The sequence below is a fragment of the Phenylobacterium sp. LjRoot219 genome (genome assembly GCF_964252995.1).
Taxonomy (GTDB): domain Bacteria; phylum Pseudomonadota; class Alphaproteobacteria; order Caulobacterales; family Caulobacteraceae; genus Phenylobacterium.
In genome coordinates this window covers 463,534-572,198 of the sequence record NZ_CAXUQI020000002.1, presented here as the reverse complement: position 1 = coordinate 572,198, position 108,665 = coordinate 463,534, and the positions used below count along the sequence as shown (strand labels likewise).

General features: G+C 69.7%; 109 protein-coding genes and 1 pseudogene (2 of these 110 only partly in view). 53 read left to right on the top strand and 57 right to left on the bottom strand.

The genetic code is table 11. From position 1 onward, the window contains the following. The 10 genes from ACSQ14_RS20720 to ACSQ14_RS20675 form a co-directional block, all read left to right on the top strand. Positions 1 to 583: the end of an amino acid adenylation domain-containing protein gene (locus tag ACSQ14_RS20720; protein WP_436016136.1), read on the top strand. 884 nt of this gene lie to the left of the window's left edge; the window shows 583 of its 1,467 coding nt (coding positions 885–1,467); the start codon falls outside the window, past its left edge; the stop codon is at positions 581 to 583. 192 nt (positions 584 to 775) lie between these two features. Continuing rightward, a complete protein-coding gene (locus ACSQ14_RS20715) occupies positions 776 to 1,345 on the top strand; it encodes a TetR/AcrR family transcriptional regulator (protein ID WP_436016135.1) in 570 nt (189 codons plus the stop codon). Between the two features lie 183 nt (positions 1,346 to 1,528). Next, positions 1,529 to 2,110: a cysteine hydrolase family protein gene (locus tag ACSQ14_RS20710; protein ID WP_436016134.1), complete on the top strand. Its 582-nt coding sequence runs from the start codon at positions 1,529 to 1,531 to the stop codon at positions 2,108 to 2,110. Between the two features lie 360 nt (positions 2,111 to 2,470). After that, on the top strand, positions 2,471 to 3,673 hold the full coding sequence (locus ACSQ14_RS20705) for an FAS1-like dehydratase domain-containing protein (protein WP_436016133.1): 1,203 nt from the start codon (positions 2,471 to 2,473) through the stop codon (positions 3,671 to 3,673). A gap of 109 nt (positions 3,674 to 3,782) precedes the next feature. Continuing rightward, positions 3,783 to 4,967: a CaiB/BaiF CoA transferase family protein gene (locus tag ACSQ14_RS20700; RefSeq protein ID WP_436016132.1), complete on the top strand. Its 1,185-nt coding sequence runs from the start codon at positions 3,783 to 3,785 to the stop codon at positions 4,965 to 4,967. Between the two features lies 1 nt (position 4,968). Beyond that, positions 4,969 to 6,165: a CaiB/BaiF CoA transferase family protein gene (locus ACSQ14_RS20695; protein ID WP_436016131.1), complete on the top strand. Its 1,197-nt coding sequence runs from the start codon at positions 4,969 to 4,971 to the stop codon at positions 6,163 to 6,165. Positions 6,166 to 6,207: 42 nt separating this feature from the next. Next, positions 6,208 to 6,960 carry an SDR family NAD(P)-dependent oxidoreductase gene (locus ACSQ14_RS20690; RefSeq protein ID WP_436016130.1) on the top strand — a complete coding sequence of 251 codons (753 nt, stop codon included), beginning with the start codon at positions 6,208 to 6,210 and terminating at the stop codon, positions 6,958 to 6,960. Between the two features lie 7 nt (positions 6,961 to 6,967). After that, a complete protein-coding gene (locus tag ACSQ14_RS20685) occupies positions 6,968 to 7,861 on the top strand; it encodes an NAD(P)-dependent oxidoreductase (protein WP_436016129.1) in 894 nt (297 codons plus the stop codon). Then, positions 7,858 to 8,793 (top strand): SMP-30/gluconolactonase/LRE family protein, encoded by a 936-nt coding sequence (locus tag ACSQ14_RS20680; protein WP_436016128.1) that lies wholly within the window; start codon positions 7,858 to 7,860, stop codon positions 8,791 to 8,793. Before ACSQ14_RS20685 ends, ACSQ14_RS20680 begins: the two co-directional genes overlap by 4 nt. Before the next feature lie 288 nt (positions 8,794 to 9,081). Continuing rightward, positions 9,082 to 10,317 carry a lipase family protein gene (locus ACSQ14_RS20675; protein WP_436016127.1) on the top strand — a complete coding sequence of 412 codons (1,236 nt, stop codon included), beginning with the start codon at positions 9,082 to 9,084 and terminating at the stop codon, positions 10,315 to 10,317. Here the strand turns inward: ACSQ14_RS20675 and ACSQ14_RS20670 are convergent. The 5 genes from ACSQ14_RS20670 to ACSQ14_RS20650 all read right to left on the bottom strand — a co-directional run bounded on the left by ACSQ14_RS20670 (position 10,314) and on the right by ACSQ14_RS20650 (position 12,878). Continuing rightward, positions 10,314 to 10,763 carry a nuclear transport factor 2 family protein gene (locus ACSQ14_RS20670; protein WP_436016126.1) on the bottom strand — a complete coding sequence of 150 codons (450 nt, stop codon included), beginning with the start codon at positions 10,761 to 10,763 and terminating at the stop codon, positions 10,314 to 10,316. The two genes, ACSQ14_RS20675 and ACSQ14_RS20670, sit on opposite strands and share 4 nt — an antisense overlap. Positions 10,764 to 10,788: 25 nt before the next feature. Further along, positions 10,789 to 11,238: a nuclear transport factor 2 family protein gene (locus ACSQ14_RS20665; protein WP_436016125.1), complete on the bottom strand. Its 450-nt coding sequence runs from the start codon at positions 11,236 to 11,238 to the stop codon at positions 10,789 to 10,791. Between the two features lie 25 nt (positions 11,239 to 11,263). Further along, positions 11,264 to 12,106 (bottom strand): SDR family oxidoreductase, encoded by an 843-nt coding sequence (locus ACSQ14_RS20660; protein WP_436016124.1) that lies wholly within the window; start codon positions 12,104 to 12,106, stop codon positions 11,264 to 11,266. A gap of 136 nt (positions 12,107 to 12,242) precedes the next feature. After that, positions 12,243 to 12,506: a hypothetical protein gene (locus ACSQ14_RS20655; protein WP_436016123.1), complete on the bottom strand. Its 264-nt coding sequence runs from the start codon at positions 12,504 to 12,506 to the stop codon at positions 12,243 to 12,245. Between the two features lie 39 nt (positions 12,507 to 12,545). Then, complete coding sequence (locus ACSQ14_RS20650) at positions 12,546 to 12,878, bottom strand: hypothetical protein (protein ID WP_436016122.1); 333 nt, start codon at positions 12,876 to 12,878, stop codon at positions 12,546 to 12,548. A gap of 289 nt (positions 12,879 to 13,167) precedes the next feature. Between ACSQ14_RS20650 and ACSQ14_RS20645 the strand changes: the two genes are divergently transcribed. Next, positions 13,168 to 13,761 carry an Hsp20/alpha crystallin family protein gene (locus ACSQ14_RS20645; RefSeq protein WP_436016121.1) on the top strand — a complete coding sequence of 198 codons (594 nt, stop codon included), beginning with the start codon at positions 13,168 to 13,170 and terminating at the stop codon, positions 13,759 to 13,761. 83 nt (positions 13,762 to 13,844) lie between these two features. Here ACSQ14_RS20645 and ACSQ14_RS20640 read toward each other — a convergent pair whose 3' ends face one another. Together ACSQ14_RS20640 and ACSQ14_RS20635 are read right to left on the bottom strand one after the other, a co-directional pair. After that, positions 13,845 to 14,723, bottom strand: a complete 879-nt coding sequence (locus ACSQ14_RS20640; protein ID WP_436016120.1) for a helix-turn-helix transcriptional regulator — start codon at positions 14,721 to 14,723, stop codon at positions 13,845 to 13,847. A 123-nt stretch (positions 14,724 to 14,846) separates the two neighbouring features. Further along, positions 14,847 to 16,067 (bottom strand): MFS transporter, encoded by a 1,221-nt coding sequence (locus ACSQ14_RS20635; RefSeq protein WP_436016119.1) that lies wholly within the window; start codon positions 16,065 to 16,067, stop codon positions 14,847 to 14,849. A gap of 91 nt (positions 16,068 to 16,158) precedes the next feature. Here ACSQ14_RS20635 and ACSQ14_RS20630 point away from each other — a divergent pair, with 91 nt between their 5' ends. After that, positions 16,159 to 16,926: an AraC family transcriptional regulator gene (locus ACSQ14_RS20630; protein ID WP_436016118.1), complete on the top strand. Its 768-nt coding sequence runs from the start codon at positions 16,159 to 16,161 to the stop codon at positions 16,924 to 16,926. A gap of 3 nt (positions 16,927 to 16,929) precedes the next feature. On the opposite strand, the gene ACSQ14_RS20625 is transcribed toward ACSQ14_RS20630, so the two are convergent. Next, positions 16,930 to 17,742 (bottom strand): HpcH/HpaI aldolase/citrate lyase family protein, encoded by an 813-nt coding sequence (locus tag ACSQ14_RS20625; protein ID WP_436016117.1) that lies wholly within the window; start codon positions 17,740 to 17,742, stop codon positions 16,930 to 16,932. Beyond that, positions 17,739 to 18,584 (bottom strand): FAS1-like dehydratase domain-containing protein, encoded by an 846-nt coding sequence (locus tag ACSQ14_RS20620; protein ID WP_436016116.1) that lies wholly within the window; start codon positions 18,582 to 18,584, stop codon positions 17,739 to 17,741. The genes ACSQ14_RS20625 and ACSQ14_RS20620 overlap by 4 nt, the downstream gene beginning before the upstream one ends. Positions 18,585 to 18,932: 348 nt before the next feature. On the opposite strand from ACSQ14_RS20620, the gene ACSQ14_RS20615 reads away from it, so the two are divergent. Then, positions 18,933 to 20,162, top strand: coding sequence for a CaiB/BaiF CoA transferase family protein (locus ACSQ14_RS20615; RefSeq protein ID WP_436016115.1), 1,230 nt, complete (start codon positions 18,933 to 18,935; stop codon positions 20,160 to 20,162). A 55-nt stretch (positions 20,163 to 20,217) separates the two neighbouring features. On the opposite strand, the gene ACSQ14_RS20610 is transcribed toward ACSQ14_RS20615, so the two are convergent. The 3 genes from ACSQ14_RS20610 to ACSQ14_RS20600 form a co-directional block, all read right to left on the bottom strand. After that, on the bottom strand, positions 20,218 to 20,766 hold the full coding sequence (locus ACSQ14_RS20610) for a nuclear transport factor 2 family protein (protein WP_436016114.1): 549 nt from the start codon (positions 20,764 to 20,766) through the stop codon (positions 20,218 to 20,220). A gap of 81 nt (positions 20,767 to 20,847) precedes the next feature. Next, positions 20,848 to 22,806, bottom strand: a complete 1,959-nt coding sequence (locus ACSQ14_RS20605; RefSeq protein ID WP_436016113.1) for an alpha/beta hydrolase domain-containing protein — start codon at positions 22,804 to 22,806, stop codon at positions 20,848 to 20,850. Between the two features lie 130 nt (positions 22,807 to 22,936). Continuing rightward, entirely contained in the window at positions 22,937 to 23,167 is a 231-nt protein-coding gene (locus tag ACSQ14_RS20600; RefSeq protein ID WP_436016112.1) for a hypothetical protein, read from the bottom strand. A 161-nt stretch (positions 23,168 to 23,328) separates the two neighbouring features. Between ACSQ14_RS20600 and ACSQ14_RS20595 the strand changes: the two genes are divergently transcribed. Next, positions 23,329 to 24,588 carry an MFS transporter gene (locus ACSQ14_RS20595; RefSeq protein ID WP_436016111.1) on the top strand — a complete coding sequence of 420 codons (1,260 nt, stop codon included), beginning with the start codon at positions 23,329 to 23,331 and terminating at the stop codon, positions 24,586 to 24,588. A gap of 26 nt (positions 24,589 to 24,614) precedes the next feature. Here the strand turns inward: ACSQ14_RS20595 and ACSQ14_RS20590 are convergent, their stop codons facing one another. Continuing rightward, positions 24,615 to 25,886: a cytochrome P450 gene (locus tag ACSQ14_RS20590; RefSeq protein ID WP_436016110.1), complete on the bottom strand. Its 1,272-nt coding sequence runs from the start codon at positions 25,884 to 25,886 to the stop codon at positions 24,615 to 24,617. 256 nt (positions 25,887 to 26,142) lie between these two features. Between ACSQ14_RS20590 and ACSQ14_RS20585 the strand changes: the two genes are divergently transcribed. Further along, entirely contained in the window at positions 26,143 to 26,865 is a 723-nt protein-coding gene (locus ACSQ14_RS20585; protein WP_436016109.1) for a beta-ketoacyl-ACP reductase, read from the top strand. On the opposite strand, the gene ACSQ14_RS20580 is transcribed toward ACSQ14_RS20585, so the two are convergent. Next, positions 26,855 to 27,454, bottom strand: a complete 600-nt coding sequence (locus tag ACSQ14_RS20580; protein WP_436017590.1) for a CoA-transferase — start codon at positions 27,452 to 27,454, stop codon at positions 26,855 to 26,857. The genes ACSQ14_RS20585 and ACSQ14_RS20580 overlap by 11 nt on opposite strands. Positions 27,455 to 27,529: 75 nt before the next feature. Then, positions 27,530 to 28,177: pseudogene (locus ACSQ14_RS20575) on the bottom strand (CoA transferase subunit A); the annotation flags it as partial. Positions 28,178 to 28,443: 266 nt separating this feature from the next. Between ACSQ14_RS20575 and ACSQ14_RS20570 the strand changes: the two are divergent. Together ACSQ14_RS20570 and ACSQ14_RS20565 are read left to right on the top strand one after the other, a co-directional pair. After that, positions 28,444 to 30,072, top strand: a complete 1,629-nt coding sequence (locus ACSQ14_RS20570) for an ABC-F family ATP-binding cassette domain-containing protein (RefSeq protein WP_436016108.1) — start codon at positions 28,444 to 28,446, stop codon at positions 30,070 to 30,072. A 133-nt stretch (positions 30,073 to 30,205) separates the two neighbouring features. Then, a complete protein-coding gene (locus tag ACSQ14_RS20565) occupies positions 30,206 to 30,946 on the top strand; it encodes an SDR family NAD(P)-dependent oxidoreductase (protein WP_436016107.1) in 741 nt (246 codons plus the stop codon). Between the two features lie 48 nt (positions 30,947 to 30,994). On the opposite strand, the gene ACSQ14_RS20560 is transcribed toward ACSQ14_RS20565, so the two are convergent. The 3 genes from ACSQ14_RS20560 to ACSQ14_RS20550 all read right to left on the bottom strand — a co-directional run bounded on the left by ACSQ14_RS20560 (position 30,995) and on the right by ACSQ14_RS20550 (position 32,751). Then, positions 30,995 to 31,594, bottom strand: a complete 600-nt coding sequence (locus ACSQ14_RS20560) for an HdeD family acid-resistance protein (protein WP_436016106.1) — start codon at positions 31,592 to 31,594, stop codon at positions 30,995 to 30,997. A gap of 157 nt (positions 31,595 to 31,751) precedes the next feature. Further along, entirely contained in the window at positions 31,752 to 32,081 is a 330-nt protein-coding gene (locus ACSQ14_RS20555) for a hypothetical protein (RefSeq protein WP_436016105.1), read from the bottom strand. Continuing rightward, positions 32,059 to 32,751 carry a hypothetical protein gene (locus tag ACSQ14_RS20550; RefSeq protein ID WP_436016104.1) on the bottom strand — a complete coding sequence of 231 codons (693 nt, stop codon included), beginning with the start codon at positions 32,749 to 32,751 and terminating at the stop codon, positions 32,059 to 32,061. The genes ACSQ14_RS20555 and ACSQ14_RS20550 overlap by 23 nt, the downstream gene beginning before the upstream one ends. A gap of 215 nt (positions 32,752 to 32,966) precedes the next feature. Between ACSQ14_RS20550 and ACSQ14_RS20545 the strand changes: the two genes are divergently transcribed. Then, positions 32,967 to 34,223, top strand: coding sequence for an MFS transporter (locus tag ACSQ14_RS20545; RefSeq protein WP_436016103.1), 1,257 nt, complete (start codon positions 32,967 to 32,969; stop codon positions 34,221 to 34,223). Between the two features lie 12 nt (positions 34,224 to 34,235). Here ACSQ14_RS20545 and ACSQ14_RS20540 read toward each other — a convergent pair whose 3' ends face one another. The 4 genes from ACSQ14_RS20540 to ACSQ14_RS20525 all read right to left on the bottom strand — a co-directional run bounded on the left by ACSQ14_RS20540 (position 34,236) and on the right by ACSQ14_RS20525 (position 37,900). Next, complete coding sequence (locus ACSQ14_RS20540) at positions 34,236 to 34,760, bottom strand: hypothetical protein (protein ID WP_436016102.1); 525 nt, start codon at positions 34,758 to 34,760, stop codon at positions 34,236 to 34,238. A gap of 105 nt (positions 34,761 to 34,865) precedes the next feature. Beyond that, positions 34,866 to 36,065, bottom strand: a complete 1,200-nt coding sequence (locus ACSQ14_RS20535; RefSeq protein ID WP_436016101.1) for an FAS1-like dehydratase domain-containing protein — start codon at positions 36,063 to 36,065, stop codon at positions 34,866 to 34,868. A gap of 106 nt (positions 36,066 to 36,171) precedes the next feature. Next, positions 36,172 to 37,158, bottom strand: coding sequence for an acrylyl-CoA reductase (NADPH) (gene acuI / locus ACSQ14_RS20530; protein ID WP_436016100.1), 987 nt, complete (start codon positions 37,156 to 37,158; stop codon positions 36,172 to 36,174). An 85-nt stretch (positions 37,159 to 37,243) separates the two neighbouring features. Then, the gene (locus tag ACSQ14_RS20525; RefSeq protein WP_436016099.1) at positions 37,244 to 37,900 is read right to left on the bottom strand and encodes a TetR/AcrR family transcriptional regulator; all 657 of its coding nucleotides are present in this window, start codon (positions 37,898 to 37,900) and stop codon (positions 37,244 to 37,246) included. A 178-nt stretch (positions 37,901 to 38,078) separates the two neighbouring features. Between ACSQ14_RS20525 and ACSQ14_RS20520 the strand changes: the two genes are divergently transcribed. Beyond that, entirely contained in the window at positions 38,079 to 38,936 is an 858-nt protein-coding gene (locus ACSQ14_RS20520; RefSeq protein WP_436016098.1) for an alpha/beta fold hydrolase, read from the top strand. 160 nt (positions 38,937 to 39,096) lie between these two features. Here ACSQ14_RS20520 and ACSQ14_RS20515 read toward each other — a convergent pair whose 3' ends face one another. Continuing rightward, positions 39,097 to 39,978: a LysR family transcriptional regulator gene (locus ACSQ14_RS20515; protein ID WP_436016097.1), complete on the bottom strand. Its 882-nt coding sequence runs from the start codon at positions 39,976 to 39,978 to the stop codon at positions 39,097 to 39,099. A 110-nt stretch (positions 39,979 to 40,088) separates the two neighbouring features. On the opposite strand from ACSQ14_RS20515, the gene ACSQ14_RS20510 reads away from it, so the two are divergent. Further along, positions 40,089 to 41,585, top strand: coding sequence for a CoA-acylating methylmalonate-semialdehyde dehydrogenase (locus ACSQ14_RS20510; protein ID WP_436016096.1), 1,497 nt, complete (start codon positions 40,089 to 40,091; stop codon positions 41,583 to 41,585). Positions 41,586 to 41,919: 334 nt separating this feature from the next. After that, positions 41,920 to 42,501, top strand: a complete 582-nt coding sequence (locus ACSQ14_RS20505; RefSeq protein WP_436016095.1) for a sugar O-acetyltransferase — start codon at positions 41,920 to 41,922, stop codon at positions 42,499 to 42,501. A gap of 117 nt (positions 42,502 to 42,618) precedes the next feature. Here ACSQ14_RS20505 and ACSQ14_RS20500 read toward each other — a convergent pair whose 3' ends face one another. From ACSQ14_RS20500 to ACSQ14_RS20490, 3 genes are all read right to left on the bottom strand, one after another. After that, positions 42,619 to 43,665, bottom strand: a complete 1,047-nt coding sequence (locus ACSQ14_RS20500) for a ParB/RepB/Spo0J family partition protein (RefSeq protein WP_436016094.1) — start codon at positions 43,663 to 43,665, stop codon at positions 42,619 to 42,621. 10 nt (positions 43,666 to 43,675) lie between these two features. After that, positions 43,676 to 44,884 carry an AAA family ATPase gene (locus ACSQ14_RS20495; protein ID WP_436016093.1) on the bottom strand — a complete coding sequence of 403 codons (1,209 nt, stop codon included), beginning with the start codon at positions 44,882 to 44,884 and terminating at the stop codon, positions 43,676 to 43,678. Between the two features lie 327 nt (positions 44,885 to 45,211). Beyond that, complete coding sequence (locus ACSQ14_RS20490) at positions 45,212 to 46,177, bottom strand: replication initiator protein A (protein WP_436016092.1); 966 nt, start codon at positions 46,175 to 46,177, stop codon at positions 45,212 to 45,214. A 391-nt stretch (positions 46,178 to 46,568) separates the two neighbouring features. Here ACSQ14_RS20490 and ACSQ14_RS20485 point away from each other — a divergent pair, with 391 nt between their 5' ends. Both ACSQ14_RS20485 and ACSQ14_RS20480 read left to right on the top strand, forming a co-directional pair. Beyond that, positions 46,569 to 46,754, top strand: coding sequence for a YdcH family protein (locus ACSQ14_RS20485; RefSeq protein WP_436016091.1), 186 nt, complete (start codon positions 46,569 to 46,571; stop codon positions 46,752 to 46,754). 81 nt (positions 46,755 to 46,835) lie between these two features. Then, entirely contained in the window at positions 46,836 to 47,819 is a 984-nt protein-coding gene (locus ACSQ14_RS20480; RefSeq protein WP_436016090.1) for a TerC family protein, read from the top strand. 172 nt (positions 47,820 to 47,991) lie between these two features. Here ACSQ14_RS20480 and ACSQ14_RS20475 read toward each other — a convergent pair whose 3' ends face one another. From ACSQ14_RS20475 to ACSQ14_RS20455, 5 genes are all read right to left on the bottom strand, one after another. Beyond that, a complete protein-coding gene (locus tag ACSQ14_RS20475) occupies positions 47,992 to 48,720 on the bottom strand; it encodes a GIY-YIG nuclease family protein (RefSeq protein WP_436016089.1) in 729 nt (242 codons plus the stop codon). Further along, the gene (locus tag ACSQ14_RS20470) at positions 48,717 to 49,859 is read right to left on the bottom strand and encodes a DNA cytosine methyltransferase (RefSeq protein WP_436016088.1); all 1,143 of its coding nucleotides are present in this window, start codon (positions 49,857 to 49,859) and stop codon (positions 48,717 to 48,719) included. The genes ACSQ14_RS20475 and ACSQ14_RS20470 overlap by 4 nt, the downstream gene beginning before the upstream one ends. Beyond that, positions 49,852 to 50,064, bottom strand: a complete 213-nt coding sequence (locus ACSQ14_RS20465; RefSeq protein WP_436016087.1) for a hypothetical protein — start codon at positions 50,062 to 50,064, stop codon at positions 49,852 to 49,854. The genes ACSQ14_RS20470 and ACSQ14_RS20465 overlap by 8 nt, the downstream gene beginning before the upstream one ends. 156 nt (positions 50,065 to 50,220) lie before the next feature. Continuing rightward, positions 50,221 to 50,847, bottom strand: coding sequence for a TetR/AcrR family transcriptional regulator (locus tag ACSQ14_RS20460; protein WP_436016086.1), 627 nt, complete (start codon positions 50,845 to 50,847; stop codon positions 50,221 to 50,223). Between the two features lie 102 nt (positions 50,848 to 50,949). Further along, entirely contained in the window at positions 50,950 to 51,411 is a 462-nt protein-coding gene (locus tag ACSQ14_RS20455) for a nuclear transport factor 2 family protein (protein WP_436016085.1), read from the bottom strand. Between the two features lie 223 nt (positions 51,412 to 51,634). Between ACSQ14_RS20455 and ACSQ14_RS20450 the strand changes: the two genes are divergently transcribed. Both ACSQ14_RS20450 and ACSQ14_RS20445 read left to right on the top strand, forming a co-directional pair. Further along, positions 51,635 to 51,913, top strand: coding sequence for an alcohol dehydrogenase catalytic domain-containing protein (locus tag ACSQ14_RS20450; RefSeq protein WP_436016084.1), 279 nt, complete (start codon positions 51,635 to 51,637; stop codon positions 51,911 to 51,913). A 1-nt stretch (position 51,914) separates the two neighbouring features. Next, the gene (locus ACSQ14_RS20445) at positions 51,915 to 52,427 is read left to right on the top strand and encodes a carboxylesterase family protein (protein WP_436016083.1); all 513 of its coding nucleotides are present in this window, start codon (positions 51,915 to 51,917) and stop codon (positions 52,425 to 52,427) included. Between the two features lie 177 nt (positions 52,428 to 52,604). On the opposite strand, the gene ACSQ14_RS20440 is transcribed toward ACSQ14_RS20445, so the two are convergent. Then, positions 52,605 to 52,796: a hypothetical protein gene (locus ACSQ14_RS20440; protein WP_436016082.1), complete on the bottom strand. Its 192-nt coding sequence runs from the start codon at positions 52,794 to 52,796 to the stop codon at positions 52,605 to 52,607. A gap of 208 nt (positions 52,797 to 53,004) precedes the next feature. Here ACSQ14_RS20440 and ACSQ14_RS20435 point away from each other — a divergent pair, with 208 nt between their 5' ends. Beyond that, the gene (locus ACSQ14_RS20435; RefSeq protein WP_436016081.1) at positions 53,005 to 54,354 is read left to right on the top strand and encodes an MATE family efflux transporter; all 1,350 of its coding nucleotides are present in this window, start codon (positions 53,005 to 53,007) and stop codon (positions 54,352 to 54,354) included. Positions 54,355 to 54,360: 6 nt separating this feature from the next. On the opposite strand, the gene ACSQ14_RS20430 is transcribed toward ACSQ14_RS20435, so the two are convergent. After that, positions 54,361 to 55,164, bottom strand: coding sequence for an SDR family oxidoreductase (locus tag ACSQ14_RS20430; protein WP_436016080.1), 804 nt, complete (start codon positions 55,162 to 55,164; stop codon positions 54,361 to 54,363). A 151-nt stretch (positions 55,165 to 55,315) separates the two neighbouring features. Further along, positions 55,316 to 55,963, bottom strand: a complete 648-nt coding sequence (locus ACSQ14_RS20425; RefSeq protein WP_436016079.1) for a carboxymuconolactone decarboxylase family protein — start codon at positions 55,961 to 55,963, stop codon at positions 55,316 to 55,318. Positions 55,964 to 56,259: 296 nt separating this feature from the next. Between ACSQ14_RS20425 and ACSQ14_RS20420 the strand changes: the two genes are divergently transcribed. From ACSQ14_RS20420 to ACSQ14_RS20400, 5 genes are all read left to right on the top strand, one after another. Next, positions 56,260 to 57,774 carry an acetyl-CoA hydrolase/transferase family protein gene (locus tag ACSQ14_RS20420; protein WP_436016078.1) on the top strand — a complete coding sequence of 505 codons (1,515 nt, stop codon included), beginning with the start codon at positions 56,260 to 56,262 and terminating at the stop codon, positions 57,772 to 57,774. Between the two features lie 82 nt (positions 57,775 to 57,856). Next, positions 57,857 to 58,288, top strand: coding sequence for a type II RES/Xre toxin-antitoxin system antitoxin (gene parS / locus ACSQ14_RS20415; RefSeq protein WP_436016077.1), 432 nt, complete (start codon positions 57,857 to 57,859; stop codon positions 58,286 to 58,288). A gap of 12 nt (positions 58,289 to 58,300) precedes the next feature. Next, positions 58,301 to 58,735: an RES family NAD+ phosphorylase gene (locus ACSQ14_RS20410; RefSeq protein WP_436016076.1), complete on the top strand. Its 435-nt coding sequence runs from the start codon at positions 58,301 to 58,303 to the stop codon at positions 58,733 to 58,735. A 91-nt stretch (positions 58,736 to 58,826) separates the two neighbouring features. Further along, positions 58,827 to 59,468 carry a carboxymuconolactone decarboxylase family protein gene (locus tag ACSQ14_RS20405; protein WP_436016075.1) on the top strand — a complete coding sequence of 214 codons (642 nt, stop codon included), beginning with the start codon at positions 58,827 to 58,829 and terminating at the stop codon, positions 59,466 to 59,468. A gap of 677 nt (positions 59,469 to 60,145) precedes the next feature. Next, positions 60,146 to 62,590: a TonB-dependent receptor gene (locus ACSQ14_RS20400; RefSeq protein ID WP_436016074.1), complete on the top strand. Its 2,445-nt coding sequence runs from the start codon at positions 60,146 to 60,148 to the stop codon at positions 62,588 to 62,590. Positions 62,591 to 62,651: 61 nt separating this feature from the next. On the opposite strand, the gene ACSQ14_RS20395 is transcribed toward ACSQ14_RS20400, so the two are convergent. The 6 genes from ACSQ14_RS20395 to ACSQ14_RS20370 form a co-directional block, all read right to left on the bottom strand. Continuing rightward, on the bottom strand, positions 62,652 to 64,289 hold the full coding sequence (locus tag ACSQ14_RS20395; RefSeq protein WP_436016073.1) for an arylsulfatase: 1,638 nt from the start codon (positions 64,287 to 64,289) through the stop codon (positions 62,652 to 62,654). 190 nt (positions 64,290 to 64,479) lie between these two features. Next, positions 64,480 to 65,346 (bottom strand): TauD/TfdA dioxygenase family protein, encoded by an 867-nt coding sequence (locus ACSQ14_RS20390; RefSeq protein ID WP_436016072.1) that lies wholly within the window; start codon positions 65,344 to 65,346, stop codon positions 64,480 to 64,482. Positions 65,347 to 65,358: 12 nt separating this feature from the next. After that, complete coding sequence (locus ACSQ14_RS20385; RefSeq protein WP_436016071.1) at positions 65,359 to 66,297, bottom strand: TauD/TfdA dioxygenase family protein; 939 nt, start codon at positions 66,295 to 66,297, stop codon at positions 65,359 to 65,361. Between the two features lie 37 nt (positions 66,298 to 66,334). Continuing rightward, entirely contained in the window at positions 66,335 to 67,747 is a 1,413-nt protein-coding gene (locus tag ACSQ14_RS20380) for an MFS transporter (RefSeq protein WP_436016070.1), read from the bottom strand. 385 nt (positions 67,748 to 68,132) lie between these two features. Continuing rightward, positions 68,133 to 69,389 carry a cation:proton antiporter gene (locus ACSQ14_RS20375; RefSeq protein ID WP_436016069.1) on the bottom strand — a complete coding sequence of 419 codons (1,257 nt, stop codon included), beginning with the start codon at positions 69,387 to 69,389 and terminating at the stop codon, positions 68,133 to 68,135. Between the two features lie 1,235 nt (positions 69,390 to 70,624). Beyond that, positions 70,625 to 71,497, bottom strand: a complete 873-nt coding sequence (locus ACSQ14_RS20370; RefSeq protein WP_436016068.1) for a helix-turn-helix domain-containing protein — start codon at positions 71,495 to 71,497, stop codon at positions 70,625 to 70,627. Between the two features lie 225 nt (positions 71,498 to 71,722). Between ACSQ14_RS20370 and ACSQ14_RS20365 the strand changes: the two genes are divergently transcribed. The 3 genes from ACSQ14_RS20365 to ACSQ14_RS20355 are packed head-to-tail and all read left to right on the top strand — an operon-like array spanning position 71,723 to position 74,727. Further along, positions 71,723 to 72,928: an amidohydrolase family protein gene (locus ACSQ14_RS20365; RefSeq protein WP_436016067.1), complete on the top strand. Its 1,206-nt coding sequence runs from the start codon at positions 71,723 to 71,725 to the stop codon at positions 72,926 to 72,928. Positions 72,929 to 72,938: 10 nt separating this feature from the next. Continuing rightward, the gene (locus ACSQ14_RS20360; RefSeq protein WP_436016066.1) at positions 72,939 to 73,478 is read left to right on the top strand and encodes a gamma carbonic anhydrase family protein; all 540 of its coding nucleotides are present in this window, start codon (positions 72,939 to 72,941) and stop codon (positions 73,476 to 73,478) included. Then, positions 73,471 to 74,727, top strand: coding sequence for a CaiB/BaiF CoA transferase family protein (locus ACSQ14_RS20355; protein ID WP_436016065.1), 1,257 nt, complete (start codon positions 73,471 to 73,473; stop codon positions 74,725 to 74,727). The genes ACSQ14_RS20360 and ACSQ14_RS20355 overlap by 8 nt, the downstream gene beginning before the upstream one ends. A gap of 24 nt (positions 74,728 to 74,751) precedes the next feature. Here ACSQ14_RS20355 and ACSQ14_RS20350 read toward each other — a convergent pair whose 3' ends face one another. Beyond that, a complete protein-coding gene (locus ACSQ14_RS20350; protein ID WP_436016064.1) occupies positions 74,752 to 75,465 on the bottom strand; it encodes an AAA family ATPase in 714 nt (237 codons plus the stop codon). A 249-nt stretch (positions 75,466 to 75,714) separates the two neighbouring features. On the opposite strand from ACSQ14_RS20350, the gene ACSQ14_RS20345 reads away from it, so the two are divergent. The 5 genes from ACSQ14_RS20345 (at position 75,715) to ACSQ14_RS20325 (ending at position 79,558) form a co-directional block, all read left to right on the top strand. Beyond that, positions 75,715 to 76,068: a hypothetical protein gene (locus ACSQ14_RS20345; protein WP_436016063.1), complete on the top strand. Its 354-nt coding sequence runs from the start codon at positions 75,715 to 75,717 to the stop codon at positions 76,066 to 76,068. Then, positions 76,065 to 76,853 carry a coniferyl-alcohol dehydrogenase gene (locus ACSQ14_RS20340; protein WP_436016062.1) on the top strand — a complete coding sequence of 263 codons (789 nt, stop codon included), beginning with the start codon at positions 76,065 to 76,067 and terminating at the stop codon, positions 76,851 to 76,853. Before ACSQ14_RS20345 ends, ACSQ14_RS20340 begins: the two co-directional genes overlap by 4 nt. A gap of 152 nt (positions 76,854 to 77,005) precedes the next feature. After that, positions 77,006 to 77,815 (top strand): SDR family NAD(P)-dependent oxidoreductase, encoded by an 810-nt coding sequence (locus tag ACSQ14_RS20335; RefSeq protein WP_436016061.1) that lies wholly within the window; start codon positions 77,006 to 77,008, stop codon positions 77,813 to 77,815. 30 nt (positions 77,816 to 77,845) lie between these two features. Further along, positions 77,846 to 78,316, top strand: a complete 471-nt coding sequence (locus ACSQ14_RS20330) for a VOC family protein (RefSeq protein WP_436016060.1) — start codon at positions 77,846 to 77,848, stop codon at positions 78,314 to 78,316. Between the two features lie 93 nt (positions 78,317 to 78,409). Then, positions 78,410 to 79,558: a sulfotransferase family protein gene (locus ACSQ14_RS20325; protein WP_436016059.1), complete on the top strand. Its 1,149-nt coding sequence runs from the start codon at positions 78,410 to 78,412 to the stop codon at positions 79,556 to 79,558. A 3-nt stretch (positions 79,559 to 79,561) separates the two neighbouring features. On the opposite strand, the gene ACSQ14_RS20320 is transcribed toward ACSQ14_RS20325, so the two are convergent. Continuing rightward, positions 79,562 to 79,705 (bottom strand): hypothetical protein, encoded by a 144-nt coding sequence (locus tag ACSQ14_RS20320; RefSeq protein ID WP_436016058.1) that lies wholly within the window; start codon positions 79,703 to 79,705, stop codon positions 79,562 to 79,564. 74 nt (positions 79,706 to 79,779) lie between these two features. Continuing rightward, positions 79,780 to 80,427 (bottom strand): calcium-binding protein, encoded by a 648-nt coding sequence (locus ACSQ14_RS20315; RefSeq protein ID WP_436016057.1) that lies wholly within the window; start codon positions 80,425 to 80,427, stop codon positions 79,780 to 79,782. A 233-nt stretch (positions 80,428 to 80,660) separates the two neighbouring features. Here ACSQ14_RS20315 and ACSQ14_RS20310 point away from each other — a divergent pair, with 233 nt between their 5' ends. After that, a complete protein-coding gene (locus tag ACSQ14_RS20310; protein WP_436016056.1) occupies positions 80,661 to 81,437 on the top strand; it encodes an SDR family NAD(P)-dependent oxidoreductase in 777 nt (258 codons plus the stop codon). A gap of 115 nt (positions 81,438 to 81,552) precedes the next feature. On the opposite strand, the gene mrdA is transcribed toward ACSQ14_RS20310, so the two are convergent. The 4 genes from mrdA to ACSQ14_RS20290 form a co-directional block, all read right to left on the bottom strand. Then, a complete protein-coding gene (gene mrdA, locus ACSQ14_RS20305; protein ID WP_436016055.1) occupies positions 81,553 to 83,508 on the bottom strand; it encodes a penicillin-binding protein 2 in 1,956 nt (651 codons plus the stop codon). 131 nt (positions 83,509 to 83,639) lie between these two features. Next, positions 83,640 to 84,866 (bottom strand): cytochrome P450, encoded by a 1,227-nt coding sequence (locus ACSQ14_RS20300; RefSeq protein WP_436016054.1) that lies wholly within the window; start codon positions 84,864 to 84,866, stop codon positions 83,640 to 83,642. Positions 84,867 to 84,938: 72 nt separating this feature from the next. Then, on the bottom strand, positions 84,939 to 85,316 hold the full coding sequence (locus ACSQ14_RS20295; protein ID WP_436016053.1) for a winged helix-turn-helix domain-containing protein: 378 nt from the start codon (positions 85,314 to 85,316) through the stop codon (positions 84,939 to 84,941). Beyond that, positions 85,303 to 85,905 carry a hypothetical protein gene (locus ACSQ14_RS20290; protein ID WP_436016052.1) on the bottom strand — a complete coding sequence of 201 codons (603 nt, stop codon included), beginning with the start codon at positions 85,903 to 85,905 and terminating at the stop codon, positions 85,303 to 85,305. Before ACSQ14_RS20290 ends, ACSQ14_RS20295 begins: the two co-directional genes overlap by 14 nt. Positions 85,906 to 86,164: 259 nt before the next feature. On the opposite strand from ACSQ14_RS20290, the gene ACSQ14_RS20285 reads away from it, so the two are divergent. Genes ACSQ14_RS20285 through ACSQ14_RS20275 form a run of 3 tightly spaced genes read left to right on the top strand, consistent with a single transcriptional unit; the run spans position 86,165 to position 89,507 of the window. Continuing rightward, positions 86,165 to 87,040 (top strand): SDR family NAD(P)-dependent oxidoreductase, encoded by an 876-nt coding sequence (locus ACSQ14_RS20285; RefSeq protein WP_436017588.1) that lies wholly within the window; start codon positions 86,165 to 86,167, stop codon positions 87,038 to 87,040. A 9-nt stretch (positions 87,041 to 87,049) separates the two neighbouring features. Then, positions 87,050 to 88,225 carry an acetyl-CoA C-acyltransferase gene (locus ACSQ14_RS20280; protein ID WP_436016051.1) on the top strand — a complete coding sequence of 392 codons (1,176 nt, stop codon included), beginning with the start codon at positions 87,050 to 87,052 and terminating at the stop codon, positions 88,223 to 88,225. A gap of 19 nt (positions 88,226 to 88,244) precedes the next feature. Continuing rightward, positions 88,245 to 89,507, top strand: a complete 1,263-nt coding sequence (locus tag ACSQ14_RS20275; protein WP_436016050.1) for a TetR/AcrR family transcriptional regulator — start codon at positions 88,245 to 88,247, stop codon at positions 89,505 to 89,507. On the opposite strand, the gene ACSQ14_RS20270 is transcribed toward ACSQ14_RS20275, so the two are convergent. From ACSQ14_RS20270 to ACSQ14_RS20240, 7 genes are all read right to left on the bottom strand, one after another. Further along, a complete protein-coding gene (locus ACSQ14_RS20270) occupies positions 89,504 to 89,758 on the bottom strand; it encodes a hypothetical protein (protein ID WP_436016049.1) in 255 nt (84 codons plus the stop codon). The two genes, ACSQ14_RS20275 and ACSQ14_RS20270, sit on opposite strands and share 4 nt — an antisense overlap. 75 nt (positions 89,759 to 89,833) lie before the next feature. Further along, on the bottom strand, positions 89,834 to 90,034 hold the full coding sequence (locus ACSQ14_RS20265; RefSeq protein ID WP_436016048.1) for a hypothetical protein: 201 nt from the start codon (positions 90,032 to 90,034) through the stop codon (positions 89,834 to 89,836). A 171-nt stretch (positions 90,035 to 90,205) separates the two neighbouring features. Beyond that, the gene (locus ACSQ14_RS20260) at positions 90,206 to 90,805 is read right to left on the bottom strand and encodes a carboxymuconolactone decarboxylase family protein (protein ID WP_436016047.1); all 600 of its coding nucleotides are present in this window, start codon (positions 90,803 to 90,805) and stop codon (positions 90,206 to 90,208) included. After that, positions 90,805 to 91,620 carry an SDR family NAD(P)-dependent oxidoreductase gene (locus ACSQ14_RS20255; protein ID WP_436016046.1) on the bottom strand — a complete coding sequence of 272 codons (816 nt, stop codon included), beginning with the start codon at positions 91,618 to 91,620 and terminating at the stop codon, positions 90,805 to 90,807. The genes ACSQ14_RS20260 and ACSQ14_RS20255 overlap by 1 nt, the downstream gene beginning before the upstream one ends. 43 nt (positions 91,621 to 91,663) lie before the next feature. Further along, positions 91,664 to 92,503: an SDR family NAD(P)-dependent oxidoreductase gene (locus tag ACSQ14_RS20250; protein ID WP_436016045.1), complete on the bottom strand. Its 840-nt coding sequence runs from the start codon at positions 92,501 to 92,503 to the stop codon at positions 91,664 to 91,666. Positions 92,504 to 92,638: 135 nt separating this feature from the next. Then, the gene (locus tag ACSQ14_RS20245; protein WP_436016044.1) at positions 92,639 to 93,514 is read right to left on the bottom strand and encodes an IclR family transcriptional regulator; all 876 of its coding nucleotides are present in this window, start codon (positions 93,512 to 93,514) and stop codon (positions 92,639 to 92,641) included. Between the two features lie 78 nt (positions 93,515 to 93,592). After that, the gene (locus tag ACSQ14_RS20240; RefSeq protein WP_436016043.1) at positions 93,593 to 93,964 is read right to left on the bottom strand and encodes a hypothetical protein; all 372 of its coding nucleotides are present in this window, start codon (positions 93,962 to 93,964) and stop codon (positions 93,593 to 93,595) included. Positions 93,965 to 94,244: 280 nt separating this feature from the next. Between ACSQ14_RS20240 and ACSQ14_RS20235 the strand changes: the two genes are divergently transcribed. From ACSQ14_RS20235 to ACSQ14_RS20210, 6 genes are all read left to right on the top strand, one after another. Beyond that, positions 94,245 to 95,309 (top strand): sensor histidine kinase, encoded by a 1,065-nt coding sequence (locus ACSQ14_RS20235; protein ID WP_436016042.1) that lies wholly within the window; start codon positions 94,245 to 94,247, stop codon positions 95,307 to 95,309. Between the two features lie 183 nt (positions 95,310 to 95,492). Further along, positions 95,493 to 96,533, top strand: coding sequence for a hypothetical protein (locus ACSQ14_RS20230; RefSeq protein ID WP_436016041.1), 1,041 nt, complete (start codon positions 95,493 to 95,495; stop codon positions 96,531 to 96,533). 3 nt (positions 96,534 to 96,536) lie between these two features. Further along, positions 96,537 to 97,667: a sulfotransferase family protein gene (locus ACSQ14_RS20225; protein ID WP_436016040.1), complete on the top strand. Its 1,131-nt coding sequence runs from the start codon at positions 96,537 to 96,539 to the stop codon at positions 97,665 to 97,667. A gap of 91 nt (positions 97,668 to 97,758) precedes the next feature. Further along, complete coding sequence (locus ACSQ14_RS20220) at positions 97,759 to 98,199, top strand: nuclear transport factor 2 family protein (RefSeq protein ID WP_436016039.1); 441 nt, start codon at positions 97,759 to 97,761, stop codon at positions 98,197 to 98,199. A 65-nt stretch (positions 98,200 to 98,264) separates the two neighbouring features. Beyond that, on the top strand, positions 98,265 to 99,305 hold the full coding sequence (locus tag ACSQ14_RS20215) for an NAD(P)H-dependent amine dehydrogenase family protein (RefSeq protein WP_436016038.1): 1,041 nt from the start codon (positions 98,265 to 98,267) through the stop codon (positions 99,303 to 99,305). 378 nt (positions 99,306 to 99,683) lie between these two features. Further along, the gene (locus ACSQ14_RS20210) at positions 99,684 to 100,043 is read left to right on the top strand and encodes a DUF1622 domain-containing protein (protein ID WP_436016037.1); all 360 of its coding nucleotides are present in this window, start codon (positions 99,684 to 99,686) and stop codon (positions 100,041 to 100,043) included. On the opposite strand, the gene ACSQ14_RS20205 is transcribed toward ACSQ14_RS20210, so the two are convergent. Together ACSQ14_RS20205 and ACSQ14_RS20200 are read right to left on the bottom strand one after the other, a co-directional pair. Next, entirely contained in the window at positions 100,040 to 100,243 is a 204-nt protein-coding gene (locus tag ACSQ14_RS20205) for a hypothetical protein (protein ID WP_436016036.1), read from the bottom strand. The genes ACSQ14_RS20210 and ACSQ14_RS20205 overlap by 4 nt on opposite strands. A gap of 76 nt (positions 100,244 to 100,319) precedes the next feature. Next, positions 100,320 to 102,101: a CocE/NonD family hydrolase gene (locus ACSQ14_RS20200; protein WP_436016035.1), complete on the bottom strand. Its 1,782-nt coding sequence runs from the start codon at positions 102,099 to 102,101 to the stop codon at positions 100,320 to 100,322. Positions 102,102 to 102,272: 171 nt separating this feature from the next. On the opposite strand from ACSQ14_RS20200, the gene ACSQ14_RS20195 reads away from it, so the two are divergent. The 4 genes from ACSQ14_RS20195 to ACSQ14_RS20180 all read left to right on the top strand — a co-directional run bounded on the left by ACSQ14_RS20195 (position 102,273) and on the right by ACSQ14_RS20180 (position 107,499). Then, entirely contained in the window at positions 102,273 to 102,710 is a 438-nt protein-coding gene (locus tag ACSQ14_RS20195) for a GFA family protein (RefSeq protein WP_436016034.1), read from the top strand. 69 nt (positions 102,711 to 102,779) lie between these two features. After that, positions 102,780 to 104,663 carry an outer membrane protein assembly factor BamB family protein gene (locus ACSQ14_RS20190; protein WP_436016033.1) on the top strand — a complete coding sequence of 628 codons (1,884 nt, stop codon included), beginning with the start codon at positions 102,780 to 102,782 and terminating at the stop codon, positions 104,661 to 104,663. Positions 104,664 to 104,688: 25 nt separating this feature from the next. Further along, positions 104,689 to 105,096, top strand: coding sequence for a VOC family protein (locus ACSQ14_RS20185; RefSeq protein WP_436016032.1), 408 nt, complete (start codon positions 104,689 to 104,691; stop codon positions 105,094 to 105,096). A 273-nt stretch (positions 105,097 to 105,369) separates the two neighbouring features. Further along, positions 105,370 to 107,499 (top strand): PQQ-dependent dehydrogenase, methanol/ethanol family, encoded by a 2,130-nt coding sequence (locus tag ACSQ14_RS20180; RefSeq protein WP_436016031.1) that lies wholly within the window; start codon positions 105,370 to 105,372, stop codon positions 107,497 to 107,499. 237 nt (positions 107,500 to 107,736) lie between these two features. Here ACSQ14_RS20180 and ACSQ14_RS20175 read toward each other — a convergent pair whose 3' ends face one another. Continuing rightward, a protein-coding gene (locus ACSQ14_RS20175) for a molybdopterin-containing oxidoreductase family protein (protein ID WP_436016030.1) crosses the window boundary here: on the bottom strand, positions 107,737 to 108,665 show its 3' portion. 1,258 nt of this gene lie beyond the right edge of the window; the window shows 929 of its 2,187 coding nt (coding positions 1,259–2,187); its start codon lies beyond the right edge, outside the window; it ends in the stop codon at positions 107,737 to 107,739.

Sequence of the window (108,665 nt, the reverse complement as noted above, 5' to 3'; positions counted from 1 at the left end):
CACCTGCGCCACCGTCGCGCTGGCGGCGCGAGAGGCCCAGACCGACCCGCCGATCGGCCGGCCGATCGCCGGGGCCGAACTCCTGGTGCTGGACGCCCGCGGCCGGCTGACGGCGCCCGGCGCGATCGGCGAGATCCATATCGGCGGGCCCGGCCTGGCGCTCGGCTACCTCAATCGGCCGGAGCTGACCGCCGAACGGTTCACGCCGTCCGAGTGGGGGCGGCTCTACCGCACCGGCGACCTCGGCCGCTGGGCGGCGGACGGGCAGCTGGAGTTCGTCGGCCGCCTCGACGCCCAGGTGAAGATCCGCGGCATCCGCGTCGAGCTCGGCGAGGTCGAGGCCGCGCTGCTGCGGCTCGCCGGAGTGGAGAACGCCGCCGTCGTCGCCCGCCCCGACGCGCTGGGCCGCAACCGGCTGGTAGCCTACCTGCAGGCGCCCGCACAGCCGACGCTGCCGCAGGTCCGCGCGGCGCTGAAGCACTGGGCGCCGGAGCACATGCTGCCCGAGCAGCTGGTGGTGCTCGACGCCCTGCCCCTGACCCTCTCCGGCAAGGTCGACCGCAACGCCCTGCAGCTGAGCTGAGCGGCCGGTCCGCCCACGCGCTCAGCGGCGTGGTGATGCTCGCGAAAGCGGAGGCCCGCCTATAAGATTGACGCCGACTGCGTCGCCGAAGCGCGGCCTGATCTCGAGGTGGAAAGCCGCATGGCGGTGCGTGAGCGGAAACAATCATTGAAGAAGCTGCTCGGGGCGGAGAACTCAGAAACACGCTCCGCCTTGATCTCGGCCACTGAGAAGCTCATTCGCGAAGAAGGCTATGCTGCGGTCACGTCCCGGCGCATCGCCGACCAGGCCGGGCTGAAGCATCAGGTCATCTATTACTACTTCGACACGCTCGACGACCTGCTGCTGGAGGTCTTCCGACGCGGGGCGGATTCGGGCCTGGCCGTGCAGAAGAAGGCGCTCGAAGCCGAACAGCCGCTGCGCGCGCTGTGGGAAGTCGTCTCCGATCCCCGGGGCGCGCGCTTCCTGATGGAGTTCCTGGCGCTGGCCAACCACAACGAGGTGATCCGCGCCGAGATCCGGCGCTACGCCAACGAGACGCGACGAATGCAGGCCGACGCCCTTGAGCGCCACCTGAAGTCGCGCGGCCTCGAGCCGCAGATGTCTCCGCTACTGGCCATGCTGCTGATGAGCGCCTCCGCGCGGCTGCTGGTCAACGAGGCCAACCTCGGCATCGACACCGGTCATGACGAGCTTCTGGCCCTGATCGAAACCAGCCTGCGCGAGTTCGAGCAGCTGACCGCCGCGCCGGCGCCGGACGAAAAGCTGCTCGACCGGGCCTGACCCGGCGCGCCGCCGCCGACGCCAACAACCCGCGCGCGCCCTCTCAGCGGCCGCGTCCTCCGACAATGCATCGTACATACTTTGTTTGACACATCACCGCAGAACCCGCCAAAACCACCGCCTCGCCGGGCCGCCCCGGGCAGCGCGGGCGATCCCTAGGCACAGCGTGGAACGTTCAGGCTCATGAAAAAATCGATCTTCCTCGTCATGGACATGACCAACGACCTCGTCAGCGAGACGGGCGCCAGCGCGGCCAGCTACGGCGTGCAGGTGAAGAACCGCGGCGTGCTGGAGAACACCCGCAAGGCGATCGACGCGGCCCGCAAGGCCGGCGTGCCGGTCGGCTTCGTCCGCGTCGGCTTCTCGCCGGACTACCGCGAATGCCCGCCGGCCTCGCCGATCTTCTCCAAGGCGCGCGACAACGGCCTGTTCCAGCTCGGCACGCCGGGCACCGAGACCCATCCGGCGCTCGGCCAGACCGCCGCCGACTTCGACATCGTCAAGCACCGGGTGAGCCCGTTCTACGCCACCTCGCTGGAGGCGATCCTCAGCGCCAACGGCATCGAGCGGGTGATCCTCTGCGGGGTGTCGACCAACGGCGTCGTCCACTCCGGGGCCCGCGACGCGCATGACCGCGACTTCGAATGCATCATCCTCGAGGATTGCTGCGCCGGCGTGACCGAGGCGGAGCATGACCACGCGATCGCCTGCCTGGGCCGTTACGCGACCATCCTGAACAGCGACCAGTTCGACTTCGCGAGCTGAGGCGGACTTCGGCGCGGGGTGGCGCTCGGTCGCCGCCCCGCGCCCTGAAGCACCTGTATTTACTTATATTCTGTTCGTCCCGGCGAAGGCCGGGCCCCAGCTCCGGCCGCCGCGCCGGATGGCTCGACGCCGCGCGCGAACGCGGCCGCCGCGGCGCTCGCCATCTGGATCCCGGCCTTCGCCGGGATGAGCGGGCCAAGGGCCTCAAGCCGGCCCCGCGCGCTTGACAGCCCGAACAGAGAATGCATTTTGCATCCGACGTTGTGGCCTGCCGGCGAGCGAACCTCGCCGCCACAAGGACCCGCGGCACTCACTCCAGAGACGGGCGCGCAGTCGTGGGCGCCTCACGAGGAAGAAACGATGAGCACTGTCGAAGCTGACGTCGGCAACGCCCCGGCCGAAGGCAAGATCACCCCGGAGGCGATCAAGGCCGCCGAGAACATGATCGGCATGCAGCTGCGCCCCGAAGGGCCCTACCTGCAGGACGCCACCGAGGACACGATCCGCAACTTCTGCAACGGCATCGGCGACCTCAACCCGCTCTACCGTGACCTCGAAGTCGGCCGCCTGACCCGCCACGGCTCGATGCTCGCCCACCCGAACTTCCCGATGGCGTTCGGCTGGGTCGGCCGCACCCGCTGGGGCCTGCCGGGCGTGCACGGCTTCTACGCCGGCAACGACTGGGAGATCTTCCGCCAGATCCGTCCCGGCGACCGCATCACCGCCATCGAGCGCGTGGTCGGCGTCGACGTGAAGGAAAGCCAGTTCTCCGGCACCCTGGTCCTGCAGTACGTCGAGGCCAGCTACTTCAACCAGCGCGGCGAACTGGTTTCGCGCGCCCTCGGCACCTGCACCCGCCACGAGCGCAAGGCCGCGCGCGAGGCCGGCAAGTACGCCGACATCAAGACACACGAATACACCCCGGCGGAGTTCGAGAAGATCGACGCCGCGATCCTCGACGAAGAGAAGAACATCCGCGGCGGCAACGTCCGTTACTGGGAAGAGGTCCAGGTCGGCGAGACGCTGCCCGAGATCGTCCGCGGCCCGCTGAGCCTGATGGACACCATGGGCTTCCTGGTCGGCTGCGGCCGCGGGCACACCCACGGCGTGATCTTCAAGAACGCGGTCAAGCACCCGGGCCACTTCTTCCGCAACCCGGAAGCCGGCGGCGGCATCGAATACACCGGCATCGGCCACCACCGCGAATCCACCGCCAAGGAAGTGGGCGTCCCCGGCGTCTATGACTACGGCCCGCAGCGCTCGGCCTGGATGGCTTCGCTGGTCACCAACTGGATGGGCGACGCGGGCTTCCTCAAGCGCATCCGCACCCGCATGAGCCGCTTCAACACGATGGGCGACTGCACCTGGGCGCGCGGAACCGTCACCCGCAAGTACATGAAGGACGGCTACGCGCTGGTCGACATCGAGATCAAGGGCGAGAACCAGCGCGGCGAACTGACCACGCCGGGCCTGGCGACGGTCGTCCTGCCTTCGCTCGATCCCAACACCAAGGTGTTCGTCGACGGGTCGGGCCTCGATCTCGAACTGCCCGTCGTGCGCTGACGACCCGAGCGTTCCCGGTTTCCCCCGATCGGGAACGCTCCCTTCTACGGCTGGCGCGCGCAGGTGCGCCCAACCGACAGCCACGGCGCTTTAGAGGCGGCTCAAGATCATGCCGGACGTTTCCAACGCTCCTCTGACGGACCTTCGGGTGGTCGTCCGCGCCACCGGCGTGGCCGCGGCCTACGCCGGGCGGCTGCTCGCCGCCATGGGCGCCGAAGCGATCCTGCTCGAGCCGCCGCAGGGCTCGCCACTGCGCCGCGAGCCGCCGTTTCTCGACGGCTCGGACAAAGACTCTGGCCAGGTCAGCGCCCTGTTCGCCTACCTCGCCGCCGGCGCGCAGAGCCTGGTCTGCGACCTCGAGACCGAGGAGGGCCGCGCCGCCGCGACCGCCCTGCTCAGCCAGGCCGACATCCTGATCGAGGACGCCGCCCTGGCCGACCGCCAACGGCTCGGGCTCGACGAGGCGGCGATCGCCGCCCGCCATCCGGACCTGATCCACGTCTCGGTGCTGCCGTTCGGCGCCACCGGCCCGAAGGCCGGCTGGAAGGGCGAGGAGATCAACATCCAGCACGCCTCCGGCGAGGGCAACCTGCTGCCGAACGGGCTGTCCATAGAGCTCTTCCCGGAACGGCCGCCGGTGAAGATCTTTGGCCACTTCGCCTCGCTGCAGGGCGGCATCGCCGCGGCGCTCGGCGCGCTGTCGGCGCTGTGGGTGCGCGACGAGGTCGGCGGCCAGTACGTCGACGTCTCCAGCCAGGACGCGGCGCTCGCGGTCGGCGCCTTCGCCATCCAGCGGTTCGGCGACGGCCAGGTCGAGCACCGGGTCGAGCGCTCGTTCCGCTACGGCGGCGTGCTGCCCTGCGCCGACGGCTACGTCGAGCTGCTGACGCTGGAGCAGCGCCAGTGGGAAGGCCTGGTCGAGGTGCTCGGCAATCCGCCGTGGGCGCTGGACCCGGCGCTGAAGGACTCGCTGGAGCGCAGCCGCCAGGGGCCGGCGATCAACGCCCGCATCCGGGAGTGGGCGGCGGTCCGCAAGGTCGCCGACATCGTCGCCGCCGGCCAGGCGGTCGGCGTGCCGCTGGCCAAGTACAACACCCCGTTGGAGGTGCTGCGCGATCCGCACGAGCGGGTGCGCGGCCTTTTCTCGCCGGTGGCGATCGACGGCGCCGGCGCGCTCGACATGCTGGTGGCGCCCTTCCAGTTCGGCGGCGCGCCGCTGACGCTGCGCAGCGGCCCGCCGGCGCTCGGCAACTACGGACAAGCCGGCCGTCAGGCCGCGAAGGCGGAGGCGTAAAATGGTGAAGCCGCTCGCAGGCCTGCGCATCGCCGACTTCACGATCCACAACGCCGGACCGTTCTGCACCCACATGCTGTCGCAGCTGGGCGCCGAGGTCATCAAGATCGAGAGCGCGCTGCGCCCCGACGCCTTCCGCAAGCCGCACCCGGTCTATGGCCGGATGGGCCCGGCCAGCTTCGACCAGGTCGCCTCGACCAAGCTGTCGGTGCGGATCAACCTCAAGCAGCCGAAGGGCGTGGCGCTGGCCAAGCGGCTGGTGGCGATCTCCGACGTCGCCGGCGAAAGCTTCCGGCCGGGCGTGATGACCCGGCTGGGCCTGGGTTACGAGGCGCTGCGCGCCGTGAAGGACGACATCATCTTCCTGACGGTCTCCTCCTCCGGCCAGAGCGGCCCGGATTCGCACTTCGCCGGCTACGCCCCGCTGTTCGGCGCCTGGGGCGGCCTGGGCGACATGAGCGGCTACGCCGACGGGCCGCCGATCGAGATGCGCCACGTGATGGACCACACGGTCGGCCTCAACGCCGCCGTGGCCGTGGTCGCCGCCCTGCACCGCCGCCGGGCGACCGGCGAGGGCCAGCTGGTCGACGTCGCGGCGCGCGAGGTGTCCTCCTCGCTGCTCGGCGAGGCGCTGCTGCTGGCCGCCGCCGGCGCCGCGCCGACGCGCACCGGCAACGACCATCCGCGCATGGCGCCGCACGGCGTCTATCCGGCCAAGGGCGACGACGTCTGGCTCAGCATCGCCGTCGGCGAGGACGCCGAGTGGCGCGCCCTGGCCGAGGCCATGGGCCAGCCCGGCCTGGCCCGCGAGCCGCGCTTCGCCACCGCCGCCGAGCGCCACGCCCATCGCGCCGAGCTCGACGCCCTGGTCGCCCAGTGGACCGCCACAGTTCCGGCCGAAGACGCCGCCAGCCTGCTGCAGGCCGCCGGGGTTCCGGCGCACGCCTCCTGGACGACGCGCGAGCTGACCGCCGATCCGCATCTGCGGACCCGCGGCGCGATCGTCACCGTGCAGGAGCCCGACGGCAAGGAACGCGCCGCGGTCGGCGCGCCGATGCGGCTGTCGAAGGGCGCCGAGATCGGCATCGACCGCGGCACGCCGAAGCTCGGCGAGCACGAGGACTACGTCTACGGTGAGCTGCTCGGGATGAGTAAAGCCGAGCGCCAAGGCTTGCAGGACGAACAAGTCATCTACTGACGACCGCCCAACGGTCGCAGAGGGAGAGGAAGGAAGAGTATCATGGTCAATATCCCAATCAGCGGCCCGGCGAACCTCGACGGCCAGGTGGCCCTGGTGACCGGCGGCGCTGGCGGGATCGGCAGCGAGGTGGTGCGCACCCTGGCCGGTGCCGGCGCGACCGTCATCGCGACCGACGTCGGCGACAGCCACCCCTTCGACGGCGTGCCGAACGTCTACTACCAGCGCTACAACGTGACCTCGCGGGCCGAGACCGACGCTATCGTCGAGCGCATCGTCGGCGCGCACGGCAAGATCGACATCCTGGTGATGTGCGCCGGGACCATCGCCAACACCCCGCTGTGGGACTCCACCGACGAGGAGTGGGAGAGCATTTGGCGGGTCAATGTGATGGGCGTGGTCAATCCGATGCGCCGCATCTTCCCGCTGATGAAAGAGAACGGCTACGGCAAGATCGTCGCCCTCGGCTCGGTCGCCGCGCGGATCGGCGGCGTCGCCTCCGGCCCGGCCTATGTCGGCGCGAAGTCGGCGGTGCACGGGGTCATCAAGTGGGCGGCCAAGGCCGGCGCGCCGCACGGCGTCTACTGCAACGCCGTGGCCCCCGGCCCGGTGGAGACCCCGATGTGGGCCTCGGTCACCGACCGCAAGCCGCCGTCGGCGCACAACTCCGTGCCGCTCGGCCGCTACGGCCAGCCGGAAGACATCGCCCAGTCGATCCTCTTCCTGGCCTCGCCCGCGTCGAACTGGATCACCGGGACGACGATCGACATCAACGGCGGCCAATACCTGAACTGAGGCGACGATGACGGATCAAGCTCCGACCCTCGGGTTCATCGGCCTGGGCGTGATGGGCGGCCCGATGTGCCGCAACGTCGTGACCAAGCACCCCGCCCCGGTCTTCGCCTTCGACCTCAGCGAAGCCGCGCTCAACGAACTGGTTGAGGCCGGCGCGAAGCGCGCCGCCTCGATCGCCCACGTGGCCCAGAACGCCGACGTGATCTTCCTGTCGCTGCCCGGCGGCAAGCAGGTCGAGGCGGTCTGCTTCGGCGACGGCGGCGTCGTCAGCGCCGCCAAGAAGGGCGCGATCGTCGTCGACCTGTCGACCACCGGCGTGGCCGAGGCCCGCTCGATCGCCGAGCGCCTGGCCAAGGCGGGCCTGAAGTTCGTCGACGCCCCCGTCGCGCGCACCCGCCAGGCCGCCCAGGCCGGCACGTTGAGCATCATGGCCGGGGCCAGCCCTGAGCTGTTCGCCAAGGTCGAGCCCTACCTCGGCTACATGGGCAGCGACGTCACCCTCTGCGGCCCGACCGGCGGCGGCCAGGTGGTCAAGCTGATCAACAACACCCTGCTGTTCGAGCACGTCGCGGCGTTGGCCGAGATGATGGTGGTGGCCGAGCGCGCCGGGGTCGCCCCGGCGACCCTGCTCGAGGCGGTGTCGAAGGGCTCCGGCGACAGCTTCGCGCTGCGCAACCACGCGACCAAGGCGATGCTGCCGCGCGAGTTCCCCGAGCGCTCGTTCCCGGCGGAATATGTGCTGAAGGACCTCGGCTACGCGATCGACCTGGCCAAGGACTGCGGGGTCGAGCCGAAGATGCCGCTGACCGCCCAGGGCTACTACCAGGCCGCCGTCGAGGCCGGCTTCGGGGCCAAATACTTCCCCGCCATCATCGAGCTGATCGACAGGAGCCGCGGATGAAACGCCTGAAGCTCGAAGCGCGCGAAGTCGGCCGCGGCCTGAAGTTCCCCGAAGGCCCGATCGCCATGCCCGACGGCTCGGTGATCTGCGTCGAGATCATGGGCAACCTGGTGCGGGTCACGCCGGACGGCGAGCGCCAGGTGATCGCCGAGCTCGGCGGCGGCCCGAACGGCGCGGCCCTCGGCCCGGACGGCAAGGTCTACGTCTGCAACAACGGCGGCTTCAACTGGCACGTCGCCGAGGACGGCCACATGCGCCCGACCGGCCGCGCCGACGCTTACGACGGCGGCGCGATCCAGCGCGTCGACCTCGCGAGCGGCCAGGTCGAGACGCTCTACAGCCACTGCGGCGACGTGCCCCTGATGGGGCCGAACGACATCGTCTTCGACGGCCTGGGCGGCTTCTGGTTCACCGACCACGGCAAGTCCTACGGCCGGCTGCTGGACCGCGGGGCGCTGTTCTACGCGAAGGCCGACGGCTCCTTCATCAAGGAGGTGGCCTTCCCGCTGTTCACCCCGAACGGCGTCGGCCTCTCGCCGGACGGCAGGACGCTCTACGTCTCGGAGACCGACACCGGGCGGGTCTGGTCCTATCCGCTGCTGGGGCCGGGCGAACTGGCCAAGGAGCCCTGGCCGTCGCCGAACGGCGGCAAGTTCTTCGGCAACCTCGCCGGCTACCACCGCTTCGACTCGCTGGCGGTCGAGGCGAACGGCAATGTGTGCGTCGCCACCCTGGTGAGCGGCGGGATCACCGTCTTCTCGCCGAGCGGCGAGGCGCTGGAGTTCTGGGAAGCCCCGGAAGGCTACTGCACCAACATCTGCTTCGGCGGCCCGGACCTGCGGACCGCCTACATCACCCTCTCCGGCTACGGCACCCTGGTGGCGGTCGACTGGCCGCGGCCAGGCCTGCCACTGCATCATCTGAATAAGTGACCCCTTCCTCCCCCTCGTCAGAGGGGGAGGGGGACCGCCCGCCGGAGAGCGGGCGGTGGAGGGGGAAGCGGCCGGCGAGGCCTTCGCCGCCTCCGCCTTCACAGAGCTACGAAGCGGGACCGCTGTGCGCGCGGCTCGCCCCCTCCACCACGCGCTCTTCGGCGCGTGGTCCCCCTCCCCCGCTTTGCGGGGGCGGTAAGAACCAACACAAAGGTCATTGGCGCAGGCTCGCCAGCGCCGCCATCATCGCCGTCCAGACCGCTCCTGCGTCTCCACCTCGGTTCGGGCATGGCTCCACGGCCTCGGCTGACCCCCGCCGTCCTTAGGCTGCTGGCGCTCGCCGCGGCGCTCTCGCCGTTCGGCCCGGCGACCGGCGCCGCGCCGCCAGGTCTCACCGCACGTCCGCCGGACGCCTTCTACGATCCGCCGGCCGCGGTCCCCGCCCGCCCCGGCGTGCTGCTGCGCCAGGAGCCGCTGACGGACGTGACCCTGCCGGCCGGCCTGCGCGGCTGGCGGATCCTCTACACGACGACGGTCAACGACCGCACCCCGGCGACCGCGGTGGCCACGGTGTTCGCGCCGATCGATCCGCCGCCGGGCCCACGGCCGGTGATCAGCTGGACGCACGGAACCACCGGCCTCTTGCAGAGATGCATGCCCTCGCTGGTCTCGACGCCGACGATGGGGATTCCGGCGCTGGCCCAGGCGACCCAGGCCGGCTGGGTGATCGTCGCGACCGACTATTCCTTCACCGAGCCGGGCGGGCCGCATCCCTACCTGATCGGCGAAGGCGAGGCGCGCGCCGCGCTCGATGCGGTGCGCGCGGCGCGGCAAATGCCGCAGCTGACGCTCGATCCGCGCACCGTCGTCTGGGGCCATTCGCAGGGCGGCCACGCCGCGCTGTGGACGGGGATCACCGGCCCGCGCTACGCGCCGGAGGTGCAGATCGTCGGCGTCGCGGCGATCGCCCCGGTCGCGGACATCGCCAAGGTCATGGCGCTCAACCCGGCGGTCGACAAACGGCTCGGCCCCTACATCGCCCGGGCCTACAGCCGGTTCTATCCCGACATCCGCTTCGAGCAGGCGGTGCGTCCCGAGGCGCTGGCCGCCGCGCGGCAGATCGAGAAGCTCTGCGGCCTCCTGCCGCCGGAAGACCCGCAGCGGATCGCCGCGCTGACCGGATCGTTCGCCGGGCCGGCGCTGGCGACCAGGACCTATCCGCAGCTGCGCTTCCGGCTGGCGGAGAACGCCGCCAACCGGCCGATTGCAGCCCCGCTGCTGATCGCGCAGGGCCTGACCGACGAGGTCGTGCCGCCCGCCGCGACCGAGGCCTATGTCGACGCCCGCTGCGCCGCCGGCCAGCCGCTGGAGTACTGGACGCTCGCCGGCCTCGACCACAGCGGCCTCGTTCAACCCGGAAGCTCGCTTAGCGCGCCGCTCGCCGCCTGGACCGCGGCGCGCTTCGCCGGCCAGCCGCCGGCGCGCGGTTGCCCGCGCAAAGAGCTACCGGCCGCCTCTGGCTAGCGCTGGGCGCGCGAGCGCTCCGCCGAGCTGCTCATCCAGACCGTCTGGCCGGCGCGCTGGAGCCGCAGCCGGGTCAGGTACATCTCCTTGATCCGCCAGCGGCCGTCGGCCTTCTCGTAGGTCTCGAAATAGTGGCCCTGGGCGTTCATCTCGGTGCCGTCCGGCGACACCACCCAGTCCTCCATCGACCAGATCCCGGTCGCCGTCGTCGCCGAGGTGACGGTGATCTCCGGCATGTGGCCGTGGTGCACGGTCTTCAGCGGCGCGACGTCGGCGAGGACGTAGTCCATGTAGAGGTCGAGGCCGCGAAAGACGCCGCCGCCGGAGCCGGTCACGTCGACCAGCACGTCCTCGGTGAAGACCGCGCGGTAGCCGTCCCAGTCCTTGGTGTCCAGGAAGCGGAAGTATCGCGCCTTCAGCTGCTTGATCGCTTCGATGTCGTCCACGTCGTCCCTCCCGGCTCGTTGGCCGCTATGCCTGTTCGTCGACGCCGGTCTCCAGGAGGAGCCGGGTGAGCCTGTGTTCCTGGATCAGCCACTGGCCGTCGACCTTCTGGTAGACCTGCCGGTAATGGCCGTAGCCGCGCATCCAGTGGCGCTTGCCGTCGCGCATCCGCGACAGGACGTCGTTCAGCGGCCAGACGCCGGTCGCGCGCTCGTCGGACAGGATCTCGATCTCGGGCGTGTGCAGCTGGTGCGCGGTCGTCACCTCGTGCAGCGCCGCCGCCACCCGCGCGGCGATCTCCTCCGCGCCGACGATCGTGTCCTCGGGCGCCTCGGGCCGGACGAAGGAATAGGACACCGCGTCGGCGGTGTAGCAGGCGGCGAACCCGGCCCAGTCCTTCTCGTCGAGGCAGCGCACCCGCCGCGCCATGAGCGCGCGGATCTCCTCCAGCGCGATCAGCTTCTCGAGGGGACCCATGCGACTTTCTCCCGGGCGTTCGCTGCTAGCGCTGAGCGCGGTCGACGGCGGCGACTAGGTCGTCGCAACGCTCGACCAGCTCGTTGCGATAGGCGCCGTGACTGACGATGAAGCGCTGGTTGTCCGCCAGCTCGGCGAGCAGGTTGCGGGTCGCGTGGTCCGGGCTGACCACATGCGCCGCGGTGTCGACCTTGCGGCTGGCCATCATCACGTCGATGTCCTCGCGCAACAGCACCGACTCGCCCAGCGCCTCCGGCCTGGCCAGCTTGCTGCTCTCGAGATGGCGCGAGGTCATCCCGGCGGGGAAGAAGACCGAGACGCCGATGTCCTCCGGCGCCAGCTCCATCCGCAGCGTCTCGCCATAACCCATCACCGCGTACTTGCTGGCGATGTAGGCCGCCAGCCGCACCCCCGGCACCAGCACCGAGGAGGAGGCGGTGACCACCACCCGACGCTGGCCGGTGCTCGCCCGCAGCAGCGGCAGGAACGCCGCCACCGTGTTGACGACGCCCAGCACATTGACGTCGAGCACCCAGCGCCAGTCGTTCTCGGTCAGCCGGTCGATCGCCCCGAACTGCTGGACCCCGACATTGGCGCACAGCACGTTGCAGCCGCCGAATTCGGCTCGCGCCGCCTCCGCAGCCTTCTCCAGCGCGCTGCGGTCGGCGACGTCGATGCGCATGGCGATCGCCCGGCCGCCCTGGTCGCGCACCCCCTGGGCGGTCTGCTCGGCGCGCTCGCCGTCGATGTCGAGGGCGACGATCGCCATGCCCGCTTGCGCGAAACGCTGGACCATCGAGGCGCCGAGGCCGGAGCCGGCGCCGGTCACCACCGCTGTCCCGGTCCAGAACCGATCGTTGGAAGTCATGGCGGCGCGCTCACTCTGGTTGGCAGTGCGGCGCCAGTGTTCCGCGCCCGCCCGGTTCCCGCAACGCCGGCGAACGCCGAGATCGCGTCAGACTGTCGAGATCTCGTCGTCGCGCGCGATCGATCTCGCTAACGCGCTACCCTTCTGCAAGCGCATCAGCGCCTACGTTGTCGTTGGCGCTCCTCTGCGCTGTAGCTGGACTGACAAACTTTGCAGCCAAGCTCCCGTCCCTGAGGTGCAGTTGGATTTCGCTCTCCATACCGGCCCGGGCGAGGCGGTCGGCCAATTTGCGCGCCGCGCGTTCGGCCTGCCGGCCGCTACGAAAGATCATGTCATTGGCGATGTCGTCGATAGTGACTTTCCAACCATCAGACAGGGCAGTGACCGCGATCCGCCGCATGAACTTCGCTCCCATTCATCCAGGTTGTGAGTCAGGAGATCAGGCCTCGCCGCCCACGGCGGCGGCCCCACCGTCGTCCGGCCAAGTATCCAAGCGCCCCAGCGCTTCTCGGACCTCGTCCAGGCGCACAGGCTCCGGTGTGCCGAGCAGCCACCGAAGGTTCGGCTCGTCCTGCACGGCAGATGCGTCGGAAGCCCACGAGCAGAGGATTTCGCGCTTTTCGGCCGTCGTGAGGTGAGGGTCCTTGAGGACGTCCAGAGGACCGCTGAAGCCGACCGCGGGCCGCACGCCCCGTTCAAGGAGGTGTTTGAGACGGCGCGGCGCTTCGGGTCCTTGGCGCCGAATCAAATGTTCAGACGTCACGAGACGCATCGTCGTAATCTCCCTTCCTTCCTTTCTCCTGCCGCTCTCCTGGCGCCCAATCCGGTCACCGGGCGACGCTTGATTTGGAACGGTAGGCCTAACTTTCAAGAGGCTCGGCCGGGGCCTTTGGCGCTTCGAGATCGCCGCGAAGGCCGAGCGGCGAAGCGCGCCGCATCCAGCATGAACGACCTCCTGGAACTGCAAGGGAGGATAGCTATTTTCCATCCGGAACCGGGTTCGGCAGCGGCCAACCCTCGCCGTTCGCCGTCCGGGTGCGCATACACGAGGAGGCAAAACGATGGTTCGCAATGCGCTTTCACCGTTTGGCGGCTCGTATGGACGAGATCCATTCTTCTCGCTTCAGCGGGAGATGAACCGCCTGTTTGATGACGCCTTCCGGGGCTTCGGCGGCCCGACGGGGCCGGCGCAACAGCAGCCCGGCGGCATCCTTGAGGCCCGCATGAATGTTTCCGAGACGGAAGGAGAACTGCGGATCAGCGCCGAACTGCCCGGCGTCGACGAAAAAGACGTCGAGGTCACCTTGGACGGTGATCTGTTGACCATCCGCGGAGAGAAGAAGTTCGAACAGGAGCGTGGCGGCGATAATGAGCGCTATCACTTTGTTGAGCGCGCCTACGGATCGTTCCAGCGAGCTGTGCAACTTCCCTATTCCGTAAACTCGGAAGACGTCAGGGCCGAGTTCCACAACGGCGTACTCACCCTCACCCTGCCCAAGACTGAACAGCAGCAGCGTACGCGCAAGATCCCGATCGGCGCGGGTCGCGAGCCGCAACAGCAGATCGCGCGTGGCGGGACGGAAGGCGCGGCTCACGACGAACCGACGCCTGATCGCAGCCAGTCAGGCGGCGAGGACCAGCCCACCGCTCATTAGCGACGAACACCCCCTGGGCATCGCCCCGGGGGGAGCCCGCCGCTTAGGCCGACCAAGCGCCGCCGCGATACGCGGCCGGGCCGCTAGTCGGCCCTGGCCGACCCGATCGACCCTCGGTACGCGCGCGGCGTCAGGCCGGTGGCGCGGCGGAAGGCGTAGGTGAAGCTCGACGGGGTGGCGAACCCCAGCGCGCGGGCGATGGCCTTGATGCTCTCGTCGCCCTGCAGCCGGGTCTTGGCGAGTTCGGCGCGGCCGCGGGCGATGTGCTCGCCGATCGTACAGCCGCGGCTTTCGCGAAACGCCCGGACCAGCTGGCGGACGCTCATGTTGCAGAGCCCGGCCAGCTCCGACAGCGACGGCGTGCCGCCGCCTTCGGCCAGACGCTCGTCGATCAGCCGCAGCCGCCAGGGGGCGAGGCCGCCGGCGGCGGCGGTGTTCGCGCCCTGGGCGGCGAACCGCCCGACCTCGAGGGCGAGCTGCGCCGTCACCAGCTCGATCATGGCCTCGTGCGCCAGACCGGGCTCGCGCAGCTCCGCGAGCAGCCGCCGCAGCAGCGGCCGGACCTGCGGGCTGCCGCCCGTCAGGGTCTGCGCCCGCTGCCGGTCGGACCACTCGATCTCTTCGCCGACCTGCTCGGAGATCTGTTCGGCGCGCAGCTGGCAGACCAGCGAGGTGGTGACGCTGGGCACGCACCGGACCTGCAGGGCCTGGCCAGGCGGCAGCAGATAGACTCCGCCGATCGGCTCGAACCGGTGCGCCGTCCAATGATCGCGGTAGCGCGCGCGAACCGCCGCCGGGCGCGGCGTCAGGCTCATGTCGAGCCGGAACACCTCGGTCTCCAGCATCACCCGCTCGCAGGCCTCGGCGATCTCGAAGCGGGCGATGTGCGCGGTGGCGAGCGGCAGCCGTCGCTCGTGCGCGATTTCGATGCGGCCGGGAAGCGGCGTGTGCGCCACGGCCATTCCGGCCCCTGCAACAGCTCGACGACAAGCGGGAGCGCTGGCGCGGCTCCCGACCTTCAATCGATACGCGGCCGGGGCGATCAGGCGCAAGCCGCCAGCCGACCGCCCCGGCGTTATGCGCAGCTAGCGGCGCTTCTGCAGGTCCGGCAGGAACGCGGCCAGCAGGCCGATCGCCGGCAGGTAGGCGCAGACCCGGTAGACCGTCTCGATGCTGGTCGCGTCGGCCAGCCAGCCCAGCGCCGCGGCGCCGATCCCGCCCATGCCGAACGAGAAGCCGAAGAACAGGCCGGAGATCATCCCGACCTTCCCGGGCACCAGCTCCTGGGCGAAGACGACGATCGCCGGGAAGGCCGAGGCCAGGATCAGGCCGATGGCGACGGTCAGCGGCGCGGTCCAGAACAGGCTGGCGAACGGCAGCAGAAGGGTGAAGGGCAAGGCGCCGAGGATCGAGAACCAGATCACGTGCTTGCGTCCGAACCGGTCGCCCAGCGGGCCGCCGGCGACGGTGCCCACCGCCACCGCGGTCAGGAAGGCGAAGAGGTGCAGCTGCGCCGTCTCGACCGACACCTGGAACCGGTGGATCAGGTAGAAGGTGAAGTAGCTCGTCAGGCTGGCCATGTAGACGTACTTTGAGAAGATCAGCGCCAGCAGGATCGCCACGCCCTTGCCGGCGACGCCCTTGGGCAGGCTGAGCTCCACCGCGCGAAGCTTGGCCCCTTCGCGCAGCCGCGCCAGGCCGTGATGCCGATACCAGGCGGCGACGTTCCACAGCACCGCGCCCGACAGCAGCGCCATCAGCGCGAACGCCGCCAGGCTCGACTGGCCGAAGCGGACGACGATCAACGCCGCGGCCAGCGGCCCCAGCGCCTGGCCGGCGTTGCCGCCGACCTGGAACAGCGACTGCGCCAGGCCATGGCGGCCGCCGGCCGCCATCCGCGCGACCCGAGAGGATTCCGGATGGAACACCGAGGAGCCGACGCCCAGCAGGCAGGCGCCCGCCAGCAGCACCGGATAGGTGTGGGCGACCGACAGCACCGCCAGCCCGGCCAGCGAGAACAGGGTGCCGCCGGGCAACGCCAGCGGCGTCGGCCGCTTGTCGGCGTAGAGGCCGATCAGCGGCTGCAGCAGCGAGGCGGTGATCTGATAGGCCAGGGTGACGAGGCCGATCTGGCCGAAGCTCAGGCCGAAGTTCGCCTTCAGGTCGGGATAGATCGCCGGCAGCAGCGACTGCATCATGTCGTTGAGCAGGTGGCAGAAGCTGATCGCGAGGATTACGCCGAACACCGTCGTGTCGCGGTCGGCCGGCGACTGCAGGGTCGCCATCGAGGTGTTGCGCGCGTCCATCGGCGTCTCCCGGACAGTGGGAGATGTGAGGTACGGTGTCGCGACGCGGCCCGCATTCCTATATGGGACTATCAATTGCGCGAGTGGGACAGTGCGCGACGTCGATCCCAATGAACATGACGAGACGCCCCGGCCGATCGTCGCCGTCGGCAACGACTATCCGCCGGCCTTCGAGCTGGCCCCGCACCGGCATCGCCGCGCGCAGCTGCTCTACGCCGCGCAAGGCGTGGTCAGCGTCTCGGCGATCCAAGGCGCCTGGGTCGCGCCGCCGGAACGGGCGGTGTGGATTCCCGCCGGCGTCGAGCACGCGGTGAAGATGGTCGGCGCGGTCAGCACCCGCAGCGTGCTGATCACCGCCGAGTCCTGTCCGGAGCGCGGCGACTGCTGCGAGGTGCTGGCGGTCTCGCCGCTGCTGCGCCGGCTGCTGATCGAGTCCGTCGACCTGCCGGTGGAATACGACCTGGCCGGGCGCGACGGGCTGCTGATGGCGCTGCTGGCGCGGGAGATCGCGCTCGCCCCCACGGTGCCGCTCGCCGTGCCGTTCCCGCGCTCGCCGGCGCTTGCCGCGAAATGCCACGCCTTCCTGGCCGCGCCGGACGCCGGCGCCACCATCGACGACTGGGCCTGCGCCCTCGGCCAGGGGCGGCGCGCCTTCACCCGCGCCTTCCGCCGCGAGACCGGGATGAGCTTCCAGACCTGGCGCCAGCAGGCGATGCTGCTGGCGGCCCTGCCGCGGCTGGCCGAAGGCGAGCCGGTGACGACGATCGCCCTCGACCTCGGCTACGACAGCCCGGCGGCCTTCACCACCATGTTCAAGCGGCTTACCGGCATCGCCCCGAGCCGCTATCGCTCGTCCTGAGGCTCAGGCGATCCGCTTCGCCCAGCGGACCATGGCGATGTCGATCATCTTGCCGTCGAGCACGCCGACGCCGTCGGGCGCGGCCGCGAGAATCCGGCGGGCGAGTTCGCGCTCGGCCTCGGTCGGCGAGAACACCGCGTTGATCGGCTCCAGCTGGGCCGGATGGATCGCGGCCTTGCCGTAGAAGCCCAAGCCCCGCGAGCGGCGGCATTCGGCGGCGAGGTCGTCCGGCTTGTCGATGGCGAAGAACGGCGAGTCGATCGCCGCCACCCCGCCGACGGCGGCGGCGTTCACCAAGCTGGCGCGGGCGAACTCCGGCTGGAAGGCGCCGACCTGCTGGCCCATGTCGGCCGCATAGTCGGCCGCGCCGAACATCAGCGCCGCCAGTCGCGGCGTCCGTTCGGCGATCTCGGCGGCGCGGGCCACGCCGCGCGCCGACTCCACTAGGGCGGCCAGACGCGCCGGCGAGCCGGCGTCCTCCAGCACCTTGGCCGCAAGCGCCAGCTCGACCGGCTCCTCGGCCTTGGGGATCAGCAGATAGTCCGGACCGTTCGACCCGAGCCGGGCGAGCGTGGCCAGATCCTCCAGCCCGACCGCGCGGCTCAACGGATTGACCCGCACGATCACCTGTTGGCGGATCTGCGGCCGGCTCTGAAGGAAGGCCACGACGTGGCCGCGGGCCTCGGTCTTCTTGTCCTCGGCCACCGCGTCCTCGAGGTCGAGGATCAGCGCCTCGGCCGCACTCGCCGCGGCCTTCTCGAAGCGGTCAGGACGCGAGCCCGGCGTGAACAGCCAGCTGCGCGGCAGGCCGCTCAACGGGCCGCCCCGCAGGTGATGGCCGCGGTCATGTTCTTGACGCCGCCCTGTTCGGTCCAGACGCTCGCGCCGGTCTCGGTCGGCTCGCCGCAGACCTGCAGCGTGGTCCCGTCGAACGCCGGCGACATGCCGCGGAAGTCGAAGCCGGTGATCGGGGCCTTCAGGTTCTGCGCCGCCAGGTCGGCCAGCAGGGTCGCCTGCAGCGGACCGTGCACCACCAGCCCGGGATAGGCCTCCTCGTCCATGGCGTAGGGCCGGTCGTAGTGGATGCGGTGGCCGTTCATGGTCAGGGCCGAATAGCGGAACAGCAGCACCGGATCGGGGTCGACCGCGCGGCGCCACGGCGCCGTCGGCGCAGGCCCCTCGCCGGTCGGGCCCTTGATCGAGCCCGGCGCGGCGGCCCCGCGGTAGACGATGTCCTGCTCCTCGACGATCGCCACGCCCTCGGCGCCCGACAGCTGGTGCTCGACGGTGACGAAGACCAGCTCGCCGCTCTTGCCGCTCTTGGCCTCGACCTTGAGGATGGTCGAGGCGCGAGTGACGCGCTCGCCGACCTTCAGCGGCGCGAGGAACTTCAGCCGTCCGCCGGCCCACATCCGCCGCGGCAGCGGCACCGGCGGCAGGAAGCCGCCGCGCGCCGGATGGCCGTCGGGGCCCAGGCCCTCCGGCGGCCGGACGTCCCAGAAATAGAGCCAGTGGTGCAGCAGCGGCAGCTCGTCGCCGGCGACGAGAGGCGTGGTCTGCCCCAGCGCCGCGACCCGCAGGGCATTGGTGCGGGCCGGCTCCAGCACGTCGACGACCTCTTCGCGGCGTCCGACCCAGGCGGAAAAGTCCTCGCTCATAAGCTCTGCTCGCTGTCTGGAAGCTGATCTGGGCGCGCCGGAGGCGCTGGGCGACATCAATCAGGGACGATCAGAATACGCAATGCATTTTCTGTCCGGCTACGCGCATAACGCCCCCTCCGTCTCGCGCCTGCGGCGCGATCCACCTCCCCCGCTGCGCGGTGGCGGGATCTGAGCGCGAAGATGCTCCACCGCGCAGCGGGGGAGCTGTCGGCGAAGCCGACTGAGGGGGCGTTATGGGGGCAACCGCCTGCGCGGCGCTGGTGGTCGACCCGCGAATCCCGACTTCCCTTGCGGATGCCGGCCGCGGGATATAATGCATTCTTGTCCCGGTCTCCCAGGAGCGACATGACCCATCTCCCCCTCGCCGGCCGCCGCGTCATCGAACTCGGCACCATGATCGCCGCCCCGTTCGCGACCCACATCCTCTCGCAGCTGGGCGCCGAGGTCATCAAGGTCGAGCCGCCGACCGGCGACACCACCCGCGCCCTGGTGCGCGGCGGGCCGAGCGGCACCTTCCTGGCCTACAATCACGGCAAGAAGAGCGTCTCGATCGCGCTCGACACCGCCGACGGCCTAGAGGCCTTCCTGCGGCTGGCGGCGTCCGCCGACATCGTCATCCACAACCTGTCGCCGGCCGCGACCGCCAAGCTGAAGATCACCGCCGACGACCTGCAGGCGGTGAACCCGGCGCTGATCTACTGCCACGTCCGCGGCTACGCCCACGGCCCGCAGCATGACGACCTGGCGACCAATCCGGTGGCCGAGGCCTCGACCGGGGTGATGGACGACCACCGCATCGACGGCCGCCCGAGCCGGCTGGGTCCGTCCTATCACGACCAGTTCGCCGGGACCTTTGCGGTGATCCACATCATGGCGCTCTTGATGCAGCCGCCCGTCGACCCGAAGGAGCGGCGAATCGAGATCGGCCTCTACGAGACCGGCCTGCACGTCGCCGGCCGCGACCTCGCCGGGGTGCAGCTGAAAATGCAGTTGCTCGGCCGCCCCGAGCGCGAGGCCGGCGGCGAGTTCGCCAGCCCCGGCTACGGCGCCTACAAGACCAGCGACGGCCGCTGGGTCTATCTGCTGGTGCTGACCGACGCCCACTGGCGCAAGCTGACCCAGGCCCTGACGATGCCGGAGGGCGACGACGCCGAGCTGGCGAGCTTGCGCCAGCGCAAGAAGCAGCGCGACCGGGTCGAGGCCGCGGTGCGCGCTGCGATGGGCCAGCTGAGCTACGAAGAGGCCGCCGCGAAGCTGAAAGCCGGCGGCGTCGGCTTCACCGAGGTGCTGCCGGTCGAGCGGGTGCTCGACGCGCCGCAGGCCCGCCAGCCCGGCAAGCTGCGCGAGTTCGACTTCCGCGGCCTGAAGTTCGAGACGCCGGAATTCCCCGGCCAGCGCGACGTGGTGCCCGGCCTGCCGCCGCCGGAGCTCGGCGAGCACACCGTCGAGGTGCTGCGGGCCTTAAGCTTCTCCGAGGCCGACTGCGCCCGGCTGCTGGAGACCGGCGCCGTGGCCGAACGCACCGACGCCTTCGCCTGGGCCCCGGTCCGCCCCGACGGCGCGCCGAAGGGCTGAGGCCCGCGGCGGGGCTCAGACAGCTCCGCCCAATTGCTCCTCCGTTCGGTTCAATCTACCAGCGGACGCCGTCGCGGCTCGCGACGATCGGCCGTTCGTACGACGGGTCGTCCTTGCTCCACTGCGACTTGAGGAAGCCCTTGATGTTCTGCGAGTAGACCCAGGTCGCGTCGGTGTCGGCGGTCATCTCGATCGTGCAGCGCCGGGTGAGCATGCGCCATTCGCCGTTCCGCTTCTCTAGTTGGTCGAGGTAGCGGCCGAACGCGATCGTCGTGGTCTTCCCGTTGAGCCAGAACAGCCCGCCGACGACGTAGGACTCGCAGTAGGCCGTATCGCCGTCGAGCTCGCACAGGTGGTTGGTGATGTTGTGGCTCGTCATGTTGAAGTTCATGCGATGCCCCAGGTTGGCCTTCTCCGGGTAGTCGGGCATGCCGGTGATGACCGAGCCATGCTCGTCGACCCCGTCCTCCCACCAGCAGCTGGCGATCTGCTCGGAATCCTGCCGGTCGCGCGCGCGGCTTTCGCGTTGAATGCAGTCGAGGATGTCCTGCCGGTCCTTCAGGTATCGGACGGTGCGCAACAGCTCTTCCATGTCCTGATCCATCACACTCTCCCTTGGCTTTGGTTGTGGTCGCTCGTGCGCACTGCCGCGCTGTTTGGTGCGGCAAATCGAACACCGCGCCGCCTAGCGCGCCGACGCCTGCAAGGCGTCGACGTCCTCCTTCAGCAGCAAGCCGTCGCGGCCCAGCGCCGCGGCGGCCTCGCTGAGCTTCGCCGCCCGGTCGCCCTGCGGATAGCGTTCGGCCATCGACGGACGCGGGTCGCCGGCGCGGCCGGCCGCGTCCTTGGCGAACGGAACATAGGCGCCGAAGATCAGGCACAGGTCACCGGCGGCGTAGCCGGGCTTGCGCAGGTTCCAGCCGAGATAGGTGCCGTCAGGCGCGGCGACCTGCGGCATGCGGATCCCGGGCCGGTCGGCGCCGTCGGGGTCGACCACCGGAACCAGCACTGGCCAGCCGCGCGCGCGCCCTTCCGGAGGAAGGGGACGATTGACCACCGTCGGCCAGCTCAGGCCGACGCTCGAAAGGTCGGGGCTCTTCAGCGCCTCGATGGGCTGCAGCTCGCCGCGCTCGACGCTCGGCCAGCGGCTGGCCGGCGGCTCCTGGCGGCCAAGCGTCCAGTCGATCATCCGCGCCGCCAGCCCGCGCACCAGCGGGGTGTAGAGCATCGGATTGGGCGGGCTCTGACATGCTGGCGAGGCCATGCCGGGCGCATGCGCGCCGCCGGTGATCATGTAGGCGCGCACGGCCGGCGGCAGCGCCACGTCGCGATCGCCGCCGCCGGTTCCGATCAGCGAGGCGCCGGCCTGCCAGAACTCGGCGCTGGTATCGATGTGGAAGATCTTCGGACAGGTTCCGTCGGCCGCGCAGCGCTGCAGGATGCCGTCGGTCTTTCCGGTCACCGGATCGCGCAGCGACGCATAGGCGAAGGGAAAGTCGAAGCCCGGGACGTCGTGGTCCTCGTGCTGGCGCGAAAACCGCCCCGGCTCGGAAAAGCGCATGTTGGTGAAGGTCCGCCGGCCGCCCGGGATCATCGCGATCACCCCGTCGAACACCCGGCCGCCGGCGAGGTCGCGGTTGAAGCCCTGCCAGACGAAGTCGCGCAGGTAGCGCCCGGACTGCGAGGCGCCGAACGCCACGACGGTGTTGAAGACGCCGTCGCCGGTGCCGGCGCAGCCGCCGTTCGGGCCGGGTTCGCACGGCGCCGCGGCGAGGTCGGCGAGCGGGTTGCCGGCCGCGGCGTCGGCATGGCGCAGGAAGGCGACGAGGTCGCGCACCGACGCGAACCCCAGGCCCATCACCTTCGGATCGCGCGCGACGTACGACACCCGGTAGATCGCCCCGGCGTCCATGTCGGCGGGACGGACCAGGCTGATATGGCGATCGTCCTCGAACCGCCAGTCCTGGGCGGCGAGGGTCCGCGGCGGGTCGTCCGCCCGGGCCCGGACGGTGACCCGCACCGCGGCCGGGTCCAGCGAGGCGGCGGCGTAGGGCAGCGTGACGCGGTTGCGCTTCAGGTCGTCGAACACCGTCTCGGTCGAGATCCGGCCAGTGATCGGCCGGCCGTTGTCGGTGGCGACCGGAAAGCGGGCGCCGAGCATCTGCGGGCCGGCGATGTCGCCCTGCCAGCCGCTGAAGACGAGGGTGAAGCCCTGGCGCAGGGCGAAGCCGTCGCCGGCGTCCTTGGCGGTCTCCATGCTGGTGAACGAGCCGCCGTTCAGCATCGAGGGCACGGTCTTCACGCCGCGGTTGACCACGTCGTAGAGCATCACCCGCCGCGCCTTCTGCGGCGCGCGCGGGCGCAGGATCACCACGTCGATGTCGTATTTCACCAGGCCCTGCGCATCGCGCGGCGCGCGGTCCAGGTCGACGACGCCGCGATTGGCCGCCGCCTTCGGATCAATCTGCAGGTGCGCGACGCCGGTCAGCCGCTCGTAAGCGCCGACCTCGCCAAACGACGCGCCGCCGTAGGCCGAAGCGCGCGAGGTGATCTCCAGCCGGACGGACGGCTTCGCGGGCTCGGCTTGCGCCAGAGTCGCCGTCGCCAGGCCGAGGGCCACGGCCGCCCATCGCGTCCACCTCATGGATCCCCCCAGTCTCGCGCTTGGGGCGTCTTCGCCGCGCCGGCGCGCGCCCGGCTGCACAATAGCCAGCTGTTCGAACTTCGAACAACCGCCGCGGCGGCTGGTGCTGGGATCCCCGCCCCCGGAACGGTCAGGAAAGCGCGCCTGCCAGGAGAAGCACCGCGCCCAGCGCCACCAATCCCAAGCCGGGCAGGTCTGGCTTGAAGCTGAGGCGCCTGCCCCGGCCGGTGGGTTCAAGCGTCGTCAGCCGGTCGGAGGCCTGGGTGTTGGGCTGGCTAAGCCGGCCCCAGCCAGCGGTCCGGACGGCCGCCATCGCGACTCCGACGATCACGAACATCGCTCCGATCACCACCAGGGCCATCGGAAGGTCCTTTCAAGCTGCGACAGCCAAACGTACGCGGCCGGTTATCGCTCCCTGCGCGCCTGCGGCGGCGGGCGCGGGCCCGCGGCATAAAAACCGTTGGTTTTACGTCCCCTGCGCGCATAGCTAGGGACAGAAACATGAACCAAAGGGGGGAGCGAATGACCGGCGTAGCGAGCGGTTCGTCCGCGGAATGGCGCAAGTACTTCATGCTGCCGATCGCGGCCGGCTTGGGCTACGCGACCAGCGTCATCCACATCTATGGGCTCGGCCCCTACATCCAGCCGCTCAGCGCCGAGTTCGGCTGGTCGCGCACCCAGACGACCGCCGGCCTGACGCTGGCGACGCTGGTGCAGGCGGTCTGCAGCGTGCCGATCGGCATGCTGGTCGACCGGATGGGCCCGCGGGTGCTGGGGATCGTCGGCGTGCTGCTGACCGCCGCGGCCTTCGCGCTGATGAGCACGGCGACCGGCGACGTCGGCCAGTGGTACCTGCTGTGGTTCCTGATGGCGGTGGCCACCCTGCCGGTGCAGGCGACGATCTGGACCAGCGCGGTCGCCTCGCGGTTCGAAGCCTCCCGCGGGCTCGCCTTCGCGGTGACGCTGTGCGGCGCCTCGGTGGCCGCCGCCCTGTTCCCCTATCTCGGGACCCGGCTGATCGACGCCTTCGGCTGGCGCACCGCGTTCGCCGCCCAGGCCGGGATATGGATGCTCTGCACCTATCCGCTGATCTTCCTGTTCTTCCGCGGCGCCCATGACAGCCGCGAGGCGAAGCAGGCGGCCAAACGGCAGGGGCGACCGGCGCTGACCGGCGCCGGCTTCCTCGAAGGGCTGCGCTCCTCGGTCTATCTGCGGCTGCTGATCGCCAGCCTGCTGTTCACCTTCACCATCATCGCCCTGGTCGTGCATTTCGTGCCGATCCTGACCAGCACCGGCCATGCGAAGCTCGAAGCCGCGGGGATCGCCTCGCTGATCGGCATCTTCTCGATCTTCGGCCGGCTCGGCACCGGCATGCTGCTCGACCGCTTCCCCGCCTCGCTGGTCGGCGGCGGCGTCTTCCTGCTGCCGGTCGCCGGCTGCGCCCTGCTGATCGCCAGCGGCGGCGACACGGCCGGCGCGATGGGCGCGGCGGTGCTGATCGGCCTGACGCTGGGCGCCGAGGTCGACGTGATCGTCTACCTGACGACCAAGCACTTCGGGCTGAAGAGCTTCGGCGCGCTCTACGGCGGGCTGCTGGCGGCGCTGTCGGTCGGCACCGCCACCGGCCCGCTCGGCGCGTCGCACATCTTCGACACCTCCGGCGGCTACGGCCCGTTCCTGTGGCTGACCATGGCCTTCATGGCGGCCAGCAGCCTGGCCCTGGTCAGCCTGCCGCAGCCGGGCTCGACCGGCGGCGCCAGCCCCGTCCCTAAACCGGCGTGAAGTCCCCTAAGCCGGCGTGAAGTCCCCTAAGCCGGCGTGAAATCGATGTGCAGCGCCGACAGGCTGCGCAGCATATAGGTCGGCTCGTAGTCGTAGCGCCGCGCCTCGGCCGGGCCGTGCTCGGCCTGTGAGATGCGGATGTCCGCCAGGCGATCGAGCAGCCGCTCGATCGCCACCCGCGCCTCCAGCCGGGCGAGCGGCGCGCCCGGACAGGCGTGCAGGCCGCGGCTGAACGCCAGGTGCTCGCGCAGGCCCGGCCGGTCGATGTCGAAGCTGTCGGGCCGCTCGAAATGCGCCGGGTCGCGGTTCGCCGCCATCAGGCTGTTCATGACGATCGCCCCGGCCGGCACCTCGGCTTCGCCGACCGCGGTGCGGGTCTGGGCCAGCCGGAAGTTCACCTTCACCGGCGTCTCGACCCGCAGCGTCTCCTCGAGGAAGTCGGGGATCTTGTGCCGCTCCGCCCGCAGGCGCTGCTGCAGAGCCGGGTCCTCCGCCAGGATTCGCACCGCCGAGGCGATCAGCCGGGCCGAGGTGTCCTGTCCGGCGCCGAACAGGAAGCTGGCCAGCCGCGCCAGCACCTCGACGTCCGGGGCCGAGCCGTCGCTGAACTTCGAGTTGGCCAGCTCCGACATGGCGTCGCCCTGCGGATCGGCCTGGCGCTCGCTGAGGTAGCGCATGAACCGGTCGTGCAGATGGGTCAGCGGATCGGGCCCGATCTTGTCGTCCGGGTCGCCGTCGATCTGGGTCGGCGGCGCGCCAAGCAGCTCCAGCAGCTCGGCGCGGTCGGCGTCGGGGATGCCGAGCAGGTCGGCGATCACCAGGGTCGAGACGGCGTGGGCGTACTCCGAGACGATCTCGCAGCGGCCCTTGGCGATGAAGCCGTCGATCAGCCGGTCGGTCAGGCCGATCAGATAGGCCTCGTTCTGCTTCAGCCGCTTCGGGGTGATCAGCCGGGTCACCAGGATCCGGTGTTCGGCGTGCTTGGGGCCGTCGAAGCTCACCAGGTGCCCCGACCATGGCAGCTCCGCCCGGTGCGCCTCGACCTGGGCGCGGATGTCGTCGCCCTCAGCCTCGAACGGCAGCGGCGGGATCGGGCCGGCGACCGAGACGCAGTTGGAGAACTGGTCGCTCGGCCGGTTCAGCGCGTCGAGCACCTCGTCGTAGCCGGTCACCACCACCGCGCCGTGGTGCGGCTCGCGCAGCACCGGGCACTTGGCGCGCAGCGCGGTGAAATAGGGCGCCGGATCCTGAACAATGCCGGCGTCGGTGAAATAGTCCCGACCTTCGAACGTCCCCATGTGACTCCTCCCGACCCGCTTGTTCTTTTAGGCGCCCGCAAGCATCCAATGCTAAGCGAGCGCCCAGCATTGGGCCATCTTCGCGCCGGCGCCGTCAATCGGGCGTTTTCGTCGCCAGAACGGGCAGAAATCGATACGGCGCCAACCATTTGTATTGATGACCGTTCAGTCTCGTTCCTTGATCTGATCAGGCCTTGATCTGCTGAGGCTTCATTCTGAGCGCCGGCAACGGCGCCAGCCTGCACAGGAAGGTGAGATGGTGCGAGTTGCTTTCGTCACGGGCGGGACCCGCGGCATCGGACGAGCGATCTCGGCGCGCTTGAAGGCCGATGGGTTGAAGGTCGCCGCCGGCTACTCCGGCGATGACGCCAACGCCGAGGCCTGCGCCAAGGAGCTCGGCGTCATGGTCGTGAAGGGCAACGTCGGCGTGTTCGACGACTGCCGCGCCGCGATCGACAAGGTCGAGAAGGAGCTCGGCCCGGTCGAGGTGCTGGTCAACAACGCCGGCATCACCCGCGACGTGGTGTTCCACCGCATGACCCCGGAGCAGTGGGGCGAGGTCATCCGGGTGAACATGGACAGCGTCTACAACATGACCCGCCACGTGATCGAAGGCATGCGCGAGCGCGGCTGGGGCCGGATCATCAACATCTCGTCGATCAACGGCCAGAAGGGCCAGATCGGCCAGGCCAACTACTCCGCGGCGAAGGCCGGCATGATCGGCTTCACCAAGGCGCTGGCGCTGGAGAACGCCAAGAAGGGCGTGACCGTCAACGCCATCGCCCCGGGCTACATCGACACCGAGATGGTCCGGGCGGTGCCGGAGAACGTGCTGCAGCAGATCATCGCCCAGATCCCGGTCGGCCGGCTCGGCACCGGCGACGAGATCGCCGACATGGTCTCCTACCTCGCCGGCGAGCACGCCGGCTACGTGACCGGCTCGACGCTGACGATGAACGGCGGCCAGTTCATGAGCTGAGGGCCACCTGGAAATCGGGCTCGGTCCTGGCCCGCACCGCTTCGACGGTGACGCCGGGAGCGAGCTCGACCAGGGTCAGCGGCCGGCGGCCACGCTGCAGTTCGAACACCCCGAGGTCGGTGATCAAGAGGTCGACCGCGCCGGCGCCGGTCAGCGGCAGGCTGCAGGCATTGACCAGCTTCGGCGCGCCGGAGCGCTCGACCTGCTCCATCAGCACGACGACGCGGCGGGCGCCGGCGACCAGGTCCATCGCCCCGCCCATGCCCTTCACGCTCTGGCCGGGCGCCGTCCAGTTGGCGAGGTCGCCGTTCGCCGCCACCTGCAGCGCGCCGAGCACCGCGAGATCGACGCGGCCGCCGCGGATCATCCCGAAGCCTGAGGCGGAGTCGAAGAAAGCCGCGCCCGGCGGCTCGGCCGCAGTCTCCGCCCCGAGGCGCTGCAAGGTGTTGGCGCTCTGCAAGGTGACGTCCATCCTGGCCGGCGCATGCTGCGCCACCAGCGTCGGGATGCCGACGCCGAGATTGACGTAGAAGCCGTCGCGCAGCTCGGCCGCGGCGCGCGCCGCCATCTGCGCCCGCGTCCAGCCCATCGCCCGCCCTCCCCCGCTGGCCGCCGTACGGGCGGGCGCGGACTCGGCGGGAGCAGGCGTGCAGACCGTGCTGCCGATCAGCTTGTCGACGTAGACGCCCGGCGTGTGGATCTGGTCGGGATCGAGCCCGCCCACCTCGACCAGCTCGTCGACCTCGGCGACGGTCACCCGGCCGGCGGCGGCCATCAGCGGATTAAAGTTCTGCGCCAGCCGTCGATAGACGAGGTTGCCGGCCGCATCGCCCCGCCAGGCCTTGACGATCGCCAGGTCGGCGGTGAGCCCGCGCTCCAGCACATGCAGCTCGCCGGCGAATTCCCGGAGCTCCTTGCCGGCGGCGACCGGCGTGCCGACGCCGGTGCGGGTGAAGAAGGCCGGCACCCCGGCGGCGCCGGCGCGGATCCGCTCGGCCAGCGTGCCCTGCGGGCAGAACTCCACCTCGAGCTCGCCGGCCCGATAGAGCTGCTGGAACAGCCGGTTCTCGCCGACGTAGCTCATCACCATCCTGCGGATCCGCCCGCCGGCCAGCAGCTGGCCCAGCCCGTAGCCGTCGAGCCCGCAGTTGTTGGAGACCACCGTCAGGCCGCTCACGCCGCTCTCGCGGATCGCCGCGATCAAGGTCTCCGGCACGCCGGACCGCCCCAGCCCGCCGGCCATGAGGGTCATGCCGTCGGACAACAGCCCCGCCAGGGCTGCGACGGCGTCCGCCTGAACTTTCCGCGTCACGGGGCCTCCTTGCGCCGCCACCTAAAGGGCTTGCCGGTCCGTACTCAAGCAGGCTGGCGCGGCTCCCGGCGATCAGGTGCGGGGCTGGGGGCCGGGCCGAGGGCGTTCCGGTTCGCCGCCTTGATCTGAGTTCCGCTCACGACCGAACTCGGAAGTTCGCTACTCGCCGTCGATAGACCGGAGGACCTTGGCCGGGCGGAGCTAGGACTAGAAGCCCGTGGGCTGAGGCTGGCGTTCTCCTCGCCCCCGAGTTAGCAGACCGCCCCATGATCCGCCTCGACAATATCTCCAAGCAGAACGGCCACCAGATCCTGTTCATCGAAGCCTCGATGGGCATCCAGAAGGGCGAAAAGGTCGGGCTCGTCGGCCCGAACGGCGCCGGCAAGACGACGCTGTTCCGCATGATCACCGGTCAGGAGCAACCCGACGACGGCGTGGTCGTGATCGATCCCGGCATGACGATCGGCTATTTCAGCCAGGACGTCGGCGAGATGTCGGGCCAGAGCGCGGTCGCCGCGGTGATGGACGGCGTCGGTCCCGTCAGCGCGCTGGCCGCCGAAATGTCCAGGCTCGAGGCGGCCATGGTCGATCCGGACCAGGCCGGCGAACTCGACGCCATCATGGAACGCTATGGGGAGGTGCAGGGGCGCTTCGAGGAACTGGACGGCTACGCGCTGGAAGCCCGCGCGCGCGAGGTGCTGGCCGGCCTGAGCTTCAGCCAGGAACGCATGGATGGCGATGTCGGACTGCTGTCCGGCGGCTGGAAGATGCGCGTGGCGCTGGCCCGCATCCTGCTGATGCGGCCCGACGGCATGCTGCTGGACGAACCCAGCAACCACCTCGACCTGGAAAGCCTGATCTGGCTTGAGGCCTTCCTCAAGAGCTATGGCGGGGCCCTGTTGATGACCTCGCACGACCGCGCCTTCATGAACCGCATCATCGGCAAGGTGGTGGAGATCGACGGCGGCGACCTCATCACCTATTCGGGCGATCTCGATTTCTACGACCAGCAGCGGGCGCTGAGCGAACAGCAGCGCCAGGCGCAATACGAGCGCCAGCAGGCCATGCTGGCCAAGGAAATCAAGTTCATCGAGCGGTTCAAGGCGCGCGCCTCGCACGCCGCCCAGGTCCAGAGCCGGGTGAAGAAGCTCGACAAGATCGAACGTGTCGAGGCGCCGCGCCGTCGCCAGTCGGTCCAGTTCGAGTTCAAGAGCCCGCCGCGGTCGGGCGACGACGTGATCAGCCTGCGCAATATCCATAAGGGCTACGGCGCGCAGCCGATCTATGAAGGCCTCGATTTCCTGGTGCGCCGCAAGGAACGCTGGTGCGTCCTTGGCGCCAACGGCGCCGGCAAGTCGACGCTTTTGAAACTCGTGGCCGGCGCCACCGCGCCCGACCAGGGCGCGGTCAGCATCGGCGCCAGCGTCAAGATGGGCTATTTCGCCCAGCACTCCATGGACCTGCTGGACGGCGAAGAGACGATCTTCGAGTCCCTGGACGGCTCGTTCCCGCAGGCGGGCCAGGGCGCGCTGCGCACCCTGGCGGGGTGCTTCGGCTTCTCCGGCGACGATGTCGAAAAGCCCTGCCGCGTCTTGTCCGGCGGCGAGAAAGCGCGCCTGGTCATGGCCAAGATGTTGTTCGACCCGCCGAACCTGCTGGTGCTCGACGAGCCGACCAACCATCTCGACATGGCGACCAAGGAGATGCTGGTCGCGGCCCTGGCGAACTTTGAGGGCACCATGCTCTTCGTCTCGCACGACCGCCATTTCCTGGCGGCCCTGTCGAACCGCGTGCTGGAGCTGACGCCCGAGGGGGTCCATCAGTACGGCGGCGGCTACACGGAATATGTCACCCGCACGGGCCAGGAAGCGCCGGGGCTGCACCCGGGAGGGTAGCGGCGTTGGCTCCTCAACCGGCGCCGCCGGCGACCGAGCGGTCCGGACTGGGCGGGTCGCCCGGCGCTTGACCGGCTAATCAACAATGCTGTTTAGGTCCGAACCCCATCGGCCGCAGCGAAGCGAGATCTGCATGTCCCTCAACGGTAAAGTCGCGGTCGTCACCGGCGCCGCGCGCGGCCTCGGCAAGGCGATCGCCCTGCAGCTCGCCACCGACGGCGCGGCGATCGCGGTCTGGGACCTGGACGGCGCGGGCGCCGAGGCCACCGCCGCTGAGATCACCGAGGCCGGCGGCCGGGCGATCGGCTTCGCTGCGGACTGCGCTGATGCGGCGGTGATCGCCCAGGCGGCGGCGCGCACCCGGGCCGAGCTCGGCCCGATCACCGTCCTGGTCAACAACGCCGGCATGACCGGCTTCGTGCCGTTCCAGCAGACCACCGAGGAGCTGTGGGACCGGATGATGAAGGTGAACCTCAAGGGCCCCTTCCTCTGCACCCAGGAGATCCTGCCGGACATGCTGGCCGCCGGCTGGGGCCGGATCGTCAACATCTCCTCGTCGTCGGCCCAGACCGGCGCGCCGGTGATGAGCGCCTACGCCTCCTCCAAGGGCGGCGTGATCGCCTTCACCAAGGCGATGGCCATCGAGTTCGCCGACAAGGGGATCACGGTGAACAACATCCCGCCGGGCTTCGTCGACACCCCGATGCTGCGCGAAGGGCCGGTCGACGTCGACGCCGCCGCCAAGGCCTCGCCGATGAAGCGGCCGGGCCGCCCGGAGGACATCGCCGCGGCCTGCTCCTACCTGTGCTCGGAAGCCGCCGGCTACGTCACCGGCCAGACCCTGGGCGTCAACGGCGGCCGGGTGATCTACTGAGGCAAGACGGCTGGCGCGCGGCCAGGTGCGCCAGCCCGTTCCCCACGCCTAGATGTGTGAATGCTTCAGCTTTCGCAGCCGCAGCGCCAGGGCGATGAAGCTGAAGCCGGCGAGCAGCTCGAGCGCGCCGAGCGTCCAGATCACCGTGGCGCCGCCGACCACCGGGCGGGCGATCATGAAGATGCCGAAGCCGACGAGCACCACGCCGACGAGGATCAGCAGCCACTCGCCCTGGATCTCCTTGCGCATTCGGATGCCGCCCCAGATCTGCATCAGCCCGGTGAAGATCGCCCAGGCGGCGACGCAGTAGAGCAGCGCGACGGCGAAAACGCCCGGCCAGCCGAAGGCGCCGATCCCGGCCAGCACCCCGGCGATCCCCACCAGGATCAGCCACCAGCGCGAACTGATGCCGCCGCCCCTGCCGCTGATCCCGGCCCACAGCGCCAAGACCCCGTCGATGAAGGCGTAGCCGCCCCACAGCAGCACGAAGACCATCAAGGTCAGGCCGGGCCAGGCGAAGGCGGCGATCGCGAAGGCGATCGCCGCCAGTCCGCGCAGCAGCGCGATCCACCAGTACTCGGCGAGCGCCTGGCTCATCGCATAGCCGGCGAAGATCGAGGCCGGGCCCGTGCGCGCATGAAGGCTCATCGCAGCCTCTCCCGCTGTGCGGCCGCGCCGACAGGTGCGGAGGCTCCGCCCAGCTCAACGCGCCCCAGCTTTCGCTAGCAAGAACGCGACGCTCCGGACATCGGCGGAAACCCGAAGACGGCTGTGGTAATCGCCCAGGCCAGCGCTGCCGCGTCGGTCAGACGCTAAGCAGCCGGCCGAAGAAGGCGCGATAGCGTTGCAGGGCCACCCGCAGCTCTTCGGTGGAGACGTCGTCGCCGCGATCCCATTGGGATTCCAGGCCCGCCCGCTCCTCCGCGAACATGTCGGCCAGACGTTTCATCGTCGTGGCGACCAGGTGATCGGCCTCTTGGACCGCGGCGCGCGGCTCGTCGACGAACCCGGCCTGGATGGTCTCCCAGGCGCGCTTCAGCTCCATCGCCTCGCCCTCGTGGAAGATCGGCTGATCCGACGCGCGCCGGATGTCGTCCGGCTCGTCCTCCCGGCTAAACGTGCGGGGTTCGGCCATCGCCCGATCGGTCGCGCCGACGTCGGCGATCTGCTCGGTGGACAGTATCTCGCTCGTATTCCTCGTCTCGAACTCGCGCGGCTCGCTCATCCTCGGGCTCCTCTCTGAATGTCCGGGGTTCGTCCTGCCGGGCGGAGTCGACCGGCGGCTCGACCAGATCCGCGAACAGGTCGCGGTAGTGGATCATCGCCTGGCGCAGGTCCTCGGTGTCGGCCTCGCCGCGGGCGTGGCGCACCGCCACCTCGTGGGCGATGCGGTAGTGGGTGACCAGCTTCGGGTGCTCGACCGACAGGTCGTCGGCGCGCTGCTCGAAGTCGCTGACCGGATAGCCGCGGACCCGCATGACCTCGCCGAGCACGGCGTCCGCATCGCCGATCGCCGAGCGCGGATCGTCGACGAACTCGGCCTGCACCTTCCGCCAGCGGGCGGCGAAGCGATCGGCCTCCTCGAGGCTCAACGGGCGAATGTGAAACGTCTCGACGCGCTTCTCGCGCTGCTTCAGCGCGGCCTCCGCCTTCCGGCGGTCGCCCAGCTCGTCCACGGCGACGAGATACTCCGCCCCGTAGTGCGCACGCAGCCGCTGGGATTTGCGACGCTGGACGTAGGCGACAGCGCCAAGCACGACCGCGAGGGCCACGAGGGCGACCAAAATTGCAGCGGCGGTGTTCATCGCGAATCCTCCTGCGCCTAGGCCTTGGGGCGCTAGGGCCGGTCGAACGAGCGTTCCTGGGCAAAGTTCCCTGGGGTTCGCCGCACTCAGCAAGACGTGATGGCGGCGGGGGAAACGGCCAAACGCCGAGCGCAGCCTAGGCGCCCACCCCAGAAGGCGACATGCTGACCAGCGAGGAAACGTGGCTCCGGAATAGGGGCCGGAGGGCGCACATCATGACGAGCGAGTTCAAACTGAACTGGCAGCCGCTGTTGGCGGCGAGCATCGGGCTGGGGCTCGGCTCGGCGCTCGGGCACTACACCTTGAGCCTGTTCGGGCCGGCGCTGATCGCCGAGTTCGGCTGGTCGAAGGCGCAGTTCGCGCTGATCGGCTCGCTGCCGCTCGCCGCGCTCGTGTTGGTGCCGTTCGCCGGCCGGTTCACCGACCGCTTCGGGACCCGCACGGCGGCGATGGTCGGCTTCACCGCCCTGCCGCTGGGCTTCCTGGCGTTCTCGATGATGAGCGGAAACATCGTCCAGTTCTTCGCCATCTGGCTGGCGCAGCACGTCTTCGCCATCCTCACCACCTCGCTGGTGTTCTGCCGGGTGGTCGCCGAACGGTTCGACAAGTCGCGCGGCCTCGCGCTGTCGCTGGTGATGACCGCGCCGCCGCTGGCCGGCGCGATCGCCGCGCCGCTGCTCGGCGACCTGATCGAGACCGAGGGCTGGCGCGCCGGCTATCTGGCGCTGGCGCTGGTCACCGGCGCCGGCGGCCTGGTGGCGATCACCATGATGGGCCGCACCAAGCGCGAGCGCCCCGCCGCCTCAACCGAGCTGCACCTGACGCGGGCGGAGCTCGGCCGGCTGCTGCGCCAGCCGACCCTGCTACTGATCCTCGGCGGCATGTTCCTGGTCAACATCCCGCAGGTGGTCGCCTCGTCGCAGCTCAAGCTGATCCTGCTGGACCGCGACGTGGCGAGCCAGACCGCCACCTGGATGGTCTCGCTCTACGCCATTGGGGTCATCGTCGGCCGCTTCCTCAGCGGCCTGGCGCTGGACCGCGTGCAGCCGCACCTAGTGGCGATCGCCGCGCTGGGGCTGCCGGCGATCGGCTACTTCATCTTCGCCTCGCCGCTCACCTCGGTGGCGATCCTGGTCGGGGCGGTGATGGTGATCGGGCTGGCCCAAGGCGCCGAGAGCGACATCGGCGCCTATCTGATCTCCCGCCGGTTCGACATGAAGAACTTCAGCCTGCTGCTGAGCTTCGTCACCGCCGCGCTCGGCCTCGGCTCGGCGGTCGGCGCCTTCATCCTCAGCCTCTCGCACCAGTTCGCCGGCGGCGACGTGCCGTTCCTGGTGGTCTCGGCGATCGCGACGCTGTTCGGCGCGCTGCTGTTCGCCCTGACCGGTTCGCGCCGCGCCAGGGCCGGCACGGCGGATGCGATCGTCGAGGAGAAGACCATCGAACAGGCGATCGCCGGCGAGATCGGCTAGCTCCAGCCGACCCTAGCCTGCGGCGTCGCGCTTGGCCTGCGAGCGCTTGTTGGCCTGGGAGACGGCGCCGACCATCGCCGGATTGACCTCCATCGCCCGGCGCAGGCTGGGATTGGCCCGCATGCCGGCGCGCGCGGTGCGCCCGGCCCCCGGCCGTTCGGCCGCCTCCGACCGCCGCTTCATCGCCAGCGCCCGCTGCGCCCCGGCCGTGGTGCGGGCGCGCGCCTCGGCGTGCTCCAGCCGCTGCAGTTGGCGGTTGGTGCGCTGCAGCGCCTGACTGAAGATCTGCTTGCGGCGCGCGGCGTGCTCCTGGGTGCCCGAGGCGCTGCCCGCCCGCGCCGGGCCCTTGCCGCGCGCTTCCCGACGCTTGTGCTGGGCCACGGTCTTGGCCTTGCTGCGCAGGTCCCGCAGGCGAGAGCGCGCTTCCCGTAACTGCTCGGCCTCGAGCTCGGTAAGCTGCGGATGGTGGGTGGTCTTGACGATCTGGAGCTCCTCGCGGCTGAGGAACCTCCGTTCGGCGGAGATGGACGTGGTCATTCGGCGACCTCCGGAGTGGGGTCGCGCAGGAAAGGCGCTGAGGCGGCTTCAGGCCATCAGGTGAACACCCGATGGCCCGCTCATCGCCGCCGCAAGCGGCCGGCGTCAGCCGATCGGCAGCTCCACCTCGGCGGTGGAGTCGACCAGCGTCCCGCCGTCCTGGTTGGTGAGCTTCACCTTGACCTTGACCAGCGGCATGCCCCAGGCGGTCTCCGGCATCTTCTCGACCACTTCGGCGTCGAAATAGGTGACGTCGCCCTCGAAGGCCGGGCCGCGGAAGTCCGACTTGCAGTGGCGGATGAAGCCGTCGTTGCCGGCCCAGTAGGCCAGGTAGTCGGTGACCCAGGCCTGCATCGTCGCGCCGTAGCCGTAGGCCCGAGCCATGCCGATCTCGTCGGCCTTCTCGTCGTCGATGTGGCCGCGGGACGGGCCGAGATAGAGGCCGTCGCGCTTGCGCGGGTCGATCAGCGCCCCTTCCTCGTCGAAGCCGAAGCCTTCCACCCAACCCGGATCCTGGTTGATCCAGGGGTCCTTGACGCCGGCCGGCGCGGTCCAGTGGTAGCTGCCCCAGGCGTTGAACAGGAAGGCGCGGTACTCGGTGGCGAACGAGGCGATCGAGTGCGGGCCGATCACCCGGCGCGGCAGCCGGTCGCCGACCTGCACGTCGCCGAACAGCGGCGAGACGCCTTCGCGGTTGGACAGGATCCAGTCGAGCCGGACCTTGTCGACCGCGGCGATCTGCTCAGGCGTCCACTTCGGCTTCGGCGGCAGCTTGTCGGCGTACATGCTGCGCTTCTCGGCCTCGGCGGCGAGATAGCGGATCGCCGTCGAGCGCGCCTTGGCGACCACCACGCCGTGCTGGTTGCGGTGGATGGTGTCGCCGCGCGAGAACATCGTCGGGCCGGCGAACTTGGTGTCGGCGACCTTGTAGTCGTGGAACCGGCGCTCCTGGAACAGCTGGTCGCCGGCGCGGACGCGCGGGCCGTAGTGCCACCACTCCTCGCCGCCGAAGATCAGGTGCGAGCCGGGGATCTTGCCGACGCAGGCCGGCTGGCAGCCGTGGCCGTAGTCGAGGGCGACGGCGATCGACTGCGGGGCCACCAGGCCGCCGAACTTCGACTGGCGCGCGGCTTCCTCGTCCCAGTGGATCGGGTTCGCGTAGTCCATGGCCATCACCCAGCGACGGATGTCGCTGGACGAGCACGGATCCCACAGCTGGCCGCCGCCGACCAGTTGGCCGAGCCGGTGATCGACGTCGCTGAGGTCGAGTTTGACTTCGCCTTCCGGCGCGGCGGAACTGGACATGCGGATTCCTCCCAGAATCTACGTGGTTGTTTTTACTGGTATATTTTACCTGAAGCTCGCCGGCGCATCTGTCGTGCGCCTGGCGAGCCTCAGACCGAAGACGCGCTTACTTGTTGACGTTGACGACGATGCGGCCGCGGACCTTGCCGTCCATCAGCTGGGTCGCCGCGTCGACCGCGCCGGACAGGCCGATCTCCTGGCCGCCGATCACGTCGAGCTTGGCGAGGTCGAGGTCACGGGCCAGGCGGGCCCAGGCCGCCAGCCGCTTGGCCTTCGGGGCCATCACGCTGTCGATGCCGAGCAGGCTGAGGCCGCGCAGGATGAACGGCGCGACCGAGGCCGGGAAGTCCATGCCCTGGGCCAGGCCGCAGGCGGTCACCACGCCGCCGTAGCGGGTCTGGGCGCAGGCGTTGGCCAGGGTGTGCGAGCCGACCGAATCGACGACGCCGGCCCAGCGTTCCTTCTGCATCGGCTTGCCGGGGGCCGACAGCTCGTTGCGGTCGATGATGGTGCTCGCGCCGAGCTGCTGCAGGTACTCGGCCTCCGAGGCCTTGCCCGAGGACGCCGCCACGGTGAAGCCGGCCTTGGCCAGCAGCGCGATCGCCACGCTGCCGACGCCGCCGGTCGCGCCGGTGACCAGCACCTCGCCCTTGTCCGGGGTCACCCCGGCCTGCTCCAGCGCCTCGACGCACAGCGCCGCGGTGTAGCCGGCGGTGCCGATCGCCATCGCCTGGCGGGCAGAGATCCCGGCGGGCAGCGGCACCAGCCACTCGCCCTTCAGCTTGGCCTTCTGGGCCAGGCCGCCCCAGTGGACTTCGCCGACGCCCCAGCCGTTCAGCACCACGGCGTCGCCGGCCTTCCAGTCGGGGTTCGACGACTCGACGACCGTCCCGGCCAGGTCGATGCCCGGCACCATCGGCCACTTGCGCACCACCGGCGAACGGCCGGTGATCGCCAGCCCGTCCTTGTAGTTCAGCGTCGAGTAGGCGACCTCGATGACCACGTCGCCTTCCGGCAGCTGCGCTTCGTCCAGCTGGGTCACCTCGACGGTCTGGCCAGCGTCGGTCTTGTTGATCAGCAGGGCGGAGAACATGCGGCGCGATCTTTCCTGGGTGTCCGGGGGGAAGCCGTCTGGTGTACACACCTGTTGATCGAAAGCAATCGGCCAACCGCCCGCTTCAGTCGTCCGCCGGCTTCAGCCGCTCGGCGATCTCCGGGAAGCGCTCGGCGCGCAGGCTGCCGTACATCGAGATCCGCAGGCACTCCTGGGCGAAGCGCCGGGCCTGCCTGCGCCGCTCGTCCTCGCTGGCCGCATGGGTGCGCCCCCAGGCCGACCACAGGAAGGCCCCGGCCAGCATGATCACCGACAGCACCTCGGTGTCGACGCCCGGCTGCGCCAAGTCGGTCTTGGCGAACCGCGTCTGCGAGCCGGCGTACTCCTTCCAGAACGGGTCGCTCCAGGGGTCCTCCGAGGACAGCACCTGCAGCAGCCACACCCGGCACAGCTCCGGATTGTCCATCGCGAAGTTCGCCAGCCGGTCGGTCATCTCGGCGATATCGACCTGCTCCACCCGCCGCTCGCCGATCGTCTCCGGATCGCCGAACACCGCCCGGAACAGCTTGTCCGACACCCATTCCGCGGTCGCCTTGATCAGCTTCTCGCGGGTCTCGAAATGCTGGTAGGCGGTGCCGCGGTTGACCCCGGCCAGGTGCGCCACCTCCGACAGGCTCAGGCCCTCCGGGCCGTCCGCCGCCAACCGTGTGCGCGCCGCCTCCAGGATCGCCTCCCGCGTCGCCTCGGGATCCCGCGGCCGCCGCTTGCGCGCCTCCGACATCGTCACTCCACCCCGCGTTCCTGCCGGCGCGCTCGATCCGCCGCTGCGCCCGACCCGGGCGACTCGCCAAACTGGCCTGCTTCGCCGCAGGCGGCTACGCGAACCTTCGCAACCCCCTTGGCGCGCGGCCGGCACGCGCTACCGTGGCGACAAGATAAAAAACCAGGGAGGATCGACCATGGCGCGCGCCGAGATCAGCGGGATCGGCATCGAGTACGAGGTGTTCGGCGGCGACGGGCCGCTGGCGGTGATCACCCCGGGCGGGCGGTTCTCGAAGGACACGCCTGGCGTCCGCGAACTGGCCCAGGCGCTGGTCGCCGGCGGGCTCACCGCGGTGATCTGGGACCGACCCAACTGCGGGGCCTCGGACATCTGCTTTGAAGGCGAGTCGGAGTCCATACTCAACGCAGACGTGCAAGCCGAGCTGATCCGTCATCTCGGCCGCGGGCCGGCCTATCTGGTCGCCGGCTCCGCCGGGTCGCGCGTGGCGCTGCTGACCGCGGCCCGCCGGCCGGACGTGGTCTCGCGGATGTTCCTGCTGTGGATCAGCGGCGGGCCGATCTCGCTGGCCTCGCTCGGCGCCTTCTACACCGAGGGCCAGGCGATGGCGGCGATCACCGGCGGCATGGAGGCGGTCGCCGCCCTGCCCCAGTGGCAGGAACAGCTGGCCAAGAACCCGGACAACCGCGCGCGGATCCTGGCGCAGGACCGCTGGGGCTTCGTCGAGACCATGCAGCGCTGGTGCGCGGCCTTTTTCCCGACGCCTGGCGCGCCGGTCCCCGGCCTGACGGCGCAGGACTTCGCCTCGATGCGCATGCCGGTGATGGTGCTGCGCAGCGGCCGGCCGGACCTCTACCACACGCGCGAGACCAGCGAGCAGGTCCACGCGCTGATCCCCGGCGCGCAGATCGCCGAGCCGCCGGGCTGGCCGGACACCGAGTGGAACGACCGCATGGCCGCCGCGGCGCAGGGCGAAGGCCTGTTCGCCAAATGGCCGCAGCTCGCCCCGCAGATCCTGGCCTTCGCCCGGAGCTGAGGCGGCGGCGCTAGAGCGCCCCCTCCGTCTCGCGCCTACGGCGCGATCCACCTCCCCCGCTGCGCGGTGGAGGATCTGAGCGCCGAGATGCTCCACCGCTTGCGGGGGAGCTGTCGGCGAAGCCTACTGAGGGGGCGTTCAGCGCCGCCCCCTCCCCGCTTCAATCGTCGTAGGGCGCCAGCCGGCTGCGGTTGTCCTGCGCCAGCTGGCGCAGCCAGTTGCGCACGACCCGCATGCGGGCGGTGTCGTGGACGTCGGCGTAGGTGCTCATCCAGAGCCGGCGCTCGAGCAGCACCTCGGGCAGCACCCGCACCATGCCCTCGGCCATGAAGCAGTGCATCACGCCGATCCCGCCGTCGGCGCGGATCATCTCGCCCTGGGCGCGGATCGACGAACTGGCCAGGGTCGGCGTCAGCCCGGGGAGGATCTCGTCCAGGTAGCGCAGCTCCGAGGCGAAGATCAGGTCGCTGACGTAGCCGACGATCTGGTGCCCGGCGAGGTCGGCCGGGACCTGCGGAGTTCCGCGCCGGGCGAGGTAGTCGGGCGAGGCGTAGAGGGCAAGCTGGTACCTGGTGAGCGGCTCGACCACCAGCCGGTGGGCGTCCGGCGCGCTCAGCGTGATCGCCATGTCGACCTCCCGGCGGCTGGGCGACAGGAAGCCGGCGGTGGCCGCCAGCTCGACCCGCAGTCCCGGACGCTGGGCGGCGAGCGCCGGCAGCGCCGGGGCCAGCATGGCCGTGCCGAACCCCTCGGCGGCGCTGATCCGCACGGTGCCGGCGACGACATCGGGATGGGCCTCGCGCACCGCGCGCTCCATCGCCGCCTCCGCCTCGACCCCGCTGGCGAGCAGCTGCGCGCCGGCGGCGGTGAGCTGCAGGCCGGAGCGCGAGCGGACCAGCAGGGTCGCCTTCAGCGCGGTCTCCAGCCGGGCCACCCGGCGGCCGACGGTGGCGGTGTTGATGCCCAGCTTCTCGCCCGCCGCCGCGAGCGATCCGGACCGCGCCGCCGCGAGGAAAATGCGAAGATCGTCCCAGTCGAACATCAGCGGCTCCGCGCCGCGTTTAATTTCTGCAACTAGTGCGCGGCAAAAACGCAATACCGTTGGCCGCTCGATCCCGCTAGAGGCTGACCGCGAACCAAGGATCATTCCCCATGCGAGACATCACACACTTCATCGACGGCCAGGCCGTCGCGGGGACCTCCGGCCGCTACGGCGAGGTCTTCAACCCGAACACCGGCGAAGTTCAGGCGCGGGTGCAGCTGGCGACGGTCGGCGAAGTCGACGCCGCGGTGCAGTCCGCGCTGCGCGCGCAGCAGACCTGGGCGCTGGTCAACCCGCAGCGGCGCGCGCGGGTGATGTTCGAGTACAAGCGGCTGCTCGAAGCCAACATGAACGAGCTGGCCGAGATGCTGTCGGCCGAGCACGGCAAGGTGGTCGCCGACTCCAAGGGCGACATCCAGCGCGGCCTGGAGGTGATCGAGTTCGCCTGCGGCATCCCGCAGGCGCTGAAGGGCGAGTACACCGAGGGCGCCGGCCCGGGCATCGACGTCTATTCGATGCGCCAGCCGCTCGGCGTCTGCGCCGGCATCACCCCGTTCAACTTCCCGGCGATGATCCCGATGTGGATGTTCGGGGTGGCGATCGCGGTCGGCAACACCTTCGTGCTGAAGCCGTCGGAGAAGGATCCGTCGGTGCCGGTGCGCCTGGCCGAGCTGTTCATGGAGGCCGGCGCGCCGAAGGGCGTGCTGAACGTCGTCCATGGCGACAAGCTGTCGGTCGACGCGCTGCTCGACCATCCGGACGTCAAGGCGGTCAGCTTCGTCGGTTCGTCGGACATCGCCCAGTACGTCTACGCCCGCGGCACCGCCACCGGTAAGCGGGTGCAGGCGATGGGCGGGGCGAAGAACCACGGCATCGTCATGCCGGACGCCAACATGGACCAGGCGGTGAAGGACATCATGGGCGCGGCCTACGGCTCGGCCGGGGAGCGCTGCATGGCGCTGCCGGTGGTGGTCCCGGTCGGCCAGAAGACCGCCGAGGAGCTGCGCGAGCGGCTGCTGGCGGAGATCGAGACCCTGAAGGTCGGGGTCTCCACCGACGCCGCCGCCCAGTACGGTCCGGTGGTCTCGGCGGCCCACAAGCAGAAGGTCAGCGACTACATCCAGCTGGGCGTCGACGAAGGCGCCGAGCTGGTGGTCGACGGCCGCGGCTTTGCGCTGCAGGGCTACGAGAAGGGCTTCTTCATGGGCCCGACGCTGTTCGACCACGTGAAGACCTCGATGCGCACCTACAACGAGGAGATCTTCGGACCCGTGCTGCAGATCGTCCGCGCCGACAGCTTCGACGAGGCGGTCGCCCTGCCGAGCCAGCACCAGTACGGCAACGGCGTGGCGATCTTCACCGGCAACGGCCGCGCCGCGCGCGAGTTCGTCAGCCGGGTGCAGGTCGGCATGGTCGGCGTCAACGTGCCGATCCCGGTGCCGGTGTCCTACCACTCGTTCGGCGGCTGGAAGCGTTCGGGCTTCGGCGACACCAACCAGTACGGCATGGAAGGCGTGCGGTTCTACACCAAGGTGAAGACCGTCACCGCCCGCTGGCCGGAAGGCTCGGTCGAAGACTCCGCCTTCGTCATTCCGACGATGAAGTAGGCGCCGTCGTCCACGACTGCGATTGAGAGCGCCGCCCGGGTCCCCCCGGGCGGCGTTTTTCGTGGGCGAACGCCAGCGACGACGACCGATCGCCGGCTCCCCTCCTCCGTCATCCCGGCCGGAGCATAGCGGAGAGCCGGGACACAGGGCGGCGCGCACGGCCCCCGGGTCCCGGAGCGGCCTTGCAGGCCGTCCGGGATGACGAACGATATTCAGATGCAATCGCCTGGCGCCGGGAGATTTGTGCTCCCCCTCCCCTCCCCTGCCCGCGAATGTCGCTATCCCGCCGGATCGAGCGTTAGGCGAAAACACGCCGCTGTTCAGGGGACCGCCGATGCCCAGCGAGATGCAGAAGATGCTCGCCGGCGAGCTGTACGACGCGAGCGACTCAGCGATCCAAGCCGCCCAGGCGGCTACGCAGCGCTGGCTGGGCCGCTACAACGCCCGCGACTGGTCGCCGGCCGAACGGCTCGGGCTGCTGCGCGAGCGGTTCGCCGAAGTCGGCGACGGGGCGGTGATCCGGCCGCCGTTCCACTGCGACTACGGCTTCAACATCCGCCTGGGCGCCGGCGTGTTCCTGAACTTCAACTGCGTGATCCTCGACGTGGTCGAGGTGACGATCGGCGACGCCACTCAGATCGGGCCGGGCGTGCAGATCCTGGCGGCGGACCATCCGCGGGACTCGGCGACGCGGGCCTCCGGCCTGGAGTTCGGCCGGCCGGTGCGGATCGGGCGCAATGTCTGGATCGGCGGCGGCGCGATCCTGCTGCCCGGGGTCACCGTCGGCGACGACGCGCTGATCGGCGCCGGCAGCGTGGTCACCCGCGACGTGCCGGCCGGCGCGACGGCGTTCGGCAATCCGGCGCGGCTGCGCACGGCGACAGCGCCCTCCCCTGGCGAGGTCCGCTACACCTGAGCCAAGTCAGGCCGGCGTTGCCAACTGGCAACGCATACGCAAACGGTCACTGATCCCCCGACAGCAGGTTCGGGGGATCAGTGACCGTTGCCAGTTGGCAATGTCGGGAGGAAGGGTCTAGCGGGAGCGCTTGGCCGCCAGTTCCTGACGGAAGGCGTCGACGAACTCGTCGTCACTGGCCGAAGAGTCGAGCTTCAGCTCGAGCACCAGCCGGTGGCGGCCCTTCAGCACCGAGGTGAACAGCGGCGCGTTGCTAGGCGAGGTCACCAGCTCGGGCTCCGCCTTCTCGGCGGCCGGCGCGGCCTTCGGGCCCTCGGCCGCCGCCTTCAGGGCCGAAACCACCTTGGCGGCCTCGAGGAAGCCGTAGCCCGCCGCCTGAGACGCGGTCTGCTTGCGGGCGAGCTCGTGGGCTTCGGACAGCATGCGCGCCCGCTGGTCGTGGCGCTCCAGGTAGGGCTTCAGCTCGCGGGCATGGTTGCTGCGCAGCAGGCGCAGGTCGCCAAACGCGGCGACGATCTGCTCCGGCATCTTGCCCAGGTCGAGGAAGCGCGACAGCCAGGCCGCCGACATCTCCAGCCGTTCGGCCATCCGCCGCGACACGCCGCCGTAGTAGGCGTCGAGCGCGTGCAGGTAATCAAGCGCGCGCTCATAGTCACTGATGTCCTGCCGCGCGCGATTCTCAATATCGGCGAGCCGGAACGCGGCTTCGTCATTGAGTTCCCGCTCTTCGATCAGGAACTTGATCTCGCGGTGCTCGACGGAGCGCAGGTAGCTGACCACCCAGTGCCGGCGCGCCCCGCAGATGACTTCATAATCGAAGTTTGGATCGTCCTTCACCCGCCGGACAATCGCCGGGAATTCCTGCCCGCCCTGGCTGCGGATGCCCTCCAGCAGCTCGGCGCAGGCCGACGGCGACAGCAAGTCGTAGCGGCGGTTGTGGTGCGTCCACATCCGACAGCGCGCCGGATCGACGAGGTAGAGCGTCTTCTCCTTGATGTCACCGGAGGTGACGCGCGCCAGGGTGGAGAGCCGATCGCCCAGCCGTCCAGCCGCCGGGGCCAGCGCCTCCCGCCCCTCCATCGTCGGGGTATCAGTGACCGCCGGCCCTGAGCCGGCGACCAGGCCGGCGAGAATCGAGCGGTTCTTGCCCGTGGTCGAAGCCATTCAGGGTCTCCTAGGCTAGGCCGAGATGGCGCAGCGCCGCGCGGTGGCTGGGCCAAGATTTGCGGATCAGAAGTTCGATCTCGGCGTTCAGCCGGTCGAGGTTGTTGCGGCAGCGCTCGTGGGTGCGCGAGGCCGGGCCGCTGAGCTCGTAGACCGTGCGCAGCTGCACGTTCGCATTGTCGATCTCGGCGGAATCCAGCAGCGAGGCGGTCAGCATGTCGGCGCCGAACACCGCCTCCATCATCTGGCGGATCTGGGTGTGGGCGCTCTTGCCCTCGTCGACCTTGGTGGCGATCACCCGCAGGAAGTGGTAGCCGCGCCGGCCCAGGCCGTGCGCCTCAAGTACTTCAAGCGTCTCGACAATCATCCGCAGGAAGTGGGCGGTCGAGGCGAAGTCGACGGTCGACGGCGGCGTCGGGATCAGCAGCGCGTTGGCGGCGCGCAGCACGCCCAGCGAGATCATGCCGAGCGCCGGCGGCGGGTCGAGTATGACCACGTCATACCGGTCGGCAATACCCTCCACCCCGATGCGCAGGCGGTCGAGCGCGTCGGCGTTGCCGCGCAGGCGGGCGGCGGCCTCGTACTCCGCCTGATAGAGGCCGAGATTGGCCGGGATCAGGTCGATCCCCGGCCAGGCGGTCGGGCGCAGGGCCTGCCTCAGGTCCGGCGCGCCGCCGTGGGTGAAGAACGGCAGCAGGGTGTCGTCGTCCTGCACGTCCATGTCCGGGTTGAGGCCGAAGATGGTCGTCGAGCTGGCCTGGCTGTCGCAGTCGATCACCGCGACCCGGTAGCCCCTCAGCGCCAGATACTGCGCCAAGTGGCAGGCCAGGGTGCTCTTGCCGACGCCGCCCTTGAAGTTCTGCACGGCCAGCACGATCGGCGGATCGCCCTCGGCGCGGCGGATACGCGTGCCGAAGACGTCGCGCATGTGGTTGACCTCGGCGAGCGTATAGCCCTCGCGCCGGCCGCTCTCGGTCAGCCGCGGGGCCGGCAGGCGGCCGTCCGCCTCGGCCTGGCGGATCGCCTCAGGCGTCCGGCCGGCCATTTCCGCGGCCTTGGAGACGCTGAACCGCAGATCGAGGATCTTCTGCTGGTTTGGAGCGAAGACCGTCGTCCGCAGCCGCTCGATCACCGCGTCGGCGCGCTGGTTCAGCGCCGCCATGGCGTCCAGCAGAATGGGGCCGGTGTCCTCGTCGGCGAGTGCCGCTTGCGCTGCCATGTGCCCGTCCTTTGCAAAACTGCGCCGGTTTGTCCGGACTTTGCCAAGTGGGTGCGCCGATACCGTAAACGTTGTCTTAAGAGCGCGGCGAAGTCTGAGCCCTTTATGGCTCGAGGCTTCGTCCGCGCCAGCGCTTCCACCGCCAGCGTTAGCAAGATTCTTAGTGATGAGGTTAGAGGAGTTAAGCGTCGCCGTGGCTGCGAAAAGTTCAGCGAAATCGGGGGCATGACTCTGAGGCCGGTCACCGATCCCCCGAGGAGTCGTCACTGATCCCCCGTGGCGCCGGTCACCGATCCCCCGAGGAAGAGGTCACCGTTCCCCCGAAAATCAGTCCTCCGCGCCGCGGCGGACCCTGCGGCGGGCGATGATGGCGTCGACTTCGTCGGCGCGGGCGTCTTCTCGGGCGCGCTGATCGGTCTCCGAGGCCAGGGCGGCGAGCTCGGCGCGCATGCGGCTGCGTTCGGCGGCGTCGCGACGGATGAAGTGCACGGCCGGCGCGCCGTTGGCGGCGTTGACGAAGCTCATGCGGTAGTCGGGCAGGCTGTCGGCCTGGACGATCTTCTTCAGCAGGTAGGTGAACTGCTTGAGCGGACTGTCGCTGCCGGTCTTCTCGTGCAGCAGGCTGAGCCGGCAGGTCCAGCCGTCTGGCTGGTCGCCGGCGTGCTTGCGGCCGATCCGGTAGATCGCCCGCTCCAGCCCGCCGGAGATCAGGAAATAGTCCGGGCTGAGGGTGAGCAGGGCGCGCTCGCGCATCAGCCCGTCGTAGAGCCAGCTGGACAGGGTGATGGTCATGCCGCGCGGCGCGTCGGTCTCGCGGTCGACCTCCAGGGTCCAGCCGTCCAGCCAGCCGAACTGCGCCAGCTTGCGCCGCTTGGGCGCGCGCATCGAGGTCTGGATGGTGGTGGCCTCGAGCCGCTGCAGCGCCGCGTGCAGCTCCTTGTAGCCCTTGCCGCCGGTGTCGCGGCGGATCGACCGCAGCAGGTCGTAGGCCGTGGTGTGGATGGTGCGCGGCAGTTCGTTGACGCCGCGCTCGCGCAGCTGGTTCAGGTGCGAGGTGGCCCAGATCAGGATGTCGGCGTCCCAGATGGTGGCGATGCCGAACTCGGGATTGCCGCTGACATGCACCCACACGTCGCCGTCCGGGCTGGTGTACTCGATCGGCTTCAGCCGCTTGCGCTTCGACAGCGAGAAGAACGGCCGCTCCATGACCTCGCGCTGATCCTTCAGCGGAAGGTCGTTCATCTTCGGGATGAAGAGGTCGAATTCCGGGTTCTTCAGGGCGCGCTTCGACATTCGACCTTCGGGACGGAAAGGGCTGCGACTCGGGGTTTCAGTGACTCAGTCTGGCACAGCCCGGCAGATTCGCTGGAGTCGCTGGGCGACGTTGCCAACTGGCAACGGCCCGGGACCGGGCAGGGCGCGGCGTTGCCAGTTGGCAACGCCGCGCAAGCGGGAAGTTCGCGAACGCCCGTCGCTCCAGTGTGGGGGAGGGCGGCCTCAAAAATTCTCAGCCCGGCCGCTTGAACCCGCCGCGGGGGCGCCTACCTCAACTGTGCGGGACCGGGCCCCTCTGACGGCTGATGACAGTCGTGATGTCGGACCGCGCGGGTGCGCTCGGGCCTGGACGTCTTTCCCCCCGTACAGCCGGCCGGGTTCCGGGCGCGCCCTCCATCAGGAGGAGCACATGACTCATGACATCCGCATTTGGCGTCTGCGAAGCCGGCACCGTTGGCTCGATCAACGGCTGCGCGAGGAGCTGAAGCGACCGACCCCGGACGCGTTCGCCATCCAGGACCTGAAGCGGCGCAAGCTGCAGGTGAAGGATGAGCTCCGCATCGCCGAAGTCGGCCCGGAGGCCGGTGCGGCCTGAGCCGCCCCCCTTGTGAGGGGCTCGGGGAGGGGGCGCGCGCGATTCCGCGTCCCCTCCCGTCTTTCTTGCAGAAGCTGACCCATGATTGATCTCGCCCTCACCGGCCTGGTGCTCGGCAAGCCGCTGTGGATGTGGCTGGCCTTCGCCGGACTGGTCGTCGCACTGCTGGCGCTCGACCTCGGGGTCCTGCACCGCAAGGCCCACGTCATCGGCGTGCGCGAGAGCCTGCTGCTCTCGGCCTTCTACATCACCCTTGGCCTGGCCTTCGGCGGCTGGGTCTGGTGGGAGCTCGGGCCCCAGTCGGGCGTCGAGTACGTCACCGGCTTCCTGGTCGAGAAGAGCCTGGCGCTCGACAACGTCTTCGTCATCGCCAGCATCTTCGCCGCCTTCGCCGTGCCGGCGGCCTATCAGCACCGGATCCTGTTCTGGGGCGTGCTGGGGGTGATCCTGCTGCGCGGCCTGATGATCGGCTTCGGCGCCGCCCTGGTGGCCCAGTTCGAGTGGGTGCTGTGGCTGTTCGCCGGCTTCCTGATCGTTATGGGCGTGCGGATGTTCGCCGGCCACGACGCGCCGAAGGATCCCCACGACAGCCCGGTCTATCGCTTCCTGACGCGCCGCTTGCGGGTGACGCCGGAGTTCCATGGCGCGCGGTTCTTCGTCCGCCAGCCGGGCGCGGACGGCCGGCTGGCGCTGTGGGCCACGCCGGCGCTGATGGCGCTGGTCATGGTCGAGCTGGCCGACGTGGTGTTCGCGGTCGACTCGGTGCCGGCGATCTTCGCGATCACCACCGACCCCTACCTGGTCTTCACCTCCAACATCTTCGCCATCCTGGGCTTACGCGCGCTCTATTTCGCGCTCGCCGCGGTCGTCGCGCGGTTCGCCTATCTGAAGAAGGCGCTGGCGGTGCTGCTGGTGTTCATCGGCGGCAAGGTGTTCGTCGCCGAGGCGATGGGCTGGGAGAAGTTCCCCGCCCCGGTGTCGCTGGCGATCACCGCCGGCCTGCTCGCCGCCGGGATCGGCTACTCGCTCTGGCGCACCCGCAACGAGCGGCTGGCGGAGGCCTAGAGGGAACTCCACTGCGCGCCTTTCCTCTTCTCCGTCATGGCCCGCTTCATGCGGGCCACCCAGCCCAAGGCGCCCGCCTCAGTTGATACGGAAAGACGTTGGAATGGGTCGCCCGAACAAGTCGGGCGATGACGGATGGGGAGAGTTGAGCGGCGAGGGGGCGACCGCGGCCCTAGTCCTCGGCGTCGTCCTCGCCCTCGCGCGGCACCGAGGCTCCGCCGCCTGTGGCCTCGTAGCGGCGCGAGGCCAGCCATTCCAGCCGCCGGGCCTGGGTCTGCAGCACCCGGCGCAGGCCGCCCTTCACCTGCCGCTCGGAGATCACCTGGGCGAGCCGGGAGATGATCAGCGCACGCCTGGCGATGCGGAAATCCGGATGGCCGCGCAGTTCCGCCACCCGCTCGGAGACGATGCGGCCGCGGAACGACGCCGGCGCCTCGATCGTCAGCTCGCCGGGCGGCGGGTCCTTCTCGTTGAGGATCGCCTTGAACTTGGAGCGGCCGATCTCCTGGGCGGTGATCTGGCGCTCGAGGCCGTCGAGATGGGCGCGCGCCGCCGGATCCTTGGCGCCGACGCCCTGGAACTGGGGCAGGGGCCAGACCTCGATCTCGAACACCTCGAACGGGTCGAGCACCGACATGGCGACGGCGTCGGTGCGCTGGTTGGTCAGGTGCCGGCGGATGCGGCTGCGCAGCTGTTCGTTGGTCTGGCCGACGTAGATCGGTTCGCCGTCGTAGTCGAAGAAGGCGTAGACGCCCCAGCGGTAGTTGCCGACGAACGGCCGCGCGCCGGAAGGGTCGTGCTCGAACGGCGTGTCGAGGAACCGGGCCAGGCCGCTGCGCAGTTCGTTGGTCTCGAACGGCGGCTGGCGGATGAAGTCCGGATTGGCGCCGAACAGGCTCACGCCACCTCGGCCAGCGCAGCGGCCTCGCTGAGGATCGGCTCGAACAGGTGGCGGGCCAGGTGGCGCACCACGTCCACCGCGACGCCGTCACCGGTGAGGTGGTAGGCCTCGTTGTAGTTGCGCGGCAGCCGGTAATCGTCGGCCAGGCCCATCAGCCGGGCGGTTTCGCGCGCCGAGATCAGCCGGGTGCGGACCCGCGCGCCCTCGACCACCATGATCACCTGCCGGCTGGAGCCGCCGGCCGGGGTGCGCAGGCAGCCCGAGACGTCGTCGAACCGCACCTCGGCGCGCTGCACCTTGGCCCCGTTGTGGTTCAGCCGGGTGCGGCGGTAGATCCCGCCGACCATCCGCCGGCCAGCCTGTTTGGCGGCTTCGACCTTGGCGGCGTTCACCGGCGACATCATCGCCAGCAGCTCGCGGGTCTTCGCCGCGCTGTGCCAGTCGACGCTGTCCGGATCGTCTTCGACGACGTCGCCGAGCGTAAGGGCGCGCGGCTTCGGGACGGGGAGATTCCACCACAGGAATCCGGCCTGGAGGTCGTCGGGCAGCCGTTCGACCGCCTTGCGCAGGGCCTTGGTGTGGAAGGGCTCCAGCGGGCCGGGGGCCAGCAGGGCAGGGGGGACCGTCACGTCGGCGCGCACGCCGATGACGAACAGCCGCGGCCGCGATTGCGGTAGGAACAGGTCGGCGTTGATCACCAGCGCGCCGGCCTGGTAGCCGGCGTCGGCGTAGGTCCGGCAGATCGCCTCGAAGTCCTTGCCGCCGTGCGAGGTCAGCGCCCCGCAGACGTTCTCCAGCGCGACGATCGCCGGCGCGCGGTCCTCGGCGTCCAGCGCCCTGATGACGTTCCAGAACGGGTAGAAGGTCCCGGACCGTTCACCCTTCAGACCGGCGCCGACCCCGGCCAGCGACAGGTCCTGGCAAGGGAAGGAGGCCCAGGCGAGATCGGCCACGCCGGGCAAATCGGCCGGCGTCACCGCGGCCACGTCGCCGACCTTCAGCTCGCCCGCGCCGAAGTTCTCGCGATAGGCCGCGCCTTTCTTCGGGTCGAAATCATTGGCGAAACGGCAGGTCCAGCCCGCTCCCAGCCCGGTTCGGGCCATCCCGCCGCCGGCGAAGAATTCATAGAACTCAGGCATGACGGCGCCGGGCGTCGGAATCCGCTTCGCCGCCGGTCTCGCGCGCCAGCTTCTCGGCGATGGCCTCGGTGATCCAGGTGTTGCGCGACACCGCGCCGGGCCGGTCGGCGCGGGCGGCGTCGATCGCCTCGAAGGTTTCCGCCGGCAGCCGCAGGTTGATGCGGTCGAGCCCGCGCACGGCGGAGCCCTTAGAATCGTCGCTCATGGCGCCACGTTGGCGCCTCTATGGCGCCGCGTCCAGCCCAGATGTTTATGGTTTGTTCTGAACTTCGCGACCGAGCGCGGCCGGAACACGGGCCTGCTGGCTTTGAGGGTCAGTAGGCCTTCAATCCCGACGCCGACGAAGAAGGCCAGGCCGCCTTCAGTCGGGTTGCGAGGCGCCGCAGGCCGGCAGCAGCTTGGCGACGGCGTGATCCCAGGCGGCGACGAGGTTGAAGGCCTGTCTGGCTCGCAGCCAGCGCTGCTCGAGCCCCTCGATCATGGCGAACAGCTCGCGCGCGGCGGCCGGCGGGTCGGCGACATGCGGCGCGACGATCAGGGCGAATGTCTCCAGCACCAGCTGCTCGCGCCTCTCGAAGTAGGCGTGCGCCGGATGGGCGGGATCCAACGCCTCCTGCTGTAGCACCGCGTAGAGGCGGGTGAGCGCCGGATCGGCGGCGGCGCGCACGACGATCGCCTGCAGCAGCTCCAGCACCGCGGCGCGGGAGGAATCGCTGCGCTGCGCTTCCACGGCGGCCCCGCCGGCCTCGGCGACCACAGTCTGGCTCATACGGAGGTCGTGCTCCTCCAGCACGGCCACCAGCAGCTGCTCCTTCGAGCCGAAGTAGTAGAGCAGCGCGCCGTTGGTGATGCCGCAGCGCTTGGCCAGCTCCTGCACCGTGAACCCGTGGTAGCCGTGCTCGCCGACGATGCGGATCGCCGCGTCGAGGATCTGCGCCCGCCGAACTTCGGGATCGGTGCGCGCGCGCCTGAACGGTTTTTCGGACATGCGGCGCGCCCATTCATTGACTAGTTAGTCAATAACGCCGAAGCGCCGGTCGATCAACCGGATCCCCGCGCGAATCGAATCAGCGTCTGCGCCGTTTCGCGCTCAGGTGGCCTCGACCCGGGTGCGGACGATCCGCAAGGCCTTGATTTTCCAGCGTCCGCCGACCTTCGCATAGGTCTCGTGGTAGAAGCCGTAGCCGGTCATCAGGGCGTACGGCGCGCCCTCCGGCATGAACAGCCGGTCGGTCATCGACCAGATCACCTCGGCGGTCGTGTCGCTGGTGAAGCGGATCTCGCAGTTGTGGCCATGATGGGCGCTGACGATGCCCATCTGGGCGAAGCCCTCGGCCGACCAGGAGGCCTTGCCGCGCATCACCACGTTCATCGCCGGCAGATAGTCGCGGCCGGTCTTCGGATCGGTGCAGCAGCCCATGTAGTCGAGCACGCAGTCGTCGGCGAGGATGCCGCGCACCAGCTCCGCGTCGCTGGTGTCGACCCCGCGGAAGTAGGCCGCCTTGGCCTGCTTGATCTCGTCGATGGCCTCCAGCCGCGCCACTGCGTCCATTCAGGTCCTCCCCATGCGCTTCCCCGTCGCCTGCGGTGCGGGTGTTCCTCAACTGACGCGCAGCTTTGCGGCCCTGCAAGGGCGATTTGCGCGCCGCATTCGTGAACCAACGACATCAGTGCATGCGGATTTCGCCGCCTAATCGCTGAGCGCCGGGCGGCCTATCTGAACGTGGCGACGTCGCCCGGCGTTAGCCCACCGTTCTTCAGGCGAGGTCCTCCCCATGATCACCAAAGCCTACGGCGCTCGCGCCGGCGACACGCCGCTCGCGCCGATGGACATCCAGCGCCGCCCGCCCGGTCCGCACGACGTCCAGGTCGAGATCGCCTATTGCGGCATCTGCCATTCGGACCTGCACACCGTCCGTTCCGAGTGGCCGGGCACCCTCTACCCCTGCGTCCCGGGACACGAGATTATCGGCCAGGTGACGGCGGTCGGACCGCAGGTCAGCCGCTTCCAGGTCGGCGAAACGGTCGGCGTCGGCTGCATGGTCGGCAGCTGAGATGACCGAGGACGACGCCCGCGTCCATTTCACCGCGATGCTGGGGCCGAAGGGCGCCCAGGCCCTGCCGGTCTACCAGGCGCTGCGGCCGAACGATCCGCCGACCTACTGGGTCACGGCGCTGGCGACCGACACCATGATGCGGATGGACTCGATCCGGCTGGCCAGCCGCAAGGCCGCGCAGGCCGCGGCGCCGGCCTACATGTACCGGCTCGACTGGGAGACGCCGATCCTCGGCGGGGTGATGCGCGCGCCGCACGGCCTCGGCGTGCCGCTGGTGTTCGACACCGTCGAGACCAAGCGCGGCGTCCTCGGGCCTGGCCCCGAGCCGCAGAAGCTCGCCGCGGTCATGTCGCAGGCGTGGATCAACTTCGCGCGCACCGGCGATCCGTCCCAGGAAGGTCTCGCCTGGCCGCGTTACGAGACGACCTCACGCCAGACCATGATGTTCGATGTCGCCAGCCATGTCGCGCCCGATCCGGACGCCGCGGCGCGGGTGTTCTGGGGGGCCTAGGCGGGAAAAAGAACGCCTGGCGCGCTAGCTGGAGAGCCGTAGCGCGCCAGGCAGTCGGTGTCTCTCAACGCCGCCAACGAGAGGGGATAAATCGCGGCGACGAAGAACAGCGTTCGTCGGCTGCAGGGTTAAAGTCAAGCCCGATGTGCGACAGGATGACGCAGCGCCTGTGGACGGTTATTTCGGGGCGGCGAACGACCGCGGCTCACTCAGCACCAGCTCCGCGCGGCGGCCCTCGCTTTCGAGCCAGCTGACCAGATTCTGCCCGATCGCAGCGGCTTCCTCGTAGGATTTGGCGTGGCCGAGATAGCCGTCGCGGTGCTTCACGGCCCAGGCCTGGCCGGCGCGCGCGATGCTGATGATCTCCATGTGTTTCCTCCAGCGGGCGTTCGTTGCGCCTCGATTTTTTCGGTCTTTGACCGCGACCTGCGTGGTCAACGGAGAAGGTTAAATGCGATCCCGCGGGAGTTCTGTCCGCACGGGGACATAAGCGCGACGGTTTGCAGACGGTCGCGGCAGCAGCGACGGAGCGCTATGACGGCGCCGCGGGGCTGAACGGGCGGGGATGATCTGCGACATGGCGGACGCCGGCCGGAGCTGGGCGACGAACTCGGCGATGAACCGGGCGATCCTGGCGATCGCGCTGCCGGCGATGCTGACCAATGTCGCCACCGCGCTGTTCGGCCTGGCCGACATGTGGGTGATCGGCCAGCTCGGCGACGCCGCGGCCCAGGGCGGGGTCGAGGTCGGCGCGCGGCTGTTGCTGGCGTTGCTGACAATCTTCAACTTCCTGCGCTCCAGCACCGTGGCGCTGACCGCCCAGGCCGCCGGCCGCGGCGACGAGCCGGCGCAGGCCGAGGTGCTGGTGCGGGCGCTGGCCGTGGCGCTGGCGATTGGCGCCCTGCTGCTGGCGGCCATGCCGCTGGTCGTGCCGTTCGGCCTGCAGCTGCTGGGCGCGCACGGCGCGACGGCCGAGCTGGCGCGCGCCTACGTCGACATCCGCTACTGGAGCGGCCTGCCCTGGCTGTTCAACGCCGTGCTCACTGGTTGGCTGATCGGCCGCCGTCGGGTGCGGGCGGTGCTGGGCGTCGAGGTGGCGGCGAACCTCGCCCACGTGGCGCTGGACGTCGCCCTGGTCCTCGGGCTCGGGCTGGGCGTCGCCGGCGTGGCGGCCGCGACCCTGGCCTCGGAGACCGGCAAGCTGATCGCCCTGGCCGCCATCGCCTGGCGCGAGGAGCCGGCGAAGCGCGCCGTGGCGGTCGCCCGCCAGCCGCGCACCTGGTCCCTGGCCGCGCTCGGCGGGCTGTTGCGGCTCAACCGCGACCTGTTCGCCCGCACGGTGCTGCTGATGGGCGCGGTGATGCTGCTGACCCGCAGCGGCGCGGAGCAGGGCGCCGTGGTGCTGGCGGCCAACGCGATCATCTACCAGCTGTTCATGCTCTCGGCGCTGATGCTCGACGGCTTCGAGAGCGCCGCCCAGGTGCTGTGCGGCGAGGCGCTGGGCGCCCGCGACCGGCGCCGGTTCACCCGGCTGGTGCGGGCGCTGCTGGCCTGGGGCGGGGCGGCGGCGCTGCTCATCACCCTGGCCTACGCCGCGGTCGGCGCGCAGCTGGCGGCCAGCTTCAGCACCGCGCCGGCGGTGATCGCCGAAGTCCGCGCGCACCTCGGCTGGATGGTGCTGCTGCCGGTCGCCGGCGTCGCCTCCTTCGTGCTCGACGGGGTGTTCATCGGCTCCAGCTGGACGCGGGCGATGCTGCAAACCATGGCCGTGGCCCTGGTCGGCTATGTGGCGCTCCTCTGGCTCGGCCGGCCGCTCGGCAACCACGGCCTGTGGCTGGCCTATGCGCTGTTCTTCCTGCTGCGGGCGGCCGGCCAGCTGACGCTGCTGCCCGGCCTGGTGCGGCGGAGTTTTTTGCCCCGGGTGTAATTCCCGTCAGTCGATCTTGATCGATCCGCCGACGAAGCCCGGCTCGGCCGGCGCACCGTGGGCGTCGAGGATGCCCTGGAAGCGGGCCTCGACCTGCGCCTTGTGGCCGGGGTGGGTGATGATGTGCAGCTGGTCGGTTTCGACCGCTCGCGCGACCGCCCGGCCGAGCCACACCGGCTGCATCATCCGTGAACGGATCGCCTCGGCGGTCTTGGCGTCGAGGCCGGGCTGCTGGCCCTCCGACATGCGGCTGCGGGTGAGGCCGGGATAGAGGATCGAGACCCCGACGCCGAACGGGGCGAGCTCGACGCGCAGCGCCTCGGACAGGCCGGCGACGGCGAACTTGCTGGCCGAGTAGGCGGCGAAGGTGCCGTGCGCCAGCAGCCCGTTCATCGACGAGGTGTTGACGATGTGGCCGTGGCCGCGTTCGCGCATGTCGGGCGCGAAGGTGATGACGCCGTTGTAGACGCCGCGCACGTTGATCGCCATCAGCCGGTCGAACTCGTCGGGCGCGACCTGATCCAGCGGCTTGAAGGCCTGGGCGACGCCGGCGTTGTTGCACAGCACCTCGACCGGGCCGAAGGCGTCCAGCGCCGCCCGCTTCACCTCGGCCCAGCTGTCCAGCGAGGTGACGTCGTGCTGCAGCGCCAGCACCCCGTGGCCGAGGCGTTCGGCCTCCGCGCAAGCGTAGTCGAGATTGATGTCGGTGATGACGACCTTCATCCCCTTGTCGACGAAAGCCTCGGCGATGCCGGCGCCGATGCCGCCGCCGCCGCCGGTGATGAGCGCCGTCCTGCCTGCCAGATCCATCCTGATCTCCATATTTTACGACAGCACTGTCGCAAAACATGGCGCGAAGATGAAGAGCCTTCGGGCCCGACGGGGTGGCGACCGAGCCGAACAGCATGCCTGAGAGCCCAGCGCGAGGTGCGGCGATCGAGAGCTTGGGCCCTCCATCCGATCAGCGCTGCCGCAGGCCCTGGTTGTTTGGTGACAGCCGGACCTTGAAGCTGTTGTGCTGCAGGGCGAACGTGAAATAGGCGCCGACCAGGACCGGCAGCTCGATCAGCTCTTCTTGGTCCCAGGTGCGGGCGAGCGCATCCCACGTTTCATCGCAAATGCTCTGATCTCCCAGCAACTCCTCGACGGCGCGCAGCACGGCGCGCTCGTGGTCGCTCCAACCGGCGGCCGACGAGCCCTGCGTCACACGTTCGATCTCTTCGGCCGTCATGCCGAGGTGCTTGGCGTTCGCCACGTGCTCGCCCCACGCATAGGGCGCGCGGCAGAGCCAGGTGACGCGGAGCACCGCGAGTTCGCGTTCGCGCGGCGAGATCGCGCCGCTACCGGCGAGTTGGATGCTCAACGCGAGTTGGCAGCGAAAGAGGCCCGGATCGCGCATCATCGTCGCGACCGCTTCGGGTACGTAGGGCTGTTCGGCGCTCCGCCCGAAAGACTTTCCGAGTTCGAGCAAAGGCCGATCGCCGTGACTGGCGATGGCGTCGAGCTCCAGAGGCTCGATGCGAGGGCCTTCGCCCACGACCTGGGCCTCCCGCGCGGCGATGTCGAACTTGAGCGCGTCGGTGTGAACGACGCCGACACTGTCCATCATGTCACCCGCCCATACGCCGAACGCCGACGCGCCTCTCCCAAGCCGTCTTGGAGGAGAAGAAGGTGACGCTATGCCGATCGCGGCTTCCTGGCGTTCGCATTGGTAAGCGAAGCGGTCCGCTTTCGGCCTGCCGCCAAAAAAAAGCCGCGCCCGAAGGCGCGGCAAGTCATAGGGAGGAAACGCCCAGGTTGGGCACCCCCAATCTAAGCAGCGCTCAGACCGGATGCAAGGGCGGCTGCAAAAAATCTCGGCTCGGGCCGGCGGCTTCTCGCGTTGAGGGCGCAAAGGAGCCCGCGATGTCCGATCCCCGCATCCGCAATCCGGCCCTCCGCGCGAAGGTGACGACGGCGGAGGCGGCGGCCGCGCTGATCCAGCCGGGCGACACGATCGGCATGAGCGGCTTCACCGGCGCCGGCTATCCGAAGGTCGTGCCGGCGGCGCTCGCCGCGCGGATCGAGCAGGCGCATGCGCGCGGCGACCCGTTCCGCGTCCGCGTCTGGACGGGCGCCTCGACCGGCCCGGAGCTGGACGGGGTGCTGGCCCGCGCCAACGGCATCGAGTTCCGGCTGCCCTACAACTCCGATCCGATCGCCCGCGAGAAGATCAACAGCGGCCAGATGGAATATCTCGACATGCATCTGAGCCAGGTCGCCCCGGTCGCCTGGCAGGGGTTCCTGGGACCGCTCGACGTGGCGCTGATCGAGGTCTCGGCGATCCGCGAGGACGGGACGCTCGTGCCGTCGTCGTCGATCGGCAACAACAAGACCTGGCTGGAGCGCGCGGAGCGGGTGATCCTCGAGGTCAACCGCTGGCAGAACGCCGCGCTCGAGGGCATGCACGACATCTACTACGGCACCGCCCTGCCGCCGAACCGCGTGCCGATCCCGCTGATCCACGCCGAGGACCGCATCGGCGAGACCGGCTTCCGCTGCGACCCGGCGAAGATCGTCGCCATCGTCGAGACCGACGCGCCGGACCGCAACGCGCCGTTCGATCCGCCCGACGCGGCCGCTGGCGCGATCGCCGGCCACCTGCTGGGCTTCCTGCAGCACGAGGTGAAGCTAGGCCGCCTGCCGGCCAGCCTGCTGCCGCTGCAGTCCGGGGTCGGCAACACCGCCAATGCGGTGCTGGCCGGGCTGCTCGCGGGGCCGTTCGAGCAGCTGACCGCCTACACCGAGGTGATGCAGGACGGTATGCTGGCGCTACTCGACGCCGGCAAGCTCAAGGTCGCCTCGGCGACCGCCTTCTCGCTAAGCCCGGACGCCGCGGCCGACCTCAACTCGCGGATGGAGCGGTTCCGCGACCGGATCATCCTGCGGCCCCAGGAGATCAGCAATCACCCGGAGCTGGTCCGCCGGCTCGGCTGCATCGCCATGAACGGCATGGTCGAGGCCGACATCTACGGGGCGGTGAACTCCACCCACCTGATGGGCTCGCGGATCCAGAACGGCATCGGCGGCTCCGGCGACTTCGCCCGCAACGCCTTCATCTCGATCTTCATGGCGCGCTCGACCGCCAAGCGCGGGGCGATCTCGACGATCGTGCCGCAGTGCAGCCACGTCGACCACATCACCCAGGATGTGCAGGTGCTGGTCACCGAGCAGGGGCTGGCCGACCTGCGCGGCCTGTCGCCGAAGCAGCGGGCGACGGCGATCATCGCCAACTGCGCTCACCCGGACTTCCGCGAGGCTCTGGCCGACTATTTCGCCCGCGCCCAGCGCGACGCCTATGGCCAGCAGACCCCGGTGCTGCTCGACGAGGCGCTCTCCTGGCACAGCCGCTTCATCCGCACCGGCTCGATGCGGCCGTAGCGGCGGGCATGCGTTGCTAAGGGCCGCCCGCGGGCCTATGTTACAAAATGCCGCTAAAGAGGCGGCGTTTGGCAGGTGCGGCGTGACAGCGGTCAAGCGGATCCAGGAATTGCTCGGCGGCGAGCCGGTCACCGGCCCGATCGCCAATGATCTCGACATCGTCCGCGCGGTGCGCCGCGGCCTGCCGACCGCGGCGGTCGACCACCTGCTGCAGGAGACCGACCTCGGCTTCCCGGTGATCGAGGCGCACGTGCTGCCGCGCCGCACCTTCAAGCGCCGGCAGGAGGCCAACCAGCGGCTCGATCCGGCGGAGTCCGACCGGCTGGTGCGGGTCGCCAACCTGGTGGCCGCGGCCGAGGAGACCTTCGGCGACCGGGCCAAGGCGCTGGTCTGGCTGCAGCGCGAGAACCGCGCGCTCGACGGCCAGCAGCCGATCTCGCTGGCCGACACCGATCACGGCGCGCGCACCGTCGAGGCCCTACTGGGCCGCATCGGGCATGGCCTGGCGGCCTGACGGCCCGGCGACGTGAAGGTCTATCGGCTCGCGCGTGCGCCGTTCGCCGCGCTGGACGGCGAGGGCGCGCGCCTCTACGGCGGCCGCTGGAACACCGCCGGCCGGGCGCTGGTCTACGCCGCCGCCAGCCCGAGCCTCGCGGTGCTGGAGATCCTGGTCCACCTCGACCTGCCGCCGGAACTGGTGCCGGACGACTACCGGCTTTTGACCATCGAGGTCCCCGACGAGCTGCCGCTGGCGCGGCTGCAGACGATTCCGGCCGAGCCGACGGCCTGCCGCGACGCCGGCGACGCCTTCCTGCGCGACGGACAGCGCGTCGCCCTGTCGGTGCCCAGCGTGGTCGTGCCGCAGGAGCGCAATCTGCTGATCAACCCCGTCCATCCGCTGGCCGGGCGGATCCGCACGACCGGGAACGAGCCGTTCGCGATCGACGCCCGCCTGTTCTGACCGGCCGATCCATCGCGGCCGCGATGGCGGCGCGCCGGCGTGGCAGGCTATGGTCGCCGTCGAGTGCGCGGGCATAGATGGATGGGGACGGATGGACGGATCGCTGATCGAGACTCGCAGCGGCTACGATGCGGCGGCGATCGCCGAGCGTGACGCCGAGATCAACGGCAGGCCGCAGCGGATCGCGCCGCTCGAACCGGAGGGCCTGGGCCAGGACATCGTGGAACTGGTCGCAGCCGTCCACGCCTCGATCGGCCTCACCTCGCCGCCGGAGATCGACGAGTACTTCGGGACCATCGCCAAGCACCCGGGGATTTTCCGTCGGCAGCTCGAGACCGGGACGACGCTGTTCACCGGCCGGCTCGCCCCGCGGCACCGCGAGCTCGGGGTGCTGCGCGTCGGCTGGCTGCTGCGCGCGCCGTACGAGTGGGGCGAGCACGTCAAGATCGCCCAGCGCTACGGGGTCTCGCGTGAGGAGATCGAACGGGTCATCGAGGGCTCCACGGCCGCCGGCTGGAGCGAGCACGACGCGGCGATCCTGCGCGGCGTGGAGGAGCTGATCGCGCAGCAGTCGATGTCCGACGCGACCTGGGACGCGCTGGCCAAGACCTGGGACGAGCCGCAGCTGATCGAGTTCCTGGCGATGGTCGGCCACTACGTCGCCACCGCCATGCTGCAGAACGCCCTGCGGATCCGCCTGACCGAGGACAACCCGGGCCTGACCCGACGCTGAGCTAAGCCCCGCCTCAGCCCGGGCGGCGACCGGCCGCCCGGTTCAGAACGACTTCGCGGCGCGCATGGCCTGGTCGGTCGCGCCGCGCTACGCCGACGCCAATAACCCCCCGCGACTGATGCTCAACGGCGTGCCGGGGGATGCGCCGGTCGAGATCGCCGCCTGCCCGGGCGAAGCCGTGAAGCTGAGCGCAGCCGGATCGAGCGATCATGACAACCATGCATTGAGCTACCGCTGGTGGTTCGCGAGCCGACCGGCGCGGCCTGGACCCAACCGTCCCAAATCGCCCGCCGGAGCCGAAGCTCGGCGGGAGCGCGCTGGAGGCCGCCGGCGGCGGACGCTATTCGGCCGCCACGCTGACGCCGGTTGCGCCCGCGCAGGCTTAGCCCGGGGCCGCGGCTGTCGATCCCAAGGTCCGCGGCTTGGCCGCGATGCCTGCAGGGCCGGGCGATCTCGCACGCCCCGTAACACCCGTAGGTTGCGATGCCGCGCCGATCAAATCTCCGCGGCTGTACATTTGCGGCCTTGACAACCGGTGCCGGTAAATTCGATTTAGCGCACCTTTGTTCGCAAAGGCGAATTGAATGCGTCCAATTAGCGGCGCTGCGGCTTCGCCGGACCGGGGTGGCCGACCACAAAAAGCAACGAACGGCCGGAAGGCCGGCAGGGGAAACGCGATGAACAAGTGGATAGCCGGACTCTATCTGACGAGCGCTCTGGCCTCGGTGATGGCGACGCCCGCCCTCGCCCAGAACGCGGAGGCGCAAAGCCTCGATGAGGTGGTGGTCACCGCCCGCCGGATCGACGAGCGCCTGCAGGACGTGCCGATCTCGATCACGGTCTACAGCCCTGAGCAGCTGGCCCAGCGCAACATCGTCACCGCGACCGATCTGGCAACCTACACGCCGGCGCTGACCACCAACCAGCGGTTCGGCCCGGAGAAGAGCTCCTTCGTCATCCGCGGCTTCACCCAGGAGTCCGGCACCTCGCCGTCGGTCGGCGTCTACTTCGCCGACGTGGTCGTGCCGCGCGCCCAGGGCGGGACCACGACCGGCAACACCGCCCTGCCGGGCGCCTTCCTCGACCTGCAGAACGTCCAGGTGCTGAAGGGCCCGCAAGGCACCCTGTTCGGCCGCAACACCACTGGCGGCGCGGTCCTGCTGACCCCGCAGAAGCCGACCCGCGAGTTCGAGGGCCATGTCGAGGGCTCGCTCGGCAACTACGACATGTGGCGGACCCAGGCGGTGGTGAACCTGCCGCTGGCTGACACCCTGCGCCTGCGCGTCGCCGTCGACCGCATGCAGCGCGAGGGCTACCTCAAGAACCACTCCGGCATCGGCCCGGACGACTACAACGACGTCAACTACTTCGCCGGCCGGGTCAGCCTGGTCGCCGACCTGACGGACAACCTCGAGAACTACACCATCTTCTCGGCGAACCACTCGTTCGGCCACGGCTACGCCTCGCGTATCGCGCAGTGCCGGCCGACCGGCGGAGCCGGCGCCGCAGCCCTGCTCGGCCCGCTCGCCTGCGCCCAGATGGCCCGCCAGGACGCGCGCGGCGACAACCTGCTCGACGTCGAGGTCAACAACCCGAAGCCGCTGGTCGACATCCGCCAGGTTCAGGCGATCAACACCACCACCTGGCATTACAGCGACAACCTGACGATCAAGAACATCGTCAGCTACGCCCAGTTCCAGGAGCGGGACAGCTTCAGCCTCAACAGCGAGAACTTCCGCGTGCCGAGCGGCGTCTTCGCCGGCCAACCGTTCAACTACATCCTGCTGAACCCCGGTCCGATCGGGGCCAACGCCCAGCAGTCGACCTTCACCGAGGAGCTGCAGTTCCAGGGCCGCGCCTTCGACGACCGCCTGGACTGGCAGGCCGGCGCCTATCTCGAGGTCAGCAAGCCGAACGGCTGGAGCCAGGGCTACACCGGGATCCTGCTGTCCTGCACCGACATGCGCCAGCTGGAGTGCATCAACCCGATCGGCGGCGGGACGGTTTCGGCGGCCCGCGCGACCACCACCTTCAACAACAAGGGCCTCTACACCCAGGCCACCTACAAGCTGACCGACCAGTTCAGCCTGACCGGCGGCATCCGCTACACGATCGACAAGACCACGGGCGTCAGCGAGAACACCCGCATCCGCTTCCGGCCGGGCGCCGGCGGCGTCCAGGACATGGTCTGCAACGACACCCTGCGCTTCCAGGGGCCGGGCGGCACGCCGCTGGTGGTGCCGACCCCGGACGCCTGCCACTACTCGCTGTCGACCAAGTCGAAGAAGCCGACCTGGCTGCTGGGCCTCGACTACAAGCCCAGCACCGACATGCTGCTCTACGCCAAGTGGGCCCGCGGCTACCGCCAGGGCGGCGTCAACATGAGCAACATCGGCCTGGAGACCTGGGGGCCGGAAAAGGTCGACACCTATGAGGCCGGCCTGAAGACCTCGTTCAACACCCCGGTGCCGACCCGGTTCAACATCGCCGGCTACTACAACGACTTCCGCGACCAGCAGATCACCGGCGCGCTGATCGCCAAGCCCGGCGCCGGCATCGCCGGCGGCACCGGCATCATCAACGCCGGCAAGTCGCGGCTGTGGGGGATCGACGCCGACGCCTCGATCCGGCTGTTCGACGGCTTCACCCTCGACCTCGGCTACGCCTACCTGAACACCAAGCTGCAGGAGATCGAGGTCCCGGTGCTGCCGGCGGACAGCCCGTTCTCGCAGATCATCCCGACGGCCGAGGTGGGCGCGCCGCTGTCGTTCGCGCCGAAGAACCGGGTGACGGTGACGGGGACCTACCTGCTCCCGCTGTCGGCCGACCTCGGCGACATCTCGCTCGGCGCGACCTACGTCCACACCGACGCGCAGAACGCCACCTCGCCGAGCGCCTCGCCGCTCTACCGGCTGCCGGCGACAGACCTGCTGAACCTGAACTTCGACTGGAAGAACGTCATGCAGAAGCCGATCGACCTGTCGATCTTCGCGACCAATGTGACGAACGAGATCTATCCGGTCGCCGTCGGCAGCTCGTACACCTCGGCCGGCTTCGAAAGCGTGCTGGTCGGCCCGCCGCGGATGTACGGCGTCCGCCTGCGCTACCGCTTCGGCGGCTAAGGCATAGGTCTGCGCCCCGTCGAACCCGGCCTGGGTTCGACGGGGCCAGCCTCGGTCGGCGTCAGCCGGCCAGCCCCAGCACCTTGTCCCAGTGCGACGGGTCGGCGTCGAAGATGCTCAGCGGCGTCTCGATCACGCCGGTCTCCTCGACGTACTGGCGCCACAAGCCAAGCAGCGCTTCGAGCTTGTTCGGGTGCAGCGCCGCCAGATCGTCGATCTCGCCGGGGTCGTTGGCGAGGTTGTAGAGCTGCCAGCGCGAGACCCCGGCCGCGTCCGGCAGATAGACCGCCTTCCACTCGTCCTGGCGCACGGCGCGGCGTCCGAACAGCTCCCAGCCGGTGCTCGTGCCTGGCGGATGGACCGCGTCGGCGCGGCCCTCCAGCCACGGGCGGAACGAACGCCCGCGCGGCGGCAGGACCTCGCGGCCCTGGTAGCTGGGCGCGGGATGCTCGACGCCGGCGAGGTCGAGGAAGGTCGGCGCGATGTCCATCGCCGTCGAGAAAACGTCGGCGACGCCCTGGCGCTGGGCGGCGGGCCAGTGGATGAAGGCCGGCACGCGGATCCCGCCTTGCGTGGTGAAGGCCTTCACCAGCCGCGACGGCGCGGTCGCCGCCTGCGCCCAGCGTGGTCCGTACCAGATGTAGCTGCCCGGCCGGCCGAGGTTGTCCAGGCTGTTGTCGCAGGTCTTGCGCACCCGATCGCCGATGAACTTGCCGAGGATCGGCATGGCCTCGGCGATCGCGCCCTCGGCGCCATTGTCCGAGAGGAAGACGATGACGGTGTTGTCGAACTGGCCGGTCCGCTTCAGGTGGTCGACCACCCGGCCGACGTTCTGGTCCACCCGGTCGACCATGGCGGCGTAGACCTCCATCGTGCGGGCCGAGAGCGCCTTGGCCTCGTCCGACAGTTCGTCCCAGCCGGGCTCCTTGGTGACGACCGGATGGGCGACGACGTCTTGGCCGACCAGGCCGAGCTCGCGCAGGCGGGCGAGCCGCTGCTCGCGCAGCACGTCGGGGCCGGCGTCATAGACGCCGCGGTACTTGGCGATCTCGGCGTCCGGCGCCTGCAGCGGATAGTGCGGGGCGGAGAACGGCAGGTAGGCGAAGAACGGCCGCTGGTCGTTTGGCTTGCGCTCGTCGAAGAAGCCGATCAGCCGGTCGGTGAAGTAGTCGGAGGAATAGAAGCCTTCCGGCAGCTCGGTGACGTAGGCGTCGTCCTCGGCGTACATCGGGGTCGGGAAGGCCGGGTTGCTGAGCTCGCGGCCGAAGTGGTCGCCGGCGGCCGGCAGCAGGGCGAAGCTGCGCTCGAAGCCGCGGGCCGCTGGCCAGGTCTGCTCGCTGTCGCCGAGGTGCCACTTGCCGGACAGCAGCGTGCGATAGCCGTGGTCGCGCAGCAGCTCGGCGACGGTGACCACGCGGTCGTTCAGGTGGCCCTCGTAGCCCGGCGCGCCCTCGAAGTCCGGCCGCAGCGTCTCGGTCATCGCGCCGATCCCGGCGAGGTGATGGTCGGTCCCGGTCAGCAGCATCGCCCGGGTCGGCGAGCACGCCGGCGCGCTGTGGAAGTCGGTCAGCCGCACGCCGCCGAGCGCCAGCGCATCGAGATGCGGCGTCTCGATCTCCGAGCCGAAGGCGCCGAGGTCGGAGAACCCCATGTCGTCGACGACGATCAGCAGGAAGTTGGGGCGGGAGTCTTGGGCCATCGGCGACGTTCCTCGTGGACTTTATCAATGTGCTGAACGCCCCTCGGTCCGCTTCGCGGACAGCTCCCCCGCGTCGCGGGGGAGCATCTTGGCGCTCAGATCCTCCACCGCAACGCGGGGGAGGTGGATCGCGCCGCAAGGCGCGAGACGGAGGGGGCGTTCTGCGATCGGACCGCCCCTGGCTTGCTCGTCAGCGGCTAGGCCGGTCGCCCTGGGCGACGACCCGGACCAGCTGGCGCGGCGCGTCGCCGTAGTCGGCGACGCCGTAGTGCTGCACCGACCGGTTGTCCCAGATCGCCAGCGAGCCCGGCCGCCACTTGAAGCGCACCGTGTTCTCCGGGCGGTAGAACTGCCGCGTCAGGTAATCCAGCAGCTCGGCGCCGTCCTCGGCCGGCAGGCCGACGATCTCGTCGGTGAAGTTCTCGTTGACGTACAGCACCTTGCGGCCGTTGACCGGGTGGGTGATGACTACCGGGTGCTCGGTCCCGGGGTACTGGGCGAGGTAGGCCTCGAGCTCGGCCGGGTCGGTGATCAGGTGGCGGGCCTTGCTGTCCGGCCGATGGATGGCGGTCAGGCCGTCGATCCGCGCCTTCACCGCATCGGGCAGCGACGCATAGGCCGAGATCCCGCTGGAGAAGACGGTGTCGCCGCCGAGCTCCGGCGAGATGACCCCGCGCAGCACCGAGACCGAGTACGGCCGCTCCAGATAGGTGGCGTCGGCGTGCCAGCGGGTGCCGTAGTAGCTCTTCGCCCACGGCCCGGTGTTCATCGGCGTGATGTCGTCGGCGGTGTGCCCGCGCCGCTTGGCGATGCTGTCGACGTCGATCTCGCCGAACAGCCGGGCGACCTGCGCCTGCTGGGCGTTGTCGAGGCCGGTGTCGCGGAAGAACAGCACCTGGTGCTCCCACAGCAGGCCGCGCAACAGATCGGCGAGGCCGGCGGTCAGCGGCTTGGTCAGATCGAGCCCGGAGACCTCTGCGCCGAGGTTGGCCTCGACGCGGGTGACTTCGATCTCGGGCGAGTCGGCGAAGCGGGTGATCTTGCTGATCGCGTTCATTGGAGCCTCTCCCTATTCGGCGGCGATGGCGTGCGGTTCCGGCGCGGGCTTGATCGCCCGGCTCGGCTGGCCGTCGATGCCGACCGGCACGGTTCCGGCGATGGTCGCGCGGCGCAGGTGGCGGCCCTGCAGGCCGAAGTCGGCGATGGCGCGGTGCTGGGTCGCGCGGTTGTCCCAGATGGCGACGTCGCCCGCGCGCCAGCGCCAGCGGACGGTGTTTTCGGGCTTGGTGATGTGCTCCTGCAGGATCGCGAAGATCCGCTGGCTGTCGGCGCTGTTCAGGCCGACAAACCGCTGCACGAACTGACCGACCAGCAGGTTTCGCTCGCCGGTCTCGGGGTGGACGCGGACGACCGGATGTTCGGTCTCGTAGACCGTCGAGGCGAACACCTTGCGGTAGGCCTCGGCGCGCTCCTGCGAGGTGTTGGAGAAGACGTTGGCGTAGTCGTAGCTGTTGCTGTGGATCGCCCGCAGGTCGTCGACCAGCGCCTTCAGCGGCGCCGGCAGATCGTCATAGGCGGTGGCGGTGTTGGCCCACAGGGTGTCGCCGCCGGCTTCCGGGACCTCGATCGCCCGCAGGATCGAGGCCTCGGGATAGGCCGGGGCGAAGGTCACGTCGGTGTGCCAGGTCGAGGCTGCGAAGCCCTCGCGGGACTCCAGGTCGAGCAGGTAGCGGCTGCCTTCGGCGACCGGCACCGTCGGGTGGGCGACCGGCGCGCCGAGCCGGGCGGCGAAGGCCTCGTGCCCGGCGTTGTCGAGCTGCTGGTCGCGGAAGAAGATCACCTTGTGGCGGTTGAGCGCTCCGCGGATCGCGGCGACCGTGGCGTCGTCGAGATCGCCGGATAGCTGGAGGCCGCGGATCTCGGCGCCGATGCGGCCGCCGACCGGGACGATGTCCAGCGGACCGGGCGTTGCTGCGGCGGCGTTGATGTAGAGCGGTTGGGCAGTCATAGGCGCAACTCCTTTGAGTTGGGGAGAAGGGGAGGGGTCAGGCCGCCGGGGCGTCGGCGCCCTGGCCGTCGCGCTCGGCGAGCTGGGTGCGGATGACGGCATGGGCGCGGGCGTCCAGCGGGAAGCCCATGACCAGCAGCGCCGAGACCAGGTGGGCCAGCGCCGGGCCGAGCGCGAAGACCATCAGCAGGCCACGCAGCGCCTCGGGGCTGTTCGCCGCCGACTTCGGATCGAAGCCGAGCCACGCGACCAGCGGCAGGGCGATGCCGACCGCCGCGGCCATCGCCGCCTTGGTGGAGGTGCTGAACACCGAGAAGAACAGCGCCGTGCGGTCCTGGCCGGTCTGCAGCCGGTCCTGGTCGGCGACGTCGCCGACCATGGCGCGCAGCATCAGGTTGCCGGAGCCCTGGGCCAGCCCCTGGGCGATCGTCAGCCCCAGCAGCAGCGGCAGGTTGCCCGGCAGGACGAACAGCAGGCCGAGGTTGATGGCGACCTGCGCCAGTTCGCCGGCCACCGCGGCGCGGTGCTTGCCGATGCGATAGGCGATCCGCATCCAGATCGGCCCGGCGGCGAGGCCGAAGACGAACTGGGCGAGGAACAGTCCGCTCGCCCACTGCGGCAGGCCCATGTAGGCGGTGACCACGAAGACGAAGAGCGTGCCGCGGATGCTCTGGCCGAGCGCGACCGCGAAGTCCGAGGCCAGCACCCGCATCAGCAGCGGGTTGCCCCAGATCACGCGCAGCACCTCGCCAAGCTTCGGCCGCGGGCCGGCGGCTTTGGGCGGCCGCTCCGCGAAGGCCTTCAGCGTGAGCGGCAGCGACAGCGCCAGCAGCGCCAGGATCAGGCCGCCCATCACCCCGAGCTTCAGCCGGCCGTCATGCGGCGCGATCTGGTCGACGATCGTCGGCAGCACCAGCACCAGCAGCAGCGAGAGCGCCGAGGTCACGGTCTGGTAGGTCGCGACCCGCGTGCGCTCGTCGTAGTCGCCGGAGACCTCCGCCGACCAGGCGAGGTAGGGGATCTGGATCATCGACCAGGCCAGGTAGAAGGCGAACAGGGCGACGGCGACATAGACCGGGGTCACCCGGACCACCGGAAAGAACAGCAGCATCGCGGCCAGCGCCAGCAGCACGCCGCCGGCGGCGATGCAGCTGCGCCGCCGGCCGAACCGGCCGCCGCGGCTGCGGTCGTTGAGGACGCCGATCAGCGGATCGGCGACCACGCCCCAGGCCTTGGCCAGCAGGAAGACCAGCCCCAGCGTCGACAGCGCGATGCCGAAATGCTGCGCGAGGATCGCCGGCAGATAGACGTTGAGCGGCATCTGCGACGCGGCGATCGGCATGGCCAGGGTCGAGAACGCGATCAGCCGCCCAGTGGGCAGGCCGCCGGCCCGCGCCCGGGGAGTGGCGGAGGGCCGGGGTAGCGATCCGGTCGCAGACAGACTGGACATGGGGGAGACCTCGTTGCGGACGACGGCGCGCGGACCGCGTCCGCCAGCACAGCCAGGGTGTGAATTCCCCGCGCTATCCTCAACGTAGAAAATCTGTTGTGCCCATCAATTTAATAGGAATAAGGGGCGAGCGGGGAGCGCGAAGCCGCCGCTCCACAGACGTGAACGGACGACCTCGGCGGGGCGGCGTATAAGCTGGGTGGCGAGACGCCGAGGCTACGATGCGTCGCTCACCGCCGCAAACCAGTAACCCCAACAAAGCCGCCGAGCGTGCCGAGTTACTCGACGTGCCCGAGGGAATGATCAAAACCGTGGTGAAGTCTAGGCCTGGGTCCCCGATCGACGTGCTCGAAGCGCGATCATGAACTGCTGGACGGGTACTGCGTCAGACCCCTCGCCTATCCGGTAGAAGGCGATCCATTTTTCGCATGAGCGGCGTCGACGTGATTCCATGCATCAAGATGGACGCCAGCACGACCAGCCCGACGACAGCCCAGATGCGGCCGTCAGCGCCAAAAGCCCCATGGTTGTGCGCGTATGCGAGGTAATAGAACGAGCCGATGCCGCGGATTCCGAGGAAGGAGATGAGCGCCCGCTCGTGCACCCTCGGAGCAGCGCCGAGGAGCGACACCCAACCGGCCAGCGGACGGATCACGAGCAGGATCGACATGGCCACGATGACCTCCTGCCAGGTGAGCCTCGACAGCGGGCCGAGCGACAGCCATCCGCCGAACAGGATGAGCACCACGCCCATCAATAGGCGCTCCACCTGCTCCGCCATTTCGTGCAAGGCGGCGTGATAGCGATGATTTCGTTCTCGATGGCGCAGCGTGAGGGCCGAGACAAAGACCGCCAGGAAGCCATATCCATGGGCGATCTCGGCGAGGGCATAGGCGACGAATGTCGCTCCGATCACCATGAGGCCGTCGCGAGTGCCGGAAAGCCGCGCTTCCGACCCGAAGGTCAGCCATCCCAGACCGAGGCCCGCAAGCCATCCCACCCCAATGCCGGCCGATATGCGCCAGAGCACATCCACAAGCAGCCACCGCCCCAACTGAGCGGCGTCGAGGGGCTGCGCCGAAGCTGCTGACGCGGCGGCGAACGTGATGGCGAGATGGACAAACGGGAAGGCCAGCCCATCATTGAGGCCGGCCTCTGACGTAAGGGCGAACCGCGTCTCGTCGCCGTGGCCGGATCCCGGAGGCCCGACCTGGATGTCGGAGGCGAGCACCGGGTCGGTCGGCGCAAGCGCGGCCGCCAACAGGAGCGCAGCGGCGATAGGGAAGCCCAGCCCGTAGTGGCTCGCGCATGCGACGGCGGCGATGGTGAGCGGCATCGCTACGGCCAGCAGCCGCCAGGGGACCTCCCATCGTCGCCACCCGACAGGGCGATCGAGTTTCAGTCCCGCGCCCATCAGCGCGATGATGAGCACCAGCTCGGTAAGCCGTTCAGCGACGACCGGATAAGCAAGCGGATCTGGCCTGAGGTCGAGCCAGCCGAAGCCGAAAATGGCCGCGCCCAGTGCGACGCTGACGATGGGAAGGGAGAGCGGAAGGCGCTTCAGGGCGAGCGGCAACCAGACGGCCAGCAGGACCAGCACGCCGACGCCCAGCAGGTAGAAGATGTAAGGCGGAGGAGTCACGCGCAGCGCCTGGCGAAGGGATGGGCGTCGGGCGGTGAGACCTCAGCGCTCAATGGATCATGCGGGAGACGACGTGCGCTTAGAATGCGCAGCTTCGAGACGCTGCCCGGCCGACGCGGTGGGCCGGGCAGGCTGGCCTCCTGAAGGGGGCGGCGATGCTGACACGGCAAGCCTCTTAGCCCAGGGATTCATCCGCTCACGGAGTTTTCCAGCGCCCGCCCGGAGGGGAGATTTTTCGCGAGGTCGGGAATGACAGGGGCGTAGGCCCGCAGCCAAAACCGTGATCCGGGTTCATTTCTTCCCGGACGCTCGCCATCTTCCGCAGGAGAAGATCATCGCGGGCTCTCCGTCGGACTTCGCAAGCGGCGAGCAGCTCGGCATACCTTCGGGCCGGCGCAGTCGTGGCGGGCGGAGGAGGGACGAGCCTGGCGGAAGGCTCTTTCACTGGCGCCGCAGCTTGCGGCCTCAGGTGCGAACGAAGCGCCATGAGGTGAGGTTCATCGTCGTGCGGCGCGTGCTTCGGCATGCAACTACTGACCTCCGCTTAACGGATTTGGCGGACGCGTGATCGTGCGGCCGTGAAGGCGCTCGACGATCTGCCGCAGGCGCGCCACTTCGGCGTTCAGCGCGGTCACATCCTCCTGAAGCTGAGCATTTCGCGCGCGGAGGTAGGCGTTCTCCCGGGCCGAATCCGAGGGCGAGCCTGCTGGCGTCATGGCCGCACCCGCCCGTCGAGCAGAGACATCGCCATGCGCGGAACGCCGCCGCCCAACACACAGAACGCGGACGCTGAGAGGAGCGCGGACATCATGGTCTCACGTTCGCGCCGCTCGGAGGGGATCGACCGCTTCGGTGGCGGCACACGCCCGACGGCGCGGATTAATAAATGGGGACGCGCGCTCCGGTTAGCCAGCAGCCTGCGCAATTTGGTCGGTTCGCGTTTGCGGCATCTATGGCGTTCAAGGCCGCTGAACAAGCAGCTGATCTGGCCATCAAAGTCTCAGGGACAGGGGGTCATTTTCGGCGCCGAGTTCCTCGAAATGTGCGCTCGGCGCGCCAACCCTAGCCAGGGGGGCGGACGCCCGGGGTGGACGGCGCGATGCGCTCCATCAGCTTGCGGGCGTTGAGCGGCGCCTGCGACGCGGCGATCGGCATGGCCAGCGTCGAAAACGCGATCAGCCGGCCAATAAGGGCGAGCAGCGCAGCGCGCGTGACGGCCCGAAACCCCTAGGCTCTCAGCCCTTTGTGGCCCCGAAGCGATACTCCGTTGGGGTCTCGCCCATCGCCGTCCGGAACGCCTTGGCGAACGAGGACTGGCTCTCGAAGCCGCAGGACAGGGCGATGTCGATGATCGGCGCGTCGGTCTCGCCGAGCAGGGCGATGGCGCGCAGAAGCCGGCTACGCTGACGGCAGGCTTCCCAGGTGAGCCCCGTCTCAAGCTTCAGCCGGCGACGGAACGAGCGTTCGGAGAGGCCCGCCTCACGGCAGACTTCCGCCAGCTTCGCCTCCAGCTTCCCCTCGGTAAACTCCAGCGCTCGCCGCAGCCGGGCGTCGCGACAGGTCGGCATGAAAAGGTCGGCCTCGCGCTCGATCCATTCCGCGCAGAGGCCGGCCATGGTCGCGAGAAACGAGGTGCGCAGCGGCGAGTCCGGTCCCTGCAACGGCCAGCGAAACGCCTCGCGCATCATCTCGCGCATCAACGGAGCGACCAGCACGGTGCGGATGCGATCGCCGGGCGCCGGGATCATGTCGGTGGTGAAGAAGACCGAGCCGGACCGGATCTGGTGGAGGCCCACGCGGTGCAGGGCGCCGGCCGGGATCCACGCCGCCAGCTGGCGCGGCACCAGATGCCGGCCGGTCTCGGACTCGATCTCGAGCGCGCCTTCGAAGGCGTAGATCAGCTGGTGCATGTCGTGGAAATGCCAGTGCGAGTCCACGTCGAGCAGGTCGCTTCGCAATGATCCCGCGCGAGGCTGCAGGTGCGCCGGGTACATCCGCAGCAAGGCGCCGTCTTCCGGCAGGCTGATCGGGGCCGCGGCCGCCTGGTCGGGCGAGAGAAACCGCCGCAAGTCCGAGAACTCCGCGATCCGGTCGTCGTGCCGCGACATCCCGACTGGCCTCCCGATCAGTGTCCCTGACACTTCTACAACGAATTTCCCGCCCGCCGACGGTCAACCCGCGGGCGGAAGACTTTGGCCGCTTAGGACAAATTGTTGGCCGCACAGATCGCGCTCCGGCCCGCCAGACCGGGCTTACTGCTTTCGACAGACAGGCTGCGTGACGCCGGAGAAACGCTCGGCGTTCAGCATTGCGGGCGGAAGTGGATGGCGGAAATGGCTGAGGGCCTTGGTGCGGGGCGGCGGGATCGAAACCTGCGCATCATCGATGTCGATACTCACCTGAGCGAGCCGCCGACGCTGTGGCTCGATCACGCCCCGGCCGGGCTGCGCGATCGGGTGCCGCAGATCAAAGAGTTCAATGGTCGGCGCTCGTGGGTGATCGACGGCGACAAGCCGATCGGGCTGGGCGCCAATCCGTTCAGCGCGATCCGCAAGGACGGATCGAAGATCCTCGACGTCGATGACTTCGCGCCGATGACCTACGAGACCGTGCACGAAGGCTCCTACGCGGTCGCGCCGCGCCTGGCGGAGATGGACCGTTGCGGCGTCGACGCGCAGATCGTCTACCCGAACATCCTCGGCTTCGGCGGCCAGGCCGCGGCGAAGGTCGACGCCGACCTGCGGCTGGCCTGCACGCAGATCTACAACGACGGCACGGCCGAGATTCAGCGCCAGTCGAACGGGCGGCTGTTCCCGATGGCCCTGCTGCCCTGGTGGGACGTGAAGGCGGCGGTCCGGGAGATCGAGCGCGCCCACGCCATGGGCATGAAGGGCGTGAACATCAATTCCGACCCGCACACGCATCGGGGCGAGGACGGCGCGTTGCTCCCGGACCTGGCCTCGCCGCACTGGGACCCGCTGTGGGAGGTGTGCCAGGCGCTCGACCTGCCGGTGAATTTCCACATCGGCGCCAGCGAGCAGTCGATGGACTGGATCGGCGGCCAGGGCTGGCCGTCGATGCACCACGCCATCCGCGGCGCGCTGTCCGGCTCGATGCTGTTCTTCAACAACGGCCGGGTCATGGCCAACATCATCTTCAGCGGGCTGCTGGATCGCTTCCCGAAGCTGAAGTTCGTCTCGGTGGAGAGCGGAATCGGCTGGATCCCGTTCTTGCTGGAGTCGCTGGACTGGCAGTTCTACGGCATGGCCGGAAATCACGCGCGCGAGCTGCAACTCAAACCCTCAGAATACTTCGCGCGGAATTTCTACGGCTGCTTCTGGTTCGAGACGTGGGACATCTCGAACACCATCCAGAAGGTCGGCGTCGACAACTGCATGTTCGAAACCGACTTCCCGCATCCGACCTGCCTCTTTCCGATCGACGACATCGAGGCGCGCCTCGGCGGCCTTAGCGTCGTGGAGCGGGGCAAGGTCCTCAGCGGCAACGCCGCGCGTGTCTACAACATCGATCTCGACTGAGAGGGCGGAGATGAAGATCTATCCCTACAAGAACAAGACCCCGGTGATCGGCCGCAATTGCATGATCGCCGACAGCGTCGAACTGATCGGCGACGTGGTGATCGGCGACAACTGCTCGATCTGGTCCGGCGTCGTCATCCGCTCGGACACCACGCCGATCCGCATCGGCAACAATGTCCACATCGAGGAGAACTCGGTCCTCCACACCTCGACCCACATCGAGGACAACGTGATGGTCGGCCACAGCTGCACGATCGAGGCCTTCATCGGCCACGACAGCATGATCGGCAACACCGCCTCGCTGATGCCGTTCTCGCGGGTGGGCGCCTTCTGCGCGGTGGCGGCCGGCAGCGTGCTGACCGACGGCGCCGTCATTCCCGACTATTCATTCGCGGTCGGCAGCCCGGCCAAGGTCCATTCCACGATCGACCCGGAAAACCCCAAGCACGTCATGCGGCTCGCCCGCACCTACATCCAGGGCGAGAAGGGGATGGCTGCGCTGGCGCAGAGCTACATCGACCAGGGCATCTGGGAGCATCGTGATGCCTGAGGCCAAGGCGAACGAGCCCAAGGGTCCGCTGGACGGAATCCGCATCGTCGACTGGACGATCTGGCAGCAAGGGCCGGTGGCCGGGGCGATGATGGGCGACCTCGGCGCCGAGGTCGTCAAGATCGAGGAGCGGGTGCGCGGCGACGGCGGGCGGGCGATGCTCAGCTTCGACGACGGCAAGTCGCCCTACTGGGAGATGAACAACCGCAACAAGAAGAGCTTCGCCGTCGACCTCAAGAGCGCCGAAGGCGTCGAACTGGTCCGCAAGCTCATCGATACCTCGGACGTCTTCATTCAGAACTTTCGTCCCGGCGTGGCCGAGAAGCTCGGGCTGGACTACGAGACGCTAAGCCAGCGCAACCCCCGGCTCATCTACGCCTCGGCCAGCGCCTTCGGACCTGAGGGGCCGGAGCGCAGCGCCCGCGCCTACGACCTGTTGGGGCAGGCCCGGTCCGGCTTCCTGCTGCGCACCGGTCACGAGGATGAACCGGACATCCCGGACGGCGGGATGGCTGACCAGATGGGGGCGATCATGCTGGCCTACGGCGTGCTGGCCGGGATCATCGCGCGCGAACGCCACGGGGTCGGCCAGAAGATCGACACCTCGCTGCTGGGGTCGATGATGTGGCTGCGAGGCCTGCCGATCGTGCTTTCGCTGATGAAGCAGGACGGCCGGGTGGCGCAGTCCGAAATGTCGAAGCACATGAAGTCGAAGACGCCGACCCGGTTGGATCCCGGCAATCCGCTGTGGAACACCTTCAAATGCGCGGACGGCAAGTGGATGGCGCTGGCCATTCTGACGACCGACCCGCACTGGCCGGTGGTGCTCGAGGCGCTCGGCGACCCGCCCGCGCTCGCCGACGATCCGCGGTTCGCCGATCATTGGGGCCGCTGCACCCATGCGCGCGAGGCGACCGCCATCCTCGATCCGATCTTCGCCGCGCAACCGCGCGACTACTGGCTCGCGCGGTTCACCGAGAAGGGCGATCTACCGGTCTGTGCGATCAACACGACCGAGGAGGCGGCGAACGATCCGCAGGCCGTCCTCAACGGCTACATCACTGAGCTGCAGCATCCGTCACACGGCGTGATCAAGCTCCCCGGCTTTCCGGTGACGCTGTCCCAGACGCCGGCCCGCGTCTATCGCCAGGCGCCCGAATTCGGGGAGCACACCGAGGAGGTGTTGATCGACATGCTGGGGCTGGATTGGGATGCGATCACCCGCCTCAAGGATCGGGCCGTGATCTAGCGCGGAGCAAGCTTGCCCCTACGCTCAGGCCGCGGCGAAGAACGGCGCGATGCGCTCCATCAGCTTGCGGGCCGGCGACGTCGTCTCGCCGGCGGGGGCGCTGCGCAGCGCGAGGCTTTCGCTGATCTCGGCGAGCAGCTTGAGCACGTCGGCCGCCGCCTCCGAGGTCGGATCCCACTCGGTCACCGCACGGTGCTGGGCGAAGGCGTGCTGGTAGGCGGCGCGATTGCGCAGCCGGGAGCGGGCGACCGGCAGTCGCGAGAAGTGCAGTTGTCCCAGCGCCTGGCGGACCAGCGTCGGTTCCTGGCCCTCCCGCAGCGGCGGGCACTGGTTCAGGACCACCAGGCCGGGGCAGCCGGAGCGTTCGATCAGCCCGGTCGACTGGCGAATGGCGGCGATGTCGAGCGCGGTCGGCCGCGCCACCGCCAGGCAGAAGTCCGAGACGTTGACGGCTCTGAGGATGTCCGGTTCCGGCGCGGTCGGCGTGTCGACCACCAGCAGGTCGCAGCCGTTCTGCCGGCAGGCGTCCTGGACGATGAACAGCTTCGAGGCGGTGGTCTCGAACAGCAGCGAGGCCGCCTCCGGGCGAGAGCGCACCACCTCGGCGGCCGAACGCAGCGGATCGATGTCGGCGATGACGACCTTCAGACCCGCCTGGCGCGCGGCGAGCGCCAGGCTCACCGACACGGTGGTCTTCCCCGAACCGCCCTTTCGCGAGAGTACAGTGAGCGTCTTCATGATCTTCACCGGCCATGTGTGGAGATGTTGTCGGAAGCTCGCCGAACTGAGCGAGGGTGATGTCCGCCGTGAGCATGGCGAAACAACCTGAATCGTACTTTCCAGAACGCGGTTACTTGCAGGAAAGCATCTCGACGGACCCGCGAGGATTCCACGGATCCAGCCCGGTTTACCGCCTGCGGGATGCCGCCTACGCTGCGGCCGGCGAGCAATCGGTGGGGAGACACTCACCCTCGCCAGGGAGGTTGCATGCCGAAATATGTGATCATCGCCTTGAACGGCCCGACCCCGGACGGCGACGCCGACGAGCTGGAGCGCTGGTACGAGGAGGTCCACATGCCCGACCTGCTGTCGGTCGAGGGCATCAAGGCCGCGCGACGCTTCAAGACCCTGCGCGGACACTTCCCGGGCCAGGACGAACTCTGGCCCAACGTCGCGATCTACGAGATCGAGACCGACGATCTCGCGGCGGTGTCGGCGGGCATGCAGAAGCAGTGCCGGCCGTTTCACCCGATCTTCGATCGATCACGCTCGGCGCACATCTTCGCGATGCTGACGGCGGAGCAGGACGAGGCGTCGACCGAGGAGGGCGCCCAGCCATGAGCGATCTCGTCGGCTATCAGGACCGGCGGGTGCTGGTCAGCGGCTGCGCGTCGGGCATGGGCCACGCCACCGCCAAGCTGCTGCTCCGGGCCGGCGCCGAGGTCCATGGCCTCGACTTCCGGCCGACCGACCTGGCGCTCGCGTCGATGCAGCAGGTTGACCTGCGCGCGCCGCAATCGATCGACGGCGCCGTCGCCGCCCTGAACGGCGAGTTCGACGCCCTGTTCAACTGCGCCGGCCTGGGCCCGACCTCGGCGCCGATCGACATCCTGAAGGTCAACTTCATCGGCACGCGCCATCTGACCGATCGCGTGCTGCCGCGGCTCGCAGAAGGCGCGGCGATCGGCAGCATCGCCTCGACCGCCGGCATGGGCTGGAGCCGGCGGATTCCGCTGCTCAAGGAATTCATCGCCGCCCAGGACTACGCCGGCGCGGTGCGCTGGGCGGAGGATCACCCCGACGACGTCGGTGAAGGCTACTCCTTCTCCAAGGAGGCGGTGGTGGTCTGGACCATGCTGCAGTCGCAGACCCTGATCCGGCGCGGAATCCGCATCAACTGCACCATGCCCGGCCTGACCCAGACGCCGATGCTGACCGACCAGATCGCGGTCAAGACCGCACCGGAGGTTCTTGCCGACGTCGTCCAGCCGTTCGGCCGGGCGGCCACGCCGGAGGAGCAGGCGTTCGCGCTGGTCATGATCACCAGCCCGGCGGCCGGCTATCTCAACGGCGCAGCGCTGAACGTCGACGGCGGCCGGCTGGCCGGCCTGACCATGCGGGCCTGACGCCGGGCGGCGGAAGGCGCGCCGATGTTCAGAACCGGCCGTTCGCAAAACATGCGGCCATAATCGCCGCCCTGGCGGCCGCCGCGCCCGCGCGTCGGCTTGACGCCGCCTCTGTCGCGGCGTGTTGCTGCGGCCAACAACCGGGAGGAACGATGACTTCGTCCACGCTCAAGGGGCGGCTCGCCGTCGTGACCGGCGCGACCGGCGGCATGGGATCGGCGGTCGCCGGTCTGTTCGCCGACCAGGGCGCGCAGCTCTTGCTGTGCGACCTCAATCAGGAGCGGCTCGAGCAGGCCGCCGCGGCGCTGAAGGACCGCGCCGAGCGCGTCGAGATCCTCGCCCACGACCTGGCGGCCGAAGACTTCCCGGCGCGCGTGCTCGCCGCGATCGGCGAGCGCGAGATCGGCGCCCTGGTGCACACCGCCGGGCTGTCGCCGACCATGGCCGACGGCCCTCGCATCCTGACGGTGAACTACGACGCCACCGAGCGGCTGGTCGAAGCGGTGCGGCCACGGATGGCCGCCGGCTCCTGCGCGGTGCTGATCTCCTCGTCCTCGGCGCATCTGGTGGTCTCGCCGGAGATCGACGCGGCGCTCAAGGCGCTGAAGCCGGGCGAAGGCTCGGCGGCGATCGCGCATATGGCGACGACGCCGCAGGCGGCCTATCCGCTCTCCAAGCGCGCGGTGATCCAGCTGGTCGCCCGCCAGGCCGGGCCGTTCGGCCAGCGCCAGGCGCGCATCGCCTCGATCTCGCCCGGTTTGATCGAGACCGGGATGGGCAAGGCCGAGCAGGCCGCCAGCCCGCAGGTCGACCAGATGCTGGCGCGCACCCCGCTGGAACGCTTCGGCCGGGCGGACGAGATCGCCTCGGCGGCGGTGTTCCTCTGCTCGCCGGCCGCTTCCTACATCTCCGGCTGCGACCTTCGCGTCGACGGCGGGATGCTGGCGGCGCTGGGCTTCTGACGAACGAAACAAGGCAAGGGACGAGACGTCATGCTCGAAGGCTTCCACTACCAGAACGCCTATGTGACCCGCGACATCGACAAGTGGATCGAGGAGTTCAAGAAGCGCGGCAAGGTCGACCGGGTGATGACCTATGAGGGCACCACCGAGGTCACCACGCCGAACGGCAAGGGCAGCCAGACCAACAAGCTGGCCTTCATCTGGGTCGGCGACCTGCAGTACGAGCTGATTCAGCCGGGCTCCGGCGACGTGTCGATCTACAGCGACGCGCTGCCGGCCGACGACGGCCTGCAGTTCCACCACATCTGCATGCGGGTGCCGGACTGGGACGAGTTCCGCGCCCGGGTCGACCAGCAGCCGTTCCCGGTCGTCCTCGAGGGCGGCAACGAGCTGCTGCGCTTCCTCTACCTCGACGCCCGGCCCTTCCTTGGCCACTACCTCGAGTACACCTGGATGGGCGAAGAGCGCTGGGCGCAAATGGGCGGCCCGCCGCAGCGCTGACGCGCGCACCTTCAACGCGACGCCGCCCGGAACGACCGGGCGGCGCGCCATGACACCAGATATCGCCGCCCGGCGGCGCACCGGAGAAGACGAATGCAGGTCGACGACATCATCGCCAAGGCGCGCGAAGCCACCGGACTGAGCGACCTGGGCGATCCCGCCGCGCGCGAAGGCCTGGAAGTGCTGGTGAAGGCCTCGAATGACGAGGCGCGGCTGACCGAGGCCGGCGTGCAGCGCTGGGAAGCGAACCTCGTCAACACCCTGTCGAACCGCCTGCGCATCGTCGACCATCTGAAGAAGCATCCGGAGCTGCTGGAGCGGCCGGTCGAGAAGCCGACCTTCGTCTTCGGCCTGCCGCGCACCGGCACGACCCTGACCATCAACCTGCTGAGCGCCGACCCGGCGCGGCGCTGCCTGCTGCGCTGGGAAGCGCTCAACTCCGCGCCGCCGGCGCAGGCCGGCGCACTGCACTCCGACCCGCGCTATGTGGCCGAGCAGCAGAAGCTCGAGATGAGCATCAAGTTCGCGCCGCAGATCGCCGCGATCCACTACGAGGACGCCGACAGCCCGACCGAGTGCCAGTACGCCATGGCGCTGTCGTTCTGCGCGCAGATCTTCGACTCCAACGTCCGCATCCCGAGCTACAGCAAGTGGTTCTTCGAGGCCGACTACCTGCCGGCCTTCCGCTTCCACAAGCAGCTGCTGCAGTTGCTGCAGGCGAACAACGGCGGCCGCTGGACGCTGAAGAACCCCTGGCACCCGCTGTTCCTCAATGAGCTGACCACCGTCTATCCCGACGCCCAGCTGGTGATGACCCACCGCGATCCGGTCGAGGTGGTGGGCTCGGCCTGCAGCCTCATCCGGCACGTCCGGCCGATGTTCAGCGACCAGGTCGACCTGCGCGAGATCGCCGACTGGATGATCGGCACCTTCGACCTGATGATCTCGCGGCAGAACGCCTTCCGCGACCAGCATGGCGAGGACGCGATCTTCGACATTCAGTATGCGGAGCAGCTGCGCGACCCGATCGGCCAGATGCGCAAGCTCTACGCCCGCTTCGGCGAGGACTTCACCCCGGCGGCCGAAGCCGGGATGACCGCGCTGATGGCCGCCAACCCGCAGGGCAAGCACGGCAAGCACAGCTACAGCCTGGCGGAGTTCGGCCTGACCGAAGAGGGCGTGCGCAAGCACTTCGCGGACTACTATGACCGCTACAAGATCCCGACCAAGGCCGCCGTCTGACGATCAGCCCAGACGGAGCCAGCCGTCGGTCATCGCGCTGAGGTCGGCGTTCCGGACCATCACCTCGGTGATGAACGGAACGCCCACCGTGCCGTAGATCAGCGAGACCTTGATGTCCGCGCCGGACTGCTCGGTCCGGATCTCCACGTCGCCGTCGACCCGGATCCGGTCGCCTTCGGCGAAGTTGAAGTCGGCGATGACGTCGCGGCCGTCCTCCAGGATCAGGTGAAGCTCGTCGGCCCCGGCGCCGCCGGTAGCGTGTCGGATCCGAGATCGCCGTAGAGGATGTCGTCGCCGGTCCCGCCGAGGACGGCGTCCTCGCCCTGGCCCCCGCGGACGGTGTCGGCGCCGGCGCCCCCGTCGACCGTGTCGCCGGCGCGATTGCCGTTCAGCAGGTCCGCGCCTTCGTCGCCCTGGACGAGATCGGCGCCCTGGCCGCCCAGCAGGGTGTCGCCGCCGTCCCCACCGCGGATCCTGTCGTCGCCCTGGTTGCCGTTGACGTTGTCGGCGAGGTCGGCGCCGGCGATCGAGTCCGCGCCCTCGCCGCCGCGCAGGCGGTAGGCGATCGGCGCGTCCAGGCTCTGCCCGGTCACGGTGTCGTCGCCGCCCTCGCCGGAGATCGAGGCGATCTGGGCGTTGGCCACCAGGTAGTCGCCGTAGGTTGAGCCGATCAGGCCGGTGATGTTCTGAAAGTCGATCGACCCGCTGACGCCGGTCGCCGGGTCGGTGGTCAGATACCGGCCGCCTGACATGCCGGGCCCGTTCCAGAGACTGGTGAAGGTCGCCTGGAAGCGTCCGAAATTCAGAACGCCGTCGCCCTCGACCGACTGCGTCGTGTTGGTGACGACGAACACTTGATCGGGAGACAACTTCAGACCTCGCAGCTAGGCTGTGGGCGCCGGCGCGCGCTCTCGCAAGTCAAAGTCGCGGCATCGACTTGCTGGCGATTAAGTCGCCGCCGGTTTCATCGCGTAGCCGGAACGCCTGACCTCCGCGACGTGACTCCAGCGGAAACGCAGTGATCATCGGCCGCCGCGCGCCTGGACGGCGACGGCCGGACGCCGCTTAATCCCGCCGATCCAATTCGAGGGAAGGGCGCGGCATGACGCATTCGCTTTCAGGCCAGGTGGCGATGGTCACCGGGGCGTCGAGCGGGCTGGGCGCGCACTTCGCGCGGCTGCTGGCGGGGCAGGGCGCCGCGGTCGCGCTGGCGGCGCGGCGGGTCGACCGGGTGCAGGCGCTGGCGGACGAGATCAGCGCCGCCGGCGGCCGGGCGCTGGCGCTGGAGCTGGACGTCGCCGACGCCCACGCGATCGGCCCGGCGCTGGACCAGGTCGAGGCCGGGCTCGGGCCGCTGGGGATCATGGTCAACAACGCCGGCGTCGGCGGCGCGGGGTCGGCGCTGGAGCAGTCGATCGAGGCGCTCGACCAGATCTTCTCCGTGAACCTGCGGGCGGTGTTCATCGGCGCGCGCGAGGCGGCCAGGCGGATGATCGCCTCGGGCGTCGCCGGGCGCGACCAGGCGCGGATCATCAACATCGCCTCGGTCGCCGCCCACACCGTGCTGCCGGGGCTGGCCGCCTACTGCGCCTCGAAGGCCGGGGTGGCGATGACCACCCAGGCGCTGGCCCGCGAATGGGCGGCGCAGCGGATCGCCGTCAACGCCCTGTGCCCGGGCTATATCGAGACTGAGATCAACGCCGACTGGTTCGCCACCGCCGGCGGCGCGAAGCAGATCAAGGGCTTCCCGCGCCGCCGGCTGATGGACATCTCCGGCCTCGACGAGGCCTTCCTGCTGCTCGCCGGCCCGGGCGCCAAGGCGATCACCGGCAGCCTGATCACCGTCGACGACGGCCAGGCGCTGGCCGGCGGCGGCTGAACCAAACTCCGCTCGTCCCGGCGAAGGCCGGGATCCAGACTCAGCCTGAGCGCCTCGTGGGTTTCATCTGGGCCCCGGCGTTCGCCGGGGTGAGCGGTTCAAAAAGCGATCCAGCTCAGGCGTGGTCGTGGACGTCGGGCAGCGGGGTCGGCGCTTCCGGCACGCCGTCGCCGTTCGGCTCGGCCGGGATCTGCGGCATCGGCAGCGGCTTCTCCACGCGGGCGCGGATCTCCGGGTCCTTGAGCAGGGCGGTGCGCATGATCTCGCGCGCTCGCGGCGCGGCGGCGGCGGCGCCGAAGCCGCCGTGCTCGACCAGCACGCTCATGGCGTAGCGCGGCGCGTCGTGCGGCGCATAGGCGACGAACCAGGCGTGGTCGCGCAGCTTCCAGGCGCCGTTGGTGCCGTGCACGCCGCGGCCGCCGTTGTAGTTGAAGCCCTGGGCGGTGCCGGTCTTGCCGGCCATCTTGATGTCGCCGAGGCCGAGGTCGGCGACCGCCGCAGCGGTGCCGACGGTGGTCACCGCCTTCATCGCGTCGCGCACGAAGGCCAGGTGCGCGGGGTTCACCGGCAGCTCGCCGAAGGCCGAGCCGCGCGGCTGCTCGACCCCGCCGATCGACTGGATCAGCCGCGGGTGCAGCGACTTGGCGCCGTTCGCCAGCCGCGCGGTCATCACGCACAGCTGCAGCGGGTTCTGGTGGCTGTAGCCCTGGCCGATGCCCATGCTCGGCGTCTCGCCGGGGTGCCAGACCGGGTCCTTCTTGAAGGCGCGCTTCTTGTAGGCGCGGTCGGGGATCAGGCCCTTCTTCTGGCCGGGGATACCGATGTCGAACAGCTGGCCGAGGCCGAAGCGGCGGGCCATGTCGGCGATCTTGTCCGGCCCGACGAACAGGGCGCACTGGTAGAAGTAGATGTCGCAGGAAGTGGCGATCGCCATGTGCAGGTCCTGCGGCCCATGCGCCACGTCGCAGTGCCAGACCCGGCCGCCCCAAGCCCATGACTTGTTGCAGACGTGCACGGTCTTGGGGTCGTAGCCGGCCTCGAGCGCGGCCAGCGCCACCATGGTCTTGAAGGTCGAGCCCGGCGGATAGGTCGCCGTCAGCGCCTTGTTGAACAGCGGCTTGCGTTCGTAGAGCGCCAGCTGCCGGTACTCGGCGCCGGTCAGGCCGTGGACGAAGCGGTTGGCGTCGAAGCTGGGGCCGGAGAACATGCAGAGGATGTCGCCCGAGCGGCAGTCCATCATCACCGCCGCCCCGCTCTCGGCGCCGAACACCTCCATCGCGCGCTGCTGGATGTCGGCGTCGAGCGTCAGCCGGATCTCCTGGCCGGGAACCGCCGGAATGTCGCCGTTGGAATCGGCGCGCACCTCGCGGCCGCTGGCGTCCACCTCGACCTTGCGCGCGCCGGGCTTGCCGCGCAGCTGCAGGTCGAAGGCCTTCTCCACCCCCTGCTTGCCGATCCGGAAGCCGGGATTGAGCATGATCGGCTCGGCGTTCGGCCCGGTCGGGGTGATGTCGTCCTTGTTGACCTTCGCCACATAGCCGACGACGTGGGTGAAGGCCCCGCCGTGCGGATAGACCCGCACCTCGCCCATCTCGGCGCTGACGCCGGGCAGTTCGGGCTCGCGCAGGTTGATCGCGCTGAACTGCTCCCAGCTCATGTCCTCGGCGACCTCGACCGGCGCCCGCTTCGGGGCCGCGGCGATGTCCTTGGCGAGCCGGACCTGGCGCTTGTCGTCGATCGGCACGAACTCGGCGAGGGTGTGCAGGGTGCCGGCCACGTCCATGCCCTTGTCGCGGGCGACCAGCAGCCGGAAGTTCGGCCGGTTGGTGGCCAGCACCACGCCGTTGCGGTCGACGATCAGCCCGCGCGGCGGCGGCATCAGCTTGAAGTTGAACTGGTTCGAGGCCGACATCTTCTCGAACCGCTGGGACTCCACCAGCTGCAGCTGGGCGAGACGCGCGCCGAGCGCGAGCATGCCCGCGCCGGCGAAGCCGCCCAGCAGGAAGGCGCGGCGGTGGAAGGCACCTTGCCGCTGGTTGACTTCCTCGAAGTAGATACGCGGCTCGGCCATGGACTCACCCTTGGCCGAGGTATCTCACGCTCAACGGAGCGTTGCATCTGCCGTTATGGCCGCACGCGCCGTCGTGGCGCCGGAAGCCCGATTGGCCCCGCCTGACCTGCCCGATTGAGCAAGCGAACCAGCTATTCGATCGGCTCCCATGTCAGCGGCAGGCGATCGACGCCGAACGTAACGCCCGAGTGGAAGTCATAGATCTCGCCGGGCGGGATATGGATGTTGTTGAAGCGCGACAGCAGCGTTTCGAGCGCGATCCGGATCTCCCGCCGCGCGAGGTGGGCGCCAAGGCAATGGTGGGGGCCGCTCGCAAAGGTCAGGCGACCGGACTTCCGAGCGAGGTCGATCTCGTGCGGATCGGGATGGGCCTGCGGGTCGCGGCCGGCGAGATAGAGCGGCAGCACGACGAGGTCGCCTCGGCGCATCTGGACGCCATGGAACTCGAAATCCTCGGTGACGCAGCGGCGCGAACTCACCACGCTGAAGGCGCGCAACAGCTCGTCCACCGCCTGGGGCAGGAGCGCGGGGTGCTCGCGGAGCTGCGATTGCAGGCTCGGATGCGTCGCCAGATGCCGGAGGATGAAGCCCAGCGAGCTGTAAACGGTGTCCAGCCCGCCGAAATAGAAGGTGTGCGCCATCGCCAGGACTTCATCGTCGCTGAGCGGCCGCCCCTCGATCTGGGCCGACATCAGCCCCTGCATCAGGTCCGTCGTCGGATTGGCCCGCTGCTCCTCCACGAATTCCGTCAGGTAGGCGCAGACGGCTCGGGCGGCGCCGAGGCGCTCGGCCGGGTCGGCGCCGTGAGTGAGCGCGCGCTCCCCGGCCAGGAACTGTGGCGCGCGGTCGATCGGCATGCCCATCAGGGCGAGGAAGATGTAGCTGGGGAAGGGCGTCGCGAACTCGCTGACGAATTCGCAGGCGCCGCGTGTCTCGAACGCCGCGATCAGCGAGTTGCAGACGGCTCGGATCGCCGCGTCGAGCTCGCCCACCTTGGCCGGCGTGAAGAACGGATTGAGGATCATCCGGTAGAGGCTGTGCTGCGGCGGATCGTAGTCGAGCGGGATCAACCGCCAGCTCACGTTCAGCATCTGCTCGAAGCCCGAGCCGCCCTCGCTGGTGAATTGGGCGTAGTCGGCGAACGCCTCCTGCTGCAGCGCATGTCGCGTGATCACCCAGGCTGGCCGGCCGTGGCCGGAGTCCGTGGCCCAGAAGATGTCCGGCCCCGAGTGCAGGCGGCTGGCGGCCAGGAAGGGATCGTCCAGCTCATGACAGAAGGCCTCGAGGCTGTGGTCCCAGATGAGTTGGGCGGGCACTTGGGCTGGAACGCGCGGCTGGGCCGCGGCGGTGGTGTTCATGACTGCTTCTCCCCGCCAACTCTCGTCGGCAAATAACTTTCTATGGCAAAGTAATTGGGCAAAGTTTGCGCCTCACGCAGGCCTCGGCCTGAGCGGGCGCGTCGGATCTTCGGTGCGGGCCGCCGCCCGGGTCGCGCGGCGAAGCACCTGTTCGAGAACGCTGAGATAATCGGCGAAACGCTCGCGGCCGTCGTCGGAGAGACGGCACCGCGTTTGCGGGCGCTTGCCGTCGTAGCCCTTCTCGATCGTCACGTAGCCGGCTTCGTCCAGCACCAGCAGATGCCGGCTCAGATTGCCGTCGGTCAGGCCGCACAGGCCCTTAAGTTCCGAGAAGGTGAGGCCGTCGGCGTGCGCCGCGAGCGAACTCACAATGCCGAGGCGGGCCTTCTCGTGGAAGATGCGGTCGAGCCCCTCGTAGGCGAAGGGCGCTTCCGGTTCAGCGGCGGCCATGCGGCTCTCCGTAGCGGTGAAGGATCAGGGCGACGCCCGCCAGGCCGAGCGTGAACGGCGCCGCCATCATCCAGGGCGAAAGCTCGCCGCGGGCGCCGAGCGCGAGCACGATGGCGCCGCAGACGAAATACCAGCCGGCGGCCCACACGATCGGGCGGGGCAGGCTCGAGGCCGCGGCGAACCCGGCGAGCGCCACCAGGATCTGCCACAGGCCAGGAACGATCCAGGCAGAGGCTGGCGAGAACTTGCAGATGGCGACGGCGATGACGACCCCGGCCGCGGCGAACGGCAGCAGCAGCCGCAGGATCGCGCCCAGCATGGCCTCGGCCATCCGCCCGCGCGAACGCGAAACCGCCTCGCTCGCCGAGATGAGCGTCATGGCGGCCAGGGTCGCGCCCCAAACCGCCATATAGCGCACGGGATCCTGCGCCAGCGCCTGCGGCCAGACCGTCTGGGCCACGGCGACGCCGAGCGAGAGCAAGGCGTTGAACGCCATGGCCTCGGGCGCGAAGCCGCGGAAACGGCCCGCCGCCGCCACCCGGTCGCGGATGTCGGCGATCTGGGAAAGGGCGCGTTCGACCTCGTCCATGGCGCGCATCCCTGTGTAACTTTGTAATGCAAAGTACTCTCTGCGGGAGTGCAAGGCAATGACACGTCGAGGCGCAGCGCGAAATTGGTACAGACACGCAATTGAGATTGACTCGGTCGGCGGGCGGACCTACCCCCGGACGACCCTCGCGCAATCCGGGCCGTCGGCCGGTTGCGCCGCAGGTCGGGAAAACTCATACGGCGGCCCAGCCGTGGCGTACGCCGCTCCATCGTGTAGCCGTGTTAGGGGAACTACCGTGATCGATCTGTCTGGCCGCGTCGCCATCGTCACCGGGGCCGGCGGCGGCCTGGGCAAGGCCCACGCCAAGCTGCTCGCCAAGCGCGGCGCCCAGGTCGTCGTCAACGACATGAGCGAGGCCGCCGAGGCGGTCGCTGCCGAGATCGTCGCGGAGGGCGGCCAGGCGATCGCCGCGCGCGGCTCGGTCTCCGACGTCGACGCGGTGCAGGCGATGACCCAGCAGGCGCTGACCGCCTGGGGCCGCATCGACATCCTGGTCAACAACGCTGGCATCCTGCGCGACAAGTCGTTCGCCAAGATGTCGATCGACGACTTCCGCCTGGTGGTCGACGTGCACCTGATGGGCGCTGCGATCTGCACCAAGGCGGTGTGGGACGTGATGCGCGAGCAGAACTATGGCCGGGTGGTGATGACCACCTCGTCGGCCGGCCTCTACGGCAACTTCGGCCAGGCCAACTACGGCGCCGCCAAGATGGCGCTGGTCGGCCTGATGAACACGCTGGCCATCGAGGGCGCGAAGAACAACATCCGGGTCAACTGCCTGGCCCCGACCGCGGCGACCCAGATGCTGGAAGGCCTGCTGCCGGCCGGGCAGCTTGAGCTCTTGAAGCCGGACGCGGTCAGCCCCGGCCTGCTCGCCCTGGTGCGCGAAGACGCGCCGACCAAGACCATCCTGGCGACCGGCGCCGGCGCCTTCGAGGTCGCCTATGTGACCCTGACCCAGGGCGCGCAGATCGGCTTCGGCGACGACGCGCCGGAAAAGCTTGTCGCGCGTTGGGACGAAGTGGCCGACCGTAGCCAGGAGCATGTGCCGACCGAGGCCTTCGCCCAGGCGCGGCTCGAACTCGCCAAGGCGGGCTACAAATTCGAAAGCTGAGGACGTGAAATGACCAGAGAGGCAGTCATCGTCTCGACCGCGCGGACGCCGATCGGCCGCGCCTATCGCGGCGCTTTCAACAACCTGAAGGCGCCGACGCTGACGGCCCAGGCGATCCGCGCGGCCGTCGAGCGCTCCGGGGTCGATCCCGCGGAAGTCGACGACTGCCTGATCGGCGCCGCCCTACCGCAGGGCGACCAGCACACGATCGGCCGCACCGCCGCGCTGCGCGCCGGGCTGCCGGTGACGGTGGCCGGGATGACCATGGACCGGCAGTGCGCCTCGGGCCTGATGACCATCGCCACCGCCGCCAAGCAGGTCATCGTCGACCGCATGGACGTGGTGGTCGCCGGCGGGGTGGAGTCGATCTCGCTGGTGCAGACGCCGGAGGTCCGCCTGGGCGCCGACCCCGAGCTGCTGGCGATGCACAAGGACGTCTACATGCCGATGCTGCAGACCGCCGAGACGGTCGCCCATCGCTACAAGATCGGCCGCGAGCGGCAGGACGCCTACGCCCTGCTGTCGCAGCAGCGCACCGCCGCGGCCCAGGCCGCCGGTCGCTTCGACGCCGAGATCATCCCGGTCACCGCGACCATGAAGGCGCTCGACAAGGCTACCGGCCAGATCAGCGACAAGTCGGTCACCCTGGCCAAGGACGAAGGCAACCGGCCGGACACCACGCTCGACGGCCTGGCCTCGCTGAAGCCGGTCGTCGAAGGCGGCTCGATCACCGCCGGCAACGCCAGCCAGCTGTCGGACGGGGCCTCGGCCTGCGTGGTGATGGAGGCCGGCCTGGCCGCCCAGCGCGGCCTCCAGCCGCTTGGCCGCTACATCGGCATGGCCGTCGCCGGCACCGAGCCGGACGAGATGGGCATCGGCCCGGTGTTCGCCGTGCCGAAGCTGCTCAAGCGCTTCGGCATGAAGATGGACGACATCGGCCTGTGGGAGCTGAACGAGGCCTTCGCCGTCCAGGTGGTCTACTGCCAGGACCAGCTCGGCATCCCCGGCGACATCATGAACGTCAACGGCGGCGCCATCGCCATCGGCCACCCCTACGGCATGTCGGGCGCGCGCCTGACCGGCCACGCGCTGATCGAGGGCAAGCGCCGCGGCGCGCGCTACGTCTGCGTGACCATGTGCATCGGCGGCGGCATGGGCGCCGCGGCGCTGTTCGAGGTGCTCTGACGGAGCCGTGGCGCCGGCCATGGACGATACGGTCGCAAACCCGGTCCGGGGCCGGCGCGCCAAACAGGAGCGCTCGGAGCGGACGCGCGCGGCGATCATCGAGGCGGTGATCGCCGTGCTGGCCGAGGTCGGCGTCGCCGGGCTCACCCACCGGCTGGTGGCGCAGCGCTCCGGGGCCTCGCTGGCGGCGACGACCTACTACTTCGAGAGCAAGCAGGACATGATCGCGGAGGCCGCGAACGCGCTTCTGCAGGCCAACCTCGCGGAGCTGTCGCGGCTCGCCGACAGCGTGCGCGGTGGCGGCGCCGTGGGCTTCCGCGGCTTCGTCGCCCAGCTCGCCGCCGGCGGCCTGGGCGAGCATCGCACGCGCACCCTGGCCTGGTGCGAGATCATGCTCGACGGCGCGCGCCGGCCGGACGCCCATGCGCTGACCCGCACCTGGTACGACCGGCTGTTCCAGGTCTGGGCGCAGGTCGCCCGGGCGTTCGAGGCGCCCTATCCGGCGATCGCCGCCCGCTCCGGCCTCGACATCACCGTCGGCGCGCTGTTCCACGGGCTCGGCCTGGGCTTAGGCCCGGAGACGCTGCGGGCGACGCTGGCCGGCAAGGTCACCGCGGCCGACCTGTTCCCGCTGGCCGCCGCCGGCGCGGCCGCAACGCCGGCCCAGCCGCTCACCGCGCGGGCCGCCGCCACCCGCGAGCGGATCCTCGAGGCCGCCATCCGCCTGCTCGCCGCGCGCGGCGCGGGCGCGGTCAACTATCGCTCGGTCGCGCTCGAGGCCGGGCTCACCGCCGGCGCGCCGGCCTACTATTTCAGCTCGTCGAAGGCCCTGCTCGGCGAGGCCCAGGTGCTGCTGTTCTCACGCTCGAAAGCGCGCTCGCGCAAGGTGATGAGCAACGCCTTCGAAGGCCTCGACCTGCCGACCATGGTCGAGCTGACCGCGGTGATCTTCCAGAGCGAGGCCACCGAGTTCGGGCCGCTGAACCTCGCCGCCTACGCCATCTGGCTGCAGTCGGCGCGCGAGCCGGAGCTGCGGCCGCTGGTGCAGGAGGCGCTGGCCGACCTCTACCGCGCCTGGAGCCGGATCCTGCTGACGCTCGGCGCGGCCAACAGCGGCCCGGAGCCGCTGCTGATCCAGTACCTGTTCGTCGGCGCGCAGATCCGGGCGATGGCCGCCGGCATCACGCCGAACGACCTGGTGAAGATCCGCTGGCGGCTGAAGGACGACCTCACCGCCCTGGTCGAGGGCCGTCACTGGATCCAGGCTCCCGCGGCGTCCTAGAGCGGCTCGTCGAGGGCGTCCCACCAGAGCGCGTCGTTTTCCCAGTCCCAGCCGCCCAGCCATTCGACGTGGCCTTCGTCGAGGTTGCGGCCGACCATCAGCGACACCGGCTCGGGCGAGCGGCGGCCCTCTGTTTCGGCGATGCGTCCGGCGGCGGTGATCGCTTGGCCGTCATTCGGGAAGGGCAGCACGCGCGACCACTCGGCCCGCGGGCCGTCGCGCAACAGGGTGAGGGTGTAAGCGCCGTTCATGCGGCGAAGACAACGGAGAAGCGCGGCTGAATTTGGGCCTCGCTGTGGCCGACGTTCCGCGCAACGGCTGCTGCGCTATCTGGCGTCGATCACCCGTTTCACCGCGAACGCGCCGCCGATCATCAGATCGCCGTCCTGCAAGATGGTGGTGATCCCGCCGAAGGCGTTCCACACCCGGCTGTCGTCCGGAAATCTCCAGCGCTGCTTGATCTCGCCGGTCTGCCAATCAAGGCCGACGTACTCATAATCGCCATCGGTCTTGGTGGCGCAGTACATCATCCCGTCAAGGCCTGGGTGAACGATGGCGTGGTCTCGGCCGCGAGCGGTTCGCTGGTCCGACACACGCCGACGGCGCGTCTATCGGGTCTCCACCTGAAGTCGCACCTAGCGGGCGGATACTCGGAACTTCTCAGAAGGGGCCCTGCCGCAAGACCCGCGGCGGCCAAGCTAAGGCGCGGCGGGGGAGGGGCCCGCGGGCCGTTGGCCCCAGGCGACCCCGACTTGGCTCGGATCGTAGGCGATCACCGGCGCCTTCTCGTCGTAGAGATCCAGCGTGTGCATGAAGCGATGCGTCCCCATCGTGTGGGCGCAGGTCAGGCCCAGCTCGACGATCTCGGCGGTGGTGAAATGACCGGCCAGGCGGCGGTAGAAGTCGTCGTCGATGCCGCGGTGATCGCTGGAGAGCCGCTCGAGGAATTCCAGCGCCAGCCGCTCGCGCGCGGTCAGGTCTTCGCGCAGCGCAGGATTGAGCAGGCAGGCGTCCGCGTCCTCGGTCGCACCCTCCACTTTGCGCGAGGCGCTGCAGGGCTCGCAGCCGCCGAGCTGGGCGCTGCGGATCCGCACCAGCTCCAGCAGCCGGCCGCCGAGCAGGTGCCTTGGATAGTTGGGGTGGCGGTCGCCGTCGTCGGGCGCGGCGTCGTGGTCGGCGTAGGCCAGGATCTGCAACGGCATCGCCTCGGTGAAGGCCCCCGCGTCCAGGCCGGCCTGCATCCGCTCGCGTTGTTCGGGGCTCAGGTCGTCCCAGGGGATCGGCTCGATCCGCGGCATCACGGCGCCGCCTGTTCGGACTGGCTCCGCTGCAGGTCGGCCATCTGGTCCCGCGGCGGGATCGCGAAGGCGCGGATGATCTCCGCGCGGCCGTCGACCACGGAGATCTTGCGGACGCGCTCCAGATTGCCCGGCGTGCTGACGATCCAGACCGGACCGTTGGCGATGTTGTCGAGCGCCTCCTGGGCGACCTTTTCCGGCGCCTCGGCGACGCTGATGTCGATGTCCAGGCGGGCCATGGCCGGCGTCGCCGTGAAGCCGATGTTCAGGTGCAGGACGTCCACGCCCAGCGGCTGGCACTCCGCCCACAGGGCCTCGGAGAAGATGCGGCTGAACGCCTTGGCGCCGGTGTAGGCGGCGAGCGTCGGCGAGCCCATGTAGCCGCTGAGCGATCCGCCCAGGATGATCCCGCCCCGGCCGCGTCGGCACATCAAGGCGCCGTAGTGCCGGGCGAAATCGGCCTGGCCGACGACGGTGATGGCGATGACCGATTGAGTCACCTCCCGCGGCAGCTCGACGAAGCGGCCGCGGGTGTTGTTGGCGCCGGCGTTGTAGATCAGCAGCCCAACCTCGATGTCGTCGGTGACCGCGCGCACCTGATCCAGCACCTCGGGCTGGGCGAGGTCGGCGGAGAGGACGCGCACCTCGGCGTCCTCGGCCCGCAGCTCTTCGGCCAGCGCCTCGAGCGGTCCCGGCTTGCGCGCCACCAGCACCAGCTTGAACCCGTCCGCCGCCAGCTTGCGGGCGAAAGCGGCGCCGACGCCTTCCGAGCCGCCGATCACCAGCGCCCAGGGACCGTACTTGTTCAGATCCATCCTGGTCTCCTCCCGCTTTTTTAGTTGTCGATTTCGCGCGATCTCAGTCGAGCTGGATCCCTAAGTCCGCCAACTCGCGCTCGGCCCAGAAGATCCGGCCGGTGTATTCCATGGGATCTTCGCACGCGGCGAAATAGACCAGCATGCGGGCCGGCACCTCCATCGGCACGGCGACGCTGTCGTCCAGGCCCTTCTCCTTGACGCGGATGGCCACCAGCTCGGTGGCCACCAGGCCCGGATGCAGCCCGATGACGGCGATGTTCTTGCGGGCGAGCTCGGGCGCAACCGAATTGCCGAGGCGGTCGAGCGCGCGCTTGCTGGCGTAGTAGCCGGGAACGGCCAGGCTGAAGTCGCCTTGGCTTTCGAGCTTGCGCGGCTCTTCCGGCAGCCGGAACACCTCGCCGCTGCCGGTGCTGAGATTGATGATCCGGCCGCCGCCGCGGGCTTCCATGATCGGCGTCACCCGCTGTATCAGGGTGAAGGGCGCATGGACGTTGACGTCGAACTGGTAGAGCCAGTCCTCGCGGGTCAGCTCCAGGAAGCGCTTGGACCAGATCTCGCCGGTCGTGGCCGCGGCGTTGTTGATCAGCACGTCCACCCCGCCGAAGCGCTCGACCGCGGCGTCGATCAGGCGGTTCAGATCCGCCTCGCTGGCGAGGTCGGTCTGCACCGCCAGGGCGCCGGCGCCCATCGCCTCGATCTGCCGCATCGTCTCGCCGAGCGTACCGGGCAAGGCGCTGTCCGGTTCGACCGTCCGGGCGGCCAGCACCACGTTGGCCCCGCGGCGGGCGAAGGCCAGCGCCGCCTGCTTGCCGACGCCGCGGCTGGCGCCGGTGATGACGACGACCTTTCCGGTCAGATCGCTTTCTCTGTGCTTTTCCACATTCCGCCTCGATGTCTGGGCCAGAAACGTGCGTCATCCGAAATCCCGGATCAACTATCTAAATACCGGACAACAATGTTATCCACGTGCGCGCGATCGCCATGCCCATGACGCCTGTGGGCGCGGACGGTTTTGCTAGAGCGCGGAGAGGGCCTGAGCTTCAGCGGCGGGCGGCGCCCCGCCGATGACGCTCGAGATGTGGTCGCAGGCGCGGCGCAGGCGTTGCCCGATGCGCTCGATGTCGCGTCCCGTCGTCTTCTGCGTGAAGCCGACCAGCGCCAGCAGGAACAGCACCTCGCCAGAGGCGTCGAACACCGGCGAGAGCACCGACATCAGCGGATACTCCCGGTCCGGATCGAGTTCCGGGATCATCATCACCGGCAGATCGCTCTCGGCGTCTTCGAACGCCTGCGTGGCGTCGTCCTGAGGATCGCCGAACCGGGCGTTGCGCACGGAGAAGGTGAAGCCGTGGCGCCGCGCAAAGGCCATCGCCCGTTGCATCAGCGCCTTCTGCGCATCCGTCGCCGAGGGCGACGTCGCCTGCAGCCAGGCTTCAGTCCGCGCCGGCGGCGACCAGGCGTAGAAGATCCCCGCGAAGGGCGCGCGCATGCGGACGCGCGCGCCCTTCGGCGACGACCAGTCCAGGTTCGAGCCCGAGGCGACGCGCTCGCGCACCACGAGGTAATCCCCGTCGCGGAAAAAGGCCGAGCAGATCACGTCGAACTCTTCGGCGAGCGCGTGCATTTCCGGCTGGGCGATCAACACCGGCGAGGCGTGCCTGGCCGCGATCTGGCCGACCAGCGCCAGGCTCGGGCCGAGCACATAGGTGTTGTCGTTGGTCCGGTGCAGGTATCCGACGTGCGCCAGGCTGGTCACCAGGTCGTAACAGGTGGTGCGGCTGATCTTCAGGCCTCGTACCAGATCGCTGACCGAGACGGCGCGGTCGGGGTGTTCGGCCATGAAGTTCAGGATCGCGGCGACGCGTTCGACTCCGGGGGAACACTGCGTCATGGCGGGCGTGGGAAATTCCTCTCCCAGCGCGCTTACGGCCGTGTCGCCCGAGCGTCAACGTTGAGCCGCCGCCGCCCGCTACTTCTTCGGCAGCATCGCCTTGATCTCTGCCTGGGTGGAGTTGATCACGGCCGAGCCGTTGTCGACGGCCAGGGCGGAGGTGTCCACCGCGAAGCTGTCGGCGCCCATCTTGATCGTCGCGACCTTATTGCCGCCGGCGTCGGTCTTCACCTCGGTCACCGAGCCGATCGTCGTACCGGTCTTGTCCTTCACGGGGAGGCCGGCGGTGACGGTCGCCGCGGCGCCGGTGGAGGACGACGCGCCCGCGCCGGCGCTGGGGCTCGGCGCCGAAGACGAGGTGCTGGGCTGGTCGCGTTCCATGGCCTGGGCCAAGGCGGTCGTCGGAATTGCAAGGAGAGCGGCGGCGGTGAGGGCATGGATCAGACGCATGGGGTCTCCGATGCAAAAGAACCCGGCCGCGCCAACGGCCGGGCGTCAGTTGAGGGGTACCAGGCAGCCAATTTGACTGCGGCGTCGAAAAGCCAAGAGCCGGGAAAAGGTTGCGAGCCGCGCCAAACTTCTAGGGATGCACGGCCGACGGAACGCCGCCGCTGTGGCGGGGGCTTGGGCTGACGACGCGTCCCACTCAGTTCGTGTTTCTGGAAGTGAAGGCGTCTTGCCCGCCGCGACGAGCGTTGATCCAGATGAAGGCGTGGGGCGGGTCGCAGGAATGCTCGATGAGACGTTTGTGCAGGTGATGGCGACGCCGAACGAAGGCCAGATGGCGCGCTTGGTACGCGAGTTCGACTGGGCCGCCACGCCCCTCGGGCCGCAATCGGCATGGCCAGTAGAGCTGAAAACTGCGGTGAGCTTTATCCTGGAGAACCGGTTCCCCCATGCGGTCGTGTGGGGGCCAGGGTTGGTCACCATCTACAACGACGCCTTCCGGCCGATACTCGGCACCAAGCCCGAGGCGCTGGGGCGCTCCTTCGCCGAGGTGTGGGCCGAAGCCTGGGACGAGATCGGGCCAATCGCCGACCGCGCCTTTGCTGGCGAGCCGACCTTCATCGAGCATTTCCCGCTGCTGATCGACCGCACCGGCCGGCCAGAACAGGCCTGGTTCACCTTCTGCTACAGCCCGCTGCGGCTGGCGGACGGCACGGTGGCGGGCATGATGGACACCGTCGTGGAGACCACGGCGACCGTCCGCGCCCGCGCGGACCTGGGCGTGCTGAACGAGGAACTGCGACACCGGCTCAAGAACACCTTGGCCCTGGTGCAGGCGCTCGCCCGCGAGACCCTCAAGGGGGTGGCGGAGCGAACGGCGGTGGAGGCGCTGCTCGACCGCATCGTGGCCATGGGCGCCGCCCACGACGTGCTGTTCCGGCAGCGGTGGACCTCGGCGATTTTGAGCGAGGTGGCGGCTACGACGCTGGCGGCGACCATCGAGCGGATCGACATCAAGGGCCCGGAGGTGGCGCTCGGCGCGCGGGTCACCGTCGCCCTGTCCCTGCTGTTGCACGAGCTGGCGACCAACGCCGCGAAGTACGGCGCGCTCTCGACGGCCAACGGCCGGGTCACCCTCGCCTGGACGGTGGACGAGGCCGCCGACCTGCTGACGATCTGTTGGCGCGAGATCGGCGGGCCGGCCGCCCGGCCGCCGACCCAGACAGGCTTCGGATCCCGCCTCATAGCGATGGGCCTGAGCCAGCGCGGAACCGTTGCATGTCGCTACCTCGACACCGGCTTCGAGGCCGAGATCAAAACGCCGATGGCCGACTTACTGGCGGAGTGATCTACGGCGCGCGCCCGCGGAAATTCGCCGAAGGCGCAGCCGGGCTGACGGCATCGTCCAACGCTTCGCGGGTCGCCCGGCACGCCGTGGGAGATTGACGCTCTTGTTCGCCTAATGGAACTATCGTTCGCAAGATAAGCGCCGCTCGGTGGCGCGGAGAACATAGCCAGGGTGGAGGCGGTCATGTCAGCGGACCTCAGCGGCGGCCTTGGGCCGGAGCAGGACCTGTTCTTCGCGGAGCCGCCGAGCTTCGACTGGCTGCGAGAGGGGACCTCGTTCTGGCTGTTCGAGGAGAACGGCGCGTTCGGGATTCCCCGCAACGGCGTCGAGGCCGAGCCGCACGCCTGGGAGAGCCGCCGCTACCAGGCCAATCTCGCCTTCGCCGACGGCCGGGTGCTGCTTGACGCCGGCGTCGGGGCGATGCGCAGCCCGCTCGACGCCGACGCCGACGCCGACGGCCGGCCGGCGGTGCTGGGCGCCGGGCCGCTGACTTTCCGCTGCCTCGAGCCGTTCCGCCGCTGGCTGGTCAGCTTCGACGGGATGGCGATCGACACCGCGGTGGCGGCGCAGATCGCCCGGACCGTCGACGTGACCCGGCGCGTCCCGCTGCGCTACGCGTTCGAGCTGACCATGGCCGCGCCGGCCTTTCTGCAGGACGTCTCGCCGACCAACTTCCAGACCATGGGCAAGGGCGTGCGGCGCGACGCCCTGTCGGTCGGCTTAGGCATGCGGTTCGAGCAGCTGTTCCGCGGCGAGGGCGAACTGGAGCTCGACGGCGAGCGCCGCACCTTCAAGGTCGGCGGGATGCGGGTGAAGCGGCGCAGCGTGCGCACCGACGGCCTGTTCCTGCGCGGTCATTGCTGGCAGTCGGCGATCTTCCCCGACGGCCGCGCCTTCGGCTACCTCGCCTATCCGCCGCACGCCGACGGCTTCCAGGCGTGGAACGACGGCTTCATCTGGCAGGACGGCCGGATGTATCCGGCCAAGGCGGTGAAGATCCCCTGGCTGACGCGCGCGGTGGAGGCGGACGACGACGTCGGCCTGGAGCTGCAGTCCGAGCTCGGCGTCACCCGCATCGCCGGCCGCACGACGCTGTCGACCTTCCGCCTGTCGAACCCGGACATCTGGGGGATCAACCTGCAGCAGACCGGCGTCCGCTACGTCTGGGACGGCCAGGCCAGCATCGGGATGCTCGAACGCTCGACCCCGACGCTGGGCGGTTAGCGGATGGACCGGCTGTCTCCTGACCGGCTGCTGGCCGACGCGGTCGCCGCGACCGGGCTCGCCGACTTCGGCGGCGACGATTTCCGCGAGGGCCTGGCGCGCAACGCCGAGGCCTTCGCCAAGCTGCCGCTGACCGAGGCCGCCCGCGAGGCCGCGCGGGCGCGCCTGGTCGGCGACCTCGCCAACCGCCTGCGCATCGAGGCCTGGCGCCAGGCGCATCCGGAGGTCGACGCCCAGCGCATCGAAGGCCCGCTGCTGGTCTGCGGCCTGCCGCGCACCGGCACGACCGCGACCGTCGCCATGCTGGCGCTGGACCCGCGGTTCCGCTTCCTGCGCGGCTGGGAGGCGCGCGATCCCGTCCCGCCGCCGGTCGCCGGACAGGAGGACGCCGACCCGCGGGCGCTCGCCGCGCGTGAGGCGGCCAAGGGCTACGACAAGGCGGCGTTGCACCTGTTCGACCCCGACGGGCCGGAAGAGGATCTGGTGATGCTGGCCGGCCTGACCATGCACGGCCTGCACGGCGCCTATCCGATGCCCGACGACTACATGGACTGGTGGGTCGGCGAGGATTTCGCCTCCACCTACGCCTGGCACGAGCGGGTGCTGAAGCTCCTGCAGTCGCAGCGGCCGCCGCACCTCTGGCTGCTGAAGGCGCCGCCGCACATCTTCATGCTCGAGGCGTTCGCCGCGCGCTATCCCGAGGCGAAGTTCGTGATGACCCACCGCGACCCGGCCAAGGTCGTGGGCTCGGTGGCCAGCCTGTATCAGGACTTCTATCAGCGGCAGTGCGCGCCCGGCGCGGTAGACAAGCACTGGACCGGCCGGCGCTGCCTCGACTTCTGGGCCGAAGGCGCCCGCCAGGCACTGGCCGCCCGCGCGCGCATCGGCGAGCACCGCTTCGTCGACGTCGACAACCGCGACCTGGTGCGCGATCCGATCGGCACGTTCGAGCGGCTGTACGACGCGCTGGGGTTCGAGGTGGACGCCGGCCTGCGCGCGAAGCTCAAGGCGTATCATGCGCGCAACGCCCAGGGGCGGCATGGCCAGCACGCCTACACCGCCGAGGAGTACGGCCTGTCCGAGCCGGCGATCCGCGCGGCGTTCCGCGATTACGTCGACCGCTTCGGCCTTTGATCGCCGGGGCGGTTCGCGACGACTTGCCGGCGCGCGTGGAGCGGTCAAACTGACCAGCCGCTCAAAAACAAGAATGCGCATCGGAGAGGAAATGACCAGCTACGCCGACGACTACGCCGCCATCAGCCAGGTGAAGGCCCGCTACTGCCGCTTCCTCGATGGCAAGGACTGGGCGGCCTACACCGACCTGTTCACCGAGGACTTCGTGCTCGACACCTCGCCGGCCGGCGGGGCGCCGCCGATCCACGGGCGCGCAGCGGCGATCACCTACATCCGCGGCTCGGTCGAGCACGCACGCACCGCCCATCAGGTGCATTCGCCGGAGATCGAGATCGACGGCGACGTGGCCCACGTCATCTGGGCGATGCAGGACCGGGTGATCTGGGGCCCGGACCGCGCGGCGACCATGAGCGAAAGCGGCCACACCGGCTACGGCCAGTACCGCGAGCGCTACGAGCGGCGCGACGGCCGCTGGCGGATCGCCGCCTCGCAGCTGAGCTACCTGATCTACGAACCGCAGCCCCGCGTCTGACAGCACCGTCGACGGCCGTGCCGCCATGGGCGAGGGTGGTCGCAAGAAAAATCAGGGAGGACCAGATGGACAAGCTTCGCGTCATCCAGTGGGCGACCGGCAAGGTCGGCAAGCTCAGCCTTCGGGCGATCCTTGACGACCCGCGGCTCGAGCTCGTCGGCGTCTACGCCTATTCGAAGGACAAAGTCGGGGTCGACGCCGGCGAACTCTGCGGCCGGCCGGCCGTCGGGGTCTTGGCCACTGACGACCTCGACGCGCTGTTCGCGCTGGCCGCCGACACCGTCATCTACACCCCGTTCGAGGCGGATCTCGGCCAGGTCGTCCGCCTGCTCGAGAGCGGCTCTGACGTGATCAGCACCAACCTGTTCCTCAATGTCGGCGGCGTCGAGGGCGACGTGCGCGTGCAACTGGAGGCGGCCTGCGGACGGGGCCACAGCTCGCTCTACATCTCCGGCATCAACCCCGGCTGGGTGAACGCCATCGCCACGGCCATGACCGCCATCTGCCGCAAGGTCGACTACGTCGGCATCGTCGAGTCCGCCGACTGCTCGGTCTACCAGTCGGTCGAGACCTGGTCGTTCCTCGGCATGGGCGAGCGCGGCGCCACGCCGGAGGTGCTCGCCCGGGCCCGCCAGTGGCTGATCCTGTTCCGCGACGCGGTGGTGCGGGTGGCCGAGGCGCTGGAGTTCAAGCTCGACGACATCGAGTTCTTCGTCGACTACGCGACCGCGGCCAAGAAGGTCGACCTCGGCTGGTTCTGCATGGAGGAGGGGACCAACGCGGCGCTGCGCGGCGGCTGGAACGGCAAGGTCGGCGGGCAGACCGTCGTGCAGATCAAGGTGATCTGGTACCTGACCAAAGACCTCGCCGAGGGCTGGGAGATCGACGCCGACCAGTATCACCTGGTCATCAAGGGCGAGCCCAACATCGACACCCGCATCCGCTTCACCCCGCCCGAACACTGGGGCAACCACGACTGGGACACCATGACGGCGCTGCCCGCGGTGAGCGCGGCCTTCGACGTCAAGGCGGCCCGGCCCGGGGTGCTGGGGCTGCGCGACGTGGGCTTGCCTTACGCGCCGGCGGGAGTCTGGCTGGGGCGCTGAGCGCCGCGCCCTGAGCTCAAGCTGTGTGGCGGGGCGGGCGGCTCGGGGAAATCCCGGATGTCCGGCCCGCCCGTCCCTCGGGCAGTATCCCTCGCGGCGGGTGCGCGGGCCGTTCGGCCGTGACGACGACGAGGCGCTGCGCACCTTCAATCTTCAGCCCGGAGACGACGCGCCGCGCGCGCCAAAGGTCGATCGCGCGCCGAACGACGCCGCCGCGTCGGTGTACGACGAGGTCGATCGGCGGCGTCAGCGCCCGGCCGAGCAGCCCAGGACACGGTCGCGCGCCTCCGTCCCAAGCGGGAGTGGTTCTCCGGACAATCCCCGATAGCGCACCGCGCCGGAAAGGGAATGCTGGGCGGCCCGGTGCGGAGGGACAGGATGGAAGCGGTACTTCGCGAGTTCGCCAGCAACATCGCGTTGGCCGCCGAGCTGGTCTGTGTCCTCATCGTCGCGTTGGGCGCGGTGTTGACCATTGGCCGCGTCGCCCGCGCCGTCGTCCACGGGCGCACCGGGGATCACCTGACCCGGCGGACCATCTTCGTCGGCTTCGCCAGCTGGATCATCCTGGCGCTCGAGTTCGCCCTGGCCGCCGACATCGTCAGAACCGCCATCGCGCCGACCTGGGATGACATCGGCCAGCTCGCGGCGATCGCCGCCATCCGCACCGGCCTCAACTGGTTCCTGGAGCGGGATGTCGAGACGGCGCGCGCCGCCGGCGCGCGCTCAGGAGAGTCCTAGAGCTCGTCGTCTTCGAGCAGCCCCGGCGCGCCGTTGCGCAGCAGACAGATGCTGCCGGCCCAGGCCTCGACCATCGGGTGCCGGTCAAGCTCCGGTTGCAGCTGATGCATCAGGTCGGCGCGGGTCGTGAACTCAAGCTCCCGCGACGCCCGCACCCGGCCGCGCGTGTCCATGCAGAAGATCAGCGCCCTGTCCGACACGCGGCCTCCGTCATCCGGTTCGCGGGCACGATAGAGGCTGTGTGTGACAGGCCTGTTGTGGCGCCGCTGCGCCGTTTCAGGCCGGGCCGCGCACCTGCTGCAGCTCGATGTAGGTCTCCGGGCCGTAGTCGAGGGTGTTGCGGGCGCAGTAGGGCGGGACCTGCAGCGGGAAGTGGGCGTGGTCGTGCGCCAGGTCGCTCTCCACCAGGTCGGTCCGGCTGGCGATCCGCAGCCGCAGCTTCTCGCCGCGCTTCAGGCGGGTGGGACCGGGCGTCAGACTGAAGCGCAGCACGACCGGCTGGCCCGGCGCCAGCGGCTGGCGCACGCCGACGTCGTGCGCGATCTCCATCGCCGAGCCGCGGATCGGGTCGATCCTGCGCCGGGCCGGGCTGATCGCGCCCAGCGACAGCAGGTGGTCGTCGCCGCGCGCGTCGACGCGGCTGAGCCGGGCCAGCACGTAGGAGTCGATCTCGTTGCTGCGGAAGGTGAGGTTGGCGGTCACCGCGCCGGCCAGCTCGATGTCGCTCTCGGCGAGGAAGTCGTAGATCAGGAACTGGTTGACCTCCTGCTCCACGCCGCCGGGGATCGGCGCGCCGAGCGGGATCGCCGCCCAGCTGTTGGCGCCGCCGCTCTGCAGCTGCTTGGTCAGCACCTGGGTCTCGTCGTCCGGGGCCCGGCGCGCGAGGAACAGCCGCAGCGGCTCCACGTCGGGCGGCGGGAAGGCCTCGGCGCCGACGTAGCGCTCGGCCCCGTCCAGCCAGTAGCGCACCGCCGGCTGTGCGGCGTAGCCGTTGTCGGTCCCGCGCAGCACGTGGTCGAAGAAGGCCAGCGCCTCCAGCTGCCAGGAATAGACCGGCAGCTCATAGGCCGCCTGGCTGATGATCAGCCGTTTGCGGTCGTTCGGCGTCGCCGCCTTCTGGAACAGTTCGTAGGCGCCGAACTGGTGCAGGTTGAACATCGCGAGGTTCTGCACCGCGACGAACGGGACCTCGATCCGGTGCAGGACCTGATGGGGCCCCGGCGGCATGCTGCAGGTCTCGCGGGTCTTGCCGTCGATCATCCAGTTGAGCCACATCTCGCGCACCGCGCGGGTCGGCGTTGCGCGGGTGACGCGGTGCATCATCGCTGGCAGCCGCTTCTGGACCGCCGGCCACCAGAGCCGCTTCAGCGGTGAGTTGAAGACGTGGCTGGCCAGCGCGCGCAGCAGCGGCGGCGTGCGCCGCCGCAGGGCCTCGTCGGTGAAGTTGGCCCCCATCCAGGCGCTCATCAAGTGGACGTTGGGCGTCCCGCCGAACGCGACGATGTGGCGGAAATAGTCGGTGCAGATCTCGTTGCAGAAGAAGGCCTTCAGCGCCGGCGGCCGGCGCGCGGCGACCATCGGCTGGGTGCAGCCGTAGTAGGAGGTTCCGAACAGCACCACCTCGCCGTTGCACCACGGCTGCTCGGCCGCCCAGGCGATGACCTTCTCGTGGTCCTCGACGTCGCGGTCGCTGAAGAAGACCGCGGTCTCGCCGCCGGAGATCCCCATGCCGCGCCGCTCGACGATGAGGTGGGCGTAGCCGCGGTCGGTGAACACCGGCGGGCTGCCGACCTCGTCGCCGCCGGTTGGCGCGCCGGTGGCGTGCAGCTCCTTGGAGTAGGCGCCGAACACCACCACGGCGGGATAGCGGCCGGTCGTCTTCGGCAGGTAGACGTCGGCGCCGAGCGAGACCCCGTCGTCGACCGGGATCATCTGGTCCGCCAGGATCTGGCAGCCGAGCCGGGTCATCGCCGGCGGTCCGGGCGTCCAGCCGGCGGTCTGCGTCCCGTACAGGCCGCCCTTCAGCGGCACGAGATTGTCCCAGAAACCGGGGGTCATGGGCCGCTCCTTCGCTGACGGATGACGCCGAGACGCTGGACTGGAGCGGCGAGCTTACACGCCGGGCCGGCCGCCGCGGCCAACACAGGATGGGGCCGGCGCAGGCGACTGGCGAAAGCGCGGCTCGGTCCGTATGTGACGGCTTCGGGCGAGCGCAAAGCGGGAGACGTCATGACCTTGAACGGCGGCTGTTTCTGCGGGCGCGTCCGCTACCGGATCGACGCACCGCTCGGCCCCGGGCGGAGCTGCCATTGCTCCCGCTGCCGCAAGGCGTTCAGCGGGACGGGATCGGCCTACGCCGAGGTGGCGCCCGGCTCGTTTGCGTGGGTGTCCGGGGACGACAATCTCCAACGCTACGAGACCACGCCGGGCTGGGGGTTGGCCTTCTGCCGAACCTGCGGCTCCACCCTGTGCGGCACCGCCGGGGACGCGGTGCATGGCGTCACGCTCGGCAGCGTCGACGGCGACCCTGGCGTGGAGATCGAGATGCACCTCTTCGTCGGCTCGAAGGCGCCGTGGGACCACATCGGCGGAACGGCGCCGCAGCACGTGGAATTCCCGCCCGGGCCAGCCCTCGGAAACGGCGATGTAGCCAGCAGCCCCAGCTGAGCCTTAAGCTCGACCTCGTCCGAAGGCGCGCCGGCTTGCGAGCGCGCCGCGGGCGGGGGAGGCGACGAAGTGGGCTGGAACTGGCGGATGGCCGGCTGCGTGCTGGGGCTGGGCTTTGCGCTGGCCGGCGGGGCGATCGCCGTCGCCGCCGACGTGGCGAGCATGCTGAACGCAGACCCGCGCGAGGCGCCCGATCCGCGCCGGGTGCAACGCGGCGCGGAGATCTACATCGAGCGCTGCGGCAGCTGTCACGACGCCGGCGTGAACCGCGCGCCGTCGAAGGTCATGCTGTCGATGGTCGCGCCGCGCTCGATCGAGGCGACGCTGTCGCAGGGCGTGATGAAGGCCATGGCCGAGGGCCTGAGCGACGAGGACAAGCGCAGCGTCGCCGAATACATCGCCCAGAAGCGCCTGCAGGCCGCCCCGCCGAGCCCGCGGATGTGCGCGGCCGGCGCCTCGCCGTTCGACCTGAACGAGCCGCCGCCGCTGGCGGGCTGGGGCTTCGCGCCGGGCAGCGTCCACGCCATCCCGCCCGAGACGGCGGGCCTGACGCCGGCGGCCGCGCCGTCGCTGAAGCTGAAGTGGGCCCTGGCCTTCCCGAACGCCCTGCGCGCCCGGTCGCAGCCGACGCTCGGCGGCGGGGCGATCCTCGTCGGCAGCCACGACGGCTCGGTGTTCGCCATCGATCGCGCCACCGGCTGCACGCGCTGGGTGTTCCAGGCGGCGGCCGAGGTGCGCAGCGGCGTCACCCTGACTCCGTGGACGGCCGGCGACGCGAAAGCCCGGCCGCTGCTGACCTTCGGCGACCTGCTCGGCAACGTCTATGCGCTGGACGCCAGGACCGGCGCGCAGGTCTGGCGGATCAAGGCCGACCCGCATCCGAACGCGACGATCACCGGCACGCCGGCGCTGTTCGAGGGCAAGCTGCTGGTCCCGGTCTCGTCGCTCGAGGAGGCGAGCGCGGCGGACGCGCGCTATCCGTGCTGCAGCTTCCGCGGCTCGCTGATCGCCTTCGACGTGAAGACCGGCGCGCGGCTGTGGCAGACCTTCACCGTCGACCGGCCGGCGGTCGAGCAGGGCGTCAATCCGGCCGGGGCGGCGCGGTTCACCCCGTCCGGCGCGGCGATCTGGAGCGCGCCGACGGTCGACGCCCGGCGCCGCCGCGTCTACGTCGCGACCGGCGACAACTACACCCAGCCCGCGACCGCCTATAGCGACGCGATCCTGGCGCTGGACGTCGACAGCGGCCGCATCGTCTGGGCCAACCAGGTGACCGAGGGCGACGCCTGGAACGTCAGCTGCATGGTGCCGGACCGCCACAACTGTCCCGACGACGCCGGGCCGGACCACGACTTCGGCGCGCCGCCGGTGCTCGCCGAGGCCGCCGACGGCCAGCCGTTCCTGCTGGCGGGCCAGAAGTCCGGCGTCGTCTATGGCCTGGATCCCGACACCGGCAAGCTGCGCTGGAAGACCAAGGTCGGTCGCGGCGGGGCGGCCGGCGGCGTTAACTTCGGCATGTCGGCGCAGGACGGCCGGGTGTTCGTGCCGATCACCGACTACGGTCCGCCGGCGGACGAGGCCAAGCCCGGGCTCTATGCGCTCGACATCAAGACCGGCCGGGTGCTCTGGCGCTTCCAGTCGACGGCCTGCGAGGGGCAGCCGGCGGGGTGCCTGAGCGGCTTCGGCGGCGTGCCGACCGCTGTCGGCCGGCTGGTGCTGGTCGGCGGCGACGACGGTCGGCTGCGGGCGCTGGCCGCCGACAGCGGCGCGCTCATCTGGGAGTCCGACACCGCGACCCGGCTTACGACGGTCAACGGCGAGACCGGCCAGGGCGGCGCGATCGCCGGCGGGCTGGGGCCGATCGCCTACCAGGGGATGGTCGTCGTGCCGTCCGGCCACGGGTTCACCGGCAAGAAGCCGGGCAATCTGCTGATGGTGTTCGCGGCGGAGTAGGGCGCCTCAAACCGGGAGACAGTCGATGAGCATTGCGACGATCGCCACCAAGCTCGTGGTCGGCGACCTGGCCGCGACCGAGCGCTTCTATCGCGCGCTCGGCCTGCAGGTTGTCAGCCGCAATCTCGGCGGCGAGGACGAGGTGCGGCAGGAGCAGTGCTGGCTCTCCGCCACCGGGGACGCGAGCGCCCACATTCTGATCCTCAGCCGGTTCGTCGAGCTTCCGCCGCCGCCGGCCCCGACCTATCCTGGCGAGGTCTGGCTGGCGTTCAACGTGCCCGACGTCGACGCCGCCTGCGCCGCGGTGACCGCGGCCGGCGGCGGCGTCCATCGGCCCGGCGAGGATCGCCCGGAGCATGGCGTGCGCGCCGCGGTCGTGACCGACCCGGAGGGCCACTTCATCGAGTTGGTCGGGCCGATGGCGGGCCGCTGATCTCGACGGATACGGTCTCCGCAGGTTGCGCTGGGCAGTCGCACAGCATAGCCTTCCGCAAGCGCGGGCGCGTCGGTCCTGACGGGGCGGGCGGTTCCGTGTTCGAAAAACGACCGCGCACGCCAAGCGCGCGGCATCTCGGGAGGATGCGCAGGTGGGACGTGACCCGGCGACCATGCCGGCCGGTGAAGCTGCTCGTTTCTGCGGCTCGGCGATCCCGTGCGATTCCCTGAGTAACCCACGACAGCAGCCTCCGAAGGAGCGGGTTCTTTGATGCGCCGCGTTTGTCTCAATGTGCTCGCGCTCTCGGCGGCGGCCTTGCTCGCCGTCGGCTGCGCGAAGGACCATCCCAAGCAACCGGACGCCGGCGTCGGCGCGGACGTGAACTGGACCGCCCCTGGCGGATCGGCGGACGAGGCGGCCTACAGCCGCCTGACCGAGATCAAGGCCGGCAACGTCGACAAGCTGGGCCTCGCCTGGTCGCTGGACCTGCCCGAGGAGGTGACGCTGGAGGCGACGCCGCTCTCGGTCGACGGCGTGATCTATTTCTCCGGCGGCTACGCCAAGGTCTATGCGGTCGACGCGGTGACCGGAAAGCTGCGCTGGAAGTTCGATCCGGAGACCTGGAAGCGCAGCCCCGACAGGTTCACCTTCGGCGCCAACCGCGGCGTCGCCTACGAGGACGGGCGCGTCTTCGTGGCGGAGATGGACGGCCGGGTCGACGCCCTCGACGCCAAGACCGGCAAGGTGCTGTGGTCGGCGGACTCCATTCCCGCGGAGTATCCGTACAACAACAGCACCGGCGCGCCGCGGACGATGAACGGCAAGGTGATCATCGGCAACGCCGGCGCCGACTTCGGCGGCCGTGGCTTCGTCACCGCCTTCGACAGCAAGACCGGCAAGTTCCTCTGGCGCTTCTTCACCGCGCCGGGCTCGCCAGAAGCGAACAAGGGCGATCCGGCGATGGAGGCCGCCGCCAAGACCTGGCGCGGCGAATGGTGGAAGACCGGCACCGGCGGCACCGTCTGGAACGGCATGACCTTCGATGCGGAAGCGAACCGGGTCTATATCGGCGTCGGCAACGCCGGGCCTTACGACTCTGAAAAGCGCAGCCCCGGCGGCGGCGACAACCTCTACACCTCGTCGGTCGTCGCGCTCGACGCCAACACCGGGAAGTACGTCTGGCATTACCAGGAGAACCCGCGGGATTCCTGGGACTACAAGGCGACGCCGAACATCGTCATGGCGACGCTCAAGCTCGCCGACGGGCCGCGCAAGGTGCTGCTGCACGCCCCGACCAACGGCTTCTTCTACGTGCTCGACCGCGCCACGGGGAAGCCGCTCTCGGCCGGCAAGACCACCGTCATCAACTGGGCCACGGACATCGACCTGAAGACCGGGCGGCCGATCGAGAACCCGAATATCCGCTATGAGCAGGGTCTGACCGAGATCTGGCCGGGCACCGTCGGCGGCCACAACTGGCAGGCGATGAGCTACAGCCCGCAGACGGGCCTGGTCTACATCCCAATCCAGCAGGTCGGCGGCAGCTTCGCCCGCGATTTGGCCAGCGACAGCGATGCGGCCTTCAACGTCATGGGGCTGATCATCGAGCCGGTCATCAAGAAGCCCGGCGACGGCAAGGGCAAGTTGGTGGCCTGGGACCCCGTCGCCCAGAAGGAGGCCTGGAGCGTCCAGCACGATCACCTGTGGAACGGCGGCACGCTGGCGACCGCTGGCGGCCTGGTGTTCCAGGGCACGGCGGACGGCCTGTTCCACGCTTATGACGCCAAGACCGGCAAGGCGCTGTGGGACTACAACGCCGGCCTCGGGATCATCGCCGCGCCGATGAGCTACAGCGTGAACGGCAAGCAGTACGTCTCGGTGCTCGTCGGCTGGGGCGGCACGGTGGCGGCGATGAGCAAGGTGATGGACGTGGGCTGGAAGTACGGCGCCCAGCCGCGCCGGCTGCTCACCTTCGCCCTCGACGGCAAGGCGACCCTGCCGCCCAGCCCGCCGCGCGACATGACGGTCCACGCCCTCGACGACCCGAAGCTGGTGCTGAAGCCGGCCGACGTTGCCGCGGGCCACGGCCTGTCGATCATGTGCGCCGCCTGCCACGGCGCCGGCTTCCACAGCGCCGGCGCGCCGGGTCCGGATCTGCGGGAATCCGGCGCGACGCTCGATCTCGCCACCTTCACCCAGGTGGTGCGCGAAGGCCGGATGGAGCGCGGCATGCCGTCATTCCAGACGCTGACCGACGCGCAGATCCGCCAGCTCCACGCCTACATCCGCGCGCGGGCTCGCGAGGCGCTGGGCAAGACCGGCCCGACGACTACCGGCGCCAACGCGGCGGCGGCGGCGGCGCAGGCTCCGACCAAGCCGAAAGGGCCGATGACCTACTGACCCGCCTGGCCACGGCGAAGCTTAGCTGACGTGCTCCCTAGCGGGTTCTCGGCGCGGGATCGCAGGAGTTCCTGCCGATCATGGTCGCGGGCTCAGGGGGAGGAAAATGGCGCTCCGGTCAGCACGTCGTGGGCAAGGGTGACCCGAACTCACGCGTCGGCCTCCATCAGCAGGCGCTCGGCATGCCGCTGGCTTGGCGATCGTACTCGCCGCGGCCAACGTCGACGCCCACGGCGGCTAGAACTCATGCTTCAGCGGCAGGTCCTCTGGTTTCGCTCGGACGACGATGACGGGTACGGCGCTCATCCTCGGCATGCCGTGATAGGGATCGGGACAGTCCTCCCAGCTTAGAAGCAGGTTGATATTCGACCCGTCGCGGCGCGGGTCATAGTCGCGATCTGGCCTTGGTCCGAATCCGTGCGTCATGGCGACGACGCCGGCGCGCATGTCCGGATCGCTCTCTACGAAGCCGACGATCGCCCCATGCCGTGAACGGACTTCAATCTGGTCCCCGCTCCGCAGGTCGAGCCGGTCCATGTCCGCGGGGTTCATCCACAGCGGATTGTAGCCGGAGCGCACGATGCCGTCGGGGCGGGGCGAGCTGTTCGTCGTCTGCATCATCCGCCGGCAGACGAGCTGGAAGGGAAAGTCCCAACCGGTCCCGCGCCGCGCGCCCGGGTCTTCCGCGCGAACCTGCGCAAGTTCGGCCAGCATGGCCGGGTCGGCCAACTGCAGTCGCGCGGCGCAGGCGGGATCGCGAGGCCGGACGGTTTCGCGCGCCTCTTCGAAGATCGCGCCGTGCGGATGCCGCTTGACCTCCGCGAGCGGCACCGCGCTGCCGCGGCACATCATCTCGTAGATGTCGTCGGTCAGCGGCTCGTTCTCCATGTCGAAGGGAACGGGCTCGGCCCCGGCGCCGCCATAGACGATGTAGCTGAGAGGCAGGCCTAGCTTGCGCGCGACCCGGTAATAGATCTGCCAGCTCTCCATCAGGTCCGCGCCTGGCGGCGGCGGGAGCAGGGGCGGCCGGTAGAAGGCGTAGGGCTCGTTCCAGTCATAGCCGGGATGCAGGTCGCCGACGGACTCGTTGAGCGCCGACATCGCCGGGGTCTCGAGCTGGTCGTAGGTGGCGATCACATAGTCGGCGTGGACCGCCGTCCCCGACA

What these genes read in the sequence shown, in the direction of transcription:
- ACSQ14_RS20710 (WP_436016134.1), top strand. Translation starts at nt 1,529, where the DNA reads ATGAAAAAATCGATCTTCCTCGTCATGGACATGACCAACGACCTCGTC.
- ACSQ14_RS20705 (WP_436016133.1), top strand. Translation starts at nt 2,471, where the DNA reads ATGAGCACTGTCGAAGCTGACGTCGGCAACGCCCCGGCCGAAGGCAAG.
- ACSQ14_RS20700 (WP_436016132.1), top strand. Translation starts at nt 3,783, where the DNA reads ATGCCGGACGTTTCCAACGCTCCTCTGACGGACCTTCGGGTGGTCGTC.
- ACSQ14_RS20695 (WP_436016131.1), top strand. Translation starts at nt 4,969, where the DNA reads ATGGTGAAGCCGCTCGCAGGCCTGCGCATCGCCGACTTCACGATCCAC.
- ACSQ14_RS20690 (WP_436016130.1), top strand. Translation starts at nt 6,208, where the DNA reads ATGGTCAATATCCCAATCAGCGGCCCGGCGAACCTCGACGGCCAGGTG.
- ACSQ14_RS20685 (WP_436016129.1), top strand. Translation starts at nt 6,968, where the DNA reads ATGACGGATCAAGCTCCGACCCTCGGGTTCATCGGCCTGGGCGTGATG.
- ACSQ14_RS20680 (WP_436016128.1), top strand. Translation starts at nt 7,858, where the DNA reads ATGAAACGCCTGAAGCTCGAAGCGCGCGAAGTCGGCCGCGGCCTGAAG.
- ACSQ14_RS20675 (WP_436016127.1), top strand. Translation starts at nt 9,082, where the DNA reads ATGGCTCCACGGCCTCGGCTGACCCCCGCCGTCCTTAGGCTGCTGGCG.
- ACSQ14_RS20665 (WP_436016125.1), bottom strand. Translation starts at nt 11,238, where the DNA reads ATGGGTCCCCTCGAGAAGCTGATCGCGCTGGAGGAGATCCGCGCGCTC.
- ACSQ14_RS20660 (WP_436016124.1), bottom strand. Translation starts at nt 12,106, where the DNA reads ATGACTTCCAACGATCGGTTCTGGACCGGGACAGCGGTGGTGACCGGC.
- ACSQ14_RS20655 (WP_436016123.1), bottom strand. Translation starts at nt 12,506, where the DNA reads ATGCGGCGGATCGCGGTCACTGCCCTGTCTGATGGTTGGAAAGTCACT.
- ACSQ14_RS20650 (WP_436016122.1), bottom strand. Translation starts at nt 12,878, where the DNA reads ATGCGTCTCGTGACGTCTGAACATTTGATTCGGCGCCAAGGACCCGAA.
- ACSQ14_RS20645 (WP_436016121.1), top strand. Translation starts at nt 13,168, where the DNA reads ATGGTTCGCAATGCGCTTTCACCGTTTGGCGGCTCGTATGGACGAGAT.
- ACSQ14_RS20640 (WP_436016120.1), bottom strand. Translation starts at nt 14,723, where the DNA reads ATGGCCGTGGCGCACACGCCGCTTCCCGGCCGCATCGAAATCGCGCAC.
- ACSQ14_RS20635 (WP_436016119.1), bottom strand. Translation starts at nt 16,067, where the DNA reads ATGGACGCGCGCAACACCTCGATGGCGACCCTGCAGTCGCCGGCCGAC.
- ACSQ14_RS20620 (WP_436016116.1), bottom strand. Translation starts at nt 18,584, where the DNA reads ATGAGCGAGGACTTTTCCGCCTGGGTCGGACGCCGCGAAGAGGTCGTC.
- ACSQ14_RS20615 (WP_436016115.1), top strand. Translation starts at nt 18,933, where the DNA reads ATGACCCATCTCCCCCTCGCCGGCCGCCGCGTCATCGAACTCGGCACC.
- ACSQ14_RS20610 (WP_436016114.1), bottom strand. Translation starts at nt 20,766, where the DNA reads ATGGATCAGGACATGGAAGAGCTGTTGCGCACCGTCCGATACCTGAAG.
- ACSQ14_RS20605 (WP_436016113.1), bottom strand. Translation starts at nt 22,806, where the DNA reads ATGAGGTGGACGCGATGGGCGGCCGTGGCCCTCGGCCTGGCGACGGCG.
- ACSQ14_RS20600 (WP_436016112.1), bottom strand. Translation starts at nt 23,167, where the DNA reads ATGGCCCTGGTGGTGATCGGAGCGATGTTCGTGATCGTCGGAGTCGCG.
- ACSQ14_RS20595 (WP_436016111.1), top strand. Translation starts at nt 23,329, where the DNA reads ATGACCGGCGTAGCGAGCGGTTCGTCCGCGGAATGGCGCAAGTACTTC.
- ACSQ14_RS20590 (WP_436016110.1), bottom strand. Translation starts at nt 25,886, where the DNA reads ATGGGGACGTTCGAAGGTCGGGACTATTTCACCGACGCCGGCATTGTT.
- ACSQ14_RS20585 (WP_436016109.1), top strand. Translation starts at nt 26,143, where the DNA reads ATGGTGCGAGTTGCTTTCGTCACGGGCGGGACCCGCGGCATCGGACGA.
- ACSQ14_RS20580 (WP_436017590.1), bottom strand. Translation starts at nt 27,454, where the DNA reads ATGGGCTGGACGCGGGCGCAGATGGCGGCGCGCGCCGCGGCCGAGCTG.
- ACSQ14_RS20570 (WP_436016108.1), top strand. Translation starts at nt 28,444, where the DNA reads ATGATCCGCCTCGACAATATCTCCAAGCAGAACGGCCACCAGATCCTG.
- ACSQ14_RS20565 (WP_436016107.1), top strand. Translation starts at nt 30,206, where the DNA reads ATGTCCCTCAACGGTAAAGTCGCGGTCGTCACCGGCGCCGCGCGCGGC.
- ACSQ14_RS20560 (WP_436016106.1), bottom strand. Translation starts at nt 31,594, where the DNA reads ATGAGCCTTCATGCGCGCACGGGCCCGGCCTCGATCTTCGCCGGCTAT.
- ACSQ14_RS20555 (WP_436016105.1), bottom strand. Translation starts at nt 32,081, where the DNA reads ATGGCCGAACCCCGCACGTTTAGCCGGGAGGACGAGCCGGACGACATC.
- ACSQ14_RS20550 (WP_436016104.1), bottom strand. Translation starts at nt 32,751, where the DNA reads ATGAACACCGCCGCTGCAATTTTGGTCGCCCTCGTGGCCCTCGCGGTC.
- ACSQ14_RS20545 (WP_436016103.1), top strand. Translation starts at nt 32,967, where the DNA reads ATGACGAGCGAGTTCAAACTGAACTGGCAGCCGCTGTTGGCGGCGAGC.
- ACSQ14_RS20540 (WP_436016102.1), bottom strand. Translation starts at nt 34,760, where the DNA reads ATGACCACGTCCATCTCCGCCGAACGGAGGTTCCTCAGCCGCGAGGAG.
- ACSQ14_RS20535 (WP_436016101.1), bottom strand. Translation starts at nt 36,065, where the DNA reads ATGTCCAGTTCCGCCGCGCCGGAAGGCGAAGTCAAACTCGACCTCAGC.
- acuI (WP_436016100.1), bottom strand. Translation starts at nt 37,158, where the DNA reads ATGTTCTCCGCCCTGCTGATCAACAAGACCGACGCTGGCCAGACCGTC.
- ACSQ14_RS20525 (WP_436016099.1), bottom strand. Translation starts at nt 37,900, where the DNA reads ATGTCGGAGGCGCGCAAGCGGCGGCCGCGGGATCCCGAGGCGACGCGG.
- ACSQ14_RS20520 (WP_436016098.1), top strand. Translation starts at nt 38,079, where the DNA reads ATGGCGCGCGCCGAGATCAGCGGGATCGGCATCGAGTACGAGGTGTTC.
- ACSQ14_RS20515 (WP_436016097.1), bottom strand. Translation starts at nt 39,978, where the DNA reads ATGTTCGACTGGGACGATCTTCGCATTTTCCTCGCGGCGGCGCGGTCC.
- ACSQ14_RS20510 (WP_436016096.1), top strand. Translation starts at nt 40,089, where the DNA reads ATGCGAGACATCACACACTTCATCGACGGCCAGGCCGTCGCGGGGACC.
- ACSQ14_RS20505 (WP_436016095.1), top strand. Translation starts at nt 41,920, where the DNA reads ATGCCCAGCGAGATGCAGAAGATGCTCGCCGGCGAGCTGTACGACGCG.
- ACSQ14_RS20500 (WP_436016094.1), bottom strand. Translation starts at nt 43,665, where the DNA reads ATGGCTTCGACCACGGGCAAGAACCGCTCGATTCTCGCCGGCCTGGTC.
- ACSQ14_RS20495 (WP_436016093.1), bottom strand. Translation starts at nt 44,884, where the DNA reads ATGGCAGCGCAAGCGGCACTCGCCGACGAGGACACCGGCCCCATTCTG.
- ACSQ14_RS20490 (WP_436016092.1), bottom strand. Translation starts at nt 46,177, where the DNA reads ATGTCGAAGCGCGCCCTGAAGAACCCGGAATTCGACCTCTTCATCCCG.
- ACSQ14_RS20485 (WP_436016091.1), top strand. Translation starts at nt 46,569, where the DNA reads ATGACTCATGACATCCGCATTTGGCGTCTGCGAAGCCGGCACCGTTGG.
- ACSQ14_RS20480 (WP_436016090.1), top strand. Translation starts at nt 46,836, where the DNA reads ATGATTGATCTCGCCCTCACCGGCCTGGTGCTCGGCAAGCCGCTGTGG.
- ACSQ14_RS20470 (WP_436016088.1), bottom strand. Translation starts at nt 49,859, where the DNA reads ATGCCTGAGTTCTATGAATTCTTCGCCGGCGGCGGGATGGCCCGAACC.
- ACSQ14_RS20465 (WP_436016087.1), bottom strand. Translation starts at nt 50,064, where the DNA reads ATGAGCGACGATTCTAAGGGCTCCGCCGTGCGCGGGCTCGACCGCATC.
- ACSQ14_RS20460 (WP_436016086.1), bottom strand. Translation starts at nt 50,847, where the DNA reads ATGTCCGAAAAACCGTTCAGGCGCGCGCGCACCGATCCCGAAGTTCGG.
- ACSQ14_RS20455 (WP_436016085.1), bottom strand. Translation starts at nt 51,411, where the DNA reads ATGGACGCAGTGGCGCGGCTGGAGGCCATCGACGAGATCAAGCAGGCC.
- ACSQ14_RS20450 (WP_436016084.1), top strand. Translation starts at nt 51,635, where the DNA reads ATGATCACCAAAGCCTACGGCGCTCGCGCCGGCGACACGCCGCTCGCG.
- ACSQ14_RS20445 (WP_436016083.1), top strand. Translation starts at nt 51,915, where the DNA reads ATGACCGAGGACGACGCCCGCGTCCATTTCACCGCGATGCTGGGGCCG.
- ACSQ14_RS20440 (WP_436016082.1), bottom strand. Translation starts at nt 52,796, where the DNA reads ATGGAGATCATCAGCATCGCGCGCGCCGGCCAGGCCTGGGCCGTGAAG.
- ACSQ14_RS20435 (WP_436016081.1), top strand. Translation starts at nt 53,005, where the DNA reads ATGGCGGACGCCGGCCGGAGCTGGGCGACGAACTCGGCGATGAACCGG.
- ACSQ14_RS20430 (WP_436016080.1), bottom strand. Translation starts at nt 55,164, where the DNA reads ATGGATCTGGCAGGCAGGACGGCGCTCATCACCGGCGGCGGCGGCGGC.
- ACSQ14_RS20425 (WP_436016079.1), bottom strand. Translation starts at nt 55,963, where the DNA reads ATGATGGACAGTGTCGGCGTCGTTCACACCGACGCGCTCAAGTTCGAC.
- ACSQ14_RS20420 (WP_436016078.1), top strand. Translation starts at nt 56,260, where the DNA reads ATGTCCGATCCCCGCATCCGCAATCCGGCCCTCCGCGCGAAGGTGACG.
- ACSQ14_RS20405 (WP_436016075.1), top strand. Translation starts at nt 58,827, where the DNA reads ATGGACGGATCGCTGATCGAGACTCGCAGCGGCTACGATGCGGCGGCG.
- ACSQ14_RS20400 (WP_436016074.1), top strand. Translation starts at nt 60,146, where the DNA reads ATGAACAAGTGGATAGCCGGACTCTATCTGACGAGCGCTCTGGCCTCG.
- ACSQ14_RS20395 (WP_436016073.1), bottom strand. Translation starts at nt 64,289, where the DNA reads ATGGCCCAAGACTCCCGCCCCAACTTCCTGCTGATCGTCGTCGACGAC.
- ACSQ14_RS20390 (WP_436016072.1), bottom strand. Translation starts at nt 65,346, where the DNA reads ATGAACGCGATCAGCAAGATCACCCGCTTCGCCGACTCGCCCGAGATC.
- ACSQ14_RS20385 (WP_436016071.1), bottom strand. Translation starts at nt 66,297, where the DNA reads ATGACTGCCCAACCGCTCTACATCAACGCCGCCGCAGCAACGCCCGGT.
- ACSQ14_RS20380 (WP_436016070.1), bottom strand. Translation starts at nt 67,747, where the DNA reads ATGTCCAGTCTGTCTGCGACCGGATCGCTACCCCGGCCCTCCGCCACT.
- ACSQ14_RS20370 (WP_436016068.1), bottom strand. Translation starts at nt 71,497, where the DNA reads ATGTCGCGGCACGACGACCGGATCGCGGAGTTCTCGGACTTGCGGCGG.
- ACSQ14_RS20365 (WP_436016067.1), top strand. Translation starts at nt 71,723, where the DNA reads ATGGCTGAGGGCCTTGGTGCGGGGCGGCGGGATCGAAACCTGCGCATC.
- ACSQ14_RS20360 (WP_436016066.1), top strand. Translation starts at nt 72,939, where the DNA reads ATGAAGATCTATCCCTACAAGAACAAGACCCCGGTGATCGGCCGCAAT.
- ACSQ14_RS20355 (WP_436016065.1), top strand. Translation starts at nt 73,471, where the DNA reads ATGCCTGAGGCCAAGGCGAACGAGCCCAAGGGTCCGCTGGACGGAATC.
- ACSQ14_RS20350 (WP_436016064.1), bottom strand. Translation starts at nt 75,465, where the DNA reads ATGAAGACGCTCACTGTACTCTCGCGAAAGGGCGGTTCGGGGAAGACC.
- ACSQ14_RS20345 (WP_436016063.1), top strand. Translation starts at nt 75,715, where the DNA reads ATGCCGAAATATGTGATCATCGCCTTGAACGGCCCGACCCCGGACGGC.
- ACSQ14_RS20340 (WP_436016062.1), top strand. Translation starts at nt 76,065, where the DNA reads ATGAGCGATCTCGTCGGCTATCAGGACCGGCGGGTGCTGGTCAGCGGC.
- ACSQ14_RS20335 (WP_436016061.1), top strand. Translation starts at nt 77,006, where the DNA reads ATGACTTCGTCCACGCTCAAGGGGCGGCTCGCCGTCGTGACCGGCGCG.
- ACSQ14_RS20330 (WP_436016060.1), top strand. Translation starts at nt 77,846, where the DNA reads ATGCTCGAAGGCTTCCACTACCAGAACGCCTATGTGACCCGCGACATC.
- ACSQ14_RS20325 (WP_436016059.1), top strand. Translation starts at nt 78,410, where the DNA reads ATGCAGGTCGACGACATCATCGCCAAGGCGCGCGAAGCCACCGGACTG.
- ACSQ14_RS20310 (WP_436016056.1), top strand. Translation starts at nt 80,661, where the DNA reads ATGACGCATTCGCTTTCAGGCCAGGTGGCGATGGTCACCGGGGCGTCG.
- mrdA (WP_436016055.1), bottom strand. Translation starts at nt 83,508, where the DNA reads ATGGCCGAGCCGCGTATCTACTTCGAGGAAGTCAACCAGCGGCAAGGT.
- ACSQ14_RS20300 (WP_436016054.1), bottom strand. Translation starts at nt 84,866, where the DNA reads ATGAACACCACCGCCGCGGCCCAGCCGCGCGTTCCAGCCCAAGTGCCC.
- ACSQ14_RS20295 (WP_436016053.1), bottom strand. Translation starts at nt 85,316, where the DNA reads ATGGCCGCCGCTGAACCGGAAGCGCCCTTCGCCTACGAGGGGCTCGAC.
- ACSQ14_RS20290 (WP_436016052.1), bottom strand. Translation starts at nt 85,905, where the DNA reads ATGGACGAGGTCGAACGCGCCCTTTCCCAGATCGCCGACATCCGCGAC.
- ACSQ14_RS20280 (WP_436016051.1), top strand. Translation starts at nt 87,050, where the DNA reads ATGACCAGAGAGGCAGTCATCGTCTCGACCGCGCGGACGCCGATCGGC.
- ACSQ14_RS20275 (WP_436016050.1), top strand. Translation starts at nt 88,245, where the DNA reads ATGGACGATACGGTCGCAAACCCGGTCCGGGGCCGGCGCGCCAAACAG.
- ACSQ14_RS20270 (WP_436016049.1), bottom strand. Translation starts at nt 89,758, where the DNA reads ATGAACGGCGCTTACACCCTCACCCTGTTGCGCGACGGCCCGCGGGCC.
- ACSQ14_RS20265 (WP_436016048.1), bottom strand. Translation starts at nt 90,034, where the DNA reads ATGTACTGCGCCACCAAGACCGATGGCGATTATGAGTACGTCGGCCTT.
- ACSQ14_RS20260 (WP_436016047.1), bottom strand. Translation starts at nt 90,805, where the DNA reads ATGCCGCGGATCGAGCCGATCCCCTGGGACGACCTGAGCCCCGAACAA.
- ACSQ14_RS20255 (WP_436016046.1), bottom strand. Translation starts at nt 91,620, where the DNA reads ATGGATCTGAACAAGTACGGTCCCTGGGCGCTGGTGATCGGCGGCTCG.
- ACSQ14_RS20245 (WP_436016044.1), bottom strand. Translation starts at nt 93,514, where the DNA reads ATGACGCAGTGTTCCCCCGGAGTCGAACGCGTCGCCGCGATCCTGAAC.
- ACSQ14_RS20240 (WP_436016043.1), bottom strand. Translation starts at nt 93,964, where the DNA reads ATGCGTCTGATCCATGCCCTCACCGCCGCCGCTCTCCTTGCAATTCCG.
- ACSQ14_RS20235 (WP_436016042.1), top strand. Translation starts at nt 94,245, where the DNA reads ATGCTCGATGAGACGTTTGTGCAGGTGATGGCGACGCCGAACGAAGGC.
- ACSQ14_RS20230 (WP_436016041.1), top strand. Translation starts at nt 95,493, where the DNA reads ATGTCAGCGGACCTCAGCGGCGGCCTTGGGCCGGAGCAGGACCTGTTC.
- ACSQ14_RS20225 (WP_436016040.1), top strand. Translation starts at nt 96,537, where the DNA reads ATGGACCGGCTGTCTCCTGACCGGCTGCTGGCCGACGCGGTCGCCGCG.
- ACSQ14_RS20220 (WP_436016039.1), top strand. Translation starts at nt 97,759, where the DNA reads ATGACCAGCTACGCCGACGACTACGCCGCCATCAGCCAGGTGAAGGCC.
- ACSQ14_RS20215 (WP_436016038.1), top strand. Translation starts at nt 98,265, where the DNA reads ATGGACAAGCTTCGCGTCATCCAGTGGGCGACCGGCAAGGTCGGCAAG.
- ACSQ14_RS20210 (WP_436016037.1), top strand. Translation starts at nt 99,684, where the DNA reads ATGGAAGCGGTACTTCGCGAGTTCGCCAGCAACATCGCGTTGGCCGCC.
- ACSQ14_RS20200 (WP_436016035.1), bottom strand. Translation starts at nt 102,101, where the DNA reads ATGACCCCCGGTTTCTGGGACAATCTCGTGCCGCTGAAGGGCGGCCTG.
- ACSQ14_RS20195 (WP_436016034.1), top strand. Translation starts at nt 102,273, where the DNA reads ATGACCTTGAACGGCGGCTGTTTCTGCGGGCGCGTCCGCTACCGGATC.
- ACSQ14_RS20185 (WP_436016032.1), top strand. Translation starts at nt 104,689, where the DNA reads ATGAGCATTGCGACGATCGCCACCAAGCTCGTGGTCGGCGACCTGGCC.
- ACSQ14_RS20180 (WP_436016031.1), top strand. Translation starts at nt 105,370, where the DNA reads ATGCGCCGCGTTTGTCTCAATGTGCTCGCGCTCTCGGCGGCGGCCTTG.